Origin of the sequence: Anaerocolumna aminovalerica (assembly GCF_900115365.1) — a bacterium.
GTDB lineage: Bacteria > Bacillota > Clostridia > Lachnospirales > Lachnospiraceae > Anaerocolumna > Anaerocolumna aminovalerica.
The window spans coordinates 1-115,343 of the sequence record NZ_FOWD01000007.1 but is presented as its reverse complement, the minus strand read 5'-3'; the positions used below and the strand labels follow the sequence as shown (position 1 = coordinate 115,343).

The 115,343-nt window shown below is 35.3% G+C and carries 102 protein-coding genes, 1 other RNA gene and 1 riboswitch (1 of these 104 running past the window's edge); of the genes, 20 read left to right on the top strand and 83 right to left on the bottom strand.

The features are described 5' to 3' along the window. The 6 genes from purF to BM183_RS06025 all read right to left on the bottom strand — a co-directional run. A protein-coding gene (gene purF / locus BM183_RS06050; protein ID WP_091685280.1) for an amidophosphoribosyltransferase crosses the window boundary here: on the bottom strand, positions 1-896 show its 5' portion. 544 nt of this gene lie to the left of the window's left edge; only the first 896 of its 1,440 coding nucleotides appear in the window; it begins with the start codon at positions 894-896; its stop codon lies off the left edge, out of view. 24 nt (positions 897-920) lie between these two features. Next, the gene (purC, locus tag BM183_RS06045) at positions 921-1,625 is read right to left on the bottom strand and encodes a phosphoribosylaminoimidazolesuccinocarboxamide synthase (RefSeq protein WP_091685320.1); all 705 of its coding nucleotides are present in this window, start codon (positions 1,623-1,625) and stop codon (positions 921-923) included. 296 nt (positions 1,626-1,921) lie between these two features. Then, on the bottom strand, positions 1,922-2,806 hold the full coding sequence (gene hslO, locus BM183_RS06040) for an Hsp33 family molecular chaperone HslO (RefSeq protein ID WP_091685278.1): 885 nt from the start codon (positions 2,804-2,806) through the stop codon (positions 1,922-1,924). Between the two features lie 220 nt (positions 2,807-3,026). Beyond that, the gene (locus BM183_RS06035; protein ID WP_091685277.1) at positions 3,027-3,923 is read right to left on the bottom strand and encodes a class I SAM-dependent DNA methyltransferase; all 897 of its coding nucleotides are present in this window, start codon (positions 3,921-3,923) and stop codon (positions 3,027-3,029) included. A gap of 101 nt (positions 3,924-4,024) precedes the next feature. Then, a complete protein-coding gene (gene hisA / locus BM183_RS06030; protein ID WP_091685275.1) occupies positions 4,025-4,813 on the bottom strand; it encodes a phosphoribosylformimino-5-aminoimidazole carboxamide ribotide isomerase in 789 nt (262 codons plus the stop codon). Between the two features lie 130 nt (positions 4,814-4,943). After that, complete coding sequence (locus BM183_RS06025; RefSeq protein ID WP_242960876.1) at positions 4,944-5,909, bottom strand: FRG domain-containing protein; 966 nt, start codon at positions 5,907-5,909, stop codon at positions 4,944-4,946. 306 nt (positions 5,910-6,215) lie between these two features. On the opposite strand from BM183_RS06025, the gene BM183_RS06020 reads away from it, so the two are divergent. Continuing rightward, positions 6,216-7,403 (top strand): ROK family transcriptional regulator, encoded by a 1,188-nt coding sequence (locus tag BM183_RS06020; protein WP_097014147.1) that lies wholly within the window; start codon positions 6,216-6,218, stop codon positions 7,401-7,403. A 121-nt stretch (positions 7,404-7,524) separates the two neighbouring features. Here BM183_RS06020 and BM183_RS06015 read toward each other — a convergent pair whose 3' ends face one another. The 8 genes from BM183_RS06015 to BM183_RS05980 all read right to left on the bottom strand — a co-directional run bounded on the left by BM183_RS06015 (position 7,525) and on the right by BM183_RS05980 (position 18,957). Further along, a complete protein-coding gene (locus tag BM183_RS06015; protein WP_091685271.1) occupies positions 7,525-8,457 on the bottom strand; it encodes a diacylglycerol/lipid kinase family protein in 933 nt (310 codons plus the stop codon). Next, positions 8,454-8,669, bottom strand: coding sequence for an alpha/beta-type small acid-soluble spore protein (locus BM183_RS06010; protein WP_091685269.1), 216 nt, complete (start codon positions 8,667-8,669; stop codon positions 8,454-8,456). Before BM183_RS06010 ends, BM183_RS06015 begins: the two co-directional genes overlap by 4 nt. A 149-nt stretch (positions 8,670-8,818) precedes the next feature. Further along, positions 8,819-13,072 carry a UvrD-helicase domain-containing protein gene (locus BM183_RS06005; protein WP_091685268.1) on the bottom strand — a complete coding sequence of 1,418 codons (4,254 nt, stop codon included), beginning with the start codon at positions 13,070-13,072 and terminating at the stop codon, positions 8,819-8,821. Continuing rightward, complete coding sequence (gene addB, locus BM183_RS06000) at positions 13,029-16,502, bottom strand: helicase-exonuclease AddAB subunit AddB (RefSeq protein WP_091685266.1); 3,474 nt, start codon at positions 16,500-16,502, stop codon at positions 13,029-13,031. The genes BM183_RS06005 and addB overlap by 44 nt, the downstream gene beginning before the upstream one ends. A gap of 228 nt (positions 16,503-16,730) precedes the next feature. Further along, a complete protein-coding gene (locus tag BM183_RS05995) occupies positions 16,731-17,225 on the bottom strand; it encodes a tetratricopeptide repeat protein (protein WP_091685265.1) in 495 nt (164 codons plus the stop codon). A gap of 185 nt (positions 17,226-17,410) precedes the next feature. Further along, positions 17,411-18,004 carry a hypothetical protein gene (locus BM183_RS05990; protein ID WP_139221486.1) on the bottom strand — a complete coding sequence of 198 codons (594 nt, stop codon included), beginning with the start codon at positions 18,002-18,004 and terminating at the stop codon, positions 17,411-17,413. Next, on the bottom strand, positions 17,973-18,191 hold the full coding sequence (locus BM183_RS05985; protein ID WP_091685261.1) for a hypothetical protein: 219 nt from the start codon (positions 18,189-18,191) through the stop codon (positions 17,973-17,975). The genes BM183_RS05990 and BM183_RS05985 overlap by 32 nt, the downstream gene beginning before the upstream one ends. 52 nt (positions 18,192-18,243) lie before the next feature. Then, the gene (locus BM183_RS05980; RefSeq protein WP_091685260.1) at positions 18,244-18,957 is read right to left on the bottom strand and encodes an MBL fold metallo-hydrolase; all 714 of its coding nucleotides are present in this window, start codon (positions 18,955-18,957) and stop codon (positions 18,244-18,246) included. A gap of 163 nt (positions 18,958-19,120) precedes the next feature. Here BM183_RS05980 and BM183_RS05975 point away from each other — a divergent pair, with 163 nt between their 5' ends. The 3 genes from BM183_RS05975 (at position 19,121) to BM183_RS05965 (ending at position 21,597) form a co-directional block, all read left to right on the top strand. Next, positions 19,121-19,543 (top strand): MarR family winged helix-turn-helix transcriptional regulator, encoded by a 423-nt coding sequence (locus BM183_RS05975; protein ID WP_170847905.1) that lies wholly within the window; start codon positions 19,121-19,123, stop codon positions 19,541-19,543. A 16-nt stretch (positions 19,544-19,559) separates the two neighbouring features. Further along, positions 19,560-20,906, top strand: coding sequence for an MATE family efflux transporter (locus BM183_RS05970; protein ID WP_242960875.1), 1,347 nt, complete (start codon positions 19,560-19,562; stop codon positions 20,904-20,906). A gap of 244 nt (positions 20,907-21,150) precedes the next feature. Beyond that, entirely contained in the window at positions 21,151-21,597 is a 447-nt protein-coding gene (locus BM183_RS05965) for a hypothetical protein (RefSeq protein WP_091685255.1), read from the top strand. Positions 21,598-21,776: 179 nt separating this feature from the next. On the opposite strand, the gene BM183_RS05960 is transcribed toward BM183_RS05965, so the two are convergent. The 4 genes from BM183_RS05960 to BM183_RS05945 all read right to left on the bottom strand — a co-directional run bounded on the left by BM183_RS05960 (position 21,777) and on the right by BM183_RS05945 (position 26,353). After that, the gene (locus BM183_RS05960; protein WP_091685317.1) at positions 21,777-23,717 is read right to left on the bottom strand and encodes an NAD(+) synthase; all 1,941 of its coding nucleotides are present in this window, start codon (positions 23,715-23,717) and stop codon (positions 21,777-21,779) included. Positions 23,718-23,786: 69 nt separating this feature from the next. Further along, a non-coding RNA gene (gene ssrS, locus BM183_RS05955) (6S RNA) lies at positions 23,787-23,965 on the bottom strand. Positions 23,966-24,141: 176 nt separating this feature from the next. After that, entirely contained in the window at positions 24,142-25,632 is a 1,491-nt protein-coding gene (locus tag BM183_RS05950; protein WP_091685253.1) for a sensor histidine kinase, read from the bottom strand. 28 nt (positions 25,633-25,660) lie between these two features. Beyond that, a complete protein-coding gene (locus BM183_RS05945) occupies positions 25,661-26,353 on the bottom strand; it encodes a response regulator transcription factor (protein ID WP_091685251.1) in 693 nt (230 codons plus the stop codon). Between the two features lie 380 nt (positions 26,354-26,733). Between BM183_RS05945 and BM183_RS05940 the strand changes: the two genes are divergently transcribed. Then, a complete protein-coding gene (locus tag BM183_RS05940; RefSeq protein ID WP_091685249.1) occupies positions 26,734-27,432 on the top strand; it encodes an Ig-like domain-containing protein in 699 nt (232 codons plus the stop codon). Positions 27,433-27,572: 140 nt separating this feature from the next. Here BM183_RS05940 and BM183_RS05935 read toward each other — a convergent pair whose 3' ends face one another. Beyond that, positions 27,573-29,060, bottom strand: coding sequence for a flotillin family protein (locus tag BM183_RS05935; protein WP_091685247.1), 1,488 nt, complete (start codon positions 29,058-29,060; stop codon positions 27,573-27,575). Between the two features lie 54 nt (positions 29,061-29,114). Then, positions 29,115-29,654, bottom strand: coding sequence for an NfeD family protein (locus BM183_RS05930; RefSeq protein WP_091685245.1), 540 nt, complete (start codon positions 29,652-29,654; stop codon positions 29,115-29,117). 320 nt (positions 29,655-29,974) lie between these two features. Here BM183_RS05930 and BM183_RS05925 point away from each other — a divergent pair, with 320 nt between their 5' ends. Further along, positions 29,975-30,175, top strand: coding sequence for a cold-shock protein (locus BM183_RS05925; RefSeq protein ID WP_091685243.1), 201 nt, complete (start codon positions 29,975-29,977; stop codon positions 30,173-30,175). Between the two features lie 174 nt (positions 30,176-30,349). Then, complete coding sequence (locus tag BM183_RS21465) at positions 30,350-30,526, top strand: metallophosphoesterase (protein ID WP_091685240.1); 177 nt, start codon at positions 30,350-30,352, stop codon at positions 30,524-30,526. Between the two features lie 4 nt (positions 30,527-30,530). Here the strand turns inward: BM183_RS21465 and nagA are convergent, their stop codons facing one another. Continuing rightward, the gene (gene nagA, locus BM183_RS05915; RefSeq protein ID WP_091685238.1) at positions 30,531-31,718 is read right to left on the bottom strand and encodes an N-acetylglucosamine-6-phosphate deacetylase; all 1,188 of its coding nucleotides are present in this window, start codon (positions 31,716-31,718) and stop codon (positions 30,531-30,533) included. A 63-nt stretch (positions 31,719-31,781) separates the two neighbouring features. After that, complete coding sequence (locus tag BM183_RS05910; protein WP_091685237.1) at positions 31,782-32,507, bottom strand: glucosamine-6-phosphate deaminase; 726 nt, start codon at positions 32,505-32,507, stop codon at positions 31,782-31,784. 226 nt (positions 32,508-32,733) lie between these two features. Between BM183_RS05910 and BM183_RS05905 the strand changes: the two genes are divergently transcribed. After that, positions 32,734-33,594: a helix-turn-helix domain-containing protein gene (locus BM183_RS05905; protein ID WP_170847904.1), complete on the top strand. Its 861-nt coding sequence runs from the start codon at positions 32,734-32,736 to the stop codon at positions 33,592-33,594. Between the two features lies 1 nt (position 33,595). Here the strand turns inward: BM183_RS05905 and BM183_RS05900 are convergent, their stop codons facing one another. The 6 genes from BM183_RS05900 to BM183_RS05875 all read right to left on the bottom strand — a co-directional run bounded on the left by BM183_RS05900 (position 33,596) and on the right by BM183_RS05875 (position 41,457). Next, complete coding sequence (locus BM183_RS05900; RefSeq protein ID WP_091685234.1) at positions 33,596-34,429, bottom strand: carbohydrate ABC transporter permease; 834 nt, start codon at positions 34,427-34,429, stop codon at positions 33,596-33,598. After that, positions 34,419-35,297, bottom strand: a complete 879-nt coding sequence (locus BM183_RS05895; RefSeq protein ID WP_091685232.1) for a carbohydrate ABC transporter permease — start codon at positions 35,295-35,297, stop codon at positions 34,419-34,421. Before BM183_RS05895 ends, BM183_RS05900 begins: the two co-directional genes overlap by 11 nt. 186 nt (positions 35,298-35,483) lie before the next feature. Further along, complete coding sequence (locus BM183_RS05890; protein WP_091685230.1) at positions 35,484-36,857, bottom strand: ABC transporter substrate-binding protein; 1,374 nt, start codon at positions 36,855-36,857, stop codon at positions 35,484-35,486. Between the two features lie 46 nt (positions 36,858-36,903). Beyond that, positions 36,904-38,130, bottom strand: coding sequence for a Gfo/Idh/MocA family oxidoreductase (locus BM183_RS05885; protein ID WP_091685227.1), 1,227 nt, complete (start codon positions 38,128-38,130; stop codon positions 36,904-36,906). Positions 38,131-38,224: 94 nt separating this feature from the next. Further along, entirely contained in the window at positions 38,225-40,216 is a 1,992-nt protein-coding gene (locus tag BM183_RS05880) for an alpha/beta hydrolase family protein (protein WP_091685225.1), read from the bottom strand. A gap of 17 nt (positions 40,217-40,233) precedes the next feature. Continuing rightward, positions 40,234-41,457 carry a Gfo/Idh/MocA family protein gene (locus BM183_RS05875; protein WP_091685223.1) on the bottom strand — a complete coding sequence of 408 codons (1,224 nt, stop codon included), beginning with the start codon at positions 41,455-41,457 and terminating at the stop codon, positions 40,234-40,236. A 227-nt stretch (positions 41,458-41,684) separates the two neighbouring features. On the opposite strand from BM183_RS05875, the gene BM183_RS05870 reads away from it, so the two are divergent. Further along, a complete protein-coding gene (locus tag BM183_RS05870) occupies positions 41,685-42,581 on the top strand; it encodes an acyltransferase domain-containing protein (protein ID WP_091685220.1) in 897 nt (298 codons plus the stop codon). Positions 42,582-42,643: 62 nt separating this feature from the next. Here the strand turns inward: BM183_RS05870 and purH are convergent, their stop codons facing one another. The 6 genes from purH to BM183_RS05840 all read right to left on the bottom strand — a co-directional run bounded on the left by purH (position 42,644) and on the right by BM183_RS05840 (position 50,065). After that, a complete protein-coding gene (gene purH / locus BM183_RS05865) occupies positions 42,644-44,197 on the bottom strand; it encodes a bifunctional phosphoribosylaminoimidazolecarboxamide formyltransferase/IMP cyclohydrolase (RefSeq protein WP_091685218.1) in 1,554 nt (517 codons plus the stop codon). Between the two features lie 166 nt (positions 44,198-44,363). Further along, positions 44,364-44,448: riboswitch (ZMP/ZTP riboswitch) on the bottom strand. Between the two features lie 146 nt (positions 44,449-44,594). Beyond that, on the bottom strand, positions 44,595-46,337 hold the full coding sequence (locus BM183_RS05860; RefSeq protein ID WP_276326321.1) for a CotH kinase family protein: 1,743 nt from the start codon (positions 46,335-46,337) through the stop codon (positions 44,595-44,597). A 303-nt stretch (positions 46,338-46,640) separates the two neighbouring features. Next, positions 46,641-47,312, bottom strand: coding sequence for a DUF4956 domain-containing protein (locus BM183_RS05855; protein ID WP_091685212.1), 672 nt, complete (start codon positions 47,310-47,312; stop codon positions 46,641-46,643). 22 nt (positions 47,313-47,334) lie between these two features. Then, positions 47,335-48,009, bottom strand: a complete 675-nt coding sequence (locus BM183_RS05850; RefSeq protein ID WP_091685210.1) for a polyphosphate polymerase domain-containing protein — start codon at positions 48,007-48,009, stop codon at positions 47,335-47,337. A gap of 81 nt (positions 48,010-48,090) precedes the next feature. Beyond that, a complete protein-coding gene (locus tag BM183_RS05845; RefSeq protein ID WP_091685207.1) occupies positions 48,091-49,377 on the bottom strand; it encodes a sensor histidine kinase in 1,287 nt (428 codons plus the stop codon). After that, the gene (locus BM183_RS05840; protein ID WP_091685203.1) at positions 49,370-50,065 is read right to left on the bottom strand and encodes a response regulator transcription factor; all 696 of its coding nucleotides are present in this window, start codon (positions 50,063-50,065) and stop codon (positions 49,370-49,372) included. The genes BM183_RS05845 and BM183_RS05840 overlap by 8 nt, the downstream gene beginning before the upstream one ends. Before the next feature lie 219 nt (positions 50,066-50,284). On the opposite strand from BM183_RS05840, the gene BM183_RS05835 reads away from it, so the two are divergent. Beyond that, positions 50,285-50,953 carry a TIGR01906 family membrane protein gene (locus tag BM183_RS05835; protein WP_091685201.1) on the top strand — a complete coding sequence of 223 codons (669 nt, stop codon included), beginning with the start codon at positions 50,285-50,287 and terminating at the stop codon, positions 50,951-50,953. A 153-nt stretch (positions 50,954-51,106) separates the two neighbouring features. Here BM183_RS05835 and pnpS read toward each other — a convergent pair whose 3' ends face one another. The 7 genes from pnpS to BM183_RS05800 all read right to left on the bottom strand — a co-directional run bounded on the left by pnpS (position 51,107) and on the right by BM183_RS05800 (position 58,473). Continuing rightward, a complete protein-coding gene (gene pnpS / locus BM183_RS05830; protein ID WP_091685198.1) occupies positions 51,107-52,858 on the bottom strand; it encodes a two-component system histidine kinase PnpS in 1,752 nt (583 codons plus the stop codon). 31 nt (positions 52,859-52,889) lie between these two features. Continuing rightward, positions 52,890-53,588, bottom strand: a complete 699-nt coding sequence (locus BM183_RS05825) for a response regulator transcription factor (protein WP_091685196.1) — start codon at positions 53,586-53,588, stop codon at positions 52,890-52,892. 38 nt (positions 53,589-53,626) lie between these two features. Further along, positions 53,627-54,286, bottom strand: a complete 660-nt coding sequence (gene phoU / locus BM183_RS05820) for a phosphate signaling complex protein PhoU (RefSeq protein WP_170847903.1) — start codon at positions 54,284-54,286, stop codon at positions 53,627-53,629. Between the two features lie 213 nt (positions 54,287-54,499). Further along, positions 54,500-55,258, bottom strand: coding sequence for a phosphate ABC transporter ATP-binding protein PstB (gene pstB / locus BM183_RS05815; RefSeq protein ID WP_207650132.1), 759 nt, complete (start codon positions 55,256-55,258; stop codon positions 54,500-54,502). 114 nt (positions 55,259-55,372) lie between these two features. After that, positions 55,373-56,518: a phosphate ABC transporter permease PstA gene (pstA, locus tag BM183_RS05810; RefSeq protein WP_097014167.1), complete on the bottom strand. Its 1,146-nt coding sequence runs from the start codon at positions 56,516-56,518 to the stop codon at positions 55,373-55,375. A gap of 111 nt (positions 56,519-56,629) precedes the next feature. Then, positions 56,630-57,550, bottom strand: a complete 921-nt coding sequence (gene pstC / locus BM183_RS05805; RefSeq protein WP_330392340.1) for a phosphate ABC transporter permease subunit PstC — start codon at positions 57,548-57,550, stop codon at positions 56,630-56,632. Beyond that, complete coding sequence (locus BM183_RS05800) at positions 57,550-58,473, bottom strand: phosphate ABC transporter substrate-binding protein (RefSeq protein ID WP_170847902.1); 924 nt, start codon at positions 58,471-58,473, stop codon at positions 57,550-57,552. The genes pstC and BM183_RS05800 overlap by 1 nt, the downstream gene beginning before the upstream one ends. A 268-nt stretch (positions 58,474-58,741) precedes the next feature. Between BM183_RS05800 and BM183_RS05795 the strand changes: the two genes are divergently transcribed. The 5 genes from BM183_RS05795 (at position 58,742) to BM183_RS05775 (ending at position 64,667) form a co-directional block, all read left to right on the top strand. Next, on the top strand, positions 58,742-59,221 hold the full coding sequence (locus tag BM183_RS05795) for a deoxycytidylate deaminase (protein WP_091685186.1): 480 nt from the start codon (positions 58,742-58,744) through the stop codon (positions 59,219-59,221). Between the two features lie 135 nt (positions 59,222-59,356). Next, the gene (locus BM183_RS05790; RefSeq protein WP_091685184.1) at positions 59,357-60,028 is read left to right on the top strand and encodes a peptidoglycan recognition protein family protein; all 672 of its coding nucleotides are present in this window, start codon (positions 59,357-59,359) and stop codon (positions 60,026-60,028) included. Between the two features lie 557 nt (positions 60,029-60,585). Then, complete coding sequence (locus BM183_RS21365; RefSeq protein ID WP_091685182.1) at positions 60,586-61,425, top strand: bifunctional NUDIX hydrolase family protein/GNAT family N-acetyltransferase; 840 nt, start codon at positions 60,586-60,588, stop codon at positions 61,423-61,425. A gap of 550 nt (positions 61,426-61,975) precedes the next feature. Next, entirely contained in the window at positions 61,976-64,237 is a 2,262-nt protein-coding gene (locus BM183_RS05780) for an ATP-binding cassette domain-containing protein (RefSeq protein ID WP_091685180.1), read from the top strand. Between the two features lie 10 nt (positions 64,238-64,247). Further along, positions 64,248-64,667 (top strand): MarR family winged helix-turn-helix transcriptional regulator, encoded by a 420-nt coding sequence (locus BM183_RS05775; protein ID WP_091685178.1) that lies wholly within the window; start codon positions 64,248-64,250, stop codon positions 64,665-64,667. 275 nt (positions 64,668-64,942) lie between these two features. Here the strand turns inward: BM183_RS05775 and guaB are convergent, their stop codons facing one another. From guaB to BM183_RS05755, 4 genes are all read right to left on the bottom strand, one after another. Then, entirely contained in the window at positions 64,943-66,397 is a 1,455-nt protein-coding gene (gene guaB, locus BM183_RS05770) for an IMP dehydrogenase (protein ID WP_091685177.1), read from the bottom strand. 234 nt (positions 66,398-66,631) lie between these two features. Further along, entirely contained in the window at positions 66,632-67,129 is a 498-nt protein-coding gene (locus tag BM183_RS05765; RefSeq protein WP_091685175.1) for a DUF6106 family protein, read from the bottom strand. A gap of 321 nt (positions 67,130-67,450) precedes the next feature. Continuing rightward, positions 67,451-69,076 (bottom strand): chaperonin GroEL, encoded by a 1,626-nt coding sequence (gene groL / locus BM183_RS05760; RefSeq protein WP_091685173.1) that lies wholly within the window; start codon positions 69,074-69,076, stop codon positions 67,451-67,453. Positions 69,077-69,092: 16 nt separating this feature from the next. Next, the gene (locus tag BM183_RS05755; protein ID WP_091685171.1) at positions 69,093-69,380 is read right to left on the bottom strand and encodes a co-chaperone GroES; all 288 of its coding nucleotides are present in this window, start codon (positions 69,378-69,380) and stop codon (positions 69,093-69,095) included. A gap of 386 nt (positions 69,381-69,766) precedes the next feature. Between BM183_RS05755 and BM183_RS05750 the strand changes: the two genes are divergently transcribed. Then, entirely contained in the window at positions 69,767-70,480 is a 714-nt protein-coding gene (locus BM183_RS05750; protein ID WP_091685170.1) for a DUF6062 family protein, read from the top strand. Positions 70,481-70,627: 147 nt separating this feature from the next. On the opposite strand, the gene BM183_RS05745 is transcribed toward BM183_RS05750, so the two are convergent. Together BM183_RS05745 and BM183_RS05740 are read right to left on the bottom strand one after the other, a co-directional pair. Continuing rightward, complete coding sequence (locus BM183_RS05745; protein WP_091685168.1) at positions 70,628-71,473, bottom strand: DUF2225 domain-containing protein; 846 nt, start codon at positions 71,471-71,473, stop codon at positions 70,628-70,630. 12 nt (positions 71,474-71,485) lie between these two features. Beyond that, positions 71,486-73,189, bottom strand: a complete 1,704-nt coding sequence (locus BM183_RS05740; RefSeq protein WP_091685314.1) for a glutamine--tRNA ligase/YqeY domain fusion protein — start codon at positions 73,187-73,189, stop codon at positions 71,486-71,488. 457 nt (positions 73,190-73,646) lie between these two features. Here BM183_RS05740 and BM183_RS05735 point away from each other — a divergent pair, with 457 nt between their 5' ends. Then, complete coding sequence (locus BM183_RS05735; protein WP_091685167.1) at positions 73,647-74,573, top strand: serine hydrolase domain-containing protein; 927 nt, start codon at positions 73,647-73,649, stop codon at positions 74,571-74,573. Positions 74,574-74,778: 205 nt separating this feature from the next. Here the strand turns inward: BM183_RS05735 and BM183_RS05730 are convergent, their stop codons facing one another. The 13 genes from BM183_RS05730 to BM183_RS05670 form a co-directional block, all read right to left on the bottom strand. Next, on the bottom strand, positions 74,779-75,039 hold the full coding sequence (locus BM183_RS05730; RefSeq protein ID WP_091685165.1) for a hypothetical protein: 261 nt from the start codon (positions 75,037-75,039) through the stop codon (positions 74,779-74,781). Between the two features lie 322 nt (positions 75,040-75,361). Then, entirely contained in the window at positions 75,362-76,426 is a 1,065-nt protein-coding gene (hisC, locus tag BM183_RS05725) for a histidinol-phosphate transaminase (protein WP_091685163.1), read from the bottom strand. Positions 76,427-76,428: 2 nt separating this feature from the next. Beyond that, positions 76,429-77,628 (bottom strand): pyridoxal phosphate-dependent aminotransferase, encoded by a 1,200-nt coding sequence (locus BM183_RS05720; RefSeq protein WP_091685161.1) that lies wholly within the window; start codon positions 77,626-77,628, stop codon positions 76,429-76,431. Positions 77,629-77,978: 350 nt separating this feature from the next. Continuing rightward, positions 77,979-79,196: an MFS transporter gene (locus BM183_RS05715; protein ID WP_091685159.1), complete on the bottom strand. Its 1,218-nt coding sequence runs from the start codon at positions 79,194-79,196 to the stop codon at positions 77,979-77,981. A gap of 735 nt (positions 79,197-79,931) precedes the next feature. Further along, positions 79,932-80,552, bottom strand: a complete 621-nt coding sequence (locus BM183_RS05710) for a cytidylate kinase-like family protein (protein WP_091685157.1) — start codon at positions 80,550-80,552, stop codon at positions 79,932-79,934. Between the two features lie 124 nt (positions 80,553-80,676). Continuing rightward, the gene (locus BM183_RS05705; protein WP_091685155.1) at positions 80,677-81,387 is read right to left on the bottom strand and encodes an ABC transporter ATP-binding protein; all 711 of its coding nucleotides are present in this window, start codon (positions 81,385-81,387) and stop codon (positions 80,677-80,679) included. Positions 81,388-81,428: 41 nt separating this feature from the next. Continuing rightward, positions 81,429-82,187, bottom strand: a complete 759-nt coding sequence (locus BM183_RS05700; RefSeq protein ID WP_091685153.1) for an ABC transporter ATP-binding protein — start codon at positions 82,185-82,187, stop codon at positions 81,429-81,431. A 17-nt stretch (positions 82,188-82,204) separates the two neighbouring features. After that, on the bottom strand, positions 82,205-83,197 hold the full coding sequence (locus BM183_RS05695; protein WP_091685152.1) for a branched-chain amino acid ABC transporter permease: 993 nt from the start codon (positions 83,195-83,197) through the stop codon (positions 82,205-82,207). Positions 83,198-83,205: 8 nt separating this feature from the next. Further along, on the bottom strand, positions 83,206-84,084 hold the full coding sequence (locus BM183_RS05690; protein ID WP_091685150.1) for a branched-chain amino acid ABC transporter permease: 879 nt from the start codon (positions 84,082-84,084) through the stop codon (positions 83,206-83,208). Between the two features lie 274 nt (positions 84,085-84,358). Beyond that, a complete protein-coding gene (locus BM183_RS05685; protein WP_091685148.1) occupies positions 84,359-85,507 on the bottom strand; it encodes an ABC transporter substrate-binding protein in 1,149 nt (382 codons plus the stop codon). Between the two features lie 279 nt (positions 85,508-85,786). Continuing rightward, positions 85,787-86,158, bottom strand: a complete 372-nt coding sequence (locus BM183_RS05680) for a hypothetical protein (RefSeq protein WP_091685147.1) — start codon at positions 86,156-86,158, stop codon at positions 85,787-85,789. Further along, positions 86,118-87,662, bottom strand: coding sequence for an ATP-dependent Clp protease ATP-binding subunit ClpX (gene clpX, locus BM183_RS05675; protein WP_091685145.1), 1,545 nt, complete (start codon positions 87,660-87,662; stop codon positions 86,118-86,120). The genes BM183_RS05680 and clpX overlap by 41 nt, the downstream gene beginning before the upstream one ends. Before the next feature lie 570 nt (positions 87,663-88,232). Beyond that, positions 88,233-89,873, bottom strand: coding sequence for a S1C family serine protease (locus BM183_RS05670; protein ID WP_091685143.1), 1,641 nt, complete (start codon positions 89,871-89,873; stop codon positions 88,233-88,235). A 345-nt stretch (positions 89,874-90,218) separates the two neighbouring features. Here BM183_RS05670 and BM183_RS05665 point away from each other — a divergent pair, with 345 nt between their 5' ends. Beyond that, complete coding sequence (locus BM183_RS05665; protein WP_091685141.1) at positions 90,219-91,640, top strand: undecaprenyl-phosphate glucose phosphotransferase; 1,422 nt, start codon at positions 90,219-90,221, stop codon at positions 91,638-91,640. A gap of 217 nt (positions 91,641-91,857) precedes the next feature. After that, positions 91,858-92,886 carry an LCP family protein gene (locus BM183_RS05660; RefSeq protein ID WP_091685139.1) on the top strand — a complete coding sequence of 343 codons (1,029 nt, stop codon included), beginning with the start codon at positions 91,858-91,860 and terminating at the stop codon, positions 92,884-92,886. 206 nt (positions 92,887-93,092) lie between these two features. Here the strand turns inward: BM183_RS05660 and BM183_RS05655 are convergent, their stop codons facing one another. The 9 genes from BM183_RS05655 to BM183_RS05620 form a co-directional block, all read right to left on the bottom strand. Further along, the gene (locus tag BM183_RS05655) at positions 93,093-93,335 is read right to left on the bottom strand and encodes a TIGR04076 family protein (RefSeq protein ID WP_091685137.1); all 243 of its coding nucleotides are present in this window, start codon (positions 93,333-93,335) and stop codon (positions 93,093-93,095) included. A gap of 69 nt (positions 93,336-93,404) precedes the next feature. Continuing rightward, a complete protein-coding gene (locus tag BM183_RS05650; RefSeq protein WP_091685136.1) occupies positions 93,405-94,697 on the bottom strand; it encodes an MFS transporter in 1,293 nt (430 codons plus the stop codon). Between the two features lie 151 nt (positions 94,698-94,848). Further along, positions 94,849-96,057 carry a CDP-glycerol glycerophosphotransferase family protein gene (locus BM183_RS05645; protein ID WP_091685134.1) on the bottom strand — a complete coding sequence of 403 codons (1,209 nt, stop codon included), beginning with the start codon at positions 96,055-96,057 and terminating at the stop codon, positions 94,849-94,851. Between the two features lie 15 nt (positions 96,058-96,072). Beyond that, positions 96,073-97,242 carry a glycosyltransferase family protein gene (locus BM183_RS05640; protein WP_091685132.1) on the bottom strand — a complete coding sequence of 390 codons (1,170 nt, stop codon included), beginning with the start codon at positions 97,240-97,242 and terminating at the stop codon, positions 96,073-96,075. After that, a complete protein-coding gene (locus tag BM183_RS05635; RefSeq protein ID WP_242960872.1) occupies positions 97,242-98,474 on the bottom strand; it encodes a CDP-glycerol glycerophosphotransferase family protein in 1,233 nt (410 codons plus the stop codon). The genes BM183_RS05640 and BM183_RS05635 overlap by 1 nt, the downstream gene beginning before the upstream one ends. Before the next feature lie 172 nt (positions 98,475-98,646). Then, complete coding sequence (tagD, locus tag BM183_RS05630) at positions 98,647-99,048, bottom strand: glycerol-3-phosphate cytidylyltransferase (RefSeq protein WP_091685131.1); 402 nt, start codon at positions 99,046-99,048, stop codon at positions 98,647-98,649. A 475-nt stretch (positions 99,049-99,523) separates the two neighbouring features. Next, the gene (locus BM183_RS05625; protein WP_091685129.1) at positions 99,524-99,745 is read right to left on the bottom strand and encodes a hypothetical protein; all 222 of its coding nucleotides are present in this window, start codon (positions 99,743-99,745) and stop codon (positions 99,524-99,526) included. Positions 99,746-100,041: 296 nt separating this feature from the next. Further along, complete coding sequence (locus BM183_RS20490) at positions 100,042-100,287, bottom strand: hypothetical protein (protein WP_139221484.1); 246 nt, start codon at positions 100,285-100,287, stop codon at positions 100,042-100,044. A 63-nt stretch (positions 100,288-100,350) separates the two neighbouring features. Then, positions 100,351-100,794, bottom strand: a complete 444-nt coding sequence (locus BM183_RS05620) for a hypothetical protein (RefSeq protein WP_091685127.1) — start codon at positions 100,792-100,794, stop codon at positions 100,351-100,353. Positions 100,795-100,923: 129 nt separating this feature from the next. On the opposite strand from BM183_RS05620, the gene BM183_RS05615 reads away from it, so the two are divergent. After that, positions 100,924-101,625 (top strand): hypothetical protein, encoded by a 702-nt coding sequence (locus BM183_RS05615; RefSeq protein WP_091685125.1) that lies wholly within the window; start codon positions 100,924-100,926, stop codon positions 101,623-101,625. 632 nt (positions 101,626-102,257) lie between these two features. Here BM183_RS05615 and leuA read toward each other — a convergent pair. From leuA to BM183_RS05545, 14 genes are all read right to left on the bottom strand, one after another. Then, on the bottom strand, positions 102,258-103,928 hold the full coding sequence (gene leuA, locus BM183_RS05610; protein WP_091685123.1) for a 2-isopropylmalate synthase: 1,671 nt from the start codon (positions 103,926-103,928) through the stop codon (positions 102,258-102,260). A 720-nt stretch (positions 103,929-104,648) separates the two neighbouring features. After that, positions 104,649-104,912: an HPr family phosphocarrier protein gene (locus tag BM183_RS05605; protein ID WP_091685121.1), complete on the bottom strand. Its 264-nt coding sequence runs from the start codon at positions 104,910-104,912 to the stop codon at positions 104,649-104,651. A 43-nt stretch (positions 104,913-104,955) separates the two neighbouring features. After that, complete coding sequence (locus BM183_RS05600; RefSeq protein ID WP_170847901.1) at positions 104,956-106,179, bottom strand: CdaR family protein; 1,224 nt, start codon at positions 106,177-106,179, stop codon at positions 104,956-104,958. Next, complete coding sequence (cdaA, locus tag BM183_RS05595; protein WP_091685117.1) at positions 106,160-107,116, bottom strand: diadenylate cyclase CdaA; 957 nt, start codon at positions 107,114-107,116, stop codon at positions 106,160-106,162. Before cdaA ends, BM183_RS05600 begins: the two co-directional genes overlap by 20 nt. A 25-nt stretch (positions 107,117-107,141) precedes the next feature. Next, positions 107,142-108,206: a hypothetical protein gene (locus BM183_RS05590; RefSeq protein ID WP_091685115.1), complete on the bottom strand. Its 1,065-nt coding sequence runs from the start codon at positions 108,204-108,206 to the stop codon at positions 107,142-107,144. Positions 108,207-108,256: 50 nt separating this feature from the next. Beyond that, entirely contained in the window at positions 108,257-108,655 is a 399-nt protein-coding gene (locus BM183_RS05585; RefSeq protein WP_091685113.1) for a hypothetical protein, read from the bottom strand. Positions 108,656-109,050: 395 nt separating this feature from the next. Then, the gene (locus tag BM183_RS05580) at positions 109,051-109,581 is read right to left on the bottom strand and encodes a cysteine hydrolase family protein (RefSeq protein WP_091685111.1); all 531 of its coding nucleotides are present in this window, start codon (positions 109,579-109,581) and stop codon (positions 109,051-109,053) included. 64 nt (positions 109,582-109,645) lie between these two features. Continuing rightward, on the bottom strand, positions 109,646-110,191 hold the full coding sequence (yfcE, locus tag BM183_RS05575; protein ID WP_091685110.1) for a phosphodiesterase: 546 nt from the start codon (positions 110,189-110,191) through the stop codon (positions 109,646-109,648). A gap of 54 nt (positions 110,192-110,245) precedes the next feature. Continuing rightward, entirely contained in the window at positions 110,246-110,905 is a 660-nt protein-coding gene (locus BM183_RS05570) for a YkgJ family cysteine cluster protein (RefSeq protein WP_091685109.1), read from the bottom strand. 251 nt (positions 110,906-111,156) lie between these two features. Next, complete coding sequence (locus BM183_RS05565; RefSeq protein ID WP_091685107.1) at positions 111,157-111,849, bottom strand: TFIIB-type zinc ribbon-containing protein; 693 nt, start codon at positions 111,847-111,849, stop codon at positions 111,157-111,159. Positions 111,850-111,860: 11 nt separating this feature from the next. After that, the gene (locus BM183_RS05560) at positions 111,861-112,436 is read right to left on the bottom strand and encodes a PCI domain-containing protein (protein WP_091685106.1); all 576 of its coding nucleotides are present in this window, start codon (positions 112,434-112,436) and stop codon (positions 111,861-111,863) included. A gap of 116 nt (positions 112,437-112,552) precedes the next feature. After that, positions 112,553-113,854: an SPFH domain-containing protein gene (locus tag BM183_RS05555; protein ID WP_091685105.1), complete on the bottom strand. Its 1,302-nt coding sequence runs from the start codon at positions 113,852-113,854 to the stop codon at positions 112,553-112,555. A 13-nt stretch (positions 113,855-113,867) separates the two neighbouring features. Next, positions 113,868-114,590: a hypothetical protein gene (locus BM183_RS05550; protein WP_091685104.1), complete on the bottom strand. Its 723-nt coding sequence runs from the start codon at positions 114,588-114,590 to the stop codon at positions 113,868-113,870. After that, entirely contained in the window at positions 114,591-114,797 is a 207-nt protein-coding gene (locus BM183_RS05545) for a ribbon-helix-helix domain-containing protein (RefSeq protein ID WP_091685102.1), read from the bottom strand. Positions 114,798-115,343: the final 546 nt, after the last annotated feature.

Below are 115,343 nucleotides of genomic sequence, written 5' to 3'. Positions count from 1 at the left end.
TCCGCTTCTACCGGATGAATTTGCGCTAATAACCTTCCGGCCATAATTCTGGAATTATATACACTAACATTGTCTACATGACTGTCCGGCCTTGCAAAATAAATATACTCAAATATACATTTTGCTTTCTTAGACTGTACTAAAGAAGTGTCAGAATGGATACCCTCTTCATCTATCATAACCACTTCCCCCGGCTCCACATCCCTAATGAATTCTGCATCCACCCCATCCAAAGCACAACTTTCCGAGGCCAGAACATAACAATTGTCCTTTTTTCCAATACACAATGGTTTAAATCCAAAAGGATCTCTGGCACCAATTAATTTTTTTGCACTCATGATTACAAGGGAATAGGCTCCCCTTAGTTTTTCCATAGTTTTTCTAATGGCTTCTTCTAAACTAACTGCCTTTAGCCGTTCTCTGGCAATCAGATAGGCAATCACTTCAGAATCAATAGTGGTTTGAAAGATAGCACCGGTATAAGCCAGTTCATCTTTTAATTCCAACGCATTTACCAGATTCCCATTATGGGCCAGGGCTAACGTTCCTTTAACATAATTTAGAACCAAAGGCTGGGTATTTTCAGGAGTACTGCCTCCGGCAGTAGAATATCTTACATGTCCTACCCCTATGTTACCGGATAGCTTTTCAAAACTATCCGGGGTAAATACTTCATTCACCAGTCCCATGCCCTTTATGGATTTAACTTTACCGCCTGAACCTTTCGTATCACTTACCGCAATGCCACAACTTTCCTGTCCTCTGTGCTGCAAAGCAAATAGTCCATAATAAATGGAAGAGGCAACATCATTTCCGTCAAAATCATAGATGCCGAACACACCGCATTCTTCGTGAATTCCTTCGGTAATATAGGCACTTTCTATATCATTCTTCATACTGTCCCTTTCTAAACAATCTGTCTATAAACCTAAACGTTTGAATACTTCATTATAAGCACCTTCTACATTACCTAAATCCCTTCTAAAACGGTCTTTGTCCAGTTTTTCGTGAGTGTTAATATCCCATAGTCTGCAAGTATCGGGAGAGATTTCATCCGCTAAGATAATTTCATCCTTATGTCTCCCAAATTCTATTTTAAAATCAACTAATTCAATTCCGCATTCCGCAAAATATTTCTTTAATACTTCATTTACTTTAAAAGCCATTTCTGAAATTCTTTCAATTTCTTCTCTTGTTGCTACTCCAATGGCAATGGCATAATAATCATTAATCATTGGATCCCCTAAATCATCATCTTTATAACTAAACTCCAAGGTAGGTATAAGAAGTTTTCTTCCCTCCTCTATTCCTAGTTTTTTAGCAAAACTTCCTGCTGAAAAATTACGGATAATAACTTCTAAAGGTATAATTTCTACTTTCTTTACAGCAGTCTCTCTTTCGCTTAACTCTTCAATAAAATGTGTGGGAACTCCTTCCTTCTCAAGGACCTGAAATAAGTGATTTGACATTCTATTATTGATAACACCTTTTCCTACAATGGTACCCTTTTTCAAACCATTAAATGCAGTTGCATCATCTTTATAGTCCACAACATAAACATCTTCAACATCTGTTTTAAATACTTTCTTGGCTTTTCCTTCGTATAGCATGTCTAATTTTTTCATAATTACACCCATTGCATCCCACATCTTGGCAGTTGCAATTTTCCTTTCTTAATTATTCTTTCAAGTAAATGGCATATGAAAAGTCTTTTAAGTTCTCATTATAAATGTATATCAATTTATTCAATTATATTATAACTGACTGTTTCATTTAAGCAACGGGTTTACTTATTATTATTTTTCATCTATATTATAATCATTTATTATAGTAGACATTAATCGAAGAAACTTTTGTTCCTGCAGTATAACTCTACATAGGATTGTGCGGCTAAATCTTGTTCACTACACCCTGCTGCATTTTAATTCTGTCTGCTTCTTTTAACGATTTCCTTTAGCTCATCTACACTAAAATGATAATGGTTATTACAAAAGTGGCAATTTACTTCTATAGGTTCATTGTCATCTATCATTTCCTGAATATCCGTCTTGCCTATACTTACAATGGCTTTTTCTACTCTTTCCTTGGTACAATTGCAGAAGAACTGAGTATTTACCTTATCTAAGATTTCAAGTCCAAAATCCCCTAATATGTGTTCCAGTATTATCTCAGGTGTTTCATGTTTATCCAGAAGTGCGGTAATAGAATCAATTTCACTTATTTTTTTCTCTAACTGTTCAATAATAGCTTCATCAGCAAATGGCAATAACTGAATAATAAATCCTCCTGCCTGTTTTACTGTATTATCTTTGTTCATTAATACACCTAAAGCTACACAGGACGGTACCTGCTCTGAGGTTGCATAATAATAAGTTATGTCTTCCGCTATTTCTCCCGAAACCAATTCTGTTTGTCCCACATAGGGTTCTTTTAATCCCATGTCTTTAATTACATTTAAAATACCTGATTGAACGGCTCCTCCTACATCCAATTTACCTTTTGGACTAGGTGGAAGCATCACATCGGGATTGTAGACATAGCCTTTCACATTTGCTTTTGCATCTGCGGTAACCGTAAGACCCTTTATTGGACCGTTACAAGTAATTTGGAGGGTAAGCAGGTCATCCTCTCCCTTCATCATACTGCCCATCATGGAACCGGCGGTGAGTAATCTTCCCAATGCAGCCGTAGCAATTGGGCTTGTATTATGAATACTTTTTGCATATTCCACCAAATCTCTTGTAGTAGCTGCGAATGCCCGAATCTGCCCATCTGCAGCTGTTGCTCTGACTATATAATCTGACATAATGTTCTCCTTAATATTTAACTTTTATAATCTGCTATTTTTTATTATGTTGTATTTTACGTCCTACTTAATTTTTATTATATCTATTTTATATTATCTTATAATTGTATTTTATTTTGAATTGTATGTTATTTCGTATTGTAATTTATTATGCACTTTTTCTTACATCTTTTTTGTATGAAAAATATTTACTCATATATTTTTTAATCTATATCAGATTTTAAATATATAACTTATTCTCCTGATGCTTTTCTCTGGCAACAAAATAAACTCTTTCGCTTTTTTCGTCAGGGGGATTATGAGTAAAGGCATCATATACCGTTACAAATTCCATACCCGCCTTTTCGATTAACCGGATAACCGTATCTATGGTATATGCCTTCTGATAGTGAAGCTCTTCATATTTTTCATATAAGCTTACGGAAGAATCCTTGTTTTTTTCATGACCTTCATTTAAAGCTTCTTTCTTATCTGCCTCCACTTCATCTTCAACCTCTTCATCCACTTTCACAAAGATAGTAACATCATATTCATTGATCATTTTATCTTCATAATAGTAGTTGTCCCATATAAAACTACAGTCTTCTCTGTTTTCTGCTATGGTATTATCCCCTAATATATCTTTGTATTTATACACAGTATTCATATCAAAGATAAAGATTCCTCCACCATCCAAATAATTGTTAACCAATTGAAATACTTTAAGAAGGTCTTCTTCCGATGTAATATAGTTCATACTGTCACAAATACTGACAACAGCAGAAACAGTCCCATACAGTTCAAATTCACGCATATCCTGTTGTAAGTAAAGGATATTGCTTCTTTCCGGCAGTTCATTTCCTTCTATGAAATCTTCAGAACAGTCAAAATCCCGGTTATATTCTATTTCTCTGGCTATTTCTAACATTTCTTCTGATATATCAACACCAATCATATCAAAACCTTTTGCTGCCAGTCTTCTTGTAATGGAGCCTGTCCCACAACCTAGTTCCAAGACCAGACCGGAATGGAGTCCATATTCCTTTAATAATCCAACCAGATAATTTGTCCACTCATCGTAGGGTACATTATCCATAAATATATCATAAACCTGTGCAAATCCAGTATATGCCTGCATAGTAACCTCAATTCCGGCACTTTAGCGCCATTTAATAAAGAAGCAAGTTTGTAATCCGGTACAAATTGCCGGTTAACCTAAGTTCTCTTCCATCTTTCTTTTTATTGCCTGCTCAACTGATGAATCTTTTGAAGCACTTTCTTATACTCCATGGAGCCTCCAAATAAATCCAAAGCACTTCCAATGGTAACATCAAGTTGTCCTTTACCCAGCTTGTACAAAGTTTCCAAATCCCCAAAGCTGCCCACTCCTCCTGCATAAGTAATGGGAATCCCTTTCCAGCCACCAAGTAAAGCAACTAATTCGGTTTCAATACCTGTGGATTTTCCTTCCACATCTACTGCATGAATCAAAAATTCATCGCAATACCCGGCCAATTCATTCAGTGTTTCCTTATTGACCTTAACCTGGGTAAATTTCTGCCAACGGTCTGTTACAATATAATAAGACCCATCTTTTTTTCTACAGCTTAAATCCAGAACCAATTTTTCTTTTCCTACAGCCTGAACCAGTTTGTCCAAATTCTCATAATAAATCTTTCCATCTTTAAATACAAAGGAAGTGACAATAACATGAGAGGCTCCCATATTCAGGAAACCGGCAGCATTCTCATGGGTAATCCCTCCTCCTATCTGAAAACCTCCCGGATATTCTTCCAAAGCCTTTCTTGCCTGAATACAATCCTCTTCGTAATAAGTGGTATTACTGGGATTTAACAGAATTATATGTCCGCCTTTTAAGTGTTCCTTTTTATATAAAGCTGCGTAATAGTCGGCCTCCTGCTGGGACACAAAGTTCTCTTTCACCTGATTGTCTTTATCCAGCAGGCTGCCTCCTATTATTTGTTTCACCTTTCCGTTATGAATATCAATACAAGGTCTGAATTTCATTTCCGACTCCAATCTAATGCTTTTCCTTGCAGACAGTATTTTTATCTGCTTTCGTGGAAATAATAACATAATTCAAATAAAACCGCAAGAGTATTGGTAGTGCTGGCGATGCTTGAACCTCTAACCACCGCTAATCTATTTCAGTGGTATTGATTCCTTCATCAATGACTTCCTGGAACACTTCTGAGGCTATTGATTCCATATCCGGATAAAGTGCCAGTCTTGTTATTCCATAGTGTCTTAACTGGGTTTGAATTTTATCTATACTTTCGTGGTCAATAATTATTTTAGTCAGGTACTTATCCGAATCTTCAAACTTATTCAATGCAAGAAGTGCTTTCACTCTTGGAAATACGGTAAATGTGCCTCTTTGGGCTACAATTCTGGTAGTATTTAATGGCCCGATGGCTGCTGCAGGCTTTAACGTATTTAGTATATCACTTTCCGGTCCAAAAAACAGGTTAAAGGAGGGCTCTTCTACACTGGGAATATACCCGGGTTTTAAAAAACTGTGAAAAGAAAAACTTTCGTTCAATTTTACCGGATTCAGGAGCCAAACAGCTGCATCCACTCCCGGTGTTAAACTGGGATCCTCAGGGTTTGTTGCAAAAAATAAACCGGTTAGGGCATCTCTGCTCCAATCCAATATTCTGGCAGGCAGCCCATAGTGTCTTAATATAAAAAGCCAGTTCCAATAAGCATTTACATCATCATTTAAAGGAAATTTAGGAAGCTTTTCTACGTAGGCTATGGCAGAGGATTTAAATTTAGAAAGAAAAGCAGTTTCAAATAATGGGTTTAGCTGTAACCCATTTCTCTTTCTTGTAATGGTAGGCAGCAAATCAAAGGATTCCTGGGCATGGCCCCGATACCATAATTGACAATTACTTCCTTGATTAATATTACATAAGGTAGTAAATATTATATCTACCGCCTCCAGATATTCAGCCACAGATTTTACACGTATCACTTCCTTAATATTATTGGTTTGATTCTGGTCGCATATATTTTGTCCTTCCATTTTTAAAGCTTCTGATGTGCTTTTTGTTTTTTTCCCTTCAGAATCCATGTTTTCCATATGCATGGCATCTGTCATATCCTATCCCCTTTCTAACAACTTTGACAAGAGCATTGTCTATACTAAACCCGATTATAAGTCTCCAAAAAACCCAGCAGAAAAACAAAGGGAAGTTACATACTTGGAAATATGGGTTTTGGCTGATTTCTTGGAAAGGTTAAATAAGGATTAGTATTATAGATATAGTATGAAAAAAAACAAAAAAAGTGTCGTTTTTTGCAACATTGCCAAATTTTGTATTTAAATGTAACTTGCCATACTTTTGACACCTTAATCATTTGTATGTTAAAATATATATATATTAAGAATAAAGGAAAGAATACCATGATAACCGGAAGTAAAGAATTAATTCGTGACATAAATACCACTTTAGTATTAGAAACCATCTTTGGTTCCAGATATATTTCAAGAGCAGCCATTGCCAAAAAATTAGGGCTGACTAAAGCAACTATAACTAATATTGTCCAGGATTTGATACAGAAAAAACTAGTTCTGGAGAATGGATGTGATGACACTTTAGTTGGAAGAAAGCCAATCCTGCTAAGCTTAAATAAGGATGCAGGATATGTCATCAGCATAGACATAGGAATCGAAACCATTTCTGCAATTATGACGGATTTAATAGGAGAGAAAAAAAGCTTAAGGCAAATAAAAACTCCGGGTAAGAAAGAAGACATTACCCCTGTTTTAATACAATTAATCGAAGATATGGAGCCGGATATAAAAGCTCTTCCTTATGGATTAATCGGAATTACTTTAGGAATTCACGGTGTTATACAGAATAATACTATACAGTTTACACCTCATTATAACTTGGAAAATGTAGATTTGGCCGGAGCAATTGAAGAACATTTTCAAACGCCTGTTATTTTAGAAAATGTAGCAAATCTTTCTGTTCTAGGAGAAAAAGCATTTCTATACAACTATGAAAATATGAGCAGTATAATGATATACTCCGGTATTGGTATGGGGGTTATTATCAATCAAAACTTGTATACCGGAAGCCTTGGCCATGCTGGAGAAATCGGTCACACCATTGTAGAAGTAGATGGCAGGGAATGTCCTTGCGGAAATCATGGATGTCTGGAACAATATCTTTCCGAACAGTCTCTTCTAAAGGAATTTGCCAGAGAAAAAAACATGGAACAGGTTAGTTTTGAACAATTTTTATCCCTGTATAACAATGGCGATGAAGTTGCAATGAAAACTGCAGATACCTTTACAAAATATATGGCAGTATGCGTCAATAATATTATAAATGCCTTTAATTCCGATATTGTTATTATCAACAGTTCCTTTACCACTTATTTACCTCAACTGATTGATCAGATAAAGGAAAGGCTAAATAAGAACATAAAAAGTAAATTAAACCTTGTCCCCTCTACACTTGGAATTTCAGCTGTTTTACTTGGTGGAATCTGCATTTCAATTAAGAACTTCCTGAATATTAACGATATTAATTATACCAGTTACGAATATTATAAAACGCCAAAAAGATATCCTTCAAAATAAATATTCGCTTATTAATAGAATTAAATTATCTTTTATTAAATTCTCTTATTCATAAGAATATATCTTTGGAGCTTATTTCCTTGGATATATTCTTTTTGTATTTTTTTACTCTTACGTGGTATTATATTTTATCCTCTAAATGATTTCCTTTTAATTCATTTGTACTTCTCATAATGGTTAATGCCTGTTTGATTATTTGAATGTTTATTTTGCTGTATTCACCGCCAAATTCCCCGTCGGTTGACCAGGGAACAGGTTCTTTCGATACCATTTGTATATCTTTTACAGGAAAATAGTAGATATGATCACTGTTTAATTTACCTGTTAATAAATCGTTTATTATACTTTGAAACTCCAGTACATTTTGTGGTGTTTTAATAAAGATGCCCTCAAAAATACCGTCATCTAACAATACATCTTTTCCGGTAATGCCTTTAAAACCTCCTACGGAAGTGGAACTAGTTACCATTCCAAAGATAAAATTATCTTCGATACAGATATCACCGCAGGTAATTTCCATACTATAAGACTTCCAATTAGGCAGTCTTTTAACACCTTCTAAAATATAAGCAAGGCGGCCTAATAGATTCTTGGTTGTTTGTGGTGTTTCATAAGAAGCGTCGGTAAAAAGCCCAAAGGCAGCGGTATATGTAAAGTATTTCCCATTGATAACTCCAACGTCAAAGGGAAATTCTTTTCCTTTAATAGCCACTTTTGCAGCTTTCAGCATATGTTTAGGCAAAGACAGGGTATAAGCAAAATCATTGGTAGTTCCGGAAGGGATGTATCCTACGGGAATATTTACATTACTATTCATAAGACCGCAGATTACTTCATTTAAAGTTCCATCGCCCCCGGAGCATACAATTTGGTCATACTCTTCTTTTTCAAGGCATTCTTCTACTATTTTTGTACCGCTTTCTTTTTTTAAGGTGGTATAAACAGTTACTTCATAATCATGCTTTACAAACAATTCGATGATATCAGATAACCAACTCTTTATCTTACCTTTACCTGCATGGGGATTATAGATAAATAATAATTTTTTTTTCATGATTTATTTAAATCACCCTTTCCTGTCTGTTTTTTTCTCTTTGTCATTATTCCGCCAATACGGCCTGTTTCTTTTGCTGATAAAGATTTCCATCCATCTTTCATAACTTTATCAAAAAGTCCAAGTTCTGCTGCGATTTCATATTTTAATCGTTCGTCCGGTTTTAATTCACTTAAAACAAATTTTTCCGGGTCTAATTTCTTCTTACTCATAATATGCCGCTTCCTTCTTAAATATTAACATATTATGGCTCTTCTGCACAACCATATTTTTAATCTGATTGTGTAAAAATTACCACAAATATGCTATATAAAGTGTAGCCTTGTTATATTTATTTCATACCTTTATGAGTAAACTTTTGTTAGGTGGTTCTGATTCCCTTCCCCAATGCAAAGGAATATATCATTCTCTCACCAACGCATATTCCGGTGAGTTGTTCTAAGGCTTTCTGATAATAATCCATTTGAACCTTATATCTTTTTCTTAATATTTCTTCCCCATGTTCTTTATCCACATCATCTGTTTTATAATCTAATAAAATCCACTGGTCTCCTTCTTTAAAATACACATCAATAACACCTTGGACTAGTATTAATTCTTCACTGTGGAAACTTTTATTGATCTCATTTGCTTTTATACCCATAACAAATTGACGTTCTTTATAAAGTCTTCCATCCTTCATGGCATTTCGCATTCTCTCTGCCGTATTACTTTCTACAAATGTACATAGCTTATCTTTATCTAATAATTCCAGCTCTTTTTCACTGATTTTACCTGCAAGAACCAGCCTGGAAAGGCATCTTTCCACATCTTCCAAAGTATAAGTTTCTAAAAGATTCATGTTTTCTAATACACTGTGATAGATTGTACCAATTCCGGCTTTGGTGGGCTTTTCTGACTGCTTAATAAAGTTTGGAACCGGTACCTGTACCTCATCCATAGACCGTTCTATTCCTTTTAACGGCATTCCCAGTTCCTCTGCTTCCATTTGCCCAAGGCGCTTTAATTCTGATACGGTAAGTTTCGTATGAATGTTGGTTTCCGCCTCATAAGGGTATTGATACTCCATCAATGACTGAATTTCATTCCATATGCTCTCGTTATAAATCAGATGGTTATTCCAGTGTAGGAGTTGGTCTTTATTCACCTTTTTAAAGATTTGTTCTCCCAATTCTTCCCTGGCTAATTCCTCATAAGTAACTTCCTTTACTATTATTTCTATGTTGGCATTATATAATGGATTACTTTTATCCTGAAAGACCCCATAGTCTTTTAGTATGTCTTCAAATCCTTTATACCGCATGGCAGCTGGAACAATCCAGTCAAGATAGTTACCTGCCGTACTTAGCTGATAAAATAAAAGCTGCTTTTCTTTCTGCTTACAAATGGAACTCCACTTCTTCAGCTTATCTTCTAACTTTTTCACACCACCGGTGATGATTAATTTTTCCTTGGCTCTGGTAAGTGCAACATATAGAACTCTCAGTTCTTCTCCTAAGTTTTCCAGCACCAGTTCCTTCTGTATCACTTTCTTCACTAATGTAGGTGCTTTTATTCTGAGTTTATGATTCACATAATCCGGTCCTAAACCTAAGTCAGGATGAATTAGTAACTTACCCCTGGAATCCTGGTTATTAAAGACCTTTCCTGTACCTGCCACAAAAACAACCGGAAACTCCAGACCCTTACTTTTGTGAATACTCATAATCTTAACCGTATTATCATTCTCTCCTGCAATGGTGGCTTCTCCAAAATCAATATCATATTTATGAAGTTTTTCAATATACCGGACAAAATGAAATAATCCGGAATAGCTGGTGTTTTCAAATTGAACCGCCCTTTGAACCAACATATCTATATTGGCTTTCCGCTTTTCTCCTCCCGGCATTGCAGCTGCAAAATGATAATAACCGGTATCATCCAGTACTTTTAAAATAAGCTGATGAATGGATAAGAAACAAACCATATTACGGAACTTATCCAGCTGATGAAGGAAGTTTCTTAATTTATCTGCTAAAATTTTTTCTTTATCATGGTTATCATCTTTATGTTGTTCATTGTAAGATAGGTTGCCAGTTTGATTATTGGAATAATTATCATATCGATTTTCGGTTCTAATGTGGTCATTATAATAAATTTTGTCGTCAGCTTGATTGTCAGTATAGCTAGATAATTGGCTGTCGACTTGATTCCCATGTAATTGTTTCAGACTTTCTTTAACATCAGCTATACCGCCTGTTAAATCTGAACTAATCTGGTTTTTATCAATATTTTTATCATTTAATAAATTACTTTTTCTTAGATAACCCCCATTCTTTTCCTCACTGTCCAATTCATTATCTTCCGATTTATCATTTCTTAATTGATTTTCTCTTAGATTACTTTGTACAATACATTTAGAACTGCCCATATGTTCTATTTTAGATTCTATTACTTCATTTTTATGTATAATACAACTTTCTTCTTCCTGTTTTTTTACATTATCCGCTTCTACAGCATTAGATGGCATGTCTTCATCCATATCTTCTATGATGGTATGATCCTTTACATAATCTACTACGGCTTCATACATAGATTTTTCCCTGTGAGGTATTCGTATCTCTGCTAATTCATTGCTGTTTAATCCAACCACAGGTGAACGGAGAACGGAGGTAAAAGGTATATCCTGTCTTGGATTATCTATAATTTTCAATAGATTTAAAATAGTACGTATCTCTGTGGTAGAAAAATACCCTGATCCCGTATCTGTGTGAGCAGGAATATCCTCTGCTCCTAAGGTATCTGCAAAGACTTCCGACCAGTTGCTCATGGTTCTGAGTAATATAACAATATCCCTATACTGTGCAGGACGAAATGTATTACCATCCTTGATAACCATTCCTGTTTCCGGATTGATTAACTCTTTAATCCGTCTGGCAATGGCTTTTGCTTCAATTTCCTTTGCAGTATATTCCTCTTCCTCTTCACTGGCCTCTTCATCCGCAGAAGGAATTGCAAAATTTCCTTCTTCATCCTCCTTTTCTTCATTTGGTTCTATTTTTACCAGCATAAGCTCAGTATCCTTTGGAATTCCCTTTTCTTCCGTTCCAAAATCAGCTCCCGGATACAAAGCTACCTTATCATCATATTCAATGTTACCCAGTTTCTTCGTCATAATCTGCTCAAACAGGAAATTTATGCTGTTTAAAACCACTTCTCTGCTTCGGAAGTTCTTATGAAGGTCAATTCGTTGATAGAGATTATCTTCTGTGCTATATTCCATATACTTTTCCATAAATAATTCCGGCCTAGCCAGCCTAAATTTATAGATACTCTGCTTTACATCACCAACCATAAATAGATTCGGTCTTCCAATCCGTTCTTTTGAAATACTGTTTAGAATCTTTTCCTGAACGAAGTTACTATCCTGATACTCATCAATTAATATCTCTTCATAATATTCACTTAACTCATCTGCTGCAAGAGATGGTTTTTCTATGCCATTTTCCTTATGAACCAGTATATTCAGTGCAAAATGTTCCAGGTCATTAAAATCCACCAAGTTCTTATCTGATTTTTTATCAGCAAATGCAGCCGCAAAATCCTTGGTCAAATTAATTAATACTTCTACCTGCCGGCTCATTGCCTGAAGGTCTGCAAGCATTTCCTCCGGGGACTGAAAGTAATAATTCTTTTTCAGGTCATTGATTACCTTCTTAATGTCATCCCTGATGGACTTTACCTGACTCTTCTTTTCATCACTTACCCCTTCTTCCTTTTTACCGGAAAGCCTTGCAAATTTAAAGTCTGAAAGAGCAGCACCACATTCCTCATAATCTTCAAGCTTTATTAATGCCTCCAATAATTCCATATCACTTTGCAGTGCAGTAGTATAAGCCCTTGGGCCATCGCTCTCATTACATATATTTAAAGCTTCCCTGCATCTTTCCAGCATATCCTTTACCATGGAATTGATATTATGGAGCAATGCCTTCATCCAGTCAGATTTTTTCATATCTTCTACGGAACTAAGGTTAAATGTGCTCTTCTTCTCCTCCAACCACTCATCAGGCCAAGGATAACTCATGGAGAAATGATATAATTTTAAAACCAATTCTTCGATTTCATCATCGGATTTTCCTGCTGAAAAACTTTCTATAAAATCCAGGAAGTCTTCCCCTCCTTCCTCATAGTAATTCTCTAATAATTCCCCAAGAACATCGGATTTTAACAAAGTAAGTTCTGCTTCATCTGCAATTCGAAAGGAAGGATCCAAATCTATGGTATTAAAATGATTTCGTATAACATTCAGACAGAAACTATGAATGGTAGTGATCTGTGCACTGTGAATTAAGGTCATCTGTTTTTGCAAATGCGAATTCTCAGGCATTTCTTTGATTTTATTATCAATGGCTTTTCCGATTCTTTCACGCATTTCTGCGGCTGCTTTATTGGTAAAGGTAACTATTAACAGCCTGTCTATATCCACAGGATGGTCTCCTTCAGAAATCATGGATATAATACGTTCTACTAACACAGCCGTCTTACCGGAGCCAGCCGCAGCAGAAACTAATATATTACGGTTTCTAAGATCAATTACTTTCTTCTGTTCCTCTGTCCACTTCATTTCCGCCATTCTTGTCCCTCCTTTCTACCATTTCCTCCCATATATCCTCCTTGGATAGGGAATGCAGATTACGGTAACTATTACCTTCGATTCTAATATCAAAACCGCATATACTATTATAAGGACAATAATCACAAGCAGTACGTTTTCCCATCCGGTACGGCTTAATTCCCGTATCACCGTCTAAAATCTTTCGTCCAAATCGGGATACAGTTTCCTTCACAAAATCCTCCATACTTTTTAATTGTGCTAATTCTGCCACGCTGGAGCGTTTTGTAAATAAACCCTCTTTATTTGATTCTACTGGAATAGTATCCGATTTCACCGATGGCATAATTCCACCGTCTTCGGACTTAAAACTATGATCCAAATGTTTCACCACTTCTGTATTGCTGTTTACAATCCCGTTCATCTTAAGCTCTTTCAATATACTTGCCTCTACATAGTCGCTTTTTTCAACAATAGGATCATCAATATTATAATAAAGAATGGCTCCGGGGATAACTTCTTTATCCGGATTCTCCCTTTCCAATAATTCCATGGCGGCATTCAGATAAATTGCCAACTGTAATTGTAAGCCATAGTAAACGGATAAAAGGTCAAATGTGGTATTACCGGACTTATAGTCAATTACCTTAACCATGAGCTTGTCCTTTTCTTCATAAATATCCAGACGGTCAATTCTTCCCTGTAATCGGATCCGTTCTTCCCCTGATAAATCTAAGGTTAAACTATTTAATTGGTTTCGGTCTGAGAAAAACAATTCAAAAGCAGCCGGTTCAAAATCACCTTTTTTTATCTGTTGGCACAATGCCCAAAGAGTCCGCTTGGTAATACGTTCCACTCTCTTAATGATATACTCCAGACGTTTCGAACTGGTTAAGATGGCATTGCCATATCCTTCTGCTGCTTCACGTACACATTCTTCACTCCAGGCATCTCTGATATCATCAGGAATGGTGTGCCAGTTATATTCACTGGCAGATAATTTTCTGGAAAAGCCTTCAATGGCATTATGAAAAATATTCCCCATATCCGGTACAGCCAGACGGTATTCCTGCCTTTCCCTTAGTTCTAATCCAAAACTAATGTAATGGGCAAATGCACATGCTGCAAACTGCTCAAATCTGGTAACACTGCCCATAAGATTGCTTCCGTATAGTTCCTTTGCAATCCGCTTGGATAATCCCATGTCCGTATTTACATAAAATACTGCATCTATCAGATTATGTATGGTTTGCTGATACTCCTCCCTGGAATTATAATAACGGAATAATTCCTTCCAGGTATCGGATACATCTTCATAAGGAAACCGCCTTAATCCATCAATTAAATAATCCAGCCCTCTATCATTACTTATGATCTGTTCTAATTCTTCTGATTCCTCATCTTCGTCAATGGTGAGTTTGGAAAATAACTTCTGGAGCACCCCTATCAGGTAAGAAGGCCTTAATGCCTTGCCATCTTCACTTACTTTACTAAAGGTAACATACAATTTCTCCTGAGGTTTGGTCATGTTCAGATATAAATAAAATTGTTCCGTATATGCAGCCTGTCTCTTAGTAGGAGCCATTTCAATTTCGTGCTCTGCAAGCATTTCTCTTTCTAAATCAGAAAGTATTCCTCCCCCTGTATTACTTTTTGGAATAATACCATCATTAACACCTACAAAAAACAAAGCTTTAATATCTTTTAATCTGGTACGCTCTATGTCACCTATCACTACCTGGTCAAGCCCTGGGGGAATCAGGCCCACCTTTGCTTCTGCTAAGCCAGCCTCTAAGACTTCCGTATATTCCTTTAAAGATAACGTCTCTTCCCCTAACAGTTCTACTAACTTTTCATATAACTCTATAACAATACCATAGATTTGTTGGTATTCCTTTGCAGTCGACAACATATTCTGTTCCTCAAAATACACTCTGTAACTTTCAAGCTTACCTACTGCATCCATTTTTACACCAAATTCATAAAGAGCAGTCGTATATTCCGTCACATTCTTACTACGGTCGGACAGCACTTCATAAAGAGGCATAAGCTCCTCACAAAGCTGTTTCCTTAATTCATTGATCCGGTTTAGTTCCCCTTCTTTTTGCCCGCGATAAGTTCTTGTCCACTGGGTATTCCAACGCTTTCTTCCACGAATCCCCAGAGCAATTACGTAATTTTCGAGAATATCTGCCTCTTCCCGGTCTATACTTCCCATTCCGCACCTTAGATAACGGAATACACTTTCATAGTCAAAATCATTCTTTGCAATATCTAATACGGAACGGATAAATTCCACAAACGGATTAGATAAAATATCTTTTTTCCTGTCTATAAAACAAGGAATGCCCGCCTTTTCAAATTCCTGCTCTGCAATCCTTCCATAGCCTGCAATATCTCCGGTAATTAGGGCAATATCCTGATACCGGTAATCCTCAGTTCTGATTAAATGTTTGATTTCACGGATAACATACCCTATCTCTTTCTTACCGTCACGGGCTGCATGAATACGAATGCTGTCCTGTTCCTTATCATAACTTACATTAGGATATCTGAAAATATTTCGCTCTAAGGCAGCTAAAGGAGGACAATTCAGATAACGGTAGGGTATCTTAGAGGACAGTTCTTCCCCATAGATTGGTTTATCTACTTCAATCTCTTCCTCCTTTGCCATATCCATTAATCTCTTAATTGTTTTCTTACTTAAATGAAACAGCTTAAACTCCTCATCAACTCTACGGATATCTTCTCTTGGATCAATCGTTACCGTAATGAGAACCTTTTTAGCTTTCTTCATTAAAATGGTTAATAGTTTGTACTGAGCCGGAGTAAATCCTGTAAATCCATCCAAACAGATAATACTATTTGCTATTATCTGTGACTGATCTATCACATTACATAAGACATCTAGAATTTCTTCCGCTGTTATGTACTTCTCATTCATATACTCTTTAAAGCCATTATAAATAATAACAATATCATGGAGTTTTGCCCGAAGCATTGGTTTGTTCTTGGCTAACTCCTCCATTTCCTGAAGCTGCTCTACTCCAATGCTGTACTGATAAATTTCAGAAATCAGCGATTTTAATTCATCAATAAAACCCTGCTTTTGAACGTCATGATTGAATAGTTCTAATTCTTTTTTCTTGTTGGCAACAATCTTACGAAGGACCATACTTTTACCGGTGTCCTCGAGAACCGGTACATCATTTCCTCCTACTTCGTCAAATATTCGGTATGCCAGACGGAGGAAACTTAAAATATCTATATTCATAGTACCGCGGTTTGGGTGCATGGAAACAATATCTTTCTGCGTCTGCAGCGTAAACTGTTCCGGTACGATAACCAGATAATTGGTGTCCGGATTATCCATGGATTTTGATATTACTTCTTTATATAATTGATAGGATTTTCCTGCTCCGGAGCTTCCTAGAATCAGCTGCAATGACATCTTCTTTGCCTCCTTACGTTGTACTTTTAAGTTTATGCAAACTTATATCATAAGTAATGTTTACTAATAAATTGTCAAATTTCTTTCTTCTTATTACGATTATACTAACATTTTTTTATAGGAATAACAACTACATATGATTTCCTTTCAGAAGTACTTACATATAATAAAGCCTATATCTTGATTAACTTAGTAGCTAAAGATATAGGCTTCTTATTTTTTATTTTTTCATGCTCTCCAACATTTTTTTAGTCTACTTCCAAAAGGACAAAGTCGTACCAAGCTGGTTTCATATAATATTTCGGCTTTTTCTATTTCGCCCAACTCGTAATAGCATAGGATAAGATTAATTGTATATGCCAGTAATGAACCATTTTTCTCAGATAAATATGAGTGGTCTATCCCTTCCAAGTATTCTTTTGCAGTTTGATAATCACCCAATAGCATATGACCGGCAGCACGATTAACAGCAAGATAACTTACGATTATTGGTTTGTTATTATGTCTCTTCCCATGGTTATCCAGCATTTTTAAATACCGTTCCGGGTCACAATCAGAGTCCAAAGCTTTTCTACGCTTCTTACTAATAATATAACCTACGATATAGTTCATTACCATTAAGATAATAAAAGTAATAAGGAATGACATAATAATATTAACATTAAAATACAACAATATTATCATACTGGCTAATGCAATTATAAAGAATACTATGTATAGCATATTAATCACCACCCGTTTTTATATTACTTCCAGTAGACTTTGCAATTCACAATATTGGCACCTACATCTTTCAGACTATGAACATCCGATGGAGTGCTCCGCTTTGTTCTGCATATAGATAGATTATGTATATTTAATAAATCATAATACTTTGTAATTATAAAGTTCATCACTATAAACTATTTCTATCCACATTTAGTAATGATATCTTTATGATTATCCTCAATAAACTTGTATGCCCTATCTAAAAAATCAGCCATATTTTTTCGTTCTTCAAACAACTTAATAATATACTCCTCTATTGGAATATCATTTAAAGTGTTATCATAAAAAATCTGATACGCTTTTTGTGGATACGGTGCAGCTTCCTGCATCTCCTTTGTATTCAAAGTGGGGTCAACAGCCATTTCTTCTAAGTACCACAATACATCCGGATAGGAAGGCTGTTCTTGCAGCGTATATCCATGCATTGCTTTCCACTTTTCAAATAATATGAAATGATTTATCTCATGTATGGATGCTCGTATAATAACATCTTCCGCTGTCTTATAATGTATCCAATACTCTTTGGTAAGTACATTTCTTGGAAAAACTGCATATAGTCCTAAGTAGCATGTAATATCCTGATATCCTTTTGGCCATTCAACCTCAAACAAATCTAACATTTTAGGAATAATAACAGATGGAAACACTTCAAATTTCCTTAAAAGTTCAGCTTTTCTCTTTTCTATTTCATCAGCATTATTCTCATACTCCTTGTACATCATCCTTAACTGCACTATAAATCTCCTCATTAGTCATTTGATTATTTATAGTTAAAGCTAATTGAGGAAATGCGCGAAATACCCTATCTTTAAATGGCAAAGTCTTATTATTCTCTGAAAAACCATGATATAATAATTCCGCAATTGATTGAGTATTGAATTCTATATCTGATATATTAACTTTAATTTCTGGAATAGCCATATAGCGCCCCCGTAATAAATACATAAAACATCGGTTTAAAATCGTACTAATTTTATAGTAAACTACTGTTTTTAAAACTTTTTAAAATACCACCATGATAGCAAATAAATGTTTCCACATCATACTTCATTAGTTTTACAAATGAAGTATTGGCACTATCCAAGTCTAAAGTAAATTGCGGATTGGCTATAACTAACCGGTCATCCTCTAAAACAGCGGCATCGCCAGTTACCATCGTCTTTTGATTCTTTATATATAAAGAAATGTGACCCGGCGTATGCCCGGGAGTTTCAACGATTTCACACCCTCCACACCAATCCATAATTTCACCGTCCTGTACAAGAATATCCACCTTAACCGGTTTTACCGCTCTTAACATTTCACAAAATGCTTCTCCAAATGCTTTTTCCTCTTCGCTTAAGGTACTTTGCATTGCCTCTGCCTGTTCTAACCTCAAGTTTTTCTTTTCCCCCGTAATATAAGGAGCTTCGATCTTACTTGCAACAATTTTGATATTGGGATATTTTAGTTTAAAATCTGCCAAAGAACCCATATGGTCATGGTCCTGATGAGTTATACATATCTTGGTCAGTTGGTTACAATCCAAACCTTTTTCTTTCATGGCATCTTCTATAACAGGCAGGAACCCTGTATATCCGCAGTCCACCAGTATCATCTCTTTATTGTCTTTTAAAATAACCGGATAAATTATTTCTTCCGTATCTCCAAACTTATACTTTATATTTAATACAATAATATCTTCCATACAATCACCTTTTCACTTTCAACAAATGCCATAAATTCCTATTTACAACATAATACATTATTACCTAAGTCGATGTCAATCACTTCTTTGTAAGGTAATTAAATATTAGTTTACTTTTGAACTAATTTATTGTATAATGTTTTTTATTCGGAAGGAGGTTCTTATGAAAGAAAATATCAATACACTCATTCATTTTTCTTATATTACAAAAACATATCAGCAATTTATTCAAGAATTCATGAAAAATTCTTCTTTTTCACCGAATGAAATGAATTTAATGCTTTTCCTTGCTAATAACAAAGCAGATACTGCTATTGATTTTGTAAAAGAAACCGGTGCTTCAAAGTCACTGTTAACCCGTTCCGCAGACTCTTTGGTAGATCAAGGTTACATAAGAAAAGAACCTGATCAGGGGGATAAACGTTTCACCCATTTAAAGCTTACTGAAAAAGGCGAAGAAATTGCTTCTACCCTTAGAACTTTACGAAGCGATTTTATGAAGAAATTAACAGATAATATATCACAAGAAGAGTTTCTCGCCTTTCAAGAAACCTTAGAAAAGATGAAACAAAATATTTTAAAGTGAAAGGATTGAAATAGTTTTGGAACAAAATTCAAACATGGGTACTGAAAAGATCAGCAAACTAATGCTGCGCTTGTCTCTTCCAACCATCATTGCCCAGGTAATTAACGTTTTATACAATATTGTTGACCGTATGTATGTTGGACATATTCCTGAAGTTGGGGCAAATGCTTTAACGGGTCTAGGAGTCAGTGCACCTTTGATACTAATTGTATCAGCATTTAGTATGTTTGTAGGCGGAGGGGGTGCACCTTTAGCTGCTATTGCCTTAGGTAAAAATGATAAAGAGGAAGCAGAAAAAATATTAGGTACCGGAACCGTTATATTAATCATCCTATCCATAGCCTTAACTATAGGTGTATTTATATTTAAAGAACCTTTGCTTTATCTCTTTGGTGCAAGTGATGTTACTTTTCCCTATGCTAATGAATATACCACTATCTATTTATTGGGCACCCTATTTGTACAGTTCGCATTAGGCCTGAACCTGTTTATCACTTGCCAGGGTAAAACCAAGATTGCCATGTTTTCCGTCTTAATCGGAGCAATAACTAACATTATTTTAGACCCCATCTTAATCTATGGATTTAATATGGGAGTTAGGGGGGCTGCCATAGCCACGGTATTTTCACAAGCTTTAAGCGCTGCTTTTGTTGTGGCATTTTTAGTGTCCAATAAGTCCATCATTCGTATTAGATTTAAATATCTGAAATTAAATGCTCAATATGCAATAAAGACACTCTCTCTGGGGGTTTCTTCTTTTACTATGCAGGTTACCGAATCTGCTATATTAATTGTATTTAATAACGGTTTATTAAAATATGGTGGTGATATATATGTTGGAACCATGACCATTATGCAAAGCGTCATGCAATTATTAACCATTCCAATCCAAGGACTTATACAAGGAACACAACCAATTGTCAGTTACAACTATGGGGCCGGGAAATATGACCGTTTAAAAGAAACTATGAAATTATCCTTAAAAATCACGGTTGGTGCTACCGCAGGATATTATGTATTGGTATTCTTTTTCCCTCATCTATTTGCAAGGATCTTTACTTCAGAAGCAGATTTACTAAACTTAGTAGCTAAGATTCTTCCAATATTTATGGGTGGTATGTGGTTATTTGGCGTACAAATGACATCTCAGATGTTCTTTGTAGGAACGGGACAAGCAGGGAAATCCTTGTTTATCGCTCTTTTACGTAAGGTAATCCTTTTAATTCCAATGGCAATTATATTACCTAACTTTTTTGGAGTTATGGGGGTTTTCTATTCTGAGCCTATCGCTGATCTTATTTCTGCATCAACTTCAGGTTTTTTATTGTTCTATAGTTTAAAGAAACTAAAAAATTTATCTTGACCTGAAGTTCTGACAAACTATTGTCTGCCGCTTAACTCCTTAAGATTTATTCTATTATGTTTTATAAAGAGATTCTACCCTTTCATAGTGTAGTATCTCTTTTTTATCTTGGATAAAAACTTAGTATTAATTTAATATGTTTTCATTTGAATTACCGTAGAAAAAGTAATCATAATTTTTCTTTTTCATTAATAAGATATATAAAGCATAACTGAACTTATACCAGAAAGGCATGGTGCATCATATGTCAAGAACGAAGATTTTCGTAATTCACTTAAAAGAAATTATATATACGGCAATATTTGCTGGGCTGGGTATTCTTCTGATTCTTTTACTTATTATAATGTTCCTGAATAAGAAGGATGATTCCGCACCCACCATGGCAACTCCCAAATATACACCAGGCGTATGGTCTTCATCAATTCTTATAAACGATACATCACTTAATATAGAAGTTGTACTGGATGAAGATCACATCAATTCCGTGCGTGTTGTAAACATTGACGAAGCTGTTACTGCTATGTATCCATTGATAGAACCTGCTTTAGATGACATTACTGAACAGTTAGAAGATGGTGTTAGCCTTGATTCCATTACTATTTCTGAGAATCATAAATATACCCAGCAATTACTTCTTGATGCAGTAAAAGCAACCATAGCCAAAGCGGAAAAGGTTACCCCGGATAAATAATACATAACAAATATTTTTTGACATATAATAAGCCGTTATAAAAAATAACTGTCATTCTGAGCGTAAATTCAGCATGGCTGAATTCTATATTCGAAGAATCTTACCTAATAAGGAGATTCTTCGCTTAATTCATCTATGCTGAATTTACGCTCAGAATGGCAGTTTTATAGTGGACAACCCTATTTTAAATTTATCTTTTGTAAGTCCTCCAGCCATAAGGCTGCACTGGCATCGCTTGGCATACGAAGGTCACCTCTTGGTGATAGAGCTACAGAACCAACTTTAGGTCCATCCGGTAAACAGGAACGTTTAAATTGTTGTGAAAAGAAGCGGCGGTAAAAGGTTGTAAGCCATTTATATATAATCTCTTTCTCATATTCGTCTTGAAAGGCAGCAACTGCCAGTCTGAATATCTTTGATGGTGTAAAGCCAAAACGTAATATATAATACATGAAAAAGTCATGAAGTTCATAAGGCCCAACCAAATCCTCTGTTTTTTGTGATATTTTTCCATCTACCGGTGGTAATAATTCAGGACTTACCGGCGTATCTAGTATATCCAAAAGTACTTCTTTTAAGGATTCTTCTTTTACAGCATTTGCTGTTTCTGCAAAATAGGATACCAGATACCGTACTAAGGTTTTCGGCACAGAGGCATTTACACCATACATGGACATATGGTCTCCGTTATAGGTAGCCCAGCCAAGTGCAAGCTCTGACATATCACCGGTTCCGATAACTAAACCATTATATTGATTGGAAATATCCATAAGTATCTGAGTTCGTTCCCTTGCCTGAGCATTCTCATAGGTTATATCGTGAACTTTGCTGTCGTGGCCAATATCTCTAAAATGGAGGGTTACTGCCTCTTTAATAGGAATTTCCTTTAAGGTAGTTCCAAGGTACTTTGACAGTAACAAGGCATTTTGGTAAGTTCTGTCCGTTGTTCCAAAACAAGGCATGGTTACTGCTATGATGCCCTTTCGGTCTAATTCCAGCAAATCAAAAGCTTTACAAACAATAAGCAAAGCCAGGGTAGAATCAAGACCTCCGGACAATCCGATAACAGCCGATTTTAGGCCGGTATGCTCCAGCCTTTTCTTCAATCCATATGCCTGAATATTACTGATTTCCTCACATCGTCTGTCTCTGTCAGCCTTTATACTTGGTACAAATGGGGATTTATTAATATATCTTGTTAAATAAGTTTCCGAAAGTTCCATGATTTTCGTAAACTGAAACTCCACTACAACATGTTCCTGTTGACCCTTTGGTATAAAGGTAGACATTCTGCGGCGTTCATTCATTAACCTTTGAATATCTATTTCTGATGTTATAAATTGATTTTCGAATCGTTTTGACTCACTTAATACAGTGCCATTCTCGGCAATTAAGTTATGCCCTGCAAATACCAAATCCGTAGTGGATTCTCCTTCTCCTGCATCCGCATAAATATATCCGCAGACTAATCTGGCTGACTGATTTTTCACCAAATCACGCCTGTAAATATCCTTACCGGTAGTCTCATCACTGGCAGATAAATTAAGAATTAAACTTGCACCTGCCAAAGCATGTCCTACACTTGGAGGAGCAGCCACCCATAAATCTTCACATATTTCAACACCGATAGTAAGAGCAGGCAGGTTCTTGCAGCGGAACAATATATTGGTTCCAAAGGGTACCTCTTTATCTCTTACTTTTATATATTCAGGGTTACTATTACCCGGATTAAAATGTCTTGCTTCATAGAATTCAGAATAGTTGGGCAGATTTTTCTTTGAAATCAAGCCTAGCAATTCTCCATTCTGTATCACTGCCGCCACATTATACAGCTTACCCTCTTTACATATTGGAAGCCCTACAGCTGCAAGTACATCCAAGCCTTTAGTGTAATCCACAATATTCATAAGCTGTTCTTTTGCACTGTTAAGTAGAGTATCCTGTAAAAATAAATCACCGCAGGTATAACCTGTGATACATAATTCAGGGAAAACCAAGACTTTTACCTGATTCTCTTCTGCAATATCAATTATTTCCTTTATTCTGTCTCCATTGAAATTACATCCTGCTACCTGAATCTTAGGGGTAGCGGCTGCAACCTTAATAAATCCATCTTTCATATCAGCACCAATGCCTTTCAGATTTTGAATTCTAAAAAAGGCAGCTAATGCTGCCCTTTCTCTTTGGTTAATGAACCCGAAACGCCGTTTCTCGTATTTTGACTCCTAGCAAAGCTAGGTGGGTTTCCGCATATAAGCCTCTGTCTTCCACTGCAAACGGTGGCCTGACATAATCTTATAGATGTAGGAGTCCCATTTTATATCATGTAGGTTCAAAATAACGAGAGTGTCGAACATTCCAGGAACCTTATCTTTGTATTTATTATATCTTATTTAGATGAAATGTTCAAGTATTTATGTCAAAAAATGTACAATACAGAACATGTCTAAATGCAATAATTTGAGACAAAACAAGCCATTTTCTCTATTTCCTTAATTTCAATAAACTAAATACTTATCCATTCCTCGAAAGACATATCATATATTAGATATCAAGTCTTCCGACATAATCTTCTAAACATTGAAAATAGAACACAAACTCTGTTCCTACTCCCACTTCACTGTAAACTTCAATGACTCCATCATGCTTTATGGCTATTTGTCTGGCTATAGCAAGACCAAGTCCAGAGCCTTTTTCATTTTGCTTTAGTTTTGATTTATAGAACTTATTAAAAATACTCTTTAAATCATCTTCCGGTATACCAATTCCTTCATCCCGAATGGATACTCTTAGTTTATCCTGTATTGATAAATTTATGTGTATAGAAGAATTTTCCGGCGTAAATTTAATGGCATTATCCAAAATAATAAGAAACATCTGTCTCAATCGATCGTAATCACCCATCATCATATAACAAGTCCGGTCACGATTCATTTCAACGGTAATATTCTTTTCACTGCTAATGGCGGAGATACTTCTTATTAAATTATCGAATATCTGAACCACATTTACAGGCTCTTTTTCTATTATAAAATCTGGATTTTGCATTTTAGAAAGCAATAATAAATCCCCTACCAGACGTTCCATGCCCTTGCATTCTTTTAACATTCTGTCATAATACTGAGCTATTTTCTCCGGATCGGTCACTACACCGTCCACTAAAGTTTCCGTATATGCACGAATAACAGTAATGGGCGTACGAAGTTCATGGGATACATTTGCAAAGAAATCTATACGCATTTGATCCCTGTTTTGCCTTTCTATCTCATTTTCCGCCAGTTCATCTGCCAGAATATCAATGGATCTTGCTAAATCACCAATTTCATCCTGTCTATTAATGTCAGTTTTACTTTGGTATTTTCCATTTGCCAATTCTAAAGCTGTAATACGCATTTTCGATATGGGATTGGATAACCCTTTGGCAAATACTATAGCTATAATAAAAGATATAAATAATGCCACTAAAATACTAAGAATAATTAAAGACATACTATCTTTAATTATTCTATTCTGTCCTTCTATCTGAGAAACCAGCATAACAGCTCCCACTACTTCGCCATTGACGCGAATGGGTTCCCCTACAATCACTGAAACACCGCCAAATTGTTCATAATAACCATTCCGGGACATGGGCTGATTCTGAAGGAATACACCTCCAATAACTTCTCTGGCATCTTCCGGCAGGTCAATATTATCCATTACTACATTCTCAAGACTTTTATCCATGGGCTTTACAGCATTTGGATTGGATATTGTCCAGACATCCGGCTCCTCATCATCAAGCTCACCAAGTATTACAAGATATTCCAGATAGCTTTCCTCTTCATCATTAATGATGGCCTGCTGCAAACGTCGGGAAATACTTTTTGCCTGTTTTTCCAGTTTATCTTTATAATCATTCATGGTATTGGTTTCATATAATTTCATAAAAATAATACCGATTAAAACTGCAAAAACGGTCAGCATAACAGCATAATTGAAGTACACTTTCACAAAAAGCCTATTCTTTGCTTTTACCTTATTCATTTTTTGCATATTTACTTTTTCCTCATATTCACAGGCTTTATTCTTCCACTTCGAATTTGTATCCTACTCCCCAGATTGTCTTGATCTCCCAATTCGGATGGTCTACCTTATCCAGCTTTGCTCTTAAACGTTTAATATGGGAATCAACTGTTCTGCTGTCTCCAAAATAGTCAAATCCCCACAGGCTGTCTAATAAGTTATCTCTTGTGAATACTTTATTCGGATTCTTAGCAAGGGTCCACATAGTCTCTATTTCTTTCTTTGTAAGGGATACCTTTTTTCCTCCGATATGTAATGTATACTCATCCAGATTAATTATCAAATTGCTTATTGTTATGGTATTACCGGACTTTATATCCTTTTCTGTTCTGGTCATTCTTCTTAAAACTGCTCTGATTCTGGCCATAACTTCACTTGGGCTGAAAGGTTTTACTATATAATCATCTGCACCAATGTCCAAACCCATAATTCGTTCAAAATCTTCGCCTCTGGCTGTAATTAAAATAACCGGAACATTGGATTTAGCCCTAATCTTTCTGCAAACTTCATATCCGTCTTCCTTTGGCATCATAACATCTAAAAGTACCGCCGCCGGATTATAATGTTCAAATAACCGTAGCGCTTCTTCTCCATCATAAGCAACCACCGGTTCATATCCTTCCTTTTTCGTATAAGTAGATAATACATCGGTAATATCATGATTATCATCTGCTATAAGTATATATTGCATAGCACAATCCTCCTTATTATTACTTTATACATTGAATGTATACTTCTATATTTATTCAGCAAGCATTCCGTATAATGCTTTCTAATTGCTTTTATGCAATTCAAAAAGAAAAGGCAGATTATAATTTGTATTATAAAACCTTTTCTCCAATTAAACCTATGGTAATCATTATATCGTAAGTCCATGTTCAAAAACAAGGGTAAATTATGTTTTTAACCTCTATTAAATTCTTACGATTTTTTTAAGATTTGCCATCATTCTGACAAAAATTGAATATATAATCACTGTATAGTTGAAAGATTTCTATGATTTTATCATAGAATCAGAATGAATGAAATATTTTAAATAACTGAATATTTCATATTGGAGAGGATACAGCCATGAGAAATAACTTATTAAAAAAGTGTTTCATTGTACTGGGCTTGTTTTTATTCTTCACTATATTCGTTCCTATTCCGGTTGCCGGTAATATTATAGTTGCAAGAGCTTCAGACACACAGGCGGAGCAAAGCGACATTAAACTTAATGTTAAGAAAGTATCTATTATAAAAGAACGTACTTATGCATTAAAAGTATATAATATAGCTGACAATCACAAAGTAACTTTTAAATCCAGTTCTGATTCCATTGCAAAAGTAGATGGAGATGGAGTCATTACAGGTGTTGATTTTGGTGATGCGACGATTACTGTTACTGTAAAAGATGGTTTTAAAACCGTCACAACATTAGAATGTGAAGTTACTGTGGGACCACCTGCACTTAGCGTTAAATTAACTAAGTCAGAAATCACATTATCTGTTGGACGTAATACTACATTAACCGTTATTTTAAAACCCAATAATACAGTAGAAGAAGCTAAATTCTCCAGTAATGATACTTCCATCGCAACCGTTAGTGTAGGGGGACGTATTACAGCGAAATCAGCAGGTGTAACCTATATTTTTGCATCCATTGACAATGGAAAATATGATATGTGCAAAGTTACTGTAACAGAAGAAGAAACTAGTGAACAAACAAGTCAAGATAGTAAAAGTCAAAATGAGACCAAAGAAAGTAAAAAAGCAGATAAAAAAGAATAAACAAGGCTAATAAAATCAGCTTGTTAGTAAGCTTAGTGAAAAGTAATATTATAATAGTTAGTAAACAAATAAGATAATAAAAAGAATTAAAAATGTCATTCTTTGAGAATTTTTTCTCTTAGAATGACATTTTTTATAAGTTATTCTATTTCATTAAATACTTCTGTTTTAACTACTTCTGTACCTTCTGCTTCAGAAACAACTTCTGCATTATTCTCTTTCATATCCTCTGTCTCTTTTTCCTTGGATACCTTAGATTTTAATGCCTCCATAAAGTTAAATCCTGTCATAGCTTCTATTGTTTCCGGTAACTGGCTGATAATTTCTGTAACATACCCGGATACCTTTGCAGCACCTTGGGAATCTGAACCATTTCCATTATCAATAATAACAATTTTTTCAGTTTTTGTTAATGGTTCGGCAACTGAAGCTGCAATTTCAGGAAGTTTTTCAACAATCATCTGAGTAACCGCTGCATTGTTATATAATTTGTATGCTTCTGCTTTCTTTTCCATGGTTTCCGCTTCCGCCATACCTTTGGCACGTATAGCCGCAGCCTCTGCTTCACCTTTTATACGAATGGCTTCTGCTTCTGCCTCTGCTTTTACCTTAATAGCCATACTGTATGCTTCTGCTTCTTTTAATTCTGAATATTTTCTCGCATCTGCTTCTTTACCGATTCTATAGGCATCTGCATCTGCTTGCTTATTTACAGTGGCAAGAAGTTCTTTTTCACGTCTGACAGCTTCTTTATCCTGAATCTCACTTTCTTTTTCCTTCCTGGTTAGCTCAACTAACATGGCTGTTTCCGTTACTTCTTTGGCTACTTTATTTTTCTCAATCTCATAAGCCAAGTCTGCTCTAGCCTTTGCTGTTTCCTGTTCTTCACGATAGGCCTGGACTTTTAATTCTTTTTCTTTACTGGCTTCTGCAACATGGGTGTCTGCTAAAATCTTGGCTTCTGCTCCCAGTCTTTCTGACTCAGAGGTTTTAACCTGTGTCTCCCTTCTTGCTTCTGCCTCTGCTACTGCTGCATCTCTCTTAACTTCTGCAATTCTTGGTTTACCCAGTGCTTCCAAGTATCCGTTTTTATCGGATATATCACGGATGGTAAATGCTTTTAATTCCAATCCCATAGTTGCCAGTCCAACTGCTGCAACCTCTTGAACCTGTGAAGCAAATTTTTCTCTGTCCTTATAAATCTCTTCTACTGTCATTTTGGAAATGATTTCACGAAGTTTTCCTTCCAGTACGTCTTTGGAAGTATCTTTAATAATGTCGATGGTTTGCTGCTCTCTGCCTGTATTAAACTGCTCAATGGCGTTTAAAATACTTTCTTTATCGCTCTTAACTTTTATAACTGCTACACCATCTGCACGTATGTCAACACCTTGTTCTGTCATTGCACTTTCTGTTCTTACCTCAATCTTCATGTTTTCCAAAGAGATTTTATCGGTACGCTCCAGTAAAGGTACAACAAATCCGCCTCCGCCGGATATAACCCTTTTCTTTAAACCGGTTACAACAAGTGCTTTGTCTTGGGGAACCCTTTTCCACATAGTGGTGATTAAAATGATAAAAAGCAAGATGACCCCAATAGCAATTCCTGCTATAAAAATTGCTTCCATACTGTATCCTCCTTAAAAATTATTTATATTTCATGCAGGTTCAAAAAACCTACACTAAATATCAAAAAGAGACACATAAAATATATAATCTGTTATCCAGCAGATTACCACTTCCTGCCCTGCTTTAAATGCCTCTCCGTGTATACCTTTGGCAGGGGATGTATAACTGTTTCCGTTTATCACATAGGATATTTCTCCAAACCCGTTTTCCAATATTGTTTCCGTAACCTTAGCCCGAAGACCTACAAGATCCTCTGAATCAGGGGTACTGGTATTCTGCGCTTTCTTTAAGGGTCTGATGACAAACAGATTCATTAAGGTGGACAATACTATTCCGGCAGCAAAGGCCAACAAAATAATAAAAATAACCTCCAAAGCAGGAAAGGCATTCCATATAAGCCATCCTACTCCTCCATAAACAGTTATAAAAAATATCAGCAAAATTGGGCTGATAGGAATAAAAAGACTAAGTCCAATATCAAAATCCAAGTCCAGGCCGTCAATACCTATTACTTCAAAGATGTTACCGAATATTAGAGATAATAACATAAGTCCTATTCCCACAAAAAAACAAACTTGAAATACCGTTAACAAAAGAACTTCCTCCTTACTTTTCAGGACATGTATTAAAAACTTCTATGTTTTACATGGTAAAGATTTGTATTTTGTATTTATTATACAATACTGGAAAAGATTTTGATAGTACTAATATATACATACTCAATTAAAATCATTTTAGTATCAGTTAAAAAATAGATTAAAAAACTTTTGAATTATAGCTTAATCAACACCTTTATATGTGTAATTTTTTCTATTTTAAGAATAATTTGACATTTTTCTTTCTATGTGATAAATTAATTGTATCGTTATATTTTTGTATCGATAGAATATTCTTATGCTTTTAGGAGGGTTATATGAAAAAGGGTACAGTCAAGTGGTTTAATGCAAAAAAAGGTTTTGGTTTCATTACTGACGAAGAAGGCAATGACGTATTCGTTCACTTTTCCGCACTTAATATGGATGGCTTCAAAGCCTTAGAAGAAGGACAAGAAGTTCAATTTGAAATAGTAAACGGCGAAAAGGGACCTCAAGCGGCAAATGTAACTAAGCTTTAATTGGTGCTTTCCCTTGAAAATAGTAAAAGGACCTTCAAGAGTATAGTATTATTATATGAATAGGTTAATTCGTATAAATTACAATAATATACTCTTGAAGGTCTTTTACGTTATATATAATAAAAAGGGACTGTTTTTAATTTTAAAAACCATAACATTATAAAGAGGAATAAAATGAACATAGCTATTTTAAGTGATATACACAGTAACTATACTGCCTTAAATACATGTATTGAACATGCTTTACATAGAGGAATTATACACTTCATCTTTTTAGGTGATTATGTTAGTGACTGTCCATACCCTCAAAAAACAATGAATTTGCTATATGAGTTGCAAGATAATTATTAAATATCTATTTCATCTGATTTTTATTAATCCTTCCTTTTACCATAACAAAATCAACCAGAATATTCTCATCAAAAATAATCAAATCTGCATCTTTGCCTTCTTCAATAGACCCCTTGGATGAATCTATCTTAAGGAGCCTTGCCGGGTTAAAAGTCATCATCTTCACAACCTGATATAAAGGGGCCTCCGTTAATCTGTAAAAGGTCCGTACAAGCCTGTCTGCAGTTGCCACACTGCCTGCAAAGGAACTTCTGTCCGGTAGTTTTGCTACTTCATCCTCCACAATTACCTCCAATCCAATATCCTTATTGCCTAAGACATAGATGCCGTCAGGCATACCTGCCGCCCGCATAGAATCTGTAACAAGACATATTTTATCCGGGCCTTTCACCTTATAAATTAACTGAAGTAATTCTTTGGGCAAATGCTTCCCGTCTGCAATCACTTCCACATATAAATCATCAAGGAGATAACCGGCTTCCACAGCCCCTGCCACCCGGTAAGAATTCTTTCTGGTTACCGTTGACATAGCAGAATAAAAATGAGTTAATGCCCCCAGTCCGTTTTTAAAACTTTTATATACTTCTTCGCAAGTAGCGTCCGAATGTGCCAGGGAACTTACAATATTGTTTTCTCTAAGTACACCGAGAAAATCTTTTGAGCCTTCTAATTCTACTGCAAAAGACCAGCGAATAATTCGGTCTGTTTTAGCTAACACCTCCAAATATTCTTTTTTATCCGGATTTCTTAAATACCTTGGATCTTGAGCTCCTCTTTGATTATATGAAAAATACGGACCTTCCAGGTGTAATCCTAAAATATTGGGACAACTTTCTCTGCTTAGGTCTGCTTGATTAAATAAGTCTATAAAATCAAGCAAAGATTTGTGGGTACCTGTAATGGTGGTAGGTACAATAGATGTAGTTCCATACTCCATATGTGACTTAGAAGCGTTATAAATAGCATCTAAGCTTCCATCCATAAAATCATATCCGCCTCCTCCATGGGTATGGATATCAATAAACCCAGGAGAAAGGTATTTGCCCTCTACATTTATAATTTCATCATAAGTTTCTTCAATAACACCGTTATAGACAACTCTATGAATTTTGCTTCCTGCCGTCAAAAGTTCTCCCTGCTTAATACCTGTAGTTGTTATAATACTGGCATTTTTAAATAAGATTCTCTTCATAGAAATCTCCATTCTGCCGAAATACCCCATATTTGGGTGACAGCACAATATGTAAATTTAATACTATAAATAAAATGCGGAATCCTTATCCAGGAAAAGTGCCATGCTGTTATGCATTTTAAGTATGGTTGCAGGAATACGCTGGCTAACCGGATTCTCCATCATATTTTTAATAGCATTAGCCTTTACTTTAAAAGGAACACTGGAAACTATATTCTTACACTGCATGATTTGATATACAGACATGGAAATTGCCTGGTCAGGAACTTCCTTAACGGATGGGAACCAGCCTTCAGAAACCTGTTGTTGTTTGCATGCCTCATCCAGATTTACTACAATATAAGCATCTTCTGTCCCAAAATCTGCCGGTGGATCATTAAATGCAATATGAGCATTTTCTCCTATTCCAATAAGTCCCAGATCAATAGGCTCTTTTCTGATTTCTTTTGTTAATTCTTCAATGGTTTGTTTAATATCTCCCTCTCCATTTACCAGGTAAGCCGATTTAAGATTAATTTTATCAATAAAACGCTCCTTTAAATACTTTCTAAAACTTGCCGGATGACTGATGGGTAAATTTATGTATTCATCCAAGTGAAACATTTCTACTTTACTCCAATCAATGTCTGACTCAATCAGTGCTTTTAATGTGTCAAATTGGGAAGCACCTGTAGAAAGAATAATTCTTGCCTTTCCTTTCTCAGTTATGGCTCTGTTAATAATATGGGCAGAATACTTTGCAGCCTCCTGTCCTAATTCTATTGAGTCTTTTAGTATTTTAATGTTCATCTTAGCAATCTATCCTTTCTTAATATATTTCTTTTAAACCTGTTGTCATATAAATAAGCCTTTTTATTTATACCAATATGTCAAATATTTAAAAACTGTGTCTTCGGTTTATGGCTAGGTACCAGCCATCGGTAAATTTTTTAAAAACTTTTCACTTCTTTACAATATATTTGGAATAACATATAATACAAGTAGTTACTTTTATTCCATGAAAGGCGGTGTTAGTATGCATGATCCCTATATTTTTAAAACTTTTGATGAAAATCTGTTAGTTAACAGAACCAATGATTTTTCAAACACTTCCAAAAGATGGGACCATTATCACGACTTTTATGAAATATATTATTATCTGGGAAATGAAATGAATTACTTTATTGATAATAAAGTGTACTCCATTAGCAATAATGATATGGTATTCATTCAGCCATATCTGTTTCATCGTACTGTCTATAAGCCCGGCAGCGAAAAAAGCCGTATCCTTATACTTTTTCACCCTAAATTGTTACAACAGATAAGTATATTAGAAAACGATGAATTCTCCCATAAAGTAAGGGATTTTTTCTTAACGAAAAAAAAGTTTTCTTTGCAAAGTGAGAAAAGTAAAAAGTTACTTTATGATGCAGTTATGCACCTTTATAACACCTCCGTTATGAATTCTTCTTACAAAGCTATTAAAATGCAATGTGCTTTAATAGAACTGTTTACTACTATCTGTGACTTATCTTCTGATGAAACAGTGGAAAATTCCACTCCTATGCTTTCTCCAAAGGAAAAGCTGGTTTATAATGTTATAAGATACATAAATGAAAACTATACCTTGGATATTACCCTTGATGCCATCTGCGAGAAATTATTTGTAAGTAAATATCACTTATGCCATACCTTTAAAGAAATTACAGGAGTTACGGTTATCCATTTTATTAATAAAAAACGACTTTCTGAAGCGGAGCGGTTACTGCGCTATTCTACATTAAGCATAACAGAAGTATGTCATTCCGTAGGCTTTAACAGTGTAGGTCATTTTATAAATCTTTTCTCCAAAAATTACAATTGTACTCCCAATGCTTTTCGTAAAAATATCCGGTAAGCTATCCCTTAACTCCTGAACTTATATTCCCTTGCACAAAATACTTTTGTGCAAATAGGAAAACAAGGATAACCGGTGCCATGGTTATTACTGCACCTGCCATTCTTACGCCCATATTGGCACCTGCTATGGGAGACGAATTCAAAGTCAATAGCCCCATAGTTAATGTATATTTCTCTCTCGTTTGTAAATATAGTAAAGGTCCCATGGTATTATTCCAAGCACCGATAAAAGTGAGAATTACCAAAGTCATCACAGTTGGCTTGGATAAGGGGAAGTATATTCTGAATAAGATCCCCAGGGGATTGCAGCCATCTATCAAAGCTGACTCATACAGTACATTAGGCATACTTTTGTAGTTTTGATGAAATAAGAATATGCCCGTGGCCTGGCCTAAAAAACCTGGAATAATTAACGGAGCATAGGTATCTAAAAATCCTGCTTTTGACCATATAAAATAGGTAGGAATCATAGTTACCTGGGATGGCATCATAAGTGTTGCCAACATTAATGTAAATAATAGTTTTTTCCCCTTAAAGTCAAACATGGCAAAGCCAAAGCCAATAAGAGCTGAGGAAAATACAGTACCGATTAAATTCATGATTACAACAAAAAAGCTATTGGCCATATACCGCATAAAGGAAAGTTCTTTTAATACAATTTTGAAGTTTTCCAGAGTTAATGGATTTGGTATGTACTGAGGAGGTATTCTTAAAACATTCTCCGGTGTTTTTAATGAGTTAGAAAACACCCATAAGAAAGGTATCAGCATTATGAAAGCACCTATTGCTAATATGATATAATAGAAATATCTTTTTATATATTTAGTTTTCATAATGCACCCACCTCTTTTCAAACTTTCTTTGTATCACAGTAATAATTAATATGATAATAAACAACATCCATGCAAGAGTAGATGCCGGACCCATTTTTCCGTACATAAATGCTTCCCTGTAAACCATCAGATTAACAACGCTATTTCTGTCAGGTAAAGAATATACGTCAAACATAGTAAGAAATACATCAAAAGCTGTAAATGCAGATATAGTTGATAAAATCATTGTTAAAAATACCATTGGAGATATCATGGGAACTGTGATTTTTCTAAATATGGTGGTTCTGCCTGCTCCTTCCGCTTTTGCCGCTTCCACAATCTCTGTTGGTACATTCTGCATGGCAGCCAGCAATATTACCATGGTTTGCCCCATACCCTTCCATACATTCATCAAAGCAAGACTTCCAATAGCTACCCACCACTTTTCACTATCGTACCAGTAAGAACCGTTTAGTCCCAATAATCTTAAGATATGGTTAATCAAACCAAAATCATAGCCATATAAGAATTTCCATACAATAGCTCCTGCCACCCAAGGGGTTATATTAGGAAGAAAATAGCATGCTCTGAAAAATCCCTTTAATCTTATCTTGTGATTTAACATATGGGCAATAATAAGAGCAAAGATGGTTTGAAGGGGTACAAATATTAATGCAAAATAGAAAACATTCCGGAAGGAAATCCAAAAAACCGGATTAGTTACAGAATCAATCCAATTCTTCAATCCCACAAATTTAGGCGGGTTAAACATATCCCATTTAGTAAAAGAAATATATCCTGAAAATAAAACAGGAAATACAAAAAAAACAATAATTCCTATAATAAATGGTGAAACAAATAATAAGCCCCAAAAATTGCTTTTTCTCATTGCAGCCTCCTTTACTAAAATTGTATATTTCCTTGTAACTCATAAGTTAGAAAATCCCTGCTTCTGAGCATCTTAAGAATTAGCACTTTCCAGCTTCTTCCTGATGCTCAGAATAGCACCATCACATTTTATGGTAATGTTAATTACTATTACACTTAACATTCAGAGACTTTTCCCATTATTCAGCTATTCATTAAAATTTTCATCCAGTATCTTTTGAACATCTGTCTTTATTTGATTTAATCCTGTCTGGGGATCGGTTTTCCCGTCCATTATGTCGTTAAAAATCGGCTGTGCCGCTGTTCTCCATTCATTCCAGCATTTATTCTCATCCAAAGTTACACCGGCTACATCAACGCCTTCGGTATAAGCCTTTTTATTTAATGGTTTGGATTGTAATGTATCCACATATGCAAGTGCTTCTTTGTTAACCGGAATAGTAGAGCCGCTTTCCGCAACAAGCTTTTGTACATCCGCACTCAAGTAATATTTTAAAAATGTCCATGCTGCTTCTTTGTTATCTTCCTTTGCTTTTGAGAAGATCAGCCAGGTGTTGCTGACATTAGGAACAACCCTTTCACTTCCATCGAATGTTAAAGGAATCTTAGCGGTATCATAATTTAAATCCGGGAAGTTTGTATTTAACACAGCACTTCCTAAGCTATATTGTAAAAACATCATAGCTCCCATTCCGTTGCCAAACATCTGAGCCGTTCCCCCAAGTTCATTATTAGTTGAACGGGATGGACTTATTTTGTAAGTATGAATCGTATTAACCCATTCTGTTATACCTTTCAGGGATTTCTCATCGTTGAAAACAGCATTTCTCTTTGTTTCATCTAAAGCCTGACCGCCGGCAGAATTAATCCATGGGAACCATCCGTCTGTAATTCCTCCTGCTGTAAGCAAGCCATAAACATCTGTTGTACCATCCCCATTTGTATCCTTTGTAAGTAGTTTTGCGGCTTCAATCATATCTTCATAGGTCCAGTCATCGGTAGGATAGGGAACATTTGCAGCATCAAATATATCTTTGTTATAAGCTAATGCAATAGGATTGCCCCCATGGGGTACACCCCAAACCTTTTCACCTTCCTGAGCCGAGAAAAGATTTGATGCATACTCCTCTAACTTTAAATCTCTTTTAATATAAGGCATTAAATCTTCTGCGGCACCCATATCACCATAGCCTAATACAGCAGCATTTTCCTGGAACCAAATATCAGGCGCATTACCGCCGGCTATTTGTGTTGTTATTTTCTTTGTAAAATCACCCCAGGGTGCTTCATCAATTACAAGAGTAATATGAGGGTATGCAGCTCTGAAACCGTCAATAATCTCTTTGCTGGTTACATCATAACCTCCCGGTAATCCAATGGTTAGGGTAACTGGTTTTGATTCTTCTTTCTTCTCTTCTTCTGTCTTATTTTCTTCTTTTGTACCGGAAACGGATTGATCCGTTGTTTTAGTTTCTTCTTTCCCGGATGAAGGACCACATCCACTTAATAGTGACATTGCCATCACCATAATAAGTAATACACTAATTAATCTTCTCTTCATATTTACCTCTCCTTTTAAAATTATTATATGAAAACCCTAATATTTATCATGGGCGTTTCAACAAATCCTCAATACTAACAACTTGCTTCTTTGTAATGGAAATATTGGCTGCGGCACCTATTAGTAAGGACATCGCACCATCTATAGAAGCAGCAAAAACTCCCAGGTCATCCTTTATGTCATTCTTAATCAGCATTCGTATCAGCTTATCATCTCCTCCGCCATGGCTGCCCTTTAATTTGGGAATATCATAGGTGATCAGTTCTCCCTTTCTATTATAAAACTTTATATGATTGCAGTTATCTTCTTCACCATGTCCGGAATAGATTTCGCCAACCTCAAGCCTTCCTTCGCTTCCATTAATGGAAGCATTCCATCCCTCATAGGGACTGTGAGCAATAAGGGAATAGGATAACAATGCTCCTGATTTATACTTTACATTCACCGCCATATTATCATAAATATCAATGCTTTCATCAAAAACGCAGGAATCTCTGATGTAACCATCCTCATGTTCTGCTTCAAGGTAGAATCTCTTGTAAAAAGGATCTCCTCCGTCTTCTATATTCCAGTAAAATTCACAGGTGTCTTTATACCGGCAGGTTAAACATCTGGTACCTCTTTCTTCCCGGACAGGTCCATAAAAGTTCCTGGTTCCCAATGCACTTACTTCCTCCGGATAAGAATTCAGCCACCAATTAATAATGTCAAAATGGTGTGTTGATTTATGTAATAATAGTCCGCCGCTTTTTTCAATATATCTATGCCATCTTCTAAAATAATCCGCACCATGTCTGGTATCTAAATGCCACTCCAGATCAACGGTAAGAACTTTTCCAATAATCCCACTTTGTATCAATTCCTTAATCTTTTGCATATATGGCATGAACCGCATATTAAATGTAACTTGTACCTGCTTTCCTGTTCTTTTCTCTGCTTCTAAGATTGCATTACATTTTTCATGGTCAATAGTCATGGGCTTTTCTGAAATCACATTACATCCGGCTTCCAAAGCCTTTATGATGTATTCATGATGATAACAATCTACCGTGGTTACAATTACATAATCCGGCCTCACATCTTTCAGCATTTTGTCAAAATCATCATATACCGGAATCTCACCGCAATCCTTTGCAAACTCACGGGCCCGTACCGGATTTATATCATAGATTCCTTCTATGGAAGCATAATCTTTATATTCTTCTGCCAAAATGCGCTTTCCAAACATGTAGTAACCTCTCATGCCTGCGCCTGCTATAACATATTTTTTCATTTTAACCTCGATTCTGGTGCTTCAGCACCTTTTAATAATAATGGCAATTTTGTGTTTCAGCACAAATTGCCGGTTAAAAAGCTTGCTTTTCAACCTACTTTCCCCTTTCTTTTCTTAAAGGTTGTTCCAATCTTTCTTCCTTCATCAACCATTCATATATTTCATCCAGGTCAAAAAATTTAAGGGCCTGAGGTAAGATAATGCTCATAGCATCTTCCATAGTATAACAGCGGTCACCTACCCAGCTCCCGTAACTTGGCATAGGCTGTTCTATGGATAGGTTTTTTATTCTTTTGTCAATAAATGCTGCCAAAATACCATACACACCCTGTTTTCCATGAGCATATATATGGATGTTCTCATGATCCGTTCCGTCAAATTCCTGCAGCATATCCACCATTCGAATTACATCATATATACGCAGTGCACATAAGCTATCTCCAAACCGGATCAGATCATCTGCAAGTTTATACATGGTCCCAAACATATCCCCCATGCCGCGGATTCCTATAGGATATGGCGAAATCCCTCCAACACCGGAAGTATTTAAAACAAATATTGTTTTTCCTTTTTGGCACTGTCCTTTGATCCAATCTATATGCTCCTCTAATTTGCCGGTTCCTCCATCCCAAACAGCAATTATGGGACAGGATGCTGTATTATGAAAGGTATGGTCTTTAAAAGCAAGACAATGATTCATTATTCTTTCCTGGGATCTCCATATATAAGATTTAACCGACAAATTATAATAGTCGAATTCCCCAATATCTCTTAAATTTACAGGACATGGAACACGCTGATAAAAGACTTGTTCCTTTAGCCAGTTATATACTCTGTCCTTTTTTCTGTTTTCCTCCTCCTGAATTTCTCTTTCCTCCTGCAGCCGGGTTAACAATGTTAGATTTTCTTCAAAAATAAATCTTGTGTTCTTTCTCTCCTCTCTGATTTGCCCTTTACCGGTACACCAAAGTTCCGACTGTTCAAAAAGTTTTATATCTTCGTAAGGAATTGCCTCTCCGGCAGTAACTCCCAATGTCTTTGCAAAAAATTCCCCAGCTGCCTGTGCTAGCTGATAAGAATAGCTATGTTTTGAAACATCCTCTATATAATGTAAATCTTCTTCCTTACCCCATATTTCCCAATATTTTCGGGCTGCTTCCACGGTTTTTCTGGTTCCTTCTATTGGAAAGAAATCATAGGATGCTGCCAAAACTGCAACAGGCTTTGGTGCAACACTTAACAGTATATCTTCATGATCAAAACCATATTGAATTAACCCTGGCCAGTTTTGCTCGGCATCCTGAGGTACCCCTGTCAACAAATTTTCTTCATAACCTGTAATAAATGTTCCGGGAGCAAAAGCTTTGACCCTGTCATCCCACAGCATAAGCATACTGGTCTGGGTTCCTCCCCCTGAATTGCCGGTTACTCCAATATTTGCCGGATCTACTTCAGGGCGGGTCAGCAGATAATCAATTCCCCGCAGGGCATCATGGAGAAAATATCTGGCAGAGGGATACCCTGTCATAAGGCATTGAAATCCTGCATGGGTATGTTCCGTGGTTCCCTGATTTATTACTTCTATTCCATTGTCATAATAGCTAAGCCGTTCCCCTTGCCCAATGGGATCCAAAGCTAACACGATAAGCCCTCTTTTAGTAAGACATTGGCATACCATCTGATACTCCTCACTATGTTTAGCCAGCGGATCATGGCCGCAAAGGAACAAAACTGCCCCGGAGGGCTTTTGCAATCCATTAGGAATATACAGGTTAGCCGTTACAAAACAATCCGGTCTTGATTGATAAATCACTTTTTCAATATGGAATCCATTCCCTGTTATAGTACCCGTAACTTGAGGCTTTAAAGGTGTTTCACAAGATGGAATGCCTCCCAAAGAGTCTAAGAACAATTTTCTAATATAAGCCTGCCGCTTCTTAAGCTGTTCTTTTGTGCTTATCTGAGAACGGTGGATTCTACCCTTTTCCAAGGACTTACGTGTTCTATCATAGATATAATCCTTAAGCTGACTTTTCATATCATAAAAATGAGAGGGATCATAATTTTCAAATTCTCTTATAGTCATAGCAAACCCCTTTCTCCTTATAAATAAATCCGTTTGCCTTCTTTTCTCGATCTTTCGGCGGCAAATGCCATTAAATGGCTTTGCAGGGATAAACGTGCCAGGGTTTTTAGATTTGTTCCTTTTTTGTCAACTCCATCCAGGAAGTCATATAAAAGTCTTAAATCTCCCCCTCCGTGACCTGATTGAATGGTTTCATATTGGATTTTGATTACCTCTTTTTCTTTTGTTAAAAAGTCAAACACTTCCAATTCTCCCCGTTCTAAATGTCCGCGAATATCTCCCTTTGTGCCATAAAACCGTAATGTCCTGGTATTTTCACTTGAAAAGCCCGTCATGTTGAAAGAGGCTATTAATCCATCTTCCATATTAAAAATTGCGGTTTGATGATCACACACATCATTGTCACAATGAAATACACAGCGTCCATATTGTCCATTTTTTAATGCCTCATATCTGGCTGCAAAGGAAGTATCAGCAGATATAGTTTGAGTAGGCCAGCCAACTAAAGATATCTGTTTCAAATACAACCTTGGTGCAAAGTAAGGACATGTAGTTTCATGAGGACATCCATCAAGGCAATAATCAGGTGCACCTTCCGGTGCATTCTCTTTCCTGTAATATTTAAGATTTCCCTCCGAGACCACGGACAAACATTTCTTACCGGTCAGGTAACCGATTAAGTCTAAATCATGACAAGATTTAGCCAATATAAAAGGACTGGATATTGTTTCGTTTCGAAAAACACCTCTTACATATGAATGTACGAAATGCCAATAAGCACAATTTTCAGTCATTTCTATATTAACAAGCTGTCCGATTCGCTCTTCATCAATAATTTCCTTTAATTTTTCAAAAAAAGGTGCATAACGTAATACATGACACACCATGAGAATTACATTTTTCTTTTCTGCTTTTTCAACCATGTTGATACATTCCTGCTCATTATCGGACATAGGCTTTTCTAATAGAACATGGTATCCTTTCTCCAATGCCTCCATTGTAGATACATAATGAACCTTGTCCGGTGTTGCATTAATAACAGCATCTGCAAATTTCTCTTTGGCCATTATTTCTGCCCAATCGTGAAACATTTTATCTTCACTTATATTAAAATCCATCGCCAGTTTTTCTAATTTCTTAGTGTCCGGATCAGCAATACCAACAATTTCAGCACCATATTGCCTGCAAAATCTTGTGTAATTTCTTCCTCTGCCTCCGGCTCCTAAAATAATTACCTTCATAACACCGTCTCCTTCCTTTTTGGTAATAATGTATTAAATCTATTCTGATTCTAACAAATATCTATTACTATTACTAACGCAATCTTGTCGAAAAAGAGGTGAAAAATTACTCAATATTGCTATTCCTTAAATAAATATTGACAAATCATTGGCTCTATATAAAATAATGTAAAGACAGATTATATAAATAAATTGCCGGGTAAATATGAAAGGATGGGTGAAATCAGATGAATGAGCAGGAATTTTTAATTTATTTTTTAGAAAAAGATAATTTTCCGAAAGAAGCGCAAGAAGTCTTTCAAGAACTGTATGGGAAAATATTGATGGATTCTGATTACAAGAATCGGATGGATTCCCTAATTAGTATGTTTATGAATAATTTCACTATACAAGCCTTTGAACAAATAGATATATTAGCAAAAGACATGAGTGTTCACAGCTATATTATGTCCATGCTATTATTAGTATTAAGCTGTAAACCATTATTAAAGCTTTATCATGAGAGAAATATCTCGGAAGATATTTACTGGAATACGGTAGAAGATCTTACCTGTAAATTAAATGAATGTTATCAGTTATACGGTATCTGGGGTACTTTTGTACGGGAATGGTTTCCCCGGTTTTATCAGATGTCCCGGTTCGCTTTAGGCCGCATGCAATACGAATACTCTATATTTCAATTAGAGGAATATTCCATAGGCGGCTTCACTGTAAAAAAAGATGATAAAGTAATCAATATGCATATTCCTGCTTCCGGCTCCTTTGCAGAAGATAAGCGTATGGAGTCCTATCATAAGGCTTATGAATTTTACAAAAAGGACTTTGTGGGCAGGCCAATACCTGTAGTTTGCAGTTCCTGGCTTTTATATCCTGAATTAAAAGATATACTTCCGGCACATTCCAATATACGGGGTTTTATGAACGACTTCTCTTATATACATGCATACACAGATGAATTCCATGATGCCTGGCGAATTTTTGGTAAAGATGCCAATAAACTTCCCAAAGACCTGCCAAGAGACACCTCATTGCAGAAAATATTTGCAGAATATCTGGAGAAGGGCAGAAAACCCGGAAAAGGGTATGGTATACTATTACTTGATGAAAATGGTATTATCTCATAAATCTGCAACAAAGGCGCACTGTACTATAACTTTTAAGTTATAATATAGTGCGCCAATTTTTTTTAATGCTTAAAATGTCTCATTCCGGTAAATACCATGGCAATTCCATATTCGTTGCATTTTTTAATAGAATCATCATCACGAATAGAACCTCCAGGTTGTATAATAGCTGTAATACCTGCCTGGTGTGCTGCTTCAACACAGTCATCAAATGGGAAGAATGCATCGGAAGCAAGTACTGCTCCTTTTGTTGCATCCGGATCAATTAATTCTTCTGCATGTTCTATGCTTTGTTTTGCTGCCCACACACGGTTTACCTGTCCCGGACCGATTCCTACTGTCTGTTTGTCTTTAGCCAGAGCAATACCATTGGACTTAACGAATTTAACAACCTTCCAGGCAAATCTTAAGTCCTCCATTTCTTTGTCCGTAGGAATTCGATGGGTTACTACTTTTAATTCCTCTTCTACTAACAATTTGCTGTCAATAGTTTGAACGATTAATCCCCCATTTACTTTTTTTAAATCGTATGCGTTTTCGTCTTGAGGAACACCAATATCTTTTAATTCCAATAAACGAACATTTTTCTTTGTTTGTAATAATTCCAAAGCTTCCTTTTCAAACTTAGGCGCTGCTACTACTTCTAAGAATACCTGTTTCATCTCTTCCGCAAGGGCAAGGGTAACTTCTCTGTTTACCACTACGATTCCGCCGTATATGGATACTTTATCTGCCGCAAAAGCTTTCTTCCATGCATCCAATATAGTATCTCCACTTCCCACGCCGCATGGGTTTCCATGTTTACAAGCCACAACAGTAGGTTCTGTGAATTCTTTTAGCAATTCAAGAGCACCGTTTGTATCATTTATATTATTGAAGGATAATTCTTTGCCGTTTACTTGTACTGCATCGGTAATAGAACCTGTTTTCTTTCCAATCTCTCTATAAAATGCTGCTTTTTGGTGAGGATTTTCACCATAACGCATATCCTGTACTTTCTCAAAGGTCATAGTTAAAGTTTCCGGCATTTCATAATCATTCCGTTGCTTCTTTAGGTAATCAGCAATCATAGTATCATAATGAGAAGTGTGCATAAATACTTTTTGCATCAGATAGAACTTAGTATCTAAAGACACTTCTTTCTTTTCTTTTAATTCCCTTAGTACCTTTTCGTAATCTCTTGGGTCTACTACAACTGTTACGTCCTGATAATTTTTTGCTGCAGAACGAAGCATTGTTGGACCGCCTATATCAATATTTTCAATGGCTTCCTCTCTGGTAACACCTTCTTTTAAAATAGTTGCCTTAAAGGGATATAAGTTAACAACTGCCATATCAATGGTTTGAATCTTTAAGTCAGCCAGTTGATTCATATGTTCCGGCTTACTTTTCATTGCCAATAGACCTGCATGGACTATGGGATGTAATGTTTTCACACGTCCCTCCAAACATTCCGGGAATCCTGTTAATTCAGAGATTTCTATAGCAGGCACCCCTGCTTCTTTTAATTTGTTATAGGTTCCCCCTGTAGAAATAATCTCAATTCCCAGTGCTGCTAATTCCTTAGTAAAATCTACAATACCAGTTTTGTCTGATACACTAACTAATGCTCTCATTTAAATAATGTGCTCCTTTCAAAGTATTTGAAAAATTAAATTCTTTTCAACCATTCAGACATAATGCTGTCACCTTATTCTTCAAAACTCAAATAAAAAAACCACCCAGGTAACCCAATAATCTTACACATAGAATGTAAAAACACATTTTATATGTCAGGTTATCTTAGGCTGCCCAGGCGGTCGGCATATTTTAAACATTGTACTCCCTGTGAGTTTATTCTCATTTTCCGCCAGTCATACAATTCATCTTAATTAAGTGTAACTGATAAACTAGTGATTTTCAATTACTTTTTATTAATAAACAACATAACAACAGCTTATGATTCAAATTGATTTCCATTGTATAAGCTTAAATTTACTCAAAGGCATTCATCAAAAATTAATTTGTCACAAATCACCGCCGCCTTTTTGCAAATAGTACGCCCCCAATCAGCAAAACCATACATATCAGCAGGAGTACCGCTTCGTTTACTGATATTGGGAAGGATGAAGATTCTACCAACGAGCCTGCCTCTATCTTTGGTAACATAGGCCTGTTATTATCTGTCCCGGTCCCTGGGGCTGTATCTGGTTTGTTCTGCCCTGCCTCCCTAACTTCAGAGGGAAAATCAACCTGTGGGTCAGGCGGTGTGAAATTGTCTTCATCCTCTGGCATTGTAGTTTCATTTCCATCATTTACAGAGGAGTCGGAGATTTTGGTTCCGCCGTTTCTGTTCCAAACTGGAATTTGCCCGCCCCCAGCACCACCGAACCCCATGGAATTTGAACCCATACTTTCAATATTAATATCCGAAGCGTCAATGAATCCGGCATTGGCTGTGGCGGTCTGCTGCTCACTTGTTATAGCGATTGTACCCTTAAGCTGACCGTTTATGCTCTCAGCTCTGCACAAACAAAACTCACGTAAAGCTGCGCTGCCCTTTTGAAATTCCTCGTAGGTGCAGAACGCTGAGGGGTCTTTTTCAACATAAGGCGAAATGAGAGTTATAGCATTATCATACATTTCGGTAAATTTACCGCTGTTGAAATACTCCATATACTGGGCGTAAACTTCATGATACTTAGCCAGATATGCCTGGTTATCAAAAATCCATGCAATCATGGGTTTGTCTTCGGCAGATCCAGTAAGCATAGGTGAATCTATGGGATAGTTCACTAGAGAGGTGGCATTATCTGTGGCTGTTTCCGTTTCCTGGGCATTACCAAACCTTCCTACGCCGATGCCCCCCATACCTCCGAAAGCAAGGTTGTAATCCCATGCAATCATACTAAGTTTACCGTCATTTTCAGCAAGATAATAGTTGTGGGTCATACTGCCTGTATAACTGTCGGAGTTCAGTACGAAGTTATGTACAACAAAATAGCGTATAACTTCGTCCACATCCACCACTTGGTCAATGTCCTCACCAGCGTTCAGCTGTTTTATAGCGGCAATCAAGCGGGCTTTGTCTGCATTTGATATATCAAATACAGCATTGTCGATAATATCGGAGTAACTGTCCGGATTATCGTCCGAATAGATGAGGGAAGCCCCGCCATCCATTCCCAAATCATTATCTCTTAATTTTATATTTTCACCGTCTTGTTGCTGCAGGATGCCATCTTGCCCGTTGGCAGATTCCTGCATCTGTGGCATTTCACCATCCCATTCCGGTATTTGTCCCTTTTCATGGAAACCCTTGTCATTTTCACCGCCTAACCTGCCACCCATATTCATACTGTCAGGTTTATAAATCGCACCGAAATCGTTACCATAAACACGCTGTGCGAAAGATTCCTCAATGCCCTCGGCGGCCAGATACAGACCCCAGTCCTCACCATTGACCGTCACCCAGATGAAGCTTGAAAGTGGCCCGTCTGCACCCATGGCATTCATCATCTGATAAGTGACGTAATCCTTCATATAGGTATTATCCTGCACAATATTATTTAATGCAAGTTTGTCAAGCCCGAAATAGTTTTTGCCCTTCTCATAGTGATCGAACTCGATTTTAAAGCTATATCTGTCTGAGTCTGTACTTGTTATCATAAACAGGGATGAATTACCTTTGGGACGGATTCCCACGTTCTTAACGGATTCATTATCAATTATAACAGAACACTGTATATATTCCTTTTGTGCTGCGTTTGCTATCATTTGGTCCCAGTCAGATTCTTTTACCACAATATCAATTGTGTGAACCCTGTCGGTGCTGAACAGCTTCTCGGCATAGGCAGGCTGCATATGTGCTATGGTTACGCCGAAATTCCGGCTTGCCATAAATGCTACGGTTATAGCAAGCATTGCGATAACGATTGTAACGCAAATAGTAGTAGTATATTTATGTTTTGACATAGTATCCTCATTTCTAGCGCTTTAGCTCCTCTAAATAGTAACAGCAACTTTATGCGCCAGCACAATTGCTGATTGAAAAAACTTCCCTGTTATTGTTAAGTAACGTCACCCCATATAATCTCCGTTGTAACTTACCAGTACCACGTGGGAAACACCCTGCGTTGAAGATAAGGCATTTACAAAGGAGGTGTCCTCGGACTTCAGCCGTACCTCATAGTGGAGTTCAACAGAATCGGCGGTGACTGTTTTGCTTTTGACTACGTATTTCTGCACATAATCTTTCAGAGAAGAAAGAACTTTGCTCTCAGCTTCCCCGTCGGAGCAATGGATTACAACTATGTACGGATTGTCGTGGTTTTTTTTGTTTACGAATACAATCAGCATTACGCCGATTACGATGCTGCCGAACACGGCAAGGGGGATCATTCCCGCTGCCAGGACGATCCCAACGGCGATAGACCAGAACAGGAATGCGATGTCAAGAGGTTCCTTTATTGCCGTACGGAAACGCACGATTGACAGTGCACCTACCATACCCAGTGAAAGGACCACGTTGCTGGTCACCGCAAGAATTACCAGCGTACTTATCATCGTCAAAGCGATAAGGGTTACACCAAAGCTGGATGAGTACATTACTCCTTTGAAGGTCTTTTTATATACTAGAAAAATGAAAACTCCGATTCCAAAGGCCAGGGTCAATGCAAGTACCATATCCAGAATAGTTACACTGTTGATGTTCTCCAGAAAACTGGATTTGAAAATATCTTTGAAAGTCATTGTAATTTCTCCTTATAATTTCTTAGCCGTACATTCTGCACAGCGCATATTTTGAAACAGCAGAAGCACGTCTTGCTTCCAGTTGAAGTACTTTTACGATATGTTCCGGTATAAACTGGTCGTATTTTACTTCCAGCAGAACAATCTCGTCCCCCGCTTTGATGGTGGGTAAATTGTCCTTCATAAAATCTGTGGAAAACAGCCCTGTTCTAATATCCCTGTCGAAAGTAATACGAACATTTCCTGCTCTACAGATAAACGGCTCCCGAATGTAATCAACCAGGGTTTTCGGTTTTAGCTGCTGGCTCCGCATTTTGGTGTACAGTTCCCGGATAAGTTCCCGGTGATCTTCCGCCATCCACGTCAAATCTCCATTTTGAAGTGCGGTAACTTCCTCAGCAAGAATCTTTATCGACTGCTTGCAGCACATTCCGTGGACTTTGCTCTTCTTTTCAAGTCTAATATAATCTGTGTTACCGAGATAGCGGCGTATCCGGAATTTTTCCCGTTTGTCTGCGCCATCGATTTTCTCCCGCAGAGCCTTATCCCCCGGGGTATCAAAGTACAGGCTTCGAACCCTGTATTCCCCCTTTTCATCCCCGTGTGGGTCCCGAGCCATTACGTGCCCCAGTCTGCTTCGGAGGATAACATAATCTCCGTAATTTAGACTGTGCTTAAACTCGTGCCGTGCTTGCATAATAAAATCGCCCCCTTTGCTTTATTTGAGAGCGATTATAATATCTGGTTCTTTAATTTACCTTTAATAAGGAAAAATATTTTAGCCTAGTTTTAATTTTACAGTAAATGTAGTCAACCCACCCCTACTCTCGGCAGTTATCACCCCTCCGGAGCGGTCTACAATGGCCTTGGCAATAGACAGTCCCAAACCAAATCCACCTGTTTCAGTGGAACGGGAAGCATCGGTGCGATAAAATCGGTCAAAAACTTTTGGCAAATCTTCCACCCCAATGCCATCACCGGAGTTGGTTACTCCAGCAACAGCCCTGTCATTTGTACGGGTAAGGGTAAACAGGATTTTGCCGCCAGGGGGGGTGTATTTACTGGCATTATCCAGCAGAATATAGAAGACTTGACTGATTTTTTCACTATCTGCAACAGCGATTACGTCTTTCTCAATATCCGTTTCCATAGATACGCCGTTATCATACAACACCGCTTCCATAGACGCACAGACCCTATCACAGACCATACTTAAATCAAAGGGAAGATTGTCTTCGTTTTTGGGTCCATCAGACTTGGCCAGATATAATAAATCATCTAACAACCTGCCTGTTCGATTCAATGCAGCGTGAATATATTCAAACCATTCCTTTTGACTATCAACCGATTCTTCACCATTGCTTTCAATGGCATCTACATTTGCACCAATAATAGCGAGAGGTGTCCGCAGTTCATGAGAAGCATCCGCAATAAAACGCTTTTGCTTATTGTAGCTTTCTTCAATAGGCTTAACAGCACGAAGGGCAAATCGGTAAGAAAGCCAGAAAAGAGCCAGCAGCACTCCAACCCCCACACTGGTAAGAGTGAGCATAAGGGTCCGTAGAATCCTGGTTCCATTTGTTATGTCGAGAAAAACAATGCGGTTGTATTGCATATCACCTGGTAACCTGTTTAAATTTTCTCCCTTCGGCGGCGGTGCAGGAGCAACCGCAAAGAGCCATTCTCTATCTGCTAGGGTTATCTTGCCCCTATCTGCTGCCCCTGCTTTTTCAAAAGCCTCCCTATAAACGCTATACTCAAAATCAAGCTGGCTATTGACGTTCTCAAGCCTGCCATCTTTGACAAATAATACGAAAGAAACGCCATAATCCACTGAAAAACGTTCCGATGCAGTAGGCGGTTCCAAATCTCCGTTGGTCACACCAGCGGGCGGTGTGTGGTTCGGTACGAAGAACATAGCTGATACGGATTTTAACCGCTGCTGATTCTCCCGTTCAATATTGCTGTATGTCACAAGATATATCACAGTAAATGCAGCCAGCATAACGAGAGAAACCGTCAGCATATTGAATAACATCATATTGTTGCGAAGCTTCTTAAACATCAGTGGTTACTTCCTCGTCCAGTATGAGCATATAGCCGATCCCCCGCACTGTTTTGATTTTTACCCGCTTTGTTATTAATGATAATTTCTTGCGCAAGAACGCCACCTGTACCTGAACGTGACTGTCCTCCGTATCAGAATTCCATCCCCACAGTTTTTCAATAATTATCTCAGTGGTAATTGCTTGCCCCTTGTTGGTAATCAGTAATTCCAGAAGCTGGCTCTCTTTTAACGTCAGGTGAAATGTCTGCCCATTTCCTAATAAATCCAGGGTGTTGTAATTTAATTCAATGTCGCCATAGCAAAGAATGTTATCAGCGGTAAACTGTCCCCGCCGCCGTCCCAGCGCACGAAGTCTAGCCATTAGTTCCTCTGTTTGAAAGGGTTTTACCAAATAATCATCTGCTCCGCTGTCCAGCCCTTTTACCTTATCTTCCGTTTCTCCTTTCGCAGTCAGAAGTATTACCGGGGTCAGAATACTGCGCTTCCTCATTTCATGCAGAACACCGATTCCGTCTAATTTGGGCAGCATAATATCCAGTATAACAATGTCGTATAAGCCGGAAGAAACCAAGTCAAGTCCGTTTTCGCCATCATAAGCTAAGTCCACGCTGTAGTTGTTTTTTCGTAATACTTGTGCTACAGCACGGGCCATATATTTTTCGTCTTCAACGTAGAGGATTTTCATAGGCCGCTCCTTTCTGAAAGCATGCTCGTACTGCTTTCTATAGTAAAACTAAACTATAAACCTTTAATTTTCCTTTAATCTTAACCAAGTATTTATGTGCTTTAGCAAATAACTTCATTGAATTTGTAAAAACAATGTTGTATAATTCTACTCATATTATATATTAAAAGTTATTAAGTAGAATTGCAAATATATATATATAACTAGATAGGAGTGTTTATGAGAAAGTTTAAAATAACAGATATATTAATTGGTTTCGTCTTCACCTTATTATTTATATCCATTGGTGTTATAGCTGCTGTTAATTTTAGATTTATATATTATCTGGATATAGATCGTTTGAATATCAGCCAAACATCAGGGTTGGAGAAAGATGTAATTATTGAAAATTATGATGCCTTGATCCGGTATAATTCACCCTTTTATAAAGGAGATTTGAAACTCCCCGGTCTTCCCTCTTCCCCTGGGGGATTACAACATTTTGCAGAGGTTAAAACTATATTTACCGCTTTTTATTATATTGCTGCTATATCCATTATAATCAGTTTATTGATTATATTTTATAAACGTAGTAAAAAAGATAACAGCTATTTATTAGTATCTTCTATTACCGTTTTAGTAATACCTGTTATAGCCGCATTAGGAAGTATTATAAACTTTGACGCTATATTCCTATTATTCCACAAGATATTTTTCCGAAATGATTTATGGATTTTTGACCCAGCCAAAGATCCGGTAATTACCATTCTGCCAGCTACATTCTTTTTACACAGCTTACTGGTAATCATCGCTTTTGTCCTTCTGGGCAGTATCCTTCTTCTTATATCCTACTTTTGGACAAACAGTAGGGTTCAATACCGCAGGCGCAGAACCATTTATTACAAATAAATAAAAAGACGTCTATAAAAAACTGTCATTCTGAGGATAATATCAGTTAAACTGAATGCTATACCAGAATGACAGTTTCGTATTTTTCTTTTCAATTTTAATTTATTACTTCTTTTAAACATTATTAAAAGCGGCAATCCCCTCTTTCTCTTTCTATGATTCATTTTCAGAAATATACGGTAATTGAATCACAAATTCCGTTCCCTGGCCTAATTGGCTGTCTACATAAATAGTCCCGTTATATAATTCTACAATATGTTTGACTATAGATAATCCCAGACCGGTTCCCCCTTGTTTCCGGGCTCTTCCTTTATCTACCCTGTAGAATCTTTCAAAGATTCTGGATAGATGTTCTTTCTCCATACCAATTCCGGTATCTTTTACCTTAATAATAAGTCTGTCTGTTTCTTCCTGGCAAGTTAGGGATACTCTACCTTCTTCCGTATATTTGATTGCATTATCCAGTAAATTAATAAGCAGTTGTTTCATCCGTCCCGGATTACAGATAAACGGTCTTAATTTTGGTTGAGGTTCGAATGTTATTTCAACCTTGCCGTTAAGTTTAGGTTCCAACAAGTCAATAACCTCTAAAGCACATTGGTTTATATCAACAGGCTGGGTATCATAATCTTTTTTGGACTCAATCTCAGATAACAGTAAGATATCCTGTATCAGACCGTATAAACGTTCTGCTTCAATATCTATAATATCAATAAATTTAGCTGCAACTTTTTCATCTTTGATTGCACCATTCTTTAAAGTATCTATAAATCCTCGAATAGAGGTAAGGGGTGTCTTTAATTCATGGGTTACATTAGATACAAAGTCGCTTCGCATACGCTCTAATTTCTTAATCTGGGTTACATCCTCAATAATAAGCAATACTCCAAACCACTTCTTATCTTCTCTTCCCAGCGGAGTAGCTGTAACCCGTATATTTTTATTGGTGTCCGACAACAACATTCCTTCCATGGTAACGTTGGTATTGGTTTTTCTAACCTCATCTATGGCATCGAATATGGCAGCATTTCTTAATATATTATATAAAGACTGCCCTTGCATTTTATTGCTTACAGGTCTTACAATATCACAAAATGCTTTGTTAAAGAATAGAATTTCATTGGAGTCATCAATAGCCACAACACCGCCGGTCATACTGGTTAACATAGCTTCCAGTTCGATATTTCTTTGTGTAAGACTGTCAATGGTTTCTTTCAGGTTTGTTGTCATAGTATTAAAGGCACCTGCCAGTCTTCCAATTTGGTTCTTTTCCCTGGTATAAATCTTTGTTTTATAATTTCCTTCCGAAATTCTCACTGCTGCTTTAGTTACTTCATCTATAGGCTTTAACAAAATATTAGTAAACACCAGTGCCGCAAATGTAGCAATCAGAAAACATATAATAATTGCATAGATGGTAGCTTTAAATAACTCATTATCAAATTTAGATAAAGCGGATAAAGGCAAAGATACACGCAGTACTCCATTAAACGAACCATTAGATACCGGTACCGCACTATAAGAGTAATTCTTCTTCATGGTTTGAGAATATCGGTTTACCGTTACATGTTCTCCCTTTAAAGCACCTATAATTTCATCTCTGTCCTTATGATTTTCCAAATGCCCAGAAGTACTGGAATCTGCAAGTACTTCACCTGATTTATCAATAATTGTAATTCTTACCCTGTATTTTTCACTGTATTCTTCCACAAAATCATGAAAATCTATGGTAGAAGCAAAAGGCTCTTTCGAAAAGATATCTCCAATTAACTGTGCCTGTGTCAAATGAGATTCCTGGCTCTGCATATCAATAAATTGATAGCCTCTGATCCAAAAAGAACCAATAGAGATACCGATTGCAATAAATATAATAGCCACAAAGCTAACTAATAACTTTTTCTGCATGATATCCTCAATTCCGGCATTTTAGCGCCTCTTAAGCAAATTTATAGCCCATGCCTCTAACTGTTTTTATGAATACAGGCTGGCTTTCATCTAATTCTATTTTTTTACGTAAGTTACTGATGTGAACATCAACGGTTCTTGTTTCACCTATATAATCATAACCCCATACTTTTTCTAAAAGATTATCTCTTGTAAAAACAATTCCACGATTTTTTGCCAAAAGATATAATAGTTCAAATTCTTTATAAGATAATTCCACCAAATTCCCATTCACCGTTACGCTTCTTCTGGTTCGGTTGATTTCTAAATAATCAATGATTATCTTATCTTCTTTTTCTGTTTCCTCTTCCTGAAAACTGCCTTCGCTTCTTCGCATAACTGCTTTTATTCTAGCAATTAATTCATGCACACCGAAAGGTTTTACCAAATAGTCATCGGAACCTACTTCTAAACCTACTACTTTACTTATTTCATCGCTTTTGGCTGTAAGAAGAATAACCGGCAGTTTACGAAGCTGTTTGTTGCCGCGAATTCTTCTTAATACTTCGATCCCGTCAATTCCCGGTAACATCCAGTCTAATAATACCAAATCAACTTTTTGATTTTCTAAAACAGTAAGAGCCTCTTCACCAGTTTCAGCCTTTAATACATGATACCCCTCATGCTCTAAATTATAAGATACTAATTCTAAGATATGCTCTTCGTCATCTACAGCTAAAATTGTTTTCATTCGTTCCATCTCCTCTGCCTAATATTTTCATTAGGCTTTTAGCCAAGTATCAAATCACCTGTTACAATAAAAGTTATCCATTCAGCAATATTAGTAGCGTGATCTGCCATTCTTTCTAAATATTTTATTACCATTAAATAACAGATACTTTGAGGAACAACACTTGGATCTTTCTGCATTACATCAGATAACTCCTTGCAAATATTATCAAAATATTTATCCACTGCATCGTCTGCTTCCATAACGGCAGATGCTTTTTCAATATCCGCTTCTACAAAACTATCAATGGTATCAATAACCATCTTTTTCATTGCTTCGATCATATTGCCTAAATCTGCCGGGGCTTTTGTCTTTGGCATATTACTTAATTTAATTATATATTCTGATATATCCGCACATTGATCAGCAATTCTTTCAATATCTGTAATAATTTTCATAATAGAAGTTATCTTTCTTAAATCCGTTGCTAAGGGTTGCTGCTGGGCAAGTATATTAATGCATTCTCTTTCTATTTGCTGTTCTAATAAATCGATTTCATCATCCCTTGCAATGATTTTTTTAGCTTTTTCAACATCTATAGTATCTAAAGCATCAATCATTTCATTGGTGGATAATTCTAATATGCTTCCCATCTTTATTACTTTATTATTTAATTCCTCTAGCTGCGCAATAAAGCTTTGTCTCATTTTTATACCCATTGATACCATATCTGCTTGCAGATGTAATACTCTGTTTTACAGATGCGATACCGCCACATATAAACAGGCTGAAAGAATGATTTCGTGGCAACCTTTCTATATCTATATTTTCTTTCAACCTTCCAAACATGATGCCCCAAAGGGGTTTCTAAAATAACGAAGGATGCTGTTTCTTTTTATTTTACCATCTTCTCCGTATGTTTTAAAGACATTTTAACCAAATCTTCCCGTAATATAATCTTCTGTTTTTTTGTTCTTTGGAAAATTAAAAATTTGTTCCGTATCATCGTATTCAATAACTTCACCGGTCAGGAAGAAGGCAGTTTTATCCGAAATTCTGCCGGCCTGCTGCATATTGTGGGTTACAATAATTATTGTATAGTCCTTTTTTAATTCTGTAGCCAGATCTTCTATTTTTAAAGTTGAAATCGGATCTAATGCTGAAGTGGGTTCATCCATTAATATAACTTCCGGTTCAATAGCTAAAGTTCTGGCAATACAGATTCTTTGCTGCTGTCCGCCGGACACAGCCAGAGCACTTTTCTTTAATTTGTCTTTTACCTCATCCCAAATTGCAGCCTGCTTTAATGATTTTTCCACTATTTCATCTAATACACTCTTCTTATGAATTCCATGAATTCTTGGTCCATAAGCAACATTGTCATAAATACTCATAGGAAATGGATTGGGTTGTTGAAATACCATTCCCACACGGGTTCTTAGAGTAATGGCATCCATATCCTGATAGATGTCAACCCCGTCCATAGTAATGTTACCTGATATTTTAACCCCCTCTACCAGGTCATTCATTCTGTTAATTGTTTTTAAAAATGTAGATTTGCCACAGCCGGATGGTCCTATAAAGGCGGTTATTTGTCCTTTGTACAATTCCATATTTATATTCTTCAGGGCTTGAAAATTACCATAATACAAATTCAAATCCTTTACTGAGAATTTAGTTTCGTTTTTCACCTTGTTTCCTCCTATTACTTATCCTCGAATAAGATCATTATGTTTATACAATAAAAATATTGCTGTTTGAATATACTGCCTAATATCCTGATTTAAATTAAATTCCATTTATCATTAACTGGTACGTTTCTTCAGAAATTTTCTTGTTATTAGTTTGGAAAGCATATTCAAAGCAATTACTAAAACAATAAGTACTACTGCTATAGAAGATGCCTGTTCCAAATCTGCTGTTTCTTTAATAAGCCAGTACATCTTTGTGGTTAATGTTGCAGCCGCCGCCTCACTTCCTACTAAGGTTTTCGGAATCTGAGCAATGGTACCTGCTGTCCATATTAACGCTGCTGACTCTCCAACGATTCTGCCGATACTTAATATAATGGCTACCAATATGCCAGGAAGAGCACTGGGAATAATAATTTTACTTATTGTCTGCAATTTGGTTGCACCTAATCCCATAGAGGATTCCCGATATGTCATAGGAACTTCTTTCAATGTTTCTTCGGTTGTTGAGATAATGGTTGGCAGCAGCATAATACTTAATGTAAATGCACCGGCCAATACGGAATAGGACAATTTTAAAGTTTGTACAAATACAAGCATACCAAACAAGCCGTATACAATAGAAGGAATACCTGCAAGGTTTTGAATGGCAAATCTAATAATATTTAACATTCTTCCCGGTTTGGCATATTCGTTAAGATAAATAGCTGCACAAATGCCAATAGGAGCAGAAATCACTAAGGTCAGACCTATAATATAAATCGTAGATACCAGCATGGGAAGTATGCCTCCGCCGGTTCGTGTTATTTTCATTCTTATAGTCTCTGTTCCTTCATCTAAAGCTTTCTTGGCTTCTTCTAAAGTTATGTTTTTAAAATTAGTATTTCCTGCTTTCCCAATCACATCCCCCGTTTTCAGTTCATAAGAAGCTTTTTTCATATTAACGGCATCTTTTACAGGGGAATTACTGTCAATAGACTTAATTACAATATTTTTGTCTTCCAGTGCAATATGAATACCTAAGGATTCCACATAATCTGTTTCTCCATGACTGTTACTGTTATTATTTCTGCTAACATCTACAACTGTAGTTTCGTCATCCCACATTCTGGTCATAAACTTAAGGTTAACACCCGGCAGACCTTTATAAAAAATAAATCCTATAATAACCACAAGAATGGCAACTGTAACAGTAGCTGAAAGATAAATCAAACCTCGTAATATGCCGTCCTTTAATTTTGTATTATTGTTTTTCATCATAGTATCCTCAATTCCGGCGCTTAAGCACCTTTTTAATACTAATGGCAACTTATGCTTCTGCACAATTTGCCGTTGGAAAAGCATTGCTTTTCAATCTATTTTAAATTCTGCCTATTTCTTAGAATTTGCATTACCCATTTTGCTGGTTATTTTAATTAAGACCATGTTAATTACTAATATGAATAGGAATAATACAACACCTGTTGCAAATAACATATCCTGATGCCTTCCGGATGCATAGCTCATTTCCATGGAAATATTAGAAGTTAGAGGTCTGATTTTTGACCAAATGCTTTTTGGCAGCCCCCCAATATTATTACCGGCAATCATCATAACTGCCATAGTCTCGCCCATAGCTCTGCCGATTCCAAGCACCGTTGCAGATAGTATTCCGGAACGGGCTGCCGGTACCACCGTTTTAAATATAGTCTGAATCTTTGATGCACCCAGTCCGTAGGATGCCTCCCGGTAAGATTTAGGCACTGCACGCAAACTACTTTCACTAAGGGTAATTATAGTTGGCAGGATCATTATAGTTAATACGCAAATAACAGCTAACAAAGACTCACCCTGACCGGTAGGGGAAACCTTTTTGATTAGCTGTACAATAACACCAAGTCCAAAAGCTCCGTATATAACGGACGGAATTCCAGCTAACAATTCTATAGCTGGTCTGATAATAGCCACTATTTTCTTTGGAGCAATTTCAGCAATAAATACAGCAGTTAATAAACCAATGGGAACCCCGAGTGCTATTGCACCCAGGGTTGCTAATACTGATCCAACGATCATGTAAAATATTCCGTAACTTTCCGTACCGGGATCCCATTTTAATCCGGTTATAAAATCTAAGAAACTGTATGAATTTTCTCCAAAGAAAGGTTTTAAACCCTTTGAAAATACAAAGGCAATGATGGCTATAACACTGAGTACACTAATCAGTGCACTGAATAAGAATATAAAATGAAATACTTTTTCTTTATAATCTTTTTGCTGTTTTGCTACCATTTCATTTTTGCCCACATGTTTCATTAGTCTACTCTTATGCCTCCGTGATCTTCTACAAATTCTTGTGCATCCGGACTTACTACATATTCAAGGAATGCACTTGCCTCTGGTGATGCAGTATCTTTGTTATACACCAGTAAGAAAGGTCTTGATAATACATAGGTTCCTTCTTTTGCATTTTCCGGTGTAGCTTCTATGCCATCTACAGTAACTGCTTTTACTTTTTCATTGATAAAGGAGAAGGAAACATAACCAATTGCATTTTCATTTCCTGCAACAGTTGCTTGTACATTACCATTACCCTCTACTACTGTAGCACTTTCTACTAAACCAACATCTCCAAGTCCGGTTAATTCTTCAAATGCTCCTCTTGTACCGGAAGCACCTTCTCTTGATACTACGATAATATTTGCGTCTTTGCCCCCTAATTCACTCCAGTTAGTAATTTCACCACTGTAAATTTTAAGTATCTGTTCAATGGTCAAATCCGCTATTTTATTGGATGGATGTAAAACTACTGCGATTCCGTCATATGCAAATATTACTTGTTCCAATCCTTTTTCTTCTTCCTTTAGGTTTCTGGAAGATGCTCCAATGTCGTTTGCCCCATTCATAGCATCTGTAATACCTGCTGAAGAACCTGTTCCTGTATAATTGATTTTAACATCAGGATTGTACGCTGTAAAATCACTGATCATATCCATAAGAATCTTTTCTACTGAAGTGGAACCTGTAATACTAACTGTTCCTGCAAGTGCTGTTGTATCTGTTTTATCAGGTGTTTCTGTTGTGGTTGGTGTTTCTGTTACTTCTGGAGTTGGTTCTTCGGTACCAGTTTTATTTTCATCAACCTTATCTCCCTTTTTACCACAAGCCGCCAGAACAAACATCATAGTGAATACTAGCATAAAACTTATAATTTTTTTCATATTAAAGAATTTTTTCATATTCTTCCTCCTTAGGGATTCCCCTTGATTTCTTTTTGCTTTCATTTCTTTTTTTTACCTTACAATACGAATTTTATATCTGGATTGTTATAATGGTATTTTTGTAATGTAAAGTTTTTGTAAAATTATATTTATTGGTATTATTCTTTGAATAAGCAGTATTCTATTCATCTTCTATCCTGTTACCATAAATAATTTACATTTTACAATACCTATGTTAAAATGTGTTTTAGAAAGTTTTTATTACTACTGCAGAAAAGAGGAAGAAATGAAACGATCAAATTACTTAAAATGGGATGAATATTTTATGGGCATTGCCTTGTTATCCGCCAAGAGGAGTAAAGACCCAAGTACCTGTGTTGGAGCCTGTATTGTCAGTGAAGATAACAAAATACTTTCTGTAGGTTATAATGGAATGCCCATTGGTTGTTCTGATGATGAGTATCCTTGGGAACGAGAGGGCTCTGCATTAGATACCAAATATTTTTATGTCTGTCATGCAGAAATGAATGCAATACTTAATTATACAGGTATTCATATGAAAGGCGCCAAAATATATGTTACTTTGTTTCCTTGTAACGAATGTACCAAGGCATTAATTCAAAAAGGAATTACAGAAATCATATACATGAGTGATAAATATGCCGAAACTGATGCGGTAAAGGCTGCAAAACGAATGTTAAATTCTGCAGGAGTTGGTTATCGACAATATGAGCCTCTGAATAAGGATATTGTATTATCCTTATAAGATATAATTAATAACTGCTGTATAACTGTAAAGAAGTATAATGAATACATATTCCATGAGTTTACTTTAATATTTATTTTTATAAGTATACTCATGGAATTTTCATAGTTAATATTCCGAAAGAAAGGTTACTCAATGAATAGATTGAATAGTAAAAAATCATTACGTAGAAAACGCTTCCGCAGAAAAGTGAAATTAATATTTACTACCTCCATATTAATGCTTTTATTGGGAATCGGCATTTTATTTGGAATTAAACTACAAAACCTTGCCCACTATCAGAAAATTCCAAAGACATTAACCATCATTGGCAATAGGAAAGTTGAACAAATGTTATTAACACCAAATGAATATTCCAGACCACAAATTCCTTTAAAGAAAGTCAATAGTGTGGTAGTACATTATACAGCTAATCCTGGTACATCGGCAGAAGCAAACAGGAATTACTTTGAAAATCTTAGAATTAATAAAACCACTTCTGCCAGCAGTCACTTTGTAATAGGCCTAGAAGGAGAAATCGTTCAATGTATTCCTTTAGACGAAATATCTTACGCTTCTAACGACAGAAATATAGATACCATATCCATTGAATGCTGTCATCCGGATGAAACCGGTAAATTCAATGATAAGACCTACGAATCTCTTGTTGCTTTGTTGAGCTGGTTATGTACCGAATATCGCTTAAAGACCGATGATATTATCCGGCACTACGATGTTTCCGGAAAGCTCTGTCCCCTGTACTACGTTAATAATGAGGATGCTTGGGAGAAATTAAAGACGGATGTAACTGATTATATGAAGCGTTAATAATAAGGTAATGACTAGGACGCTTTGCCCAATTCAGGTTATTTAGACCTTAGAGAGTAGGGGATGCGATATATTTCTTGTTCCGTAGAGAAATTCGATGGTTCTAATACAATAGTAATCGCTTAAAGCATATTTAATAATTGCGAACTCCTCGGCTTCGCCTCGTCAAACATCACAATTTTTAAATATTGGCACGATTCCTATTGTATAAGAACCATAACGAATCTCTCAAAGTCACTAGAAATATATCGCATCCCCTACTCTCTAAGGTCAATTAAGTTTATGAGAGCAAAGCTGTTTAATGAAACAGCTTATGTTTTCTTTTATAAGATTTAGCGGAATTTATCGAGCTTTGTAGTTATAATTGTATTGTACATCCGTTTATTATATATTAGAGGTGCTGTATCATTTTAAGAGTTATATTAAAATGGATATTCATAAATAAGTATGGGGGTATAAATAATGGGAAAATTGCGACATTCTTCTATATAATAGAAGGATAAAATTCAATTCCTTCTAATCGTTTTTAATTATAAATAATGTTAGGAGAGAAAAAGATGTTAAACGTAAATTTTTATGAACATATAGATGATACATTGCTAAAGTTTGCTGTAATAGTATCCAAATCAAATGGTAAATGGGTATTTTGTAAACATAGGGAAAGAACAACATATGAATGTCCAGGTGGACATAGAGAATTAGAGGAAGATATTATAACCACAGCTAAAAGAGAATTATATGAAGAAACCGGAGCAACTACATATACTTTAGAAGAAGTATGTGTTTATTCTGTTTCTGACGGAATCAATGAAAGTTTTGGCATGTTATTTTATGCTGATATAACAGAATTTGGCCAGCTGCCTGAATCAGAAATAGAAAGAATCGAATTGTTTGATCAATTGCCGGATAAATTGACTTATCAGGATATTCATCCAATATTAATAAATAAAATTAATTCTTTCCTTAAGGTGAAAGGCATATTAAATAATATAGAACTTAAGGATAATATCATTCCTGATATTTCTGATTTAATTGACTTATATAACGATGTGGGCTGGAGTAATTATACTAAAAATATTGACATGTTAAAACTTGCTTATGATAATTCCCTTAGAATAGTATCTCTTTGGGATGTTAATAAATTAATCGGTATTATTCGTGTTGTTGGTGACGGTTATTCTATTATTTACATACAGGATTTAATTATATTAACGGAATATCAGAAGCAGGGGCTTGGTTCCATGCTGATGAACTATGTTTTGAATGCCTATAAGGATGTTTACCAAAAAGTCTTACTTACAGAAAATCAAACATCTACTGTTAAATTCTATGAAAGTTGTGGTTTCGTTTCCAATGATAAATATAATTGTGTAGCATTTGTTCAATTTAAAATGTAGAAACCTTGTTTTAACCAGTTCCATAAAAAAATGTTTTGTAAATTTTTTTGACTATTTCGTACTACAGCGATTCATTACACAGTAATTCTTCAGCGGCACCACATATTTTTTTTCTGAAATAACAGAACCTTATTGCGGTTGCCGCTTTTTTCTTTTAAGTTTTAACAGAATCTTATCTACAGCCCTGCCACTCTTTTCTTTTGAGTTTAGCAGTATCTTACCTACATTCTGCCGCTCTTTTCTTTTGAGTTTTAACAGAAACTTATCTCAGCCTTTCACTTTTTTCTGCTAAAATAAAAATTTACATGCTTCATTTCTTCTTTCCTTTATTTCTTTTATAAATAATATATTCCTTAGCAATAATTTTGTAAAATTAATAATCAGTACCACCGTCAAATGGTTAATGCATCATAAGTGATGCAATTATAAATTCATATCAAAAAAACTAATAAAATATTATTGGATATTGCATTCTAATTTTAATAGTGATATTATTTACTTTACCCACTCAACTATTAACCATGTCATCAATCAAAAAAGAAGGTATACTATGAACAATAATTATATACAGGTATTTGGAGCAAGAGAGCGTAATCTTAAAAATATAGATGTCAAGATACCTAAAAAAGAGATTACAGTTTTTACAGGCGTATCCGGCTCAGGTAAGTCTTCCTTAGTATTTGATACTATTGCTGCAGAATCTCAGCGGCAGTTAAATGAAACCTATACCAGTTTTATACGTCACCGCATGCCGCACTACGGCCAACCTGATGTGGATACCATTGAAAATTTATCTGTTGCCTTTGTTATTAACCAGAAGCGATTAGGTGGAAATGCAAGGTCAACTGTAGGAACTGTTACGGATATCTATTCTTTATTGCGCCTTTTATTTTCACGAATTGGGAAACCCTTTGTTGGTTATTCAGATGTTTTTTCATTTAATAATCCCACAGGTATGTGTAATCACTGTGAAGGCCTGGGAAAAATTGAAACAATTGATATTGAACGGCTATTAGATAAAAATAGATCTTTAAATCAGGGAGCTATACGATTCCCAACCTTTGAACCCGGAGGCTGGCGTCTTACACGCTACATTTATTCCGGATTTTTTGACAATGATAAAAAAATTCAAGACTACTCCCAAGAAGAATTAGAAATGCTGCTTTATGCTGATGGTATAAAAGTAAAAAATCCAACACCAGAATGGCATAAAACTTCATTGTACGAAGGATTGATTCCGCGCATTGAACGTAGTTTTCTAAAGAAAGAAGATGGGGAAAAAGTAAGATACAAGAAAGAAATCGAAGGATTTGTTACCAAACAGGATTGTCCCCATTGTCATGGAACACGCCTGAATGATAAGGTTCTAAGTTGTAAAATAGACGGAAAGAATATTTCTGATTGCTCTATAATGCAAATAAGTGAGCTCTTAGAATTTATCCAGCGAATAGATATTCCTGTGGCAGCTACTATCATTTCTGAACTGGTAAGCCGGTTACTGCATATGGAGTCTATTGGATTAGGCTATTTAAGTTTATGCCGTGAAACCTCTACACTTTCAGGGGGTGAATCACAAAGGATCAAAATGGTAAGCCAACTGGGAAGCAGTTTGACAGATCTTACTTATATTTTTGATGAGCCAAGTATAGGGCTGCACCCTCACGATATTAATAAGATAAACGGTCTTATGAAACTCTTGCGGGATAAAGGGAATACAGTGCTTATTGTAGAACACGACCCGGATATTATAAAAATTGCTGATCATGTAATTGATATGGGACCGGGTGCCGGAATTCATGGAGGCGAAATTGTATATCAAGGTAACTTACTTCAATTAAAAGAATCTAATACACTGACTGGAAAGTATTTGTCATATCACCCTAAGCTAAAATCTCAAACACGTAAACCAAATGGCTGGCTATCTATTCAAAATGCTGCCCTGCATAATCTGAAAAATATATCAGTTAAAATTCCAAGGGGCGTAATGACCGTTGTAACCGGTGTTGCCGGTTCAGGAAAAAGTACACTTATCAATCAAGTATTGCCCCGGTTTTATCCTGAGATAGTTTTTATTGATCAAAAAGGAGTACAAGCCACAAAGCGTTCCAATATAGCAACTTATACCGGCATCTTTGATAGAATAAGAAAATTATTTGCAAAAGAAAATGGCGTTAATACTTCTCTGTTCAGCTTTAATTCTCAAGGGGCCTGCCCTGTTTGTAAAGGTTTGGGTATGACTTATACGGATTTAGCCTTTATGGATACTATCGTTACCCTTTGTGAAGAATGCCATGGAAACCGTTTTACAGATGAAGTACTCCAATATAAACTAAGAGATAAAAATATTAGCGACATTCTTAAAATGACCGTAACAGAAGCTATGGATTTTTTCCGGGAAAAGGACATTGCCACAGTACTAAAAAGACTTTCAGATGTAGGAATTACTTATATTACTTTAGGACAACCTCTGAACACTCTATCAGGGGGAGAATTACAAAGAATAAAACTTGCTTCCGAACTTGAAAATGGCCGACAGATTTATGTTTTGGATGAGCCATCAACCGGCTTGCACATGGCTGATATAAAGCAGTTGAACAATGTAATGAACCGCCTTGTGGAACATAATTCTACCCTTATAGTAATCGAGCACAACCTGGATATTATTTGTCAAGCTGACTGGGTTATTGATTTAGGCCCCTATGGGGGACAGAATGGCGGTAAAATAATGTTTACAGGGTTACCGGAAGATTTGGTGAAATGTAAAGACTCACTTACAGGAAGTTACTTGAAAAAATATATTACAGGCATTTAGGAGGTAAAATATGATAACGAAAGAGTTAGAGGATAACTATATTCCTCTTCAATGTATGATTTTAGCATATTCAAATCGATTCAATGTGGAAGGTGTATCCACAGCACAATACTATATACTGGATATTTTGCATAAACAAGGCCCTAAAACAACAAAAGAACTTTCCCAAATGAAGGGTATTTCCCAGTCAGGCATCTCAAAACTGACGAAACGCCTCCTTGAAAAAAATTATGTATATCAGGAAAGGCAGCCTAACGACCGCCGTTCTTTTAACATTGTCCTTACTAATGAAGGGAAAAAATTTCTTAGCCGTGTTGATGATTTCGGCAAAGAAATAATGAATATGATTGAAGAAGCACTAACACCGGAAGAAGTACAATCCTTTTCAACGATGTGTAAAAAGATAACGGATTTATATGTGGAAAAGTAGAATAATACCTGCCTCCATAGTAATTTGCCTTCCTCTTCGTAACTTTAGAATCAACTGCCTATAACTAAAAAAAGCTGTTGCAAAATGAATGTGCCATACCGAATTTGGATTATAAAATCAGTCTAAACCTCTATATCCGGTATCTCATTTTATTTTGCAACAGCATTTTGTTATCTATTCCTCTGGACTAAAGGAGCTTCCAGGGAGATGCCCTTTAACTCTGTCTATTCCTATAGATTATAATTTGATAGCCTCCAAGGAGGCATTAATTCTATCTATTCCTCTACGCTGTAATTTGGTGCTTCCTTAGTAATATGAATGTCATGAGGATGACTTTCCTTTAAGGATGCGGCAGTTATTTTAACGAATCGGCCATTTTGTTTTAAATCTTCTATTGTCTGGGTTCCGCAATAGCCCATACCGGATTTTAAACCACCTATTAATTGGAATACGGTATCTTCTACTGTTCCTTTGTAAGCTACACGGCCTTCCACACCTTCTGGAACCAGTTTCTTGGCATTGGTCTGGAAATATCTGTCTTTACTGCCGTTTTCCATAGCTGCAATGGATCCCATACCACGGTATACTTTATATTTTCTACCTTGGTATAATTCAAATTCTCCGGGACTTTCATCACATCCAGCAAAAATACTTCCCATCATACAAAGATTTGCGCCAGCTGCTATTGATTTTGTTATATCTCCGGAATACTTGATACCTCCATCTGCAATAATTGGAATACCATATTCTTTAGCTACTGCATAGGAATCCATAATTGCCGTAACTTGGGGTACACCAATACCTGCTACCACTCTTGTAGTACAGATAGAGCCGGGTCCGATACCTACCTTAACTGCACTGACACCTGCTTCAATTAAAGCTTTTGTTGCTTCACCAGTTGCTACGTTACCTGCAATAATTTGAAGTTCAGGATAAGTTTTATGAACCATTCTAATTACTTTTAATACATTTGCAGAATGTCCATGAGCAGTATCTATTACAATAGCATCCACCTTTGCATTCACTAAGGCTTCCACACGGTCTAAAATATTAGCGGTTACACCAACTGCCGCTGCACATCTTAATCTGCCTTGTGAATCCTTTGCTGATAAAGGATACTTAATCTGTTTTTCAATATCTTTTATGGTAATAAGCCCTTTTAAATTACCCTTTTTATCTACGATAGGTAATTTTTCTTTTCGGGCAGAAGCTAAAATCTTCTTGGCCTCTTCTAAGGTGATTCCTTCCAGTGCAGTAATCAGACCTTCTGAAGTCATAGATTCTTTGATTTTTTTAGAAAAGTCCGTTTCAAACTTCAGGTCACGATTAGTGATAATTCCTACTAATTTCTTTCCTTCCGTAATTGGGACTCCTGAGATTCTAAATTTCGACATTAAATTATTAGCATCTTCTAAAGTATGCTCAGGTGATAAGAAAAAGGGATCTGTAATTACTCCGTTTTCAGATCTTTTTACTTTATCCACTTCTTCTGCCTGTTGTTCAATAGACATATTCTTATGAATAACACCAATACCACCCTGTCTTGCCATAGCTATGGCCATTCTATGTTCAGTAACTGTGTCCATTCCAGCGCTCATCATTGGAATATTCAGCTTAATGGATTTAGTTAAATACGTGGATACATCTACTTCATTTGGAATTACTTCTGAATAAGCTGGTACTAACAAGACATCGTCAAAAGTAATGCCTTCACCAATTATTATTCCCATGCAAATAGCCTCTCTTTCCTTATATTAAAATGTTAATAATATTAAATTGATTTTTACAAGTATAACGAATATTTGGGGACTTGTCAACCACCGAAAGACATTATGATAGCTTTTGTGTTTTAAAAAAGAACCAAAGCTAATGTTTGGTTCTTTCTTCAAAAATTGCTGCAACAATTGCGGCTGCTACTGCACCGTCTTCTACTATTACCGTTTTAATTTGAACACATATGTTTCCTAATATGAAACAAGCTTTCTTGGACTCTTCATTTTAATACAGCCAAGCATCTTTTCATTTGGTTCAAACAGGATTCTTAATTTTGTTTCTCCATTTCTGTATATAATAACATAGGGTTTTACTTCTTTTCTTCTTGAAGTAAAATCTTTTGTAACCAGATTTCCCTGTGAATATGAATCTAATTCATGGGAGCCGTAAGGAGCCATAATCTCTACCTGTTCAAAATCAATTTTTAAAGCGGTTTTTCTTTTGGCATTACCCATTATCTTATCAAAATCCAATTGACCATCACAAAAAACATATTCATATTCTACATTTAATCTTGGAAACATAAATACAATTAAAATAATCAGTACTGTCCCAATAATTAGCATTATAGTATTAAGTGATGCTAAAAGGAAAGAAAGTATAGCAACAAAAATTAATATGAACCGTAAAGCATAAGTACCGATAGTTTCTTTTCGTTTCACCCCGGCTTCTGCATATAATTCATTCATAACCCATCCTCCTACTTGTTTTATACATGCTATTTCTTACTTTATAATAATGATTGTTATCATGTTTCATAATAACAGGGATTCAGGTGCTTAATGCTTTTAATGACAAATAAAGACCTGAAAAAATAAGGTTTCATCTTAAAGCAGCCTGTCTCTATTCATTATTATGTCCTATCAATCATTATACTAAAAAAAAGACAAAAGTAAAAGCACGTTCTGGAATTATTTTTATACAAAAACAAGGAGCTTTTGCAAATTTGGTATTCTTATTGCAAAAGCCCCTTGCTCTAGAGGGTTTTTATGTTTATAGAGGGTTATCTATTACATCATTCCCATTCCGCCTGCCCCACCTGCTGGCATAACCGGATCATTGGATTTAATATTCACAACAACAGATTCTGTTGTTAATAATGTAGATGCAACACTGTTTGCATTTTGAAGTGCACTTCTTGTAACCTTAGCAGGATCAAGAATTCCTTCTTCTACCATATCTACGTATTTTTCTGTAAGAGCATTGAAACCTGCTCCAGTCTTAGAATCTTTTACCTTGCTTACAACAACGGATCCTTCTAATCCAGCATTGGCAACAATGCTGAATAATGGTGCTTCCAGTGCTTTTAAGATTATGTTAGCGCCAGTCTTTTCATCCCCTTCTAAGGAGGCAGCTAATTTAACTACTTCTTTAGATGCATGGATGTAAGCAGCTCCACCACCTGCTACAATACCTTCTTCTACGGCTGCTCTGGTAGCTGCAAGAGCATCTTCCATACGAAGTTTCTTTTCTTTCATTTCTGTTTCTGTAGCAGCACCAACACGGATAACAGCTACACCACCAGCTAATTTAGCAAGTCTTTCCTGTAATTTTTCTTTATCAAATTCAGAAGTAGTCTCTTCGATCTGAGCTCTGATTTGAGAAATTCTTGCTGTAATTTCATCTTTATTTCCTTCACCATCTACGATAATTGTGTTTTCTTTTTGAACTTTAACAGATTTCGCACGTCCAAGTTGATCCATAGTAGTTTCTTTTAAGTCTAATCCTAACTCATCAGAAATTACAGTACCACCTGTTAAGATAGCAATGTCTTGTAACATAGCTTTTCTTCTGTCACCATATCCTGGAGCTTTTACAGCAACTACCTGGAAGGTTCCTCTTAATTTATTAATTACTAAAGTTGTTAAAGCTTCTCCTTCTACATCTTCAGCAATAATTAATAATCTGGCACCGGATTGAACCACTTGTTCTAATAAAGGAAGGATTTCCTGAATATTAGAAATCTTTTTATCTGTAATTAAAATATATGGATTTTCTAAGTTAGCTTCCATTTTGTCCATATCAGTACACATGTAAGCAGATACATATCCTCTGTCAAATTGCATACCTTCTACCAGATCAAGTTCTGTCTTCATAGTCTTTGATTCTTCAATGGTGATAACACCATCGTTAGAAACTTTCTCCATTGCATCTGCTACCATTTCACCAACTTCATCATCTCCGGCTGAAATTGCAGCAACTCTTGCGATTTGAGATTTTCCGGTAATCTTAGAGCTCATGGATTGAATAGCTTCAACTGCACAATCTGTAGCTTTTTGCATACCTCTTCTTAAAATAATTGGGTTTGCACCTGCTGCAAGGTTCTTAATACCTTCATGAATCATTGCCTGTGCTAAAACAGTAGCTGTGGTTGTACCATCACCTGCAACATCGTTTGTTTTAGTTGCAACTTCTTTTACTAATTGTGCACCCATATTCTCGAATGCATCTTCTAATTCAATTTCTTTTGCTATGGTAACACCATCGTTTGTAATAAGTGGTACACCAAATGATTTATCTAAAACAACATTTCTACCTTTAGGTCCTAATGTAATCTTAACTGTATCTGCTAATTTATTTACACCTGTTTCTAATGCAGCTCTGGCTTCTGCGCCGAATTTAATTTCTTTTGCCATGTCAATTACCTCCTAATTAGTCTTCAACGATAGCAACGATATCGTTTTGTTTTACTACAATAAACTCTTCATCCTCTAATTTAACTTCTGTTCCGGCATATTTGGAGTAAATAACTTTATCTCCTACTTTCACTTGCATTGTAACTTCTTTGCCGTCTACCACTCCGCCCGGTCCAACTGCAATAACCTCAGCCTGCTGTGGCTTTTCTTTTGCCTGACCCGGTAAAACGATACCTGATTTTGTTGTTTCTTCTGCCTGTAGTTGTTTTAACACTACTTTGTCTCCTAATGGTACTAACTTCATATCATTTTCCTCCTTAAACATTTTTAATATACAGTTCTAAGGCTTTCTTTTTGATAGACTCTTCAATGCCTTTTTCATGTTATTAGCACTCACTTCGATTGAGTGCTAACTGATAAGTTATATATTAGTAAATTTGTTTTTAATATGCAAATGTACTTCTGTTTTAATTTTCCTTGAATTTATGTGTTTTTCTTATCTTTCTCTTATTTGCTCTTTATTTCTTATTATTTCTCACTTTTTCATTATTATTCCTTTAAAGTTCTTTAAAATTCATCTTCTATCCGGTAAATGGATCACTTTGGATAAGATAAAACTTGGTTTTAACTCTACTTGAATAGGTTTAGCCCTAATGGTATAATGATTCAAAAAGTAAAGGCAGGTTTCAAATGAAAGAAAAACTATATACCATTCCGGTTAATGATGCATTTTTGGAAGATTGTGAATGTCCCCTTTGCCTAATGATAAAAACATTGGAAACAAATGCCATTGAATTCACTATGGGACCAAGTTATATGGAGGATGATATTAGAGCAGAAACCGATAAGGCAGGTTTTTGTAACCATCACATAAGGGTGCTTTATGAAAACCAGAATCGCCTTGGTTTAGCCCTCATATTAAAAACTCATATGGATAAAACCATACAACATTTGGAGTCACTCTCCTCTAACAAAGTTAAAACCTCTGGTTCCCTATTCAAAAGAAAACAAGAAACATCCACCATTGCTTCTTATACAAAAAAATTAGAAAATTCCTGTTATATCTGCGACAAAATAAATACTACCTTTGAGCGCTATATCGCTACCATATTCTCACTTTATCAAAATGATGACCAATTTCGCAGTAAGTTTTCAAATTCCAAAGGATTTTGCACCTCTCATTATGGACTACTTTATGAAGAATCATACAAATATTTAAATGGAAATCTGTTAGAACGATTTATAAAGGAACTAAATGATTTGTATTTTTATAATATGAAACGAGTAAAAGATGATTTGGAGTGGTTCATTGATAAATTTGATTACCGTAATACCAATGAACCGTGGAAAAATTCCAAAGATGCATTACCCCGCACTATAACCAAAACCAACAGCATCCTTTAAAGCAAAAAAGCTGTTGGCATAAAGCTGTCATTCTAAGTTCTTGGGTTGGAAAAATCCACAGAATCTCTTCCTTTTATAGATTCTTTAAGCATAAAATCCACCACATTATGCTCTTAGAATGACAATTCTTTATACAGCAACAGCATATTATTTGTTCTTTAATAATTCTTTTAAATCTCTGGCTTTTGCTTTAATTCTCTCATTGGCATTTCTGGCTATTAAAACCTTAGATATCCATCTGCTGGCCTCATCATAGTTTCCTACTCTTCTTGCTAAGTCCGCAACCAGATAGGTTACCGTATGTTCATCCATTCCGCACATAGGAAACATTTCTTTAGAAAAAGCATCAATAAAACCTTCATAAGCATTAGTTAAAAATTCTAATTCCTCATTCTGTAACTGCTCAATCTGCTCTTCATAGTCAGGAGTATCCTCCGGCAATGTTTCTGCCTTTCCGCGAAGCAGCCATGCTGTCTTTAGACAGGTATAAGCACGTTCACTGATTTTGCTTCTTTTCACTATGGTGTTAACCAAAGCAAGTTTATGACGTGCAATGGCATCATCATAAGTATATTCATCACCATCTTCATTAATTCCTTTGAATGAAGATGAAATTTGTTCTCTGATCAGTTTAGCCTGTGCTGAAGTCATGTAGTTAAAAAATCGGTTTAATGCAGAATATCCACAATGAGGGCAAACAACCGCATCGTATTTTAATGAATCTACATTTTGATATTTGGGCCGTAAATCTGTGTCTGCTGAAACCAGTTTGATTTTACCTGTTTTAATTGTTTTTACTTTAAATTCTTTCTCACAAACAGGACAGGTATAAGTTTTTTCGAAAAGGAAATCTGCTTCAACAATTTTTTCTTTTTCGTTTGCCTGTGCAGAATTATCTCCATTCTTACTGTTTTTATCTTCTGAAGCATATACATCCAGATCCGACATTTTCCCCAGACCAAAGGCCTCTAATCCTGAAAATAAATTAGCCATTTTTATCCTCCTTTAAACAGGCTTATATGAGCTCTTTAAAGACACTATCCGATTAAATACTAAGTGCCCCGGTTCTGAATCCTTTGCGTCAACGCAAAAATAGCCGTGTCTTAAAAATTGAAAACTGTCATATGCTTTCGCATTCTCCACACCAGGCTCTACAAAACATTCTTTTAAAACAGTAATGGAATTTGGATTCAAATTTAAACTTCCGTCCTCATTATAAACGCCTTTTTCTTCATCTACAATATTCTCGTACAATCTTACTTCTGCTTTCACAGCAGTTGGCTGTGCAACCCAGTGAATGGTGCCTTTTACTTTACGCCCTGTAAAACCAGAGCCACTTTTTGTTTCCGGATCATAAGTACAGTGAACTTCTGTTACTTTACCGGTTTCATCAGTAATATAATCCGTACACGTTACAAAGTAAGCATGCATTAGGCGGACTTCATTTCCAGGGTATAAGCGGAAGTATTTCTTTGGTGGTTCAATCATGAAATCTTCCCTGTCAATATATAATTCACGACAAAATGGAACTTGTCTGGTTCCCATTTCTTCGTTTTCCTGATTATTGGGCACCTCAACATATTCCACCTGTCCCTCAGGGTAATTGGTGATTACTAATTTGATTGGATCTAATACTGCCATTACTCTGGACTTCTTTAATTTAAGGTCCTCTCTGATACAGTATTCCAGCATGGCATAGTCAACTGAACTATTACTTTTAGACACACCGCATAACTCCATGAACATCTTAATGGATTCCGGTGTAAAACCTCTTCTTCTTAAAGCACTGATAGATACTAATCTAGGATCATCCCAGCCATCCACGATTCCTTCTTCCACCAGTCTCTTGATATATCTTTTTCCGGTAATTACATTGGTTAAATATAATTTTGCAAATTCGATCTGCTTTGGAGGGTTCTCATATCCTACCTCTTCAACAACCCAGTCATAAAGTGGTCTGTGGTCTTCAAATTCCAAAGTACAAATAGAATGAGTAATACCTTCAATAGCATCTTCTATAGGATGTGCAAAATCATACATAGGATAGATACACCACTTATCCCCTGTATTATGATGATGCATTCTGGCAATACGATAAATAATCGGATCTCTCATATTAATATTAGGGGATGCCATATCAATCTTCGCCCTTAATACTTTTGAACCATCCTCATATTTTCCATCCTTCATTTCTTCGAATAATCTTAGATTTTCTTCTACCGAACGTTCCCTATAAGGGCTGTTTTTTCCCGGTTCTGTTAAGGTTCCGCGGTATTCACGAATTTGGTCAGCCGTCAATTCACATACATAGGCTTTTCCCTTTTTGATTAATTTAACAGCCGCTTCATACATCTGTTCAAAATAATTAGACGCAAAGAACAATCTATCTTCAAAATCTCCACCAAGCCATTTAACATCAGCTATGATGGACTCTACAAATTCTGTTTTTTCCTTTGTTGGATTAGTATCATCAAATCTTAAGTTAAATTTACCCCCATATTTTTGTGCCAGTCCGTAATTTAGTAAGATAGACTTGGCATGTCCAATATGCAGATAACCATTGGGTTCAGGCGGGAACCTTGTTGTAATAGCCCCACAATGACCTTCACTTATGTCCTTTTCAATTATTTGCTCTATAAAGTTCTTGGATACTGTCTCTTTTCCTGCATCCTCTTTGGTTTCGTTCTCAACAAGTATTTCGTCTTTCATGCCATCTTTATCCACGGCAGTTCCTCCTTCAAGCAGTAACTTCATTTAAGGTATATAATACCACAATTAAAAATAATAGTCAAAGTCCATATCGGTAAATTCAGTTTCCAGTAATAGTATATTAGTCTCAAATTTGAGGTATTTTATTCAATAAGTGCTAAGAACTTACAAGGACGCTTTGCCTGGATAGGTATATAATATGATAAATATTAATCTCGAACATTGATTTGACTTGTGGTATAATAATACAAATAAAGTTGAGTTTTTGAGCCCAATTACAACTATTAGAGCAGGTATATTAAAATTGAGATTAATACCTTTTGAAAGGTATTATATTGATTATAATATATGGTGAATTTTTAATATACTCTAGTTTGTTCTATAAATTTAATACTATTTAGATAAATAATAGGTTCAAGTATTAATGTAAAATATATCTTAAATGGAGATAGTTACGATGAATAATGAATTATTATGTGATTTAATATCCTCAGTAAAAAATCAGAATCTTCATGTACTGAATGTAGTTGTTAGACAAGATGGTAATATTATAGCAAAACATGATTTTGAAGAAGAAAAACCTGTACTTTTGTATTCCGTAAGTAAAACATTTACATCAATGGCAGTGGGTATTGCTATTAGCGAAGGATATTTTAAGATTGATGATCATGTGGTGGATTTTTTCTCTGATATTCCATCTTTATCAATGAATGAGTATTTAAAGGAATTAACTATTCATGATTTACTTTGCTTGGGAACCGGGCAGGCAGAATGCCCGGTAATGAAGGCTGATTGGAGCAACGGCAAGGACTGGGATATTTGTGAATTGTTCTTTAATGAACCTATTGTCTTTAAACCAGGTACCCATTTTACTTATAATAATGCCGCAACTTATATGCTTTCAAAAATTATTAGTATTACTACAAGTATTAACTTGGATGAATATTTGGATAGAAAAATATTTAGACATTTAGACATTCCGAAACCCAGATGGGATACCTGTCCTAAGGGAATTCCTCAAGGGTTTTCAGGCCTGTACTTAACAGCTGAGCAATTATCCAGATTTGGGCAATTACTTCTGGATAAAGGATTCTGGAAAGGTAAGCAGCTTATTCCTTCCGGTTATATAGAACAGGCTGCATCTGTTCAAATAGAAACCAATGATTTTAACCCATACTTTGCAACAGCAGATCACCATCAGGGATATGGATACCAAATCTGGATGAACTCCTATCCTAATTCATATCGTATGGATGGATTATATGGTCAATATGTTGTAATGCTGCCAGATAAGAATGCCGTAATAACATACGTTTCAAATGAACCGCAGAATATGACAGGGGTTCTAGAGCTTACATGGAATACCTTAATTAATAAATTGTAATTTATCCGTATTATAAGTAAGTTTTCTTTAACTATGTCTGGTGAAAAATGCATATGCCTTGTCATATTTTTCGGTTCAATAAGTTAACATTTTAATTTTATCTGTCTAATTCTTAGCATTGGTCAGAATGAGTCTGCACCAATATGTAACAGATGGACTAAATGACTTAGAAGCAGGCCCCATTTACTATCCTTTTACATATCTATTATTTAAATAACTTGTTTCCTTTTTCACCTATTGACTTATTTAAAGCAGAATATAACATTATCGCTATTCCAACAAATAGTAAAATAATAAATAAAATAAAAAATATCATTAAGTTATATGTATGTAAAAACCCTAGAAATTGATTGGCATAATCACTATAATTCGTCCGATTAACGATTGATAAATTTATCATCATTAAAATTGCTATAAAATTTGATAGGTACAAAATACATCCTGTTACAAATATTTTATTTTTCATATTTTTCCTCCAGAGACTTGAATTTTTTCTGCCCTTAGTGTTACGTCCAAAAAGTGTATTTTATGTTTTTATGAGTTCCTTCAGACGCAGGTTGAATATTGTTCCATACGCCAATGTATTAACTTATTTTACCACATAAATAGAATCTACTCTACAAATAAAAAACGCCCTTCAGTTTCGTATTAAACTAAAAGACGTTTAGGTTCTATTACTTTATTGAGATAGATTCATTTCCTGTTTGACTGTTACTGGCCCCAACGGTTTTTCTGCTGTAACATATCAAGCCATTAATTTCTTCAAATGAGACAGCACGATATTTATATTACTTTCTTTTATGGATATATTCTTTTAGAACCTTTATTAATGCGTCCATTTCTTTATCTGTTCCCACTGTAATACGAAGGTAGTTATCAATACGGGGTTTCTTAAAGTAACGCACAAATATCTTCTCTTCCCTTAGTGCAGTATAAAGTTCTTCTGCTGGAATGAATTCATGGGTTGCAAAGATAAAGTTGGTTTTGGAATCCGGGAAAGAGAATCCCAATTCTTTTAGTTCCCACATAACCCGGCTTCTGGTTTTTGTTATCATTGAAGTACATTCTTCAAAATAGGCCCTATCTTTTAAGGCCTCCACTCCAAGATGGATGGATGTCTGATTCATTGTATAAGAGTTATAGGAATATTTTACGTCATTTAATGCACGGATTAGTTTTTCACTGCCAAAGGCATAACCAATTCGCATACCTGCCATGGATCTGGATTTAGAAAAAGTCTGTACTACCAAAAGGTTATCATATTCTTTTATTAAGCAGGCAGCACTGATTCCTCCAAAGTCTACATAGGCCTCATCAATAATTACCACACAATCCTGATTATGTTCTATTATATCTCTTACTACATCTAGTTCTTCATATATGGAGGTGGGGGCGTTAGGATTAGCAATAACTACTCCGCCATTCTTTTTATAATAGTCTTCTTTTCTGATTCTAAAGTTATGGTCTAACTTAGGTCTTTCATAAGGTATGGAAAAAAGTTCTGCCCAAACATCATAAAAAGAATAAGTTATATCCGGAAATAAAATTGGTCTATCTGAATTAAAGAAGGTTAAAAAAGCCATACCCAGTACGTCGTCGGAGCCAACTCCAACAAACACCTGGTCTTTTCCGACTTTATAATAAGCTGCTAAGGTATCTGTTAACAGCTTGGCAGTAGGATCCGGGTATAATTTTAACCTGTCCGTTTTAATATCCTGTAGGGCCATTGCCACTCCCGGCGCAGGTGGATAAGGATTCTCGTTGGTATTTAGTTTAATCATTCCCGGTATATTGGGTTGCTCTCCGGGAACATATGGTACCACTTTTCTTATGTTCTTCTCCCAGGCACTCATAGTTAGCTCCTATCTGCAGTGCTATACTCCTTCGCTAATTTCTCAAATCCCGGTAAGGAGCGTTTTATTGTTTCATAAGCTACACAGTAAGCAATTCTGCAATAACCCGGACATCCAAAAGAAGAACCGGGTACAATTAATATATTATGTTTTTTTGCCGCTGCCGCAAAAGCTTTATCATCCTCTTCTAAAGCTTTTACAAATAAATAAAAAGCACCTTCCGGCTTAATACAGGTATATCCATACTCCCTCAGACTATAATAAAGCAACTCACGGTTTCTATTATAAGAAGCTATATCTACCTCGGCATCTAAGCACCTGGCAACCACCCTTTGCATTAAGGATGGCGCATTTACAAAGCCTAAGATTCGATTGGCTACATTTGCCGCACCTACTACATTGGTATAATCATCTACTTCATTAGGAATAACCAAATATCCGATTCTTTCACCAGGAAGAGATAAGGATTTGCTGAAAGAATAACCTACAATTGTATTATTATAATACTTCGTTAAGTAAGGTACTTCTATACTGTCATATACCAATTCACGATATGGTTCATCCGAAATTAAATAAATAGAAATTCCAAATTCCTTTTGCTTTCTATTTAAAACATCTGCTAATCCTTTAATGGTGGTTTCGGAATATACTACACCTGTAGGATTATTCGGAGTATTTACAATAACCGCTTTTGTTTTCTCTGTAACTCTGGTCTCAAATTCAGCCAGGTCAGGTTGAAAATCATTAATATCAGGAGGTACCACAACTAATTTCCCATCAAAATTATCTACGTAATTACGGTATTCACCAAAGAAAGGTGAAAAGACAATCACTTCATCTCCAGGGTTTAATAAGGTCTTAAGAATAACATTTAACCCACCTGCTGCACCAACTGTCATAATAATATTTTCACCGGTAAAAGAAGTTTGAAACCTTTTATTAAGAGAATCTGCAATAGTTGTTCTTACATCCTGGTATCCTGAATTGCTCATATATCCATGAACCAAATTGGCATCTTCCATATTAATAATATTCAGTATCTCTTCTCTTATTTCTTTTGGCGGCTCTACGCTGGGATTTCCCAAACTAAAATCATATACATTCTCCGCCCCGTAAATATCTGCAAGTCTCTTTCCTTCCTCGAACATGGCACGAATAATAGAACTGTTTTGTACCAATCCAACCATTTTATTTGAAATCATATTAACCTCTATTCCGGCGCTTTTGCGCCATTAAATAATGACCGCAATTTTGTGTACAAGTACAAATTGCCAGTTGAAAAACTTATTTCTCGACCTAGCTCCCATCATCATCTCCTTGCAAATGTTGTATTACCAGAAATCAGGGTGTGAAATTATGCATTTCAAATTCACACTAAACTGGATTCTGGCACTTTGCCCTTTTAATAATGGATAGCAACTTTCCTTTTTTCCCTTTTCATGATTTAATTTCATTCAGTATAGCACAGTAACGTATTAAATTGCAATAATATATAAAAACAATTCAAAGAACACTGTGTAATAGTTTAAAAATAATTCAAATTAATTAGATATTACGTAGTTTCTTTTATTCCCGCTTCAACTAAAGTTTTATTTTTTAATAAGAAAAAGCTTAATAGTAGCATTATAATCCCAGTTCCCATTAACATCCATTCTATTTTTATTATGTCCGATAATGGTCCAAAAAGAAGCATACTTAAAGGAACCATAAAGCTTGCTATCATCCCGAATATGCCAAATACCCTGCCTAAATATTCTTCCTCTGCTTTTTCCTGCAATAGCACCGTGGAAGGTGTATTAAAGAATGGCATAGCAAGTCCAAACACACCCATTATAAACATGTATAAGCTAAAAAATGAGATAATTCCCAGTAAGAAAGTACAACCACCCATTACAAGACTTGATAAAGTCATAGTATGCACCCTGTTCTTAAATCCACCCCAGGAAGCCATAATAATACCGCCTGCCATCATACCAATGGAAAAAGTGACTTCAATTGCAGTAAGCCGCCAAACATCATCCCCAAAACTTCTGGCAACTTGTAAAGGTGTTAAAAATGCAACCGGCCCGGCTAAAATAAAAAAGCATCCAGCAAACAGAAAGAAGTATTTCAAATAGGCATTTTTATTAATATAATCTATTCCTTTCTTCAAATCCTGAAAATAGCTTACCGGCTCATTACTTATACTTCTTGTATGTTCTTGTTCACGTAGAAATACAAGTAATATAACAACTGCCAAAAGTGCTGTTATTACATCAATAAAAAATATTGTTTCAATAGTAGCAACCGAAAGCAACGCTCCGCTAAGCATTGGGGATAACAGCATAACAAAAGCCTGAATACTTCCATTTAAACCATTTATTTTAGTTAATTTATCTTCCGGAACAAGACTTGGAAGAAACGCATTAACTGCCGGAGTTTGAATTCCGGAACCTATTGCACGAATTGTGGTTACTACAAAAAGCATCCAAATGGAATCATACCCTAATATAAAAAATACAGCTAATATAAAAGTAGCTGCGGCTATTAAAGAATCTGATAAAATAATCAGTATCTTTCGATTATAACGGTCTGCCCATACTCCTGCAAAAGGAGAAAGAAAAAAAGAAGGTAAAAAACCGCATATAATAGATACGGTCATCATTATCCCAGACTGAGTCTCTAAGGTTATATACCACATAATTGCATATTGAACTAATGATGAACCAAAAAGGGAGATGGTCTGACTTGTTAAAAATAATATAATATTTTTCATCCAGTTATTTTTCATAGATTGTCTCCTATAGTTTCTTAGTATATAAATATCATAGTACCTTTTGTAAGTCAATAATTGATATGCATCGTATTTTTTGGTGTTTTTTTAAATTATATATAATATGAATGGTTATTAACATATTTATTCAAAAGAAGAAGGTAATAAAACTATTTTAATTATGGGGTGAATACAATAAATATAATTATTCGTATTATAGAAGCATTTGACTGATACAATTTGGGTTCTAAGCTCCTAAATACCGTAAATGATTATGCCAGAAGCGATATAATAGATTCCATCAGTGTAAATATTGGTTTACGTAAAAAGAAACATGTTTTCTATGAAAAACATGGATTTGTTGAGAAGTCATTTAGTCTCATAAAATATCTATAGTATAGTTATTCTATACCTACAGAAGGATGAGAATTGAAGATTTAGAAGAAATTTTAATAACTTAGATTTAGTAAAGAATTGAATGCAGTACTATAAAAGGCTGGTTCAATAAGTCTTACCGATTAAAGAGATACAAAGTGCTTATTGAATTTTAAAAAACATACAAGGTACCAGGTAATATATAAGATTAAAAGAAAAGCAAGTGTAGTAGGTCTCTGAGAGTATGAGATGTTTTTTTGTGAAGTGACTTTGTTTTTTCCAATGTTCTTATACCAATAGAATTCTACAAGTGGAACAAAGAATATATCTCTTACTCTCAAAGATTAAGAACCCTGTACGGGCAAAGGAGATCTATTATTAAGACAGCCTTATATTCAGATAATTTTTGACTATTTCAACACATTTATCGAAACCAAGCTGCATACTGTTAAAGCATAAATCATAATTTCTGGCATCCTGCCAGTCTCTACTGGTGTAGTATCTATAATATTCTGCTCTACGCTTGTCGATGGATTGGATTTTCTTTTCCAGCTCTTTTGTAGGCATGCTGTACATATCCGTTAATCTGGCGACGCAGTCTTCTAAAGATGCATAAACAAATATTTTAACCACATTCTTCATGTCCTTTAAAATATAGTCTGCACAACGTCCAACAATAATACAGGATTCCTGCTCTGCCAGTTCTCGAATAACCTTTGCCTGATAATTAAATAAATTATCGTTGGATACAAAGTCTTCCCTGTCAGGAGGAATTAATTCGCCTTTGTATTCCTTACGCATTATTTTATACAGCAAGCTTTTCTTTAATTGTTCATCTGCTCTTCCGAACAGTTCTTCATTAATACCGCTTTCATCCGATGCCAGCCTGAGTAGCTCTCTGTCATAATAATGTATACCTAACTCCTCGGCAAGCATCTTTCCCATAGTTCTACCGCCACTGCCATAGCCCCTTGCAATTGTAATTACATAATGTTCCATCCTATACCTCCTTTATATTAATAGGAAATAATTGTAACACTAGCTCCCATTGCATGCCGCATCTGCTTGCAGATGTGGCACTGCCTCAAATCGGGGTGTGAATTATGCTTTTCAATAATTCACACTATTCTCCTAAATATGCTTTCTTCACTGAATCATTATTCATCATTTCATCAGCATCCCCTTCTAATACAATTTTTCCCGTCTCTAATACATATGCACGGTTAGCAATGGATAATGCTTTTTTTGCATTTTGCTCTACTAATAATACCGTAGTTCCATTATCGCTGATTTCTTTTATAATATCAAATATTTCTGACACAAAAAGAGGCGAAAGTCCCATAGATGGTTCGTCCATTAATATAATTTTAGGGTGTGACATCAGTGCACGTCCCATAGCCAACATCTGCTGTTCACCGCCGCTTAATGTACCTGCTATCTGGTTCTTTCTTTCTTTTAAACGCGGAAAACGCTGATATACTTTTTCTAAGGTTTCTGAAATTTCGTTTTTATCTTTTCTTGTATAAGCACCCAGTTTAAGGTTTTCAAAAACGGATAATTCTTGAAAGATTCTTCTTCCTTCCGGAACGTGGGCCATACCTAAAGATACAATATTATGGGCGGGTATTTTAGTTAAATCATGTCCTTCAAATTCAATGCTGCCGGCTTTTGGAGAAATTAAGCCGGTAATTGTATGAAGGATGGTTGTTTTACCTGCACCATTAGCCCCGATTAAAGCAATAACTTCTCCTTCATTTACTTCAAAAGAGACGCCCTTTATGGCTTGAATTATGCCATAATATACTTCCAGATTATTTATAGTTAACATTGCCATTGGATTTCCTCCATTCCCTTCTAAACCGTTCAGACTAAAATTTATTCACCAAGATATGCTGTAATAACTTCAGGATTATTCAGTACAACATCCGGAGTTCCCGATGCAAGTTCTGTACCAAAGTTTAGCACTAATATCTTCTCACATATCCCGGACACCAATTTCATGTCATGTTCAATTAGAAGAATGGTAATACGATACCTGTCACGAACCAAACGGATAGTATCCATTAATTCTGCTGTTTCATTGGGGTTCATACCTGCTGCCGGTTCATCTAATAATAAAAGTTTTGGATTGGTTGCCAGTGCCCTTGCAATCTCTAACTTTCTTTGCTTGCCGTAAGGAAGATTACTTGCCAGATAATTTGCCTCCCCTTCCAAATTAAATACTTTTAATATCTCCATGGCCTTCTCCGTCATTTCCTTCTCCAATTTAAAATACTTTGGAAGACGAAGAAAACTGGTAACCAGGTTATATCGGATTTCATTATGAAATGCTGTTTTTACATTATCCAGTACTGTCATTTTCTTAAATAACCGTATGTTCTGAAATGTTCTTGCAATCCCTGCCTGACAGATTTCAGAGGGAGATTTTCCAACTACATTTTCACCATTGATTTTAATCGTTCCTGTTGTAGGCTGATAAACTCCCGTAAGCAGATTAAACACGGTTGTTTTACCGGCACCATTTGGTCCGATCAGACCATACAACTGACCTTCTTCGATACTTAAGTTTACATCATCTACTGCCCGCAAACCTCCGAAGGAGATACCTAAATTCTTAACTTCTAATAATGCCATGTTTTCTCCTCCTTTTGCTATTTTACACGTTTCATATTAGGCTTCATAAACTTTGGTAACTTACCGCTCTCTTCCAGCTTTGTTCTAAATCCTGAGGAACGGAATAACATCATAGCAATTAAAACAACTGCATATAATAGTGTTCTGAATTCATCTACGGAACGAAGCATTTCCGGTAAAAAGGTAAGAGCAATGGCTGCTATAATAGAGCCTTTAATATTACCCATGCCGCCAAGTACAACAATAACAAGTATTTCAATGGATTTGTTATAATCAAAGTCCCCAGGTTTTAATATACTTAAGTTATGTCCATAGAACACACCGGCAACTCCGGCAAAGAAAGCAGCGATTACAAATGCCATAACTTTATATTTACTTACTTTAATACCAATGGATTCCGCTGCAATATAATTTTCACGAACAGATATAATAGCCCTGCCATGTCTGGATTTAACAAAATTAGAAATTAACACTACTGTTAAAATCATTACAATATATACCCATGTATAATTAGAGTATCTTGGTATCTTGGTCAGACCTTGAGCACCTCCTGTAATTTTAAGAGAAGTAAGAACGGAACGTATAATCTCACCAAATGCTAAGGTAACAATAGCAAGATAATCTCCTTTTAACCGCAAAACCGGAAGTCCGATAAGAAAACCCAAAATAGCCGCCATTATTCCACCGGCAATTAACGCCAATGTGAACTCTAAACCTTTTGGCAGATCCATATGAAGGGTAATTAAAGCACCTGTATATCCTCCGATAGCCATAAAACCCGCATGGCCCAATGATAATTCTCCAAGGAATCCAACAGTAAGGCTTAAGGATACGGCAAGGATTATATTAATACCCATTGGAACGATTAAGGATTTACTTTGACGGCTTAAAAAGTCCCCTTCTGCCAGAAAAGTAAGTATAAAATATCCTATGATCAAACATATTACAATAATTATATTTTTTAAAGTAAATATACTGTTACTGTTGGTAACTTTTTTATCCTTTTTCATTGTTCCACCTACACTTTCTCAATTCTGTTTTTGCCCAGAAGTCCTGAAGGCTTCACCAATAGTACCACTACTAAGACCCCAAATACAATAGCATCAGAAAGCTGTGAGGAAATATATGCTTTTGAAATACTTTCTATAAGGCCTAATGCCAACCCACCAATCATGGCTCCAGGGATACTGCCAATGCCACCAAGTACGGCAGCAACAAAAGCTTTGATACCGGGTAGTGCTCCCAAGGTAGGTTGAATTGACTGATACTGACATACAAACAGAATTCCTGCTACAGCTGCTAAAGCTGAGCCAATAGCAAATGTAATAGAGATGGTGCGATTTACATTGATACCCATTAGTTCTGCTGCCGCTTTATCCTCTGATAAGGCTTTCATTGCTGAACCGGTCTTCGTCTTATTAATGAAATAGGTTAATCCAATCATACAAATAAATGTTATGATAAATGTAACAAGAGATATACCCGATATAGTAATACCGCCAATACGAACAGAGTTTACGTTAATAATGGATTTAAAAGCAATTGGATTTGGCTTAAAAATCAGTAAGGCAACACTTTGTAAAAAGAAACTCATACCAATTGCAGTAATCAGCACTGATAAAGCAGGTGCCTTTCTTAGTGGCTTATAAGCAACTTTTTCAATTACAATACCAAGTACTCCGCAAATAATAATTGTTAAAACAACTGCTGCTATCGCAGGCACATTTAGTAGGGCTACCAGCACATACAAGGCATACGCACCTACCATTATAATATCTCCATGGGCGAAATTAATCATCTTTGCAATACCATATACCATAGTATAGCCTAAGGCAATTAACGCATAAATACTTCCAGAACGTAATCCGTTAATTAATTGTTCCAGTATACTTCCCATTTAATTTCACCTCTTCTTCCTTTTTCTTTTTCCATGCAAATTTCTTTATAGTGATTAATTAAACTTTTTTCTTACTAAGATTCTTCGCTAGGCTCAGACTGATTTTAGAATTCATTGCGAATTGTTCTGCGCTAAGCGAAAAATCTCAGACACTTATTATTTTAAAAATTTAAAAAGGAGATCATTAGGATATCACAATAGAATTTTTCATAATTGTAGAAATCCTAAGAATCTCCTTTTGTTCATTCATTTCTGCTAATATAGTTTATTTTATTTATTCAACAGTTATTGCTACATACTTTCCGTTTTCTATTTTGACGAATTTTGCACCTTTGTTTGGTTCACCATCTTCATCAAAGGATACAGAACCGGTAAGACCATCTACTTTAATCTGTGTCATAGCTGCAACTAAATCTTTACTATCTGTTGTACCTGCTTTTTCCAAAGCAGCTTTGATTAAGTATACAACATCATAACCATCTGCTGCGAATTGGTCAGGAACTGCTTTGTATTCTTTCTGATAAGCTTCTACAAAAGATTGAACATCCGGATTTTCATCTGTTGCAACGAATGGACTTAGGAATACAGACCCTTCTAATACTTTGGCATCAACTACCTGAGCAAGAATACCGTCCCATCCGTCAGAACCGATAAAAGGAAGACCCACACTCAATTCGGCTGCCTGTGTAGCAATATAGGAAGCTTCTGTGTAATAGGTAGGAACAAATATGATTTCTGCACCGGAACCTTTAATTTTAGTTAATTGTGTACTAAAATCAACTGCATCTTTTTCAAATGCCTCACTGGCAACAATCTCTCCCCCAAGTTTTGCTACTTCGGCATTAAATGCATCCTTAACACCTGTGCTGTATGGATCGGAGTTATTATATATAACGGCTATTTTCTTATGTCCTAAAGTTTCTATCGCATATTTAGCCATCGTTATACCTTGCACCGGATCGGTAAAACATAATCTGAAAATATTGGGATAAGCAGTTGCACCTGCTATGGAAGCAGATGGTGTGATAGTAAGAATTCCATCATCATTTGTTAAATCTGTAATGGCCATATGAGCATCGCTGGTAACTGCACCAAGTATTGCCTGGGCTCCATTATCCATTACGGTATTATAGGCAGATACTGCTACATCAGGAGAAGCTTCATCATCAACAAAATTTAATTTTAATTGAATCGTTTTATCTCCAACTTTTACACCGCCTTCTGCATTAATTTTTTCTACAGCAATATTGGCACCTTGTTTTACAGATACACCGTAAGAAGCTGCTTTTCCGCTGAGTGGTCCAAGTCCCCCGATAATAAATGCATCAGAACCACTGTCTTTTTTTCCACAGCCTGCGAATAAACTGGCCGTCATTACGGATACTAAACCTAAGCTTAAAACTTTCTTTAAACTTTTTTTCATAAATAATCCTCCTTAAGACTTCATTTAGATAAAATATTTATCCTCTTTATCACTTTCAACTTATTACATATTAATGCATTAAAGTAAAAAGTTTTAAAAAAAAGCCGTTATCTAAACATACAATTAGATATAAAACAAGGCGTTCATCTGCTATTTTCATTGAACGCCTTTATTCTTGTCATATATAATACTATTGTAAATTCTATTTGTCAACTCTAATTTTTATGATAATTTATAGAATTTTTATAAAATTACTGAATTATTTTATTTTAATAATAACTATCGATTATAAATATGCAGTTCACCACCACATTTATCGCAGAAATCCAGACCTTCCAAAGTAATACCACCGCAATCCGGACAGATAATTTTCTCAGGAAGAATTTCTCTTTCTATAATCTCATATTCCTCCTGGGATTCTTGAAGAGAATCTTTAATATCATCCGTATTCATTCTTTCTGTATCCCTTTTTTCCGGTATACTATCTTCTGTACTCTTTTCTACCGTTTTCATTCCTTCTTTAATAAAATTTATTTGATTATCCTTACAGGATTCTTCCTTTTCTATTCTGTTACCGTCCTCATTTTGATTGGTCTCATCTGTGTGAATATTAGAATGTATTATTTCCTTCAATCTTTTTAATGGTCTCATGACTATCTCCCAGCCTAAAGGTACTCCGCATTTCTATAATTGGTCCGCCTTTATGTTCTACATACTCTTTTGTAATAATTACTTTACCGATATTATCATCTTTAGGGATTTCAAACATAATGTCCAGCATAAATTCTTCTATAATAGCTCTTAAAGCCCTTGCCCCTGTTTTTTTCTCCAAAGCTTTTTCTGCTATTGCCTCTAAGGCACCATCTTCAAATTCCAGTAAAACTTCATCTAACTGTAATAACTTTTTATACTGCTTTAATATAGCATTCTTAGGCTCTTTTAAAACTTTCACCAACATATCCTTGGTAAGGCCTTCTAAAGTATATATAATAGGAAGTCTTCCGATAAATTCCGGTATCATACCAAATTCCCGCAAGTCTTCCACTGTTGCTTTCTGCAATAAATTAAAATCTTTATCATACTTATCTTTTAAATCTGCGTTGAATCCGATGGAAGATTTTTTATTCAGTCTTTCTTTAATGACTTTTTCTAAATCCGGAAACGCCCCGCCGCAGATAAACAATATATTCTTAGTATTTACAGTAGTCATGGGAACCATGGCATTCTTGCTGGTAGCTCCTACCGGAACTTCAACTTCACTGCCTTCTAATAATTTTAATAACCCCTGTTGTACTGATTCTCCGCTAACATCTCTGTTGTTGGTATTTCTCTTTTTGGCTATTTTATCAATTTCATCTATAAAGATAATACCTCTTTCTGCTTTCTCCACATCATTATCAGCAGCTGCCAGTAGTTTGGATACAACACTTTCCACATCATCACCGATATAACCTGCCTCTGTAAGAGAAGTTGCATCTGTAATTGCCAATGGTACATTTAATAATCTGGCAAGGGTTTTTACCAAATAGGTTTTACCGCTTCCTGTGGGTCCTATCATTAACATATTAGATTTCTCAATTTCAATATCGTCCATGGTATTGGTAGCCACTCTTTTATAATGGTTATATACCGCCACAGATATTACCTTCTTGGCATGTTCCTGACCAATAATATATTCATCCAGCTGTCCTTTTATAATATGAGGAGATGGGATATCTTTAATATTAAAAGCCGGCTGAGCCTCCTTGGGTTTCTTCTTTTTTATCTTTTGGCTTCCGGGTATCTCCTGTACCTGATTCAGATTCATTAAGTTCGGTGTCAGATTCATCATATCCATATATGACATACCATTGCCATTAATCGTATCAAAGGTCTTTTGCATGCAATCAGAGCAAATACATATATTACTGGGAATGTGAATCATCTTGCCTGCTTTGCTTTCCGGCCTTCTGCAAATATAACAGATTTCTTCATATTCGTCCTTATTCTTAGACTCATCCTTGGTATTATTTATATCAGATTCTTTTTTATCTAATGAATCTTTACTTTCTTTTTTATTTTCAATTTCCCTAAAGTCATTATCCTTGTTGTCAATTTCTCTATAATCTAAATCGATTTCCCTATAATCATTGCTATCTTTGTTGTCTTTATCCATACTTATCTCCTTATCCCGCTGCTGTTGTTTTCAGATTTATATTTATATTTATATATACAGGTTTATTAACGAATACCTTACTATCTTCATTCCCTTATTATATCATGAGCACAAAGCATGTTCATGATCTTGGCACTCCACTGGGAAAATACAAGCAACCTTGCATTTTCCTCATTACGTTTTTATTATATCATGAACGTAAAGATGTTCATGATCTTGGCACTCCACTCAGAAAATACAAACAAGCTTGCATTTTCCTCATTACGTTTTTATTATATCATGAACATAAAGATGTTCATGATCTTGGCACTCCACTCAGAAAATACAAGCAAGCTTGCATTTTCCTCATTACGTTTTTATTATATCATGAACATAAAGATGTTCATGATCTTGGCACTCCACTCAGAAAATACAAGCAAGCTTGCATTTTCCTCATTACGTTTTTATTATATCGTAGACTTTATATGGAAACAATAGACGAATGCTTAAATTTTTATTAAACTTACGTTTCCAGAAAAACTTATATTGAAAAGGACTGTTGCAACTTACTTTTTGCAACAGTCCATATGATTATTTTTCTTCAAATACCTGCTTACTTACCAAATTAACCGTAATTTCCTTTTCTACATACTTTCCATCCTGCATACGCATTATGGAAAGTTTTATGTCAGTACCTGCGCGGTAAGATGATACCTTTTCTTGTAATTGGGTGGTTGAAGATACCTCTGTATCGTTTACTTTGGTAATTATATCACCAATAACGATACCTGCCTTATCAGCACTTCCACCTTCAATAACTCCCCTTACATATACACCGCTGGGCCAATTATAAGCTTCCATAACAGCTTCTGTAATGGGCTCAATATATACACCAAGATATCCTTTTTCTTCATCTTTTATAACTTCACGGTTCATCAGTTCACTTATAATAGGAACCGCTCTGGATATTGGGATGGCATAACCCATACCTTCAACTTCACTGGAGGCGTATTTTACGGAATTGATTCCAATAACTTCACCTTTTGTATTCAGCAAAGCACCTCCGCTATTGCCGGGATTGATCGCGGCGTCTGTTTGTAATAAAACCATGGTATTATTATCAACCTTAACTTCTCGGTCTTTTGCACTAATATAACCAACTGTTACGGATTGTCCGTAACCCAATGCATTTCCAATTGCTACAGCCATTTGTCCAACTTTAACGGAATCGGAGTCACCTAATTTGGCAATCTTAATAGCACCCAAAGTTTCCTTGCTGATTGTACTAATATCAATGGATATTACCGCCAAATCTGCTATGGAATCCCTTCCTTTAATTACTGCTTCTGCCTGAGTATCATCAATAAATGTTACCTTAATTGGATTTGCACCTTCCACCACATGGTTATTGGTTGCGATTAACAGCTCTTTATCATTTTGTCCCACAATAATACCGGAACCACTGCCTTCATTTGGTTCACTATATTGTTGGCCAAACCAATCAAATGTTTTTGTAAATGTTCCTGTAATAGTAACAATGGAAGGCATGGTTGACTCTACAACATCTGTTATATCTGTTCTTTGTTGAATCATACCTTCTGAAACAGTTGTGGTTGGTATTTTTAAGTCTGAATCTTTGGGAATATCCAGATTTAATTTATTTTCAAGTCCTTTAATGCCTGCACTCAAGGAAAAGGCTTTTGCATTGGGATTTATCTTATAGTAAAGTTCATTGACTCCAATGAAAGTACCTCCTGCAACAACACCGAATACAACTGCTGCACATATAACTGCTGCTGCCTTCCTAAAAAATCCCGGTTTCTTTTTCACATTACCGTTATTTGAGGAAGCTTGGCTACTGTGCTTAGGTTGTTCTGAACTTCCTTTTGCCTGACCACTTGGAGTTGGTCCGGCATAAGTGTTCTTTTGTTCATTCTTATTAGATGAAATTTGCTCCGCCCAAAAACTATATGGTATGGATTGATTTTTATTACCAGCACCAGTATTTTCATTTGCAGTATTTAAGCTGTCGTTGTCTTTCATATCAGATACTTCACCACTGTAACTTGGAGTGTTTATGGTTTTCTCATTATTTATTGTTGTATCCTTTATTATATCACCATTCACCCTTTCAATTTTTATTGATTCGTCTTTTACAGTTTCATTGTTCAAATTCTTATCCGGTTGATTTGTATCGTCATTAAAATTTTGATTCTTGTTAAATTCATCCATTATAATGCATCTCCTTTGCTAAAATAATATTAAGATCCATTTATATAAATTCTCAAAAAACTTTTATTCTCAGAGTTAAATTCCAAGAATTTCTTTTAAATAAAATCTCTTTAATCTTTTTTTGTTAAAATTATTGTATCAATCTTTTGTGTATTAAATGTGAATTTTTTGTCTATTTTCTATGTACACTTCTGGTCATATAAAATAGACACAAAATATTAAGAATTTTGTTATTGTAGATTAAAGCTGAATCATGTATTATAATAGTATTACCATGCAATGTAAATATACTGTAAATATGGTGTAAATATATGGAATATCACATAAGTGAATATGGTGAACATTATGGCAAAAAATAATCAAAAAAAATTAAATAAGTTAAGAGTTATTATTGATGGTATTTTATTGTCCCTATCTTTTATCATCGCGTACTTCCTCCGGTTTGACAGTCCATTATCCAGATGGGGTATCTTCAGACTGGATCATACCAATTATCTCCCATTAACAGATTATTTACAAATACTTATTTTTCTGTTACCCGGATACTTAATTATTTATTATTACTGTGGTTTGTATAACCCCAATCTAACTCAAAGCAAACGGTTGGATCTATACGATATTATAAAGGCAAATCTCTTGTCTTTAGCTTATTTTGCTTTAATCTTGTTTTTATTTAAGAAGCAAGATCTTTCCCGTGCAGTAATTATCCTTTTCTTCATTATTAATGCATTATTGAGTATTACTTACCGCTTAATTCTTAATTCCTCCATTCGTATGGCAAGAAGGAAAGGTATTAACCTAAAGCATATCGTGCTGGTAGGTTATAGCGGTGCAGCAGAAGCCTATATTGATAGGATCTTAGCTAATCCACAATGGGGTTATTATATTCATGGAATACTGGATGATAACAAAGAGCGTGGAACCTTATACCGTAATATAAAAGTAATCGGAAGTATTGATGACCTGTTAGAGATTTTACCTCAAAACCATCTGGATGAAATAGCAATTACACTCAGCTTGGATGAATATTCTAAACTGGGACGAATTGTTGCTTTATGTGAAAAATCCGGTGTTCACTCAAAATTTATTCCGGACTATCAAAACTTCTTCCCAACTATACCGTATACGGAAGATTTAAACGGACTGCCTGTTATAAATATACGTAATGTACCTTTAAGTAATGGATTTAATAAATTTATCAAACGTGCCACTGATTTATTTGGCTGTATTGTAGCTCTTTTACTCTTTGGCATACCAATGATTATCGTCGCAATTATAATTAAATCTACTTCATCAGGACCGATAATTTTCTCACAAATTCGGATTGGAAAACATAATAAGGAATTTAAAATGTATAAATTCCGTTCCATGGAAGTACAATCGGAATCGAAGGAGAAAAAAGCCTGGACAACCTCTAACGATCCACGTGTTACGAAGATCGGTAAATTTATACGTAGGACAAGTATAGATGAATTGCCTCAATTGTTTAATGTATTGAAAGGAGAAATGAGTCTGGTAGGTCCAAGACCGGAACGACCTTATTTCGTTGAAAAGTTCAAAGAAGAAATACCACGTTACATGATAAAGCACCAGGTTCGCCCGGGATTAACAGGATGGGCTCAGATTAATGGCTATCGCGGAGATACCTCCATCCGAAAACGTATCGACTACGACTTATATTATATAGAAAACTGGACACTGCGATTGGACTATAAAATATTGTTTTTAACCATATTTAAAGGATTCATAAATAAAAATGCATATTAAACTGAAGATATTATAAAACCATAAACTGTCATTCTGAGAGCGTAAGTTCATCAAAGCTGAACACCTGAAGAATCTAGTAACTAAACTGTCTGGATTCCCACTTCAACAAAGTTGAAATTTTTAACTTTATTGATTTTTTCAACTTTGTTAATTTATGCTCAGAGTGACAGTTTTATGGCAGAAAAAATTTTAATACAATGCAGAAAAGAGGACATATATGAGCAGTAAGAAAAAAAGAAGGAATAAGAAACTAAAAATTGTATTTTTCTTTATAGATATTATATTATTGGTTTTAATAGCTGGTTTTGTGTATTTCTTTTATCTCACCGGTAAAACCAATGTTGACAAATCCGGTGATTCCTCTATCACCTCCAATGAAATAGACAGCGATAGTATAGGCGGTTACCGAAACATTGCCATATTCGGAGTGGATTCCAGAAACAATGCTCTTGAAAAAAGTACACATAGTGATACTATCGTAATTGCAAGTATTAACAAGAAAACAAAAGACGTTAAATTGCTTTCTATTTATCGCGATACATATGTAGATATTCCGGAGCGGGGCTATGATAAAATCAATGCTGCTTATTTTAGAGGCGGATATCCTTTAGCACTTAGCACCATCAATAAGAATTTTGACCTTGATGTAAAGGAATATGTAACGGTAAACTTTGATGCCGTATGTAAAGTAATTGATTTATTAGGTGGAATAGAACTGGATATTACAAAAGAAGAACTAAAGTATGTGAATGGTTACACGAAAGAGTTAAATGAAATTAACGGAACCAATGTAGGTAAATTAAAATCAGCAGGAACCCAGGTGGTAAACGGCACTCATGCTACTGCATATGCCAGAATACGTTACACCAAAGGCGGCGACTTTAAACGTGCCGAGAGACAGCGTATTGTAATTAATAAGATATTTGAAAAGGCTAAGACCTGTGATGTATTAACTATTAATTCCATCGTTAACGAGATGTTCCCACAGATTTATACTAATCTTGACTCTCTTGATATGTTAGATCTGGCTAAGGATATATTCTCTTATAATATAGTGGATCAGGCAGGTTTTCCTTTTGAAAAGATAGCCGATTACTATAAAAAGATATCCTATGTTTTTCCTGTGGATCTGTCTGCAAATGTAACGGAACTTCATAAGTTTTTATTTGATGATCAGGATTATGTACCATCTTCCACCGTTCAGGAATATAGTGATTTTATAAAAGGTATTGTACCTCAGAAATAAAAACGCTTAATCTAGTATAATTAATATGCATTTTTAAAATGTTAAACTATAAGAGGGAGTGTAGAATATTGCAGATATTCTACACTCCCTCTTATAGTTTTTAACCTTATTTAGTACATATCTTTAATTTATTATGTCGTGAAAAAGCTGAATCTTCAGCAGAAAGAGTATTATGTAATAAATTCTCATTATTTATATAAAATAATTCAATCCACTTTTTCTCCATGAATATGTACCTTTCCTCTGTCAGGACACTTCATATCAAACATCGGCGCCTTTCCATTTCCATAATCTAAAACTGCTCCATTTTGAAGGGCATAGACAAATGGATAAATAGAATTCCATAACTCATGACAAATTGGCGGACATAAATCTTCAACAATAAATTGATCCCCAGGCTTAAAATATCCACATCTGCATTTGCTTTCTATGATTGTAAGTTTTACCATCTATCTCCTCCAAAATCACACAATCTATTATAAAAATATTTATATTACATTAAACATAACTTCATATAATTAGTAGTCTAAATCCTTATAAGCCGAATCTTTTAAACTAACCATATTAACTATAAACCCTATTATTCCTGTTATTAAAAAGATTACTGCCATTCCCGAGCCTTTACCTGTTCCTACTATTAATGAAAGTACATGCTGAACTGGAGAGGCTGTTAGCATAAAAGGTTCAAATATATAGTCTGCCAGTATTCCGCCCAAAGCCAGTCCAATAGGTATAGTAATGAACTGAAAAGTATCCCGGGCTGCAAATACTCTTCCCTGCATTTCAATAGGTACTTTTGTCCGCATAATGGTAGTAAGATTTGCATTTAGAAAAGGTAATGGTAAATTGCCTGAAAAAGCAGCGAATATCCATATAGGTGCAATTTGTCCCGTAGCCCAAAGTATATCACATAATAAAAATGATATGGCACAGGATAGAAATATTACTTTCGTTTTATGTGTAGCTGGTTTCATAACCGTAACCAAAATACTACCCAGTAGCGTTCCTATACCAATTGCAGAAGAAACCATTCCCAAAATTGTCTTATTATTGTTCGTTCTTGCAAGTATTAATGCCGGCATGATACTGTTACCGGATATAGATGCCAGAAGATTAATGAAGGAGAAAAACAAAATAATTTTCCATAAAGCTTTATGTTCTTTAAGAAATCTAATTCCCTGTCCACAACTTATTATGAATTTTTCCTTTTTATCCACATAGTTTATCTTAGGTATCTTAATAAACAGCAATAATGTACTAAATGCAATTACAAAAGTAGCTAAATCAAATATAAAAACAGCTTCTAAACCAAAAAAGGAAAGCATTGTAGTTGCAAGGGCCGGGGTTACTATAGTTACAAGTGAATTAGAGAAAGCCTGCAATCCGCTTACCCTGGTATATTGATCTTTGGGTGCAATCAGGGATACTGCAACGTAGGAAGCTGGATTTTGAAATGCATGCATAAAACTAATTATAATATTTATGATATACAAATGCCATAATTGCAGGCTTTTGGTGGCGTACAAATAGAGTACTGCCATAGTTCCAAGTGCTGCAATAGAATCGCTGACAAGCATCACTTTCTTCTTATCCCATTTATCGGCTAGTGTACCTGCAGCAAAACAAAACACTATAGAGGGCAGATAGCTGCACACTGCCAGCCAAGTGATACTTGATACCGTACCTTGCTGTGTATAAGCCCACACAATTAGTGCATATTTCGTCATTTCACTTCCTAAAGCGGAAATAGACTGACCTGCCCATAAAATTAAAAAGCTTTTTAATTCATATAATTTATTTTTTTTATTCATGACTTTGCTCCTTAACTATTTTAATATTTTTAAGTTATGCAAAGTCCGAATAGGGCGGTTTTCTTACCGCTCCACGCAAATTCCGCCCAATCAGACAATGCGGGGAGCTAAAGCAATGCAAAGGGGAAGTACTATCATATCTATTCCTTTCTTAGATGTCTATAACATCTAATATCCTGTCTACCACTTGTTTTGATGCGTTACCTGTTTCATATATGGTTAATGTATCTAAAAACCTTTGTACTCTTTCTTGATCTTCTTCCGGATTATAGTTTGTAATACGACTAAACAACTCCTTCTCCGTATTCCCTTTCAAGAACGGAAGATCTGTATATTCAAAATAAAATCCTCTGTCTTTCGTGTATTCTCCTTCATCTAATGCATATAACAATACCGGCCTTTTCATGAAAGAAAATTCAAACATAATGTTAGAATAATCTGTTATCAGTAAATCTGCCGCTGCCATTAGTTCATAAATATCCCTATAATGGGAAGCATTGATGATTTGACTGTCATAGGTGATAAAGCTGCTTTGTTCAGATACTAATGGATGAAGTCTGACAGCTATAATCCAGTTTCCGCTGAATTTATCTTCTAATACATGTAACAGCTTATGAAAATCCAGTTGGTATGGTTTTGTATTATTACCTTCCCGGTAGGTTGGAGCATAGAGGGCAATGTGTACGTTTTGATCAATATCCAACCTGTTTCTTACCTCTCGCATTAAGGCAGGATTAGGCTGTATTAATATATCATTTCTTGGACTGCCGCATTCTAATATTTCCCCATCATACCAAAAGCTGTTTCGATACATATTAGTACAAAAGCTGCTATTGGATACATACAAATCAGCCATTTCTGAATCACGTTTGGCATTGGCTACATATTTTGCTCCTAATTGTTCCTCATAATCTTTTTCAATTTTTTTGAGAGCAATGCCTCCATGCCAGGTTTGAATGTAGTATTGACCTTTTCTTTTTCTTATGTAGCTTTCCTTCCGGTTATTATCTACCCATACTTTACCTGTGGCCAATGCAAAGATTGCCCTTACTGAGTTGGTCTTTAATACTTTTATTCCCTCCGGTGCATAGGCGGACTTTGGATTATTCGTAATAAAATAAATAGAAAAAGGACTCTCTCTATTGTCTTTTTCTTCTATTTCTATTTTACGGTTTAACAGTTCCTCAGTTACATACTTTGCGTTATCTCCAAACCCCCACACATTACATACAACTACTTTACTTTTATTAACAGGCAGTAAATGAAAGATGTGAAATAAGCAAACAATCCATACATACCGAACTTGTTTTAATATAGAAAGTAACCAGCCCGGCAACATTTTTTTTATTAAGGTTCTCATTACAACTCCTTGTAATTATAAAAGGGTTTCTAATATTTCGGAAAATTGTTTACCGGTTTTTTCCCAACTTAAGGTTTCCAAATAAGCTTGTGAAATATCATGCATATCTTGCAACATCTGAGGCTGTCCAATGACATTTTTAATCTTACGGTACAAATCCTCATAAGACAATGATGTTAGTATGGCACTATTCTCCGGGAAAAAGTATGGGAATGTTCCATCTTCAAATTCTATGAGAGGAAGCCCAGTTGCAAGCATTTCATAGGGCACTAAAGATACATTGCTCATAGAAGCTACCATACCAAAATCCGCCTTTCGGTAAAGAGACAATAGCTGTTTCTTACTCAGCATTCCCAGATTGGTACCGGCTTCGCAGTGAAAACTTTTATCTTCTCCATAGTATTTAATATGAAGATTAATTCCCTCTTTAGCAAATTCTTCTTTCACATGCTTTAATAAATACTGTATAATAGTTGGTAGCCTTTTACCATAATATTTTAGATACACCGCTATAATAAAATCTTTTTTCTTTCCATAAGCACTGTAATCACGTTTAAAGTGAGGGTACTCTTTACTCTCATAGGGGAATTCTATAACGTCAATAGGTGAAACCACCTTACAGTTTTTCTCAACCATTTCTTTGTTCCATCTTCCAAGGCTCACCATATGAAGACCTTGTTCATAGGTTTTATTAGCCATAAGGAACAATTCACCAAAGGAATAAAAATATGGTTCATAATCCTGAAGAAAATACATTTTGTACCCTTTCATTTTCTTTACAACGGATACGGTATCCCATGAACTGGCAATTACAATATCGGAACTTAATTTTCCCAAATATTTATTGGTATACATGGTCCCTCTGTAGTTACTTAGGTTAGAAGAAGCACATTCTTCCATATCAGATTTAGTCTGTGGCTTATAAACCGCATAACCTACGTCATAACCTAATTTTGATAATTCAGTACCCAGGCGTAGTATGGAGGTTTGTCCCCCACTGTATTTTGCCATTCTCTCTATAACGAAAGTGATCTTTTGTATCTTAGCAGGTTTTCTATTAACAATTACCGAGGCATCATAGGGATCTAATCTTTCCTTTACCTGACGTTTCTCAACCACAGATTGAAGATTGTGATATACGCCCTTTACTTTTATTTTCGCTGCACTTTTCCAGTTATTGATCATTATTTTCCTCCCCTTACTAAAAGTTCTTCAATTAATTGTACCATTTTTTTGGAGGCATTTCCGTCATCTGCATGATTGTACTTTTGATGAAATGCCTTATATTTTTCTTCATGATCTTTCGGATTATATTGCTGTATTGCTTTTATCAACTCTGCTGTTGTACGGGTGACAGGTCCCGGTGCTTCTTCCATAAAGTCAAAGTAAAAGCCCCGCAGGTTATCCTTATAATCCTCTAAATCATAGGCAAAAAACAGCATTGGCCTTTTTAATATGCTATAGTCAAACATAACGGAGGAATAATCGGTTATCATCATATCTGCTGCTAAATACAACTGAGCAATATCCTCGCACATATCAAATTGATATACAAAACCTTTATATTTGGACCAGTCTAATTGATCTTTTACAAGGTAATGATATTTTACAATACATACGTAATCTTTACCTAGCTTTTCCTGTAATAAATCAAAGTCAAGGGTACTGGCGAATTTGTAAGCACCTTTGTTGTAAAACTGGTTATCCCTCCAGGTAGGTGCATACAAAAGCACCTTTTTATCCAAAGGCAGCCCCATTTCTTTCTTTAAGTTCTCTATATATTCCGGATTATTACCTGAAAACAGAATATCATTTCTCGGATATCCAATTTCTAAAACCTTTTTATCAAAAGCAAAAGCTCTTCTGAATATATCAGTAGAATAACGGTTTTGAGAAATAAGATAATCCCAGGCTCTGGAGTCTTGATAAAATGTCTTTTTATATTTTTCAAGGTCCGTTTCCCCATCCATTGAAACAGAATCCATATCCAAAGCCAGTTTTTTCAGAGGTGTTCCATGCCAGGTTTGTATAAAACAAGCTCCTTTTTTCTTCCTGATATATTCAGGCTGTCTGGAATCACATACTATAATTCCTGCTTTGGCCATTATAAAGTAGTAACAAAGTCTGGAACGTCTTATCTTCTTTGCATTTCCCTGAATCTGTATATTTACATCATCCAGTAAATAATAACAGCGGAATTTTTTATCCAAACCCTGCCGAACCATTTCTTCATATATACACCTGGGATTACCGGTGTAATTTCGTCCCATATTACTTTCAAATACTATCATGTCCTTTTGCAGCGGAAGGATTTTAATTTCTAAATGATATAGTTTAACAATTACATTCTTTATTACCTTTTTTACACTATTTTTTAGTGTGGTAATTAACTTTTTCATATTCATATTTACACCCATTGTATATCCTATCTCCTTGCAGATGTGATATACCAAATAAATAGGGTTGAAAGAATTATGATGTGATATTTTATACTTATTTTCTTTCAACCTTTTTAGTTCTCATTTAGTACATTTCCTTTTATATAAATGAAGTTTCTTATTCTTTTAATCTATAACAAATGTAATCATGCTATTTGTTTGGGCTGCTTAATTTTAAATCAGTTTTAATTTTTGTAGTAGAAATGCCTTCTGTTCTAGGTAAATATACAACTTCACAGTAATCTTTTAAGAAGTCAAACTCACCTTTCCAGTCATCACCCATAACGAAAATATCTACTTGATTATCTACAACATCTTTTACTTTTTGTTCCCAGTTGTATTCCGGAAGTACTTCATCTACATATTTAATGGCTTCTAAAATAACCTTTCTGTCTTCATAGCAATGATAGGCTGTCTTATGCTTAATAGCATTAAATTCGTCCGTTGATAATACAACAATTAAATAATCTCCTAATTCTCTTGCTCTTCTTAATAGATTTATATGTCCTACATGTAATAAATCATAGGTTCCGTAAGTTATAACCTTTTTCATAATATCCACCATTCTTTCCAAATTATTTTAATATTAAGGGAAATTTGTGGCATTCCCAAATTCATGTCAATTCCCTATGTACAAGCCTAAGCCTAAATACGATTATAATATATTTTTTATATAAATACCAGTAGAACGCTTTATAAAGAAGAAGTTATTCCATATCCTAAATGTTCTTTCATATAATAATTATCAATATTCATTTAAATTATTGACATTAATTTTGTATTTATCATACAAAAAAACTACCAACCAGGCCTTAAAATGAACCTGAAGTCAGTAGTTTCATGTATGTATTTATCTATTTGATATTTGTGATTATTATTTTATACTAAGATAATTTCAATCATTACCCAAAGATTGGTTTAATAATATTCAAATTTTTCGTACTCTTTTTAATTTCTTCATTATTAAGGTTTTCATAAAATATTTTTGATCTTCATGAGATATTGTCTTTCTGATAAAATCATTTCCATTAAACGTTAAAATTATTGTTGGAAAAATCACCATCAAAGACAACATTAATTCCTAATACAAAAAAATCGTATACTTTAAAGTCTGGAATCCTTCTATTGCAAAGTTTCAGGGCCAAGGATTTGTCCAGGACAACATCGGTTCCAGCAGACAATGCTGTTTGAACCTCCGGCATATTCATTAATTCTTCGGCAATAAGTTGTTCATTATCTGTAAATATCAAATTAGGACACTCTTCTTGTGCCTGTTCCAAAGTTAATGATGTTTTGTTAAACGAATAGACAGTGTGCGATTTCACCCTATTTATAATACCCACTATTATGAGTAACATGCCCATTAAAACAATGTATAGATTTTGACTCGCTTTGATAAGCTAATTCGGTTAATAGTAACACCTCCACAGTCCTCTCTTTTGAATGGTATCACCCACAATAAACAGCTACATTGATAATAAGCAGAGTAAATAGGAGAATGCTAAATCACACAAGCCCATAAAGGCTATCCGTGCGGCTGTCAAAATTAGTCTACCGATGTTGTTTCTGTAGAAGCATTTTGAAAGTGCTCTACGAAAAGGTTGGGCAGGGTAGTTTTTTTCATCCATATAATTCTTACTAGCTCCTCTTTAAGTTTAATACGAAAAAATGAAAATGAAGAGGTAGGAATGATAGAGGTAAACATAAAAATGACCTTAAATGCAGTAATGGAGCGGGATTCAAAGAATCCTACCCCATTACTTGACAAAGAGCCAGAAGATTTCCATTTCATGAGATTCTTCGTCTTAATAACTCATAATGACAGTTTAGTATAATTTTATAATTTAAAATATTTCTACATACCACTATTATAAATTTCCTCTTTGGGATATTTATTAGATAGATCGTCAAAAACTTTCTTTATATCATCAGAATAATCTTTGTTTGACTTATAATTTTGATTATTGATTCTAATATTATCTGAAAATAAACTGATTGCAAATGCCTCTTCATTATGTGGTTTAATATAAATAATGTAATCTACTCCATCTAAATTAATATACTCTTGTCTATTTAACTTTATTGATTTTAGTAGTTTAAATAGTATATTAATATCTTCTTGTTTCGTTACAGAACAAGAATAACCTTCAGATGGATTAGATATGTTTATTACCTTTATATTTAAAACATTCTCATCTTTTAAAGGATTTACATTAGTGCTTCTATTGTAAATTAGGAAAATTACAAGCAACATTGTAATCATTAATCCGAATATTAATATTAGTCTCTTTTTTTTCATTTCTCTTTGTTCTCCCTTTAAATATAATTCTTTTTTTTGGAAATTTATATTTACATATTACCATAATTATGCTAATATGTAAATATATAGTTGGCCAATTATAAAAATAAATTAAAAGGGGTAATTCAAATGAAAAAGAAAAGTATATTATGTTTATTAATGGCATTCTCATTATTACTTATGCCTGGTACTAGTATTACAGCAAATGCGAGCACTAAAGAATCTACAGAAATTGTACTAGGGGACACCGTTTTAGAAACTTCAGATTATGATAAAAGTGATATAAGTATTTCTAGAGATTTATCTCAAAAAAATGAAGGAATAGTTATTGTCACTATTAGAGATAAGGAAACGGGTAGGATTCTAGAAGTAATTACCGAAAAAAATCAAAGCAAAAATAATTTAATCAATTCAGTAAACAGTCCATCTGGTAGTGGCAATTATATTTATAACATTCGAAGACAACGTAATGATGGTCCAGTAACTATTTATTTAGATTGCACAGTGTACATGTCTGATTCTGGAATGTACACGCAAATAAATCAAGTTCTAGGAACTAATATATATATTTCATCTACTTGTGATTCAACATTAGAAAATGCTGTTTCTTACTGGGTAGTACCAAATAACGTATTTCCAACAGCAGAAGTAAGTTTTTGGGGTTCTGGTGTTACTACTGGAAAACTTGATACATCTGTTGAAGTAGGATATTCTGTTGAATTTTTAAAAAGTATCGGTTATAGCGTTACTACTACAGCAGGAACAACTGTTTACTTTAGAAAACCTATTTCTATGAGTGGCACATTTTATACTTATAGTACTGGTCATTAATTAATTATTATAAGTACATTATATGTTAGGCACATTGCATATAAATAGTAAACGTAAAAATATGATTATATTAATGTATTAAATAGTAATATCAAGAGGTCGGCAGGTGATTTTTTCCTACCGACCTCTCAGTTAAATTGGAAAGAAGGCTTTCACCTCAAACTTCTCACAAAACCGTACTTGAAATTCTCCTTTCTTATCATTCAAATTAAATATTCATATTTCCAATGAGCAAACAACAATAATTCTCTCATTTTCAGAATGCAGAACCATTGTTCTACTCCGTTTTCTTCTTCTTCTGAATCGACTAAATTTATACATTGCCAATTTAGTAATTCTTCTATCTAAACAATCCAGAGTATATTTCATTTTAGGTGAATCTAATCTTTTAAAAAATTTATCATCTTCAAGTCAAGAAATACAGTTTTTCATCAATAATTTGTTCAATTTTCTTATGATTCCATCAACTTAATCTTATCTCTAAAAACTTTTTACTGATTGTTCATTTGTAATATCATAAATTTGCATCTTTTTTTCTATCTCTACGTCTAATAAGCATCTTTGACGTTCTCTCTACACTAAAGGAGTCTTAAATTTTCACATCGAGAATCTTCACATTTTCCAGCGCCTATCTATTCTTCATTCAACCTATTCAAAGCACTAAAGATAGCCCGAATGGAAGCTCTCGTAATGTTAGAACTTTGACCTACACCAAAGACCGTTTTACCAGTCGTATTATCCATCAGGTGAACATAAGCTGCTGCCTGTGCATGAGCTCCTTCTCCCAATGCATGTTCGGAGTAGTCCAGCACTTTTATGCTAATACCCAATTCTTTTTGTAACCCTTTCAGTACTCCATCAATAGGACCATTTCCAGTAGATTCAAAGGTTTTCTGGACACCATGATTGGTATATAAAACAGTTACCATAGTGTCAAAAGAATTATCAGAATCGGATAAGTCTTCAAATTTGCATTTTCTAAAATGTAAGGGCTCTTTCTTATCCAGATAATTGATCTTAAAGGCCTCCATAATCTGTTCTGGTGCAATTTCACCTTTTTTCTCAGACATAACTTGAATAATATCTGCAAATTCTTTGTGCATTCCTTTAGGCAGCTTGTAGCCAAAATAGGTTTCCATAATAAAGGCAACTCCACCTTTGCCGGACTGGCTGTTAATACGAACAATAGGCTCGTATTTTCTGCCAATATCGGAAGGGTCAATGGGAAGATAAGGAATCTCCCAAACAGGACTCTTCCTTTCATGCATTGCCTTAAGTCCTTTATTAATGGCATCCTGATGTGAACCGGAAAATGCTGTGAATACCAGTTTACCTGCATATGGATGTCTTACATGAACTTGTATTTTACAACATCGTTCGTATACTTCTATAATTTCATTTATATTTTCCAGATTTAAATTTGGATCAATTCCCTGAGAGAACATATTGTAAGCAATATTAATTATATCCACGTTACCGGTTCTCTCTCCATTGCCAAATAAGGTTCCTTCCACTCTTTCCGCCCCTGCAAGAATAGCTAATTCCGCACTGGCTACTCCGGAACCTCTGTCATTATGAGGATGAACGCTTAATATAATACTATCTCTGTCTTTAAAATTCCTGTTCATCCACTCAATTCGGTCCGCATAAACATTTGGAGTGGTCATTTCAACCGTTGAAGGTAAATTGAAAATAATCTTATTATCAGGTGTGGGCTGCCATACTTCCTGTACTGCTGTACATATCTCTAAAGCAAAATCCAATTCAGTTCCGGTAAAGCTTTCAGGAGAATATTCCAGAGTAATTTTTCCGGGAAAATCTTTTGCATATTCTTTAACTAACCTAGCTCCGCTAACAGCTATTTCTTTAATCTCTTCTCTATCCATATGGAAAACCACATCACGCTGAAGGGAAGATGTGGAATTATAAATATGAATAATGGCATTCTTTACTCCCTCTAATGCTTCAAAGGTTCTCTTTAACAAGTGCTCCCGGCATTGAACCAATACTTGAACAGTAACATCATCGGGTATTAATTTTCTATCTACTAATTGTCTTAAAAAATCATATTCTATTTGGGATGCAGATGGGAATCCCACTTCAATTTCCTTAAAACCTAACTTAACCAACAGGTTAAAAAACTCAACCTTTTCTTCTACTACCATAGGCTCAATTAAAGCCTGATTGCCGTCTCTTAAATCAACACTACACCATATGGGTGCTTTCTCAATTTGCTTATTAGGCCACTGTCTTTCCGGAAATTGAACAACCGGTATTCTTTTATATCTCTTATAATTCATCATGATAATATCCTCCCATAAATTAAATTTATAAATGCATAATTAAACAAACTACTTTAATAGATATACTAGTAGATTATGCTTTGGAGTCGATATATCACGCTGTATTTTTTTACAATGAATAATTTGGCTTTGTCTATTCTAGCCCCATCCTTATCAATCCCTTTCTGCTGATTACACTTTAATGACTTTTCTCTTTCACTATAAATTTGTTCTATGAATTTATTCCGGAAACATGCCTTATGAATACATTTCAAGAACAGATTCATATGATTTAGAATTTGCTGCCCTTTATATTACAGAGAATTTAAGCCATTTATTACGTGGTGTTTTGTAATTTGTTCTCCATTATAACACCGGTATATTTATTAATCAACTACTAATTTTAAAAATTTACCATTCAAGATATTTTATATATTTTCTATACTATTTTAATTTTAAGGATAATGGTTAATTCATATATATACGATATGTTTCATATTTTCAAATAATTACTCAAAAAAATAAGAGTCTATTGGAAAAAAGTTTTATAATAAATATAAACCGCACCCCAAATGTTATTTTTGTAAACATACGGATGCAGCAGTTCACGCTATACAAATAGTCTGTAAAAACATACTGAAGTATTTTATCTTTACACTAAAAATGTCATTCCAGGTTTTATCAAACTTGGAATGACACAAATATTTTACATTGGAATTTTACTCTGATTTATAGGATTCTTCACTCTCCAAGCCCATCTTCAATGGCTTTTACTAAAGTCCTTAATGCCTCCTCTTCATCTTCACCTTCACAAAGTATTTCGATTTCGTCACCTGTTTTCACACAGGCACCCAATACACTCAAAACGCTTTTGGCATTAGCAGTTGTCTCATTAAATTTTATATCAATTTTAGACTTAAACTGTAATGCAATTTGGCATAGCAGACCAGCTGGTCTTAAATGTATTCCGGTTGGGTTATTCACTACAACCTTACTACTTACCATTGCTCAACCTCCTATAAACCGTCTTTAATTATTAATTAGCAAATCAATCGTCGTAAGCTAAAGTTACACTAATACCTGGATTTGATAAGCTAACTTTATCTTTTATGGAAGAATCAAATTGAATATTATGAACTTCTGTTCCTACACCGGCACCAGATAAATCTATGTAAGGCTTTATATCGCCCTTACTAATTTCGTTTAATTCACCCTTAGTTCCGCTTACTTTCGCATAAACCAAAGAGGAATTATCTATGGTGGCTACAGTTCCATAAGGAACATTACGAAGTTCTATTTCATTTGAATTAAAACTTATTTCTTTGCTTTCTATCTTTTCTATATCTATATTGATAACTGCGTTTTGATTTTCATCAATTAAAATTACATCTTCTGTAATATAGTCTTTAATATCGATCTCATCTTCTATATCAGCACGTCTGTTATTAATATTATAAACTGCCGTAATATATGGAACTTTATCAAGTTCCTCCTGCTTTCCTGCAATAACAACCTGTTTTGGTTCATAGTCAAAACCCACAAATTCATATCCATAATAGGGGGTTCCTTTAATCTCTACCCATAATTTGACTGTTTTTGTATTTAAAAGAGTAACACTTACATCCACTTTTTCAAAATTAAAGGTCATTTTGCTGGAATCCATCAGAGATCCATTCTTATCATATACTTTCGGTATGATTTCCTTTTCTCCAAAAGATTCATCCCGATTCGTAACGTTAACTTCCACCACTACTTCATTGATTTTCTTTATAACGGACTCTGCTCCGGATACTTGTATTATATTGGGCCGTGCAGTTTTAGCGGATATATAATATCCCGGTGCCACGTTTCCCTTTTCTACTACATCAACTCGGAATTGTTCCGTAATCCGATTCTCAAGGTTGACTTCCATAGTCATTACTTTTTGACTGATTTCAACCTCAGGATATCTTGGAAGGCTAACATCAATAGGTACCGCATAGGTTAGAGATAATTTAGATAAGTCTGCCACTGCCCGGAAATCCTCTTTTTTTAATTTGTCAATAATGGAGCGTTTCCCTTTTACTTTAACATCTACTGTTTCCCCTGAAACAACATCATATACCTTGTCTCTGGATATAATGGCATTTTCATTTATTCTTGTTACAGGAACATCTTTAATAGTTGAAGTAGTAGCCGGATCATCCACGTTTAAAATAACTACCCAAATAAGGAATGCTAAAGCTAATGATAGAATTTTAAGACCGGTGTTTCTAGTCAACTTTTCTTTCATGTTCATCCTCTTTCCAGCGATTCACTTGCTTATCAGTGACATTGCTTTGATTGTTAGCCTGAATATTATCTTTTCCAGGCTTAAATCTTCTTTTCCATAACTTGATTTTCTTAACATCTGCTACCCTATTCTGCATTGCTACAAGCTGGCTCTTTAAATAATCCCCATCCACATTACGTATTAGAGTACCTCCCATAGCAATAGATACTTTACCGGTTTCTTCAGATACTATAATTGTTAAACTGTCGCTGGCTTCGCTGATACCAACGGCGGCTCTATGTCTGGTTCCCAGGTCTTTACTTATCTGCATATTATCAGATAAGGGAAGATAACAGGTAGCTGCAGCAATTCGGTTTCCACGAATAATAACTGCACCATCGTGTAATGGTGTATTGTGCTCAAAAATATTTATTAATAGCTGACTGCTTACTAATGAGTCTATTGCTATTCCAGTTTTTTCAAAATCATATAGTGTAACATCTTTTTCTATTACAACCAATGCCCCTGTTTTGGTTTTTGCCAATTGAAAAGTTGCCTTTACAATAGCATTTAAGGACTCATTGGAGAAACGTTCATTCTTATCTTTGGAATCACTAAAGTAAAAAATAGGTGTCATAATATTATTCTGTCCCAGTTTTTCAAGAGCTTTTCTAAACTCAGGCTGGAAAATAATAATCAAAGCAATAATACCTACATTAATGGATTTATAGAATATATAGATGATAACGTCCAAGTTTAATATGGTGGCTACAAACCAAAGTCCAAGCAGCACAATAAGCCCTTTCAATAACATCCATGCACGGGTCTGTTTAACCCAACGTATGACATGGTATATTACAAAAGCTATGATTAATATCTCAATAATGTCTGTAATCCATATTTTAGGTAAGGATAACCATGCTACATAATCTTTAAAAAAACTTATTATTACGTCCATCTTGTAACACCCACTTCACTTAATATTATTTCCCATCACCGTTTCGATCTATTCCGTAGTCAATATATTCCTGGTCTTCTTCGTAATCCTCATCCTCATCTTCTTCACGAATTCTGTTTTCTAAATTGTTTCTCCCTTTAATTGCATCCTTCATGCTATACTTTTTCTGAGGATTAATTCTCTTCACATTAATTTGGGGTGTTGTTACATTTATCTTTGGAACCGCTTTCACATAGTAATAGTAGTCTTCGTCTTCAAATTGAACATATTCCACGCCCGTATAATCTAATGCTAAATGGAAAAACTGTATGACAATCCCCAGAATACCTGAGACCAACGTTCCCAGTATCATAACTCCAATCTGATTGTCAATGTCAAAAAATAAATTACTGATTAAAAATCCCAAAATACATGTTAATGCACCTGCAACAACAGCAATTTCATGGGCATAATCAAATTTCATACGTCTTACTATATACGTAACAACAATAATACATGCAAAGATAATTATTGTTACAAAAAGTTGCTTATTGGCCACTAATTGATTGGCTACATTAGTATAGAGCTGCAGCGTATCTTCAACCGAAGCCTCTACTTGCAGATTTTGCGCATCCTTAATTATTTTAAATAAATAATATACTATTACTCCACAGCTTGTAGGTATAATAGTAATGGGTGCTGCAAATAGCCCCAATACAATGGGTACAACATAAGGTATCTTCAGCAGGTAAAGGATAGGAATTGCAAGAACTACATATCCTAACTTTGGAGTATACCGCAAAAACAGGCTGTAAATAATTAGTACAATCAGAATAATAATTATGGACAATATTTTAGACATGGCATACACATGACCGATGGACATTAAAATAGCAAGTAAAATCAAAACACCTGATGGTGTAAAGGCACTAAGTAAAGACAGCAATAATACAATGGGTAACTTTTTCAGTCTTATATCATAACCAATAGAAGAATTAATAAGCTGAAACACAATAAAAGCAACCACAAATTTAATTATAGGATCAATATAAAGTTCATACTTTTGATACAAACCTCTTAATCTTTCTCGAAAAACTAAAATATTCATCATTATTATTTTTCCTCTTTTCTGAAGATGTCATAATAGACCTAGTCTGATGACTATTCGTCTATTTGTCCTTCCTGATAGATTCGGTCCAGTCTTTTCAGAAATTTATAATACCCGGCTAAATTTCTTCTAGATTTATCGTATTTATATGAGCATACAAGTATTGTAATTATTGTATACGCAAATAAAAGTAGTATATAAATAGTTAAAATAATTTTACCTATTCCTACGTAATCCAGAGTTACTGCCTTACTGATAATATATTCTGCTTTATAAATACCGATCATGAGAAGAATTAAAAAATATCCCAGGGTAACACTTACCACTGTTTTCAACACTTGCAAACGAATATAGTCGGTTTTATAGTATTTGCTCATACTAATATCTTCCTTATTCTTTTGTTCATATAAAGCAAGTCTTGACATAACATTTATCTTTTCATTATTTAACATGATAACCTCTCTTTTCCATTATCATCATCTCTTTATGCCCATATAACAGCTTAACATAATATTCTTTAATTTAATTATTGCCTAATTAATGGTATACTTATGCTTTTACAATATCATGATACATTATAACATATGTAACCGTTATTTTCGAGCACTATTTTTAAGAATCAATTACTATTTGTTTAATTTTTCTTTAAATAAAAACAAAAGCGCATGATGATTTATTATTAAATCCATGTAAATAAAAGGTCAATATCACATTGTTAATGTATTTACTTTTATCCTCATAGATTTTATCCAATTATCATACATGCACTTTTCAGTTCTAGAATGATACGCCTTCTACTACAGTATTCCCGCTGCTTCACTGTTTCCGCCATATCATTTATAAATTTTTATAAAGTTTCATTTAAAATTGAAATCTGACACACTTTCATTGCTTCTAATGCAGTCTTGTGGCTGCTGGGTGTTACTCCTGCACAACAAGATGCATCAACACTAATTCTTGCTTCTGGAAAGAAAGCCTTTAAAATCATCGCGTTGGATATAACGCAGATATCTGTACACAATCCGATTAGTTCAATCTCTAAATCCTGATCCGGATACTTAGATTGTATATATTGTGCCAGTTTGGCAGATCCAAAGGTAGGTTTATCTATTGTTGCAGAATCTGCAACTTCCAATACTTCAGATATCTGCCAGCCTTTTGTATTATAAATACAATGAGGAACCGGTAGATTCCTGCCTTCCTGTGTATCTAAATAATTCTCCTGGTGGGTATCTCTTGTAAATATAACCGGATGTCCGGATTTACGATATTCATCTATCTTTTGTCCTACATTTGAGAGTATCTCAACTGCTTCCTTTGTTCCTAAGGCACCATCAATAAAATCATTCTGCATATCAATTACTACTAAGATCTTCATGCTAAACCTCCTCTGCTATTTTTAAGCTAAGTTATTCCTTTTTCCCTTATAAGTATCTTATGCACTATTCTTTATATTCCAAATATTCCGTTCCATTTTCAAGGTTCTTCCATACAAACCTATTCCCATCTATTATCATATAACTATTGCAGCTATTTTCTTTTGGTATGGATATAGAGCCCGGATTCATATATATATAATTTTCATGTACTATATATTTTGGTACATGGGTGTGACCATTCAAAAGAATATTTCCATTTTGCAGAGGCGGCAGATTCGTTTCATTATAATTATGACCGTGAGTGGCATAAATTATATGATTCCCAATCATAACAACAGCATAATCCGCCATAATGGGAAACTCTAAAACCATCTGATCCACCTCTGTGTCACAGTTGCCTCGCACACACAGTATTCTGTCTTTCATACCGTTTAACATGGCAAGCACCTCTTTAGGAGCATATTCCCTTGGTAAATCATTACGGGGTCCATGATATAATATGTCACCCAATAATAGCAGCCGGTCTGCCTTTTCTCTTTCAAAAGCCTCTAACATAAGCTTACAATAATATGATGAACCGTGTATATCGGAAGCTATCATTAATTTCATCCTTCATTTTCCTCATTTCTCACTGTATTTTTTCACTTTTATTGGAGCTGATAATTACAATACCTTTCGAATTGTACTTAGTCTTTGACTAAATTGTATATAGAACTCCATATCTGTAGTATATTTCTTTACATAAAAGCTATTTAGTATGTACATGTTCATATTTCTTATCAGATTTTCATCCTGTGTGTTCTTTATTATATTTTCAACATCATTTAAAAGATAATGCCAATCTATCAAAAACTGCTTATTTCTCTCTGGCTCCGGTGTATCAATCCACTTACTGACTCTTATTTGGGTTTTTGAAAGATTTTCGCATTCATTGGTCTGTAAAAAATATTTAAAATCATGATTATCATAAACCCTTCCAAGGGGAAATATTCTGCAAATACCCGGTCGGTAAGGGTGGATACTGCATTTCCCTTCCTGCCCCAGAAATGAACAGCCCTCACGAAGACCTGCCATCTTAAGATTTGGTAATATAACACCATCTACCACATTTAATTCTATTTTATCAATCAATAATTCTTCAAAGGTAAGATTTAGATTCGTAGTTAACCGGTATATATCATAAGGATCCAGAATAATAGAATTCCCCATTCCATGACAGCACACAGCAGCTCCCTTACAGCCATTACAGCTTGCCTCTACCAAGTCATTTAAATCATATAGTCTACCATCGGATATTTCATTAAGGCTAACATTCCTTTTCACTTAGTATTCCTCTCTTGTTTCAATTATATAGTTTAAATATGAGATTACTATTGCATTTTATTATAGCATAACTGATGTAATCTGCAATGAATTCTATTCTATTAAATCAAAAACTGTCTCCCAGTTTCATTAACTAAAAGACAGTTTCTTATTGATTTATGTTATAAATTAAACTCGCTATAATCCTATACTTTTTAAATCAGGTTATGGTTAATAATGATAGTCTCCAATACAGATTTTACCCACAGATGCTAAATTGGAGATCCACAGTACTCGCACTCATTTGGAGCATTAGGCTTCAACGTGTTAGTTGCACCACAGTTGGGACATTTGACTATTCTTGGCTGTACTGGGTTTGGCTGTACTGGGTTTGGTTGTACTGTTTGGGGAGTAGATTCATAAAACATCACCTTAACCGGCTGTTGCCATTTTTGTGGCGTGATTAATTCTCTCCCGCTAAGATCAAGATAAGAGTCTGGGAAGTATCCTATATCAAGCATAAGCTGTAAATCTTTACACGCCGTTTCGTAATCAACAGGATACTCTGCGGCAATATTATCTATGCTGTGGTCAATGTTTGCATTTACGATGGCAGAATAGCGGTTAAATTTACGTGCCAGTTTGACGTATTTCTTACCTTTGAATATGCAGAGCAGACCACTGCCATTAAACAATATTATCAAAAAAATTAACGCTTCGACTGCGTTCCTTTCATCTTCCCCTTGAAAATCAAGGGAAGAACCCGTAAAAATGTAGATACATCCAATACTGAAAAGTACCCATCCTAACCTTTGAAGGGATTTGCCATTATTAGCATAATTCAATTTCTCTGTAGTCATCTTTTTTACAAGCATAAAAATCCCAATTGGAAAGAACAAGAAAAACATCAATATAATACTGCCCCAAGAAATGGACTTTTTATTATATGTACTCATATTGCCCATATTTTACCGCCTTACTTATCAGAGATTTGCGCACCGCAATACTCACATTCATTTACAGTGTTTCTTGTAATTTTGTTTGTGGCACCGCAACCGGGGCATTTAACCGTTACAAATTCAACTCCGGGAGTATTGACCTGCTGGTGAATGGGACTGGTAGTATATGTGGCGGCTGTACCAATCTGGGAGAATACAATGCAGTTTCTCTCCTGGTTGATATAACAATTAGGAAATAAACCCATATTAATCATGGTAACAACATCTTTTCTTACTGCATCTACAGGTTTTCCTACCGAGGTTGCTAAAAGGTCGATAGATTTTGTTGCGTCAGTAGCTAGCCGCGTGCTATAGTCTTGATATATCTTTAAAAGTTTCTTTTTCTTCTTACCTTTACGAATAAGTGAGACACCACCTGCGGTAAAAGCAAGAAAAATAAGCACCATTGCCACGTCAAAAGATTCTGATATCTGGGTAACACCAACAATAGTACAAAAACCGCAGAATACCGCAATAATCCATCCAAGAATAGTCTGGATTATTCCCGTACTTTTGCACTTTATTATTGCTTTCTGTGAATCCGTCATAGCCATTTATATGCCTCCCATTATCGTTATTATCTATACCGTTTACTTTTGTGTTTTGTTTGCATTATCAGTAACATATGTAATTACAGCAGCAAGAATTTCTGCTGTAATTTTACCCGCTCTTATTCCAGTTTTGTTCCGCAATCAGGACAGAATTTCGGATTTCCACTAATAGGTGCTTTACAGCCGGGGCAAGTTTTTAATAGAGAAACTCCGCATTCCGGGCAGAACCGAGCGTTCTTGTTTGGAATATTCGCTCCGCATTTTGGGCATGGAGTTGGAAGTTCATAATTGCACTTCGGACAGGTGGTTACCCCATCATCAAGATCTGCTCCGCATTTCGGACATGGATTATATCTATCACCGCACTCAGGGCAAAACTTCATGGTATTCTTAAATTCTGTACCGCAATTGTTGCAAATTATAGTATCTTTTTTTCCTTTATTAGTTTTTTCCTGTGTATCAAAACCACAATCTGAACAGAATCGCTTTGCCTTTTCCATTATAGAATTACAGTTAGGACATACTTTAGTTTCAGGTGCAGCCGTATTCAGATGCTGGGATATGCCGCCAAACTGACCTCCAACTGCTCCACCCATTGTGACACCCATACCAAGTCCCATACCTGCTCCCATAAGCTGAGAAGATGTTCCGGGATTCTTAGCTGCACCTTCCAGGGTATTGAAAGAACGTTCCTGCTGATAGTTGTAGCCAATAATATTCATTTCAGCCTTCTTGGCAAGGGCACTCTTTAACTGCTTTACAGCCGGATCATCTTCCGGAACGCTAATATCATTTACATAGAAGTTTACAAGGCTGATTCCGTATTCCTCAAGAACCGGTGCCATACGCTCCTGAAGAAATGCTGAAAGTTCTTCAATATATGCGTTAATTTCCATTATACTGATTTGCTTATGTATCAGATACGTGGAGATCGCATCTTTTACTTTAGTTAAATACAGTCCTCTGAAATATTTAACCATGCTTGCTTTATCAAATAGAGGAAGTGTACCAACCAATTTTACAAGGAATTGCTTGGAATTATCAATCTTTACTCCAAACTGTCCAAATGCTCTAAGAGGAACAAAAACCTGATATTTAGGATCTTGCAGCTGAATGGGAGATGCCGTTCCCCATTTAATATCTAAAGAATAAACTTTATTAATAAACCATACCTCTGCGGTAAATGGTGATCTGCTTCCAAAAGGTATATTGATTATCTTGTTTAGAACCGGAATATTGGCTGTGTCCAGGGTATGTCTTCCGCTTTTGAATACATCCAAAGCCTTACCACCCTTAAACAGAACTGCTTCCTGGGATTCATTTACAATCAGCTGTGTCCAGGTACCAAGTTCTTCACTGGGATATTTCCAGGCAAAAACATCCGGCCCTCCATTATATTTTATTACTTCTACAATAGCCATTTTCTACCCTCCGTTATATACCACTTTTTGTGGAAATAATCTGCGAATTCCTGTTATCCACCAGTTGGAGAATGCTGTTTACATATGATTCTATATTTTTTGTATTTTCAGATTGTTTTTCCACCATATTAAAAACTTCATTCTGAAGTTCCCCTAATTTAGTCCGTATCCTGTTATCTATTTCTACAATGTCTTCTTCTGATGAATACTCGGAAAAACGTATCCTATCGGCAACCTTATCAATCATCTTGACAACAGGAGTTCGAATATTGGCAGATAAGTCAGGTAATTTTGATTTAATTTTCTCAACTTCCTGAATAAGAGGCTGCAATTCCCGTAATTGTACTTTCACTTCATTATTCTGCTTCACTACCAATCCTTTGGTCAGCATCAACAGAATCGTTATGATAGCAAACAGGCCTAAACAGGCAATATGAATGCTTATAAATTTACTAAAAGATAGTACAAACACCTTTCCGAAAATGAAATTAACCAAAAATGTAATTACTACATAAACATAAGAAAAAGTAATTAGCGATAATTCAATAGGAAAAGCCGAGCTAAGCTTCTGGACGCTAATAACAGTTAAAACTGCGGAAATAAGTATAGCCAGAACAAAAAATAAATAGCCCCACCAAAATATATTGGTTTTTTCTTTGACAAGAATAAATGAAAGAGCAGAGTAAACTACGATAAAGATAAGATATATAAAATATGTAAATGTTTTCTTTTGCATTTATTCATCTCCTTTCATCAAATCAGTGTCAATGTTAATGATTGCATATTCAAGACACATCATTATTACCTCATTACGGTTTCTCCCAGTATATTCCGCTATTTCATCAATAGTTTTTATCATATCATTGGGGAGACGTGAAGATATTACTGATGTTTCACCCTTGAATTTTTTGGGTGGAATAAATAATTTTTTATTATCAGACATACAGGGGTAAACCTCCAATCTACATAAATTATCCAGTATATTGTATTACAATTGTATACATTAGTCAATATCTCTGGTTAATACTACTACTCAAAAGTTTATTAGGTTGCCAAAAGCCGGACAGTTATAGATCAATCTTCCGATTGCACTTCTATATCTGTCCGGCTTTTTTGAAAATTTTATTATATTATAAATAATACAAGTAATACTATAATGTTTTCATTGTCGGGACGGATTTGGGGTTTTTGTACACTCCGTTCCACCCTGCTCCTCTATATTCCGCCTTAATCCATCTAGCGTTTCCCGACTCTTTACATCCCGTTCCGTGGTGATGTCTTAACGTGTGGTACCGGGTGCGTCAAACCTAAAAAGACGGTTGCTCTATGGACTAAGACGTATGGTATTTTGTGTGAAAAATATGCACTGTTTTCACAGGCACTTTTACAATACAAAAATCTTATCTTCCATGTTCTTGATGACTTCCTTCTTCTTGTCCTCGGTGCAGTCAGCGTAGATATCCAAAGTAGTCTGAACATCCTTATGGCC

What these genes read in the sequence shown, in the direction of transcription:
- purC (WP_091685320.1), bottom strand. Translation starts at nt 1,625, where the DNA reads ATGAAAAAATTAGACATGCTATACGAAGGAAAAGCCAAGAAAGTATTT.
- pnpS (WP_091685198.1), bottom strand. Translation starts at nt 52,858, where the DNA reads ATGCAGAAAAAGTTATTAGTTAGCTTTGTGGCTATTATATTTATTGCA.
- BM183_RS05615 (WP_091685125.1), top strand. Translation starts at nt 100,924, where the DNA reads ATGAAAAAGAAAAGTATATTATGTTTATTAATGGCATTCTCATTATTA.
- hisA (WP_091685275.1), bottom strand. Translation starts at nt 4,813, where the DNA reads ATGAAATTCAGACCTTGTATTGATATTCATAACGGAAAGGTGAAACAA.
- BM183_RS05775 (WP_091685178.1), top strand. Translation starts at nt 64,248, where the DNA reads ATGATAACGAAAGAGTTAGAGGATAACTATATTCCTCTTCAATGTATG.
- BM183_RS06025 (WP_242960876.1), bottom strand. Translation starts at nt 5,909, where the DNA reads ATGACAGATGCCATGCATATGGAAAACATGGATTCTGAAGGGAAAAAA.
- BM183_RS05935 (WP_091685247.1), bottom strand. Translation starts at nt 29,060, where the DNA reads ATGGAAGCAATTTTTATAGCAGGAATTGCTATTGGGGTCATCTTGCTT.
- BM183_RS05700 (WP_091685153.1), bottom strand. Translation starts at nt 82,187, where the DNA reads ATGGCATTATTAGAAGTTAAGAATTTAGGTATCTCCTTCGGAGGTTTG.
- BM183_RS05685 (WP_091685148.1), bottom strand. Translation starts at nt 85,507, where the DNA reads ATGAAAAAAAGTTTAAAGAAAGTTTTAAGCTTAGGTTTAGTATCCGTA.
- BM183_RS21365 (WP_091685182.1), top strand. Translation starts at nt 60,586, where the DNA reads ATGTTAAACGTAAATTTTTATGAACATATAGATGATACATTGCTAAAG.
- BM183_RS05560 (WP_091685106.1), bottom strand. Translation starts at nt 112,436, where the DNA reads ATGGCTATGACGGATTCACAGAAAGCAATAATAAAGTGCAAAAGTACG.
- BM183_RS05670 (WP_091685143.1), bottom strand. Translation starts at nt 89,873, where the DNA reads ATGGATGAATTTAACAAGAATCAAAATTTTAATGACGATACAAATCAA.
- BM183_RS05600 (WP_170847901.1), bottom strand. Translation starts at nt 106,179, where the DNA reads ATGAAAGAAAAGTTGACTAGAAACACCGGTCTTAAAATTCTATCATTA.
- BM183_RS05980 (WP_091685260.1), bottom strand. Translation starts at nt 18,957, where the DNA reads ATGGAAGATATTATTGTATTAAATATAAAGTATAAGTTTGGAGATACG.
- BM183_RS05715 (WP_091685159.1), bottom strand. Translation starts at nt 79,196, where the DNA reads ATGAAAAATAACTGGATGAAAAATATTATATTATTTTTAACAAGTCAG.
- BM183_RS05950 (WP_091685253.1), bottom strand. Translation starts at nt 25,632, where the DNA reads ATGCAAAAAATGAATAAGGTAAAAGCAAAGAATAGGCTTTTTGTGAAA.
- BM183_RS05895 (WP_091685232.1), bottom strand. Translation starts at nt 35,297, where the DNA reads ATGAGAAAAAGCAATTTTTGGGGCTTATTATTTGTTTCACCATTTATT.
- groL (WP_091685173.1), bottom strand. Translation starts at nt 69,076, where the DNA reads ATGGCAAAAGAAATTAAATTCGGCGCAGAAGCCAGAGCTGCATTAGAA.
- BM183_RS05555 (WP_091685105.1), bottom strand. Translation starts at nt 113,854, where the DNA reads ATGGCTATTGTAGAAGTAATAAAATATAATGGAGGGCCGGATGTTTTT.
- BM183_RS05965 (WP_091685255.1), top strand. Translation starts at nt 21,151, where the DNA reads ATGTCAAGAACGAAGATTTTCGTAATTCACTTAAAAGAAATTATATAT.
- BM183_RS05735 (WP_091685167.1), top strand. Translation starts at nt 73,647, where the DNA reads ATGAATAATGAATTATTATGTGATTTAATATCCTCAGTAAAAAATCAG.
- BM183_RS06010 (WP_091685269.1), bottom strand. Translation starts at nt 8,669, where the DNA reads ATGAGTAAGAAGAAATTAGACCCGGAAAAATTTGTTTTAAGTGAATTA.
- clpX (WP_091685145.1), bottom strand. Translation starts at nt 87,662, where the DNA reads ATGGATAAAGACAACAAAGATAGCAATGATTATAGGGAAATCGATTTA.
- BM183_RS05750 (WP_091685170.1), top strand. Translation starts at nt 69,767, where the DNA reads ATGAAAGAAAAACTATATACCATTCCGGTTAATGATGCATTTTTGGAA.
- BM183_RS05790 (WP_091685184.1), top strand. Translation starts at nt 59,357, where the DNA reads ATGAATAGATTGAATAGTAAAAAATCATTACGTAGAAAACGCTTCCGC.
- BM183_RS05590 (WP_091685115.1), bottom strand. Translation starts at nt 108,206, where the DNA reads ATGATGAATATTTTAGTTTTTCGAGAAAGATTAAGAGGTTTGTATCAA.
- BM183_RS05910 (WP_091685237.1), bottom strand. Translation starts at nt 32,507, where the DNA reads ATGAACATTAAAATACTAAAAGACTCAATAGAATTAGGACAGGAGGCT.
- BM183_RS05710 (WP_091685157.1), bottom strand. Translation starts at nt 80,552, where the DNA reads ATGGAACATTATGTAATTACAATTGCAAGGGGCTATGGCAGTGGCGGT.
- BM183_RS05850 (WP_091685210.1), bottom strand. Translation starts at nt 48,009, where the DNA reads ATGCAAGCACGGCACGAGTTTAAGCACAGTCTAAATTACGGAGATTAT.
- BM183_RS05585 (WP_091685113.1), bottom strand. Translation starts at nt 108,655, where the DNA reads ATGTTAAATAATGAAAAGATAAATGTTATGTCAAGACTTGCTTTATAT.
- BM183_RS05940 (WP_091685249.1), top strand. Translation starts at nt 26,734, where the DNA reads ATGAGAAATAACTTATTAAAAAAGTGTTTCATTGTACTGGGCTTGTTT.
- BM183_RS05855 (WP_091685212.1), bottom strand. Translation starts at nt 47,312, where the DNA reads ATGACTTTCAAAGATATTTTCAAATCCAGTTTTCTGGAGAACATCAAC.
- BM183_RS05545 (WP_091685102.1), bottom strand. Translation starts at nt 114,797, where the DNA reads ATGTCTGATAATAAAAAATTATTTATTCCACCCAAAAAATTCAAGGGT.
- BM183_RS05650 (WP_091685136.1), bottom strand. Translation starts at nt 94,697, where the DNA reads ATGAATAAAAAAAATAAATTATATGAATTAAAAAGCTTTTTAATTTTA.
- BM183_RS06035 (WP_091685277.1), bottom strand. Translation starts at nt 3,923, where the DNA reads ATGCAGGCATATACTGGATTTGCACAGGTTTATGATATATTTATGGAT.
- hslO (WP_091685278.1), bottom strand. Translation starts at nt 2,806, where the DNA reads ATGTCAGATTATATAGTCAGAGCAACAGCTGCAGATGGGCAGATTCGG.
- BM183_RS05900 (WP_091685234.1), bottom strand. Translation starts at nt 34,429, where the DNA reads ATGAAAACTAAATATATAAAAAGATATTTCTATTATATCATATTAGCA.
- BM183_RS05745 (WP_091685168.1), bottom strand. Translation starts at nt 71,473, where the DNA reads ATGGCTAATTTATTTTCAGGATTAGAGGCCTTTGGTCTGGGGAAAATG.
- BM183_RS05860 (WP_276326321.1), bottom strand. Translation starts at nt 46,337, where the DNA reads ATGATAGCAAACGCAGCACAAAAGGAATATATACAGTGTTCTGTTATA.
- BM183_RS05890 (WP_091685230.1), bottom strand. Translation starts at nt 36,857, where the DNA reads ATGAAGAGAAGATTAATTAGTGTATTACTTATTATGGTGATGGCAATG.
- BM183_RS05665 (WP_091685141.1), top strand. Translation starts at nt 90,219, where the DNA reads ATGGCAAAAAATAATCAAAAAAAATTAAATAAGTTAAGAGTTATTATT.
- BM183_RS05845 (WP_091685207.1), bottom strand. Translation starts at nt 49,377, where the DNA reads ATGTTTAAGAAGCTTCGCAACAATATGATGTTATTCAATATGCTGACG.
- BM183_RS05720 (WP_091685161.1), bottom strand. Translation starts at nt 77,628, where the DNA reads ATGATTTCAAATAAAATGGTTGGATTGGTACAAAACAGTTCTATTATT.
- BM183_RS05705 (WP_091685155.1), bottom strand. Translation starts at nt 81,387, where the DNA reads ATGGCAATGTTAACTATAAATAATCTGGAAGTATATTATGGCATAATT.
- BM183_RS05995 (WP_091685265.1), bottom strand. Translation starts at nt 17,225, where the DNA reads ATGCTATACATAGTATTCTTTATAATTGCATTAGCCAGTATGATAATA.
- BM183_RS05870 (WP_091685220.1), top strand. Translation starts at nt 41,685, where the DNA reads ATGAATGAGCAGGAATTTTTAATTTATTTTTTAGAAAAAGATAATTTT.
- BM183_RS05960 (WP_091685317.1), bottom strand. Translation starts at nt 23,717, where the DNA reads ATGAAAGATGGATTTATTAAGGTTGCAGCCGCTACCCCTAAGATTCAG.
- BM183_RS05620 (WP_091685127.1), bottom strand. Translation starts at nt 100,794, where the DNA reads ATGAAAAAAAAGAGACTAATATTAATATTCGGATTAATGATTACAATG.
- BM183_RS05875 (WP_091685223.1), bottom strand. Translation starts at nt 41,457, where the DNA reads ATGAAGGTAATTATTTTAGGAGCCGGAGGCAGAGGAAGAAATTACACA.
- BM183_RS21465 (WP_091685240.1), top strand. Translation starts at nt 30,350, where the DNA reads ATGAACATAGCTATTTTAAGTGATATACACAGTAACTATACTGCCTTA.
- BM183_RS05655 (WP_091685137.1), bottom strand. Translation starts at nt 93,335, where the DNA reads ATGGTAAAACTTACAATCATAGAAAGCAAATGCAGATGTGGATATTTT.
- yfcE (WP_091685110.1), bottom strand. Translation starts at nt 110,191, where the DNA reads ATGAAATTAATGATAGCTTCCGATATACACGGTTCATCATATTATTGT.
- BM183_RS05550 (WP_091685104.1), bottom strand. Translation starts at nt 114,590, where the DNA reads ATGCAAAAGAAAACATTTACATATTTTATATATCTTATCTTTATCGTA.
- BM183_RS20490 (WP_139221484.1), bottom strand. Translation starts at nt 100,287, where the DNA reads ATGAAATGGAAATCTTCTGGCTCTTTGTCAAGTAATGGGGTAGGATTC.
- BM183_RS05580 (WP_091685111.1), bottom strand. Translation starts at nt 109,581, where the DNA reads ATGAAGATCTTAGTAGTAATTGATATGCAGAATGATTTTATTGATGGT.
- BM183_RS05885 (WP_091685227.1), bottom strand. Translation starts at nt 38,130, where the DNA reads ATGAAAAAATATGTTATAGCAGGCGCAGGCATGAGAGGTTACTACATG.
- BM183_RS05925 (WP_091685243.1), top strand. Translation starts at nt 29,975, where the DNA reads ATGAAAAAGGGTACAGTCAAGTGGTTTAATGCAAAAAAAGGTTTTGGT.
- BM183_RS05780 (WP_091685180.1), top strand. Translation starts at nt 61,976, where the DNA reads ATGAACAATAATTATATACAGGTATTTGGAGCAAGAGAGCGTAATCTT.
- BM183_RS05765 (WP_091685175.1), bottom strand. Translation starts at nt 67,129, where the DNA reads ATGAATGAATTATATGCAGAAGCCGGGGTGAAACGAAAAGAAACTATC.
- BM183_RS05640 (WP_091685132.1), bottom strand. Translation starts at nt 97,242, where the DNA reads ATGATCAATAACTGGAAAAGTGCAGCGAAAATAAAAGTAAAGGGCGTA.
- BM183_RS05905 (WP_170847904.1), top strand. Translation starts at nt 32,734, where the DNA reads ATGCATGATCCCTATATTTTTAAAACTTTTGATGAAAATCTGTTAGTT.
- BM183_RS05945 (WP_091685251.1), bottom strand. Translation starts at nt 26,353, where the DNA reads ATGCAATATATACTTATAGCAGATGATAATCATGATATTACCGATGTA.
- BM183_RS05755 (WP_091685171.1), bottom strand. Translation starts at nt 69,380, where the DNA reads ATGAAGTTAGTACCATTAGGAGACAAAGTAGTGTTAAAACAACTACAG.
- BM183_RS05800 (WP_170847902.1), bottom strand. Translation starts at nt 58,473, where the DNA reads ATGAAAAAATTCTTTAATATGAAAAAAATTATAAGTTTTATGCTAGTA.
- BM183_RS06015 (WP_091685271.1), bottom strand. Translation starts at nt 8,457, where the DNA reads ATGAAAAAAAAATTATTATTTATCTATAATCCCCATGCAGGTAAAGGT.
- BM183_RS05740 (WP_091685314.1), bottom strand. Translation starts at nt 73,189, where the DNA reads ATGAAAGACGAAATACTTGTTGAGAACGAAACCAAAGAGGATGCAGGA.
- BM183_RS05565 (WP_091685107.1), bottom strand. Translation starts at nt 111,849, where the DNA reads ATGGGCAATATGAGTACATATAATAAAAAGTCCATTTCTTGGGGCAGT.
- leuA (WP_091685123.1), bottom strand. Translation starts at nt 103,928, where the DNA reads ATGATGAATTATAAGAGATATAAAAGAATACCGGTTGTTCAATTTCCG.
- BM183_RS05660 (WP_091685139.1), top strand. Translation starts at nt 91,858, where the DNA reads ATGAGCAGTAAGAAAAAAAGAAGGAATAAGAAACTAAAAATTGTATTT.
- BM183_RS05880 (WP_091685225.1), bottom strand. Translation starts at nt 40,216, where the DNA reads ATGACTATAAGAGAATTTGAAAATTATGATCCCTCTCATTTTTATGAT.
- BM183_RS05985 (WP_091685261.1), bottom strand. Translation starts at nt 18,191, where the DNA reads ATGGCTATTCCAGAAATTAAAGTTAATATATCAGATATAGAATTCAAT.
- BM183_RS05825 (WP_091685196.1), bottom strand. Translation starts at nt 53,588, where the DNA reads ATGAAAACAATTTTAGCTGTAGATGACGAAGAGCATATCTTAGAATTA.
- BM183_RS05835 (WP_091685201.1), top strand. Translation starts at nt 50,285, where the DNA reads ATGAGAAAGTTTAAAATAACAGATATATTAATTGGTTTCGTCTTCACC.
- BM183_RS05645 (WP_091685134.1), bottom strand. Translation starts at nt 96,057, where the DNA reads ATGAGAACCTTAATAAAAAAAATGTTGCCGGGCTGGTTACTTTCTATA.
- purH (WP_091685218.1), bottom strand. Translation starts at nt 44,197, where the DNA reads ATGAGAGCATTAGTTAGTGTATCAGACAAAACTGGTATTGTAGATTTT.
- BM183_RS05680 (WP_091685147.1), bottom strand. Translation starts at nt 86,158, where the DNA reads ATGAGACCATTAAAAAGATTGAAGGAAATAATACATTCTAATATTCAC.
- BM183_RS06020 (WP_097014147.1), top strand. Translation starts at nt 6,216, where the DNA reads ATGATAACCGGAAGTAAAGAATTAATTCGTGACATAAATACCACTTTA.
- BM183_RS06005 (WP_091685268.1), bottom strand. Translation starts at nt 13,072, where the DNA reads ATGGCGGAAATGAAGTGGACAGAGGAACAGAAGAAAGTAATTGATCTT.
- BM183_RS05605 (WP_091685121.1), bottom strand. Translation starts at nt 104,912, where the DNA reads ATGGTAAGTAGTAAGGTTGTAGTGAATAACCCAACCGGAATACATTTA.
- tagD (WP_091685131.1), bottom strand. Translation starts at nt 99,048, where the DNA reads ATGAAAAAGGTTATAACTTACGGAACCTATGATTTATTACATGTAGGA.
- BM183_RS05975 (WP_170847905.1), top strand. Translation starts at nt 19,121, where the DNA reads ATGAAAGAAAATATCAATACACTCATTCATTTTTCTTATATTACAAAA.
- addB (WP_091685266.1), bottom strand. Translation starts at nt 16,502, where the DNA reads ATGTCATTGCAGCTGATTCTAGGAAGCTCCGGAGCAGGAAAATCCTAT.
- cdaA (WP_091685117.1), bottom strand. Translation starts at nt 107,116, where the DNA reads ATGGACGTAATAATAAGTTTTTTTAAAGATTATGTAGCATGGTTATCC.
- BM183_RS05795 (WP_091685186.1), top strand. Translation starts at nt 58,742, where the DNA reads ATGAAACGATCAAATTACTTAAAATGGGATGAATATTTTATGGGCATT.
- BM183_RS05695 (WP_091685152.1), bottom strand. Translation starts at nt 83,197, where the DNA reads ATGAAAAAGGATAAAAAAGTTACCAACAGTAACAGTATATTTACTTTA.
- BM183_RS05730 (WP_091685165.1), bottom strand. Translation starts at nt 75,039, where the DNA reads ATGAAAAATAAAATATTTGTAACAGGATGTATTTTGTACCTATCAAAT.
- BM183_RS05635 (WP_242960872.1), bottom strand. Translation starts at nt 98,474, where the DNA reads ATGGGTGTAAATATGAATATGAAAAAGTTAATTACCACACTAAAAAAT.
- pstC (WP_330392340.1), bottom strand. Translation starts at nt 57,550, where the DNA reads ATGAAACATGTGGGCAAAAATGAAATGGTAGCAAAACAGCAAAAAGAT.
- pstA (WP_097014167.1), bottom strand. Translation starts at nt 56,518, where the DNA reads ATGATGAAAAACAATAATACAAAATTAAAGGACGGCATATTACGAGGT.
- phoU (WP_170847903.1), bottom strand. Translation starts at nt 54,286, where the DNA reads ATGGGTATAAAAATGAGACAAAGCTTTATTGCGCAGCTAGAGGAATTA.
- nagA (WP_091685238.1), bottom strand. Translation starts at nt 31,718, where the DNA reads ATGAAGAGAATCTTATTTAAAAATGCCAGTATTATAACAACTACAGGT.
- hisC (WP_091685163.1), bottom strand. Translation starts at nt 76,426, where the DNA reads ATGAGTGCCTGGGAGAAGAACATAAGAAAAGTGGTACCATATGTTCCC.
- BM183_RS05840 (WP_091685203.1), bottom strand. Translation starts at nt 50,065, where the DNA reads ATGAAAATCCTCTACGTTGAAGACGAAAAATATATGGCCCGTGCTGTA.
- guaB (WP_091685177.1), bottom strand. Translation starts at nt 66,397, where the DNA reads ATGGGAATAATAATTGGTGAAGGCATTACTTTTGACGATGTCTTGTTA.
- BM183_RS05690 (WP_091685150.1), bottom strand. Translation starts at nt 84,084, where the DNA reads ATGGGAAGTATACTGGAACAATTAATTAACGGATTACGTTCTGGAAGT.